The sequence below is a fragment of the Caballeronia sp. SBC1 genome (assembly GCF_011493005.1).
GTDB lineage: Bacteria > Pseudomonadota > Gammaproteobacteria > Burkholderiales > Burkholderiaceae > Caballeronia.
In genome coordinates, this window is record NZ_CP049156.1 from 3845082 (window position 1) to 3960424 (window position 115343).

General features: G+C 60.3%; 98 protein-coding genes, 1 tRNA gene and 2 riboswitches (2 of these 101 cut by a window edge). Of the genes, 26 read left to right on the forward strand and 73 right to left on the reverse strand.

Annotated features, from left to right (window positions below; translation table 11 throughout):
- Nucleotides 1-367, forward strand: partial view of a flagellar biosynthetic protein FliR gene (fliR, locus tag SBC1_RS17215; RefSeq protein ID WP_165092872.1) — the end only. Its footprint begins 425 nt before the window's first position; 367 of the gene's 792 nt are visible here — the last part of the coding sequence; its start codon lies off the left edge, out of view; it ends in the stop codon at nucleotides 365-367.
- Nucleotides 368-382: 15 nt separating this feature from the next.
- Here fliR and SBC1_RS17220 read toward each other — a convergent pair whose 3' ends face one another.
- The 13 genes from SBC1_RS17220 to flgB all read right to left on the reverse strand — a co-directional run bounded on the left by SBC1_RS17220 (nucleotide 383) and on the right by flgB (nucleotide 14015).
- Nucleotides 383-1498 carry a Fic family protein gene (locus SBC1_RS17220; RefSeq protein WP_165092873.1) on the reverse strand — a complete coding sequence of 372 codons (1116 nt, stop codon included), beginning with the start codon at nucleotides 1496-1498 and terminating at the stop codon, nucleotides 383-385.
- Nucleotides 1499-1728: 230 nt separating this feature from the next.
- Complete coding sequence (gene flgL, locus SBC1_RS17225) at nucleotides 1729-3003, reverse strand: flagellar hook-associated protein FlgL (protein ID WP_165092874.1); 1275 nt, start codon at nucleotides 3001-3003, stop codon at nucleotides 1729-1731.
- Nucleotides 3004-3013: 10 nt separating this feature from the next.
- Nucleotides 3014-4966 carry a flagellar hook-associated protein FlgK gene (gene flgK / locus SBC1_RS17230; protein WP_165988662.1) on the reverse strand — a complete coding sequence of 651 codons (1953 nt, stop codon included), beginning with the start codon at nucleotides 4964-4966 and terminating at the stop codon, nucleotides 3014-3016.
- A gap of 330 nt (nucleotides 4967-5296) precedes the next feature.
- The gene (locus SBC1_RS17235) at nucleotides 5297-6052 is read right to left on the reverse strand and encodes a flagellar brake protein (RefSeq protein WP_165092876.1); all 756 of its coding nucleotides are present in this window, start codon (nucleotides 6050-6052) and stop codon (nucleotides 5297-5299) included.
- A gap of 415 nt (nucleotides 6053-6467) precedes the next feature.
- Nucleotides 6468-7493 carry a flagellar assembly peptidoglycan hydrolase FlgJ gene (flgJ, locus tag SBC1_RS17240; protein ID WP_165092877.1) on the reverse strand — a complete coding sequence of 342 codons (1026 nt, stop codon included), beginning with the start codon at nucleotides 7491-7493 and terminating at the stop codon, nucleotides 6468-6470.
- A 12-nt stretch (nucleotides 7494-7505) separates the two neighbouring features.
- Nucleotides 7506-8636, reverse strand: coding sequence for a flagellar basal body P-ring protein FlgI (locus SBC1_RS17245; protein ID WP_165092878.1), 1131 nt, complete (start codon nucleotides 8634-8636; stop codon nucleotides 7506-7508).
- 2 nt (nucleotides 8637-8638) lie between these two features.
- The gene (locus SBC1_RS17250; protein ID WP_165092879.1) at nucleotides 8639-9331 is read right to left on the reverse strand and encodes a flagellar basal body L-ring protein FlgH; all 693 of its coding nucleotides are present in this window, start codon (nucleotides 9329-9331) and stop codon (nucleotides 8639-8641) included.
- 54 nt (nucleotides 9332-9385) lie between these two features.
- Nucleotides 9386-10174, reverse strand: coding sequence for a flagellar basal-body rod protein FlgG (flgG, locus tag SBC1_RS17255; protein ID WP_165092880.1), 789 nt, complete (start codon nucleotides 10172-10174; stop codon nucleotides 9386-9388).
- Nucleotides 10175-10197: 23 nt separating this feature from the next.
- Entirely contained in the window at nucleotides 10198-10953 is a 756-nt protein-coding gene (gene flgF / locus SBC1_RS17260) for a flagellar basal-body rod protein FlgF (RefSeq protein ID WP_165092881.1), read from the reverse strand.
- Between the two features lie 34 nt (nucleotides 10954-10987).
- Nucleotides 10988-12244: a flagellar hook protein FlgE gene (flgE, locus tag SBC1_RS17265; protein WP_165092882.1), complete on the reverse strand. Its 1257-nt coding sequence runs from the start codon at nucleotides 12242-12244 to the stop codon at nucleotides 10988-10990.
- 42 nt (nucleotides 12245-12286) lie between these two features.
- Complete coding sequence (locus SBC1_RS17270; protein ID WP_165092883.1) at nucleotides 12287-13039, reverse strand: flagellar hook assembly protein FlgD; 753 nt, start codon at nucleotides 13037-13039, stop codon at nucleotides 12287-12289.
- Nucleotides 13040-13049: 10 nt separating this feature from the next.
- On the reverse strand, nucleotides 13050-13472 hold the full coding sequence (gene flgC, locus SBC1_RS17275) for a flagellar basal body rod protein FlgC (RefSeq protein ID WP_206365974.1): 423 nt from the start codon (nucleotides 13470-13472) through the stop codon (nucleotides 13050-13052).
- A gap of 51 nt (nucleotides 13473-13523) precedes the next feature.
- Complete coding sequence (flgB, locus tag SBC1_RS17280; RefSeq protein ID WP_165092884.1) at nucleotides 13524-14015, reverse strand: flagellar basal body rod protein FlgB; 492 nt, start codon at nucleotides 14013-14015, stop codon at nucleotides 13524-13526.
- 335 nt (nucleotides 14016-14350) lie between these two features.
- Here flgB and flgA point away from each other — a divergent pair, with 335 nt between their 5' ends.
- From flgA to flhA, 5 genes are all read left to right on the forward strand, one after another.
- Nucleotides 14351-15904 carry a flagellar basal body P-ring formation chaperone FlgA gene (gene flgA, locus SBC1_RS17285; protein WP_165988664.1) on the forward strand — a complete coding sequence of 518 codons (1554 nt, stop codon included), beginning with the start codon at nucleotides 14351-14353 and terminating at the stop codon, nucleotides 15902-15904.
- Nucleotides 15905-16094: 190 nt separating this feature from the next.
- A complete protein-coding gene (flgM, locus tag SBC1_RS17290; protein WP_165988666.1) occupies nucleotides 16095-16424 on the forward strand; it encodes a flagellar biosynthesis anti-sigma factor FlgM in 330 nt (109 codons plus the stop codon).
- A 161-nt stretch (nucleotides 16425-16585) separates the two neighbouring features.
- Nucleotides 16586-17029, forward strand: a complete 444-nt coding sequence (locus SBC1_RS17295; RefSeq protein WP_165092887.1) for a flagella synthesis protein FlgN — start codon at nucleotides 16586-16588, stop codon at nucleotides 17027-17029.
- Nucleotides 17030-17268: 239 nt separating this feature from the next.
- A complete protein-coding gene (gene flhB / locus SBC1_RS17300) occupies nucleotides 17269-18498 on the forward strand; it encodes a flagellar biosynthesis protein FlhB (protein WP_165092888.1) in 1230 nt (409 codons plus the stop codon).
- Complete coding sequence (gene flhA, locus SBC1_RS17305; RefSeq protein ID WP_165092889.1) at nucleotides 18495-20597, forward strand: flagellar biosynthesis protein FlhA; 2103 nt, start codon at nucleotides 18495-18497, stop codon at nucleotides 20595-20597. The genes flhB and flhA overlap by 4 nt, the downstream gene beginning before the upstream one ends.
- A 53-nt stretch (nucleotides 20598-20650) precedes the next feature.
- Here flhA and SBC1_RS17310 read toward each other — a convergent pair whose 3' ends face one another.
- The 7 genes from SBC1_RS17310 to SBC1_RS17340 all read right to left on the reverse strand — a co-directional run bounded on the left by SBC1_RS17310 (nucleotide 20651) and on the right by SBC1_RS17340 (nucleotide 28030).
- Entirely contained in the window at nucleotides 20651-21883 is a 1233-nt protein-coding gene (locus tag SBC1_RS17310) for a cytosine permease (protein WP_165092890.1), read from the reverse strand.
- Between the two features lie 28 nt (nucleotides 21884-21911).
- Entirely contained in the window at nucleotides 21912-22304 is a 393-nt protein-coding gene (locus tag SBC1_RS17315) for a glutamyl-tRNA amidotransferase (RefSeq protein ID WP_165988668.1), read from the reverse strand.
- 64 nt (nucleotides 22305-22368) lie between these two features.
- A complete protein-coding gene (gene arcC / locus SBC1_RS17320; protein ID WP_206365975.1) occupies nucleotides 22369-23328 on the reverse strand; it encodes a carbamate kinase in 960 nt (319 codons plus the stop codon).
- Between the two features lie 19 nt (nucleotides 23329-23347).
- Complete coding sequence (locus SBC1_RS17325; protein ID WP_241201973.1) at nucleotides 23348-24754, reverse strand: DUF1116 domain-containing protein; 1407 nt, start codon at nucleotides 24752-24754, stop codon at nucleotides 23348-23350.
- 7 nt (nucleotides 24755-24761) lie between these two features.
- Entirely contained in the window at nucleotides 24762-26318 is a 1557-nt protein-coding gene (fdrA, locus tag SBC1_RS17330; protein ID WP_165988670.1) for an acyl-CoA synthetase FdrA, read from the reverse strand.
- 136 nt (nucleotides 26319-26454) lie between these two features.
- Nucleotides 26455-27345: a DUF2877 domain-containing protein gene (locus SBC1_RS17335; protein WP_165988672.1), complete on the reverse strand. Its 891-nt coding sequence runs from the start codon at nucleotides 27343-27345 to the stop codon at nucleotides 26455-26457.
- Between the two features lie 16 nt (nucleotides 27346-27361).
- On the reverse strand, nucleotides 27362-28030 hold the full coding sequence (locus SBC1_RS17340; protein ID WP_165988674.1) for a cysteine hydrolase family protein: 669 nt from the start codon (nucleotides 28028-28030) through the stop codon (nucleotides 27362-27364).
- Between the two features lie 553 nt (nucleotides 28031-28583).
- Between SBC1_RS17340 and flhF the strand changes: the two genes are divergently transcribed.
- From flhF to SBC1_RS17355, 3 genes are read left to right on the forward strand one after another with little or no spacing between them, the layout of a single operon-like run.
- Complete coding sequence (flhF, locus tag SBC1_RS17345) at nucleotides 28584-30323, forward strand: flagellar biosynthesis protein FlhF (protein WP_165092894.1); 1740 nt, start codon at nucleotides 28584-28586, stop codon at nucleotides 30321-30323.
- Nucleotides 30316-31248, forward strand: coding sequence for a MinD/ParA family protein (locus tag SBC1_RS17350; protein WP_165092895.1), 933 nt, complete (start codon nucleotides 30316-30318; stop codon nucleotides 31246-31248). Before flhF ends, SBC1_RS17350 begins: the two co-directional genes overlap by 8 nt.
- 30 nt (nucleotides 31249-31278) lie before the next feature.
- A complete protein-coding gene (locus tag SBC1_RS17355; RefSeq protein WP_165092896.1) occupies nucleotides 31279-32010 on the forward strand; it encodes an RNA polymerase sigma factor FliA in 732 nt (243 codons plus the stop codon).
- A gap of 31 nt (nucleotides 32011-32041) precedes the next feature.
- Here SBC1_RS17355 and SBC1_RS17360 read toward each other — a convergent pair whose 3' ends face one another.
- Nucleotides 32042-33133: a diguanylate cyclase gene (locus tag SBC1_RS17360; protein ID WP_165092897.1), complete on the reverse strand. Its 1092-nt coding sequence runs from the start codon at nucleotides 33131-33133 to the stop codon at nucleotides 32042-32044.
- Between the two features lie 325 nt (nucleotides 33134-33458).
- Here SBC1_RS17360 and SBC1_RS17365 point away from each other — a divergent pair, with 325 nt between their 5' ends.
- A complete protein-coding gene (locus SBC1_RS17365; RefSeq protein WP_243830249.1) occupies nucleotides 33459-34544 on the forward strand; it encodes an aromatic ring-hydroxylating dioxygenase subunit alpha in 1086 nt (361 codons plus the stop codon).
- A 339-nt stretch (nucleotides 34545-34883) separates the two neighbouring features.
- On the opposite strand, the gene SBC1_RS17370 is transcribed toward SBC1_RS17365, so the two are convergent.
- The 6 genes from SBC1_RS17370 to SBC1_RS17400 form a co-directional block, all read right to left on the reverse strand.
- Nucleotides 34884-35387 (reverse strand): hypothetical protein, encoded by a 504-nt coding sequence (locus tag SBC1_RS17370; RefSeq protein WP_165988676.1) that lies wholly within the window; start codon nucleotides 35385-35387, stop codon nucleotides 34884-34886.
- Between the two features lie 226 nt (nucleotides 35388-35613).
- Nucleotides 35614-35928 carry a hypothetical protein gene (locus tag SBC1_RS39630; RefSeq protein WP_206366071.1) on the reverse strand — a complete coding sequence of 105 codons (315 nt, stop codon included), beginning with the start codon at nucleotides 35926-35928 and terminating at the stop codon, nucleotides 35614-35616.
- A gap of 10 nt (nucleotides 35929-35938) precedes the next feature.
- Nucleotides 35939-38086, reverse strand: coding sequence for a phosphate acetyltransferase (gene pta / locus SBC1_RS17385; protein ID WP_165092899.1), 2148 nt, complete (start codon nucleotides 38084-38086; stop codon nucleotides 35939-35941).
- 175 nt (nucleotides 38087-38261) lie between these two features.
- Nucleotides 38262-39425 carry an acetate/propionate family kinase gene (locus tag SBC1_RS17390; RefSeq protein ID WP_243830250.1) on the reverse strand — a complete coding sequence of 388 codons (1164 nt, stop codon included), beginning with the start codon at nucleotides 39423-39425 and terminating at the stop codon, nucleotides 38262-38264.
- 145 nt (nucleotides 39426-39570) lie between these two features.
- Complete coding sequence (locus tag SBC1_RS17395; protein ID WP_165092901.1) at nucleotides 39571-40254, reverse strand: response regulator; 684 nt, start codon at nucleotides 40252-40254, stop codon at nucleotides 39571-39573.
- Nucleotides 40241-41746, reverse strand: coding sequence for a sensor histidine kinase (locus SBC1_RS17400; RefSeq protein ID WP_207958416.1), 1506 nt, complete (start codon nucleotides 41744-41746; stop codon nucleotides 40241-40243). The genes SBC1_RS17395 and SBC1_RS17400 overlap by 14 nt, the downstream gene beginning before the upstream one ends.
- A gap of 773 nt (nucleotides 41747-42519) precedes the next feature.
- Here SBC1_RS17400 and SBC1_RS17405 point away from each other — a divergent pair.
- Complete coding sequence (locus SBC1_RS17405; RefSeq protein WP_165092903.1) at nucleotides 42520-43983, forward strand: anion permease; 1464 nt, start codon at nucleotides 42520-42522, stop codon at nucleotides 43981-43983.
- Nucleotides 43984-44043: 60 nt separating this feature from the next.
- The gene (locus SBC1_RS17410; protein ID WP_165092904.1) at nucleotides 44044-44613 is read left to right on the forward strand and encodes an alpha/beta hydrolase; all 570 of its coding nucleotides are present in this window, start codon (nucleotides 44044-44046) and stop codon (nucleotides 44611-44613) included.
- Here SBC1_RS17410 and citG read toward each other — a convergent pair.
- The 8 genes from citG to SBC1_RS39915 form a co-directional block, all read right to left on the reverse strand.
- Nucleotides 44582-45559 carry a triphosphoribosyl-dephospho-CoA synthase CitG gene (citG, locus tag SBC1_RS17415; RefSeq protein ID WP_165988682.1) on the reverse strand — a complete coding sequence of 326 codons (978 nt, stop codon included), beginning with the start codon at nucleotides 45557-45559 and terminating at the stop codon, nucleotides 44582-44584. The two genes, SBC1_RS17410 and citG, sit on opposite strands and share 32 nt — an antisense overlap.
- A complete protein-coding gene (citX, locus tag SBC1_RS17420) occupies nucleotides 45546-46070 on the reverse strand; it encodes a citrate lyase holo-[acyl-carrier protein] synthase (protein WP_165092906.1) in 525 nt (174 codons plus the stop codon). The genes citG and citX overlap by 14 nt, the downstream gene beginning before the upstream one ends.
- On the reverse strand, nucleotides 46067-47584 hold the full coding sequence (citF, locus tag SBC1_RS17425) for a citrate lyase subunit alpha (RefSeq protein WP_165988684.1): 1518 nt from the start codon (nucleotides 47582-47584) through the stop codon (nucleotides 46067-46069). Before citF ends, citX begins: the two co-directional genes overlap by 4 nt.
- A gap of 16 nt (nucleotides 47585-47600) precedes the next feature.
- Nucleotides 47601-48473 carry a citrate (pro-3S)-lyase subunit beta gene (gene citE / locus SBC1_RS17430; RefSeq protein ID WP_206365979.1) on the reverse strand — a complete coding sequence of 291 codons (873 nt, stop codon included), beginning with the start codon at nucleotides 48471-48473 and terminating at the stop codon, nucleotides 47601-47603.
- Nucleotides 48470-48766 carry a citrate lyase acyl carrier protein gene (gene citD / locus SBC1_RS17435; RefSeq protein WP_165092909.1) on the reverse strand — a complete coding sequence of 99 codons (297 nt, stop codon included), beginning with the start codon at nucleotides 48764-48766 and terminating at the stop codon, nucleotides 48470-48472. Before citD ends, citE begins: the two co-directional genes overlap by 4 nt.
- 48 nt (nucleotides 48767-48814) lie before the next feature.
- A complete protein-coding gene (gene citC, locus SBC1_RS17440) occupies nucleotides 48815-49975 on the reverse strand; it encodes a [citrate (pro-3S)-lyase] ligase (RefSeq protein ID WP_207958417.1) in 1161 nt (386 codons plus the stop codon).
- 83 nt (nucleotides 49976-50058) lie between these two features.
- A complete protein-coding gene (locus SBC1_RS17445) occupies nucleotides 50059-51042 on the reverse strand; it encodes an AEC family transporter (RefSeq protein ID WP_165988686.1) in 984 nt (327 codons plus the stop codon).
- 215 nt (nucleotides 51043-51257) lie between these two features.
- The gene (locus tag SBC1_RS39915) at nucleotides 51258-51503 is read right to left on the reverse strand and encodes a hypothetical protein (protein ID WP_241201976.1); all 246 of its coding nucleotides are present in this window, start codon (nucleotides 51501-51503) and stop codon (nucleotides 51258-51260) included.
- Nucleotides 51504-51887: 384 nt separating this feature from the next.
- On the opposite strand from SBC1_RS39915, the gene SBC1_RS17460 reads away from it, so the two are divergent.
- Nucleotides 51888-52310 (forward strand): type II toxin-antitoxin system HicB family antitoxin, encoded by a 423-nt coding sequence (locus SBC1_RS17460; RefSeq protein WP_165988688.1) that lies wholly within the window; start codon nucleotides 51888-51890, stop codon nucleotides 52308-52310.
- Between the two features lie 271 nt (nucleotides 52311-52581).
- Here SBC1_RS17460 and SBC1_RS17465 read toward each other — a convergent pair.
- A tRNA-Arg gene (locus tag SBC1_RS17465) sits at nucleotides 52582-52657 on the reverse strand.
- 322 nt (nucleotides 52658-52979) lie between these two features.
- Between SBC1_RS17465 and SBC1_RS17470 the strand changes: the two genes are divergently transcribed.
- Nucleotides 52980-53885: a cytochrome c5 family protein gene (locus SBC1_RS17470; protein ID WP_165092912.1), complete on the forward strand. Its 906-nt coding sequence runs from the start codon at nucleotides 52980-52982 to the stop codon at nucleotides 53883-53885.
- An 87-nt stretch (nucleotides 53886-53972) separates the two neighbouring features.
- On the opposite strand, the gene SBC1_RS17475 is transcribed toward SBC1_RS17470, so the two are convergent.
- On the reverse strand, nucleotides 53973-56078 hold the full coding sequence (locus SBC1_RS17475) for a UvrD-helicase domain-containing protein (protein ID WP_165988690.1): 2106 nt from the start codon (nucleotides 56076-56078) through the stop codon (nucleotides 53973-53975).
- A 240-nt stretch (nucleotides 56079-56318) separates the two neighbouring features.
- On the opposite strand from SBC1_RS17475, the gene SBC1_RS17480 reads away from it, so the two are divergent.
- Nucleotides 56319-57362: an oxidoreductase gene (locus SBC1_RS17480; RefSeq protein ID WP_165092914.1), complete on the forward strand. Its 1044-nt coding sequence runs from the start codon at nucleotides 56319-56321 to the stop codon at nucleotides 57360-57362.
- 133 nt (nucleotides 57363-57495) lie between these two features.
- Entirely contained in the window at nucleotides 57496-57873 is a 378-nt protein-coding gene (locus tag SBC1_RS17485; protein WP_165092915.1) for a hypothetical protein, read from the forward strand.
- Nucleotides 57874-57938: 65 nt separating this feature from the next.
- Here the strand turns inward: SBC1_RS17485 and SBC1_RS17490 are convergent, their stop codons facing one another.
- On the reverse strand, nucleotides 57939-58538 hold the full coding sequence (locus SBC1_RS17490; RefSeq protein ID WP_165988692.1) for a TetR/AcrR family transcriptional regulator: 600 nt from the start codon (nucleotides 58536-58538) through the stop codon (nucleotides 57939-57941).
- 118 nt (nucleotides 58539-58656) lie between these two features.
- Between SBC1_RS17490 and SBC1_RS17495 the strand changes: the two genes are divergently transcribed.
- The 6 genes from SBC1_RS17495 to SBC1_RS17520 all read left to right on the forward strand — a co-directional run bounded on the left by SBC1_RS17495 (nucleotide 58657) and on the right by SBC1_RS17520 (nucleotide 67259).
- On the forward strand, nucleotides 58657-59571 hold the full coding sequence (locus SBC1_RS17495; RefSeq protein ID WP_165988694.1) for an ABC transporter six-transmembrane domain-containing protein: 915 nt from the start codon (nucleotides 58657-58659) through the stop codon (nucleotides 59569-59571).
- A gap of 44 nt (nucleotides 59572-59615) precedes the next feature.
- Nucleotides 59616-59738: riboswitch (glycine riboswitch) on the forward strand.
- A gap of 43 nt (nucleotides 59739-59781) precedes the next feature.
- Nucleotides 59782-59916, forward strand: a riboswitch (glycine riboswitch).
- 131 nt (nucleotides 59917-60047) lie between these two features.
- On the forward strand, nucleotides 60048-61172 hold the full coding sequence (gene gcvT, locus SBC1_RS17500) for a glycine cleavage system aminomethyltransferase GcvT (protein ID WP_165988696.1): 1125 nt from the start codon (nucleotides 60048-60050) through the stop codon (nucleotides 61170-61172).
- A gap of 68 nt (nucleotides 61173-61240) precedes the next feature.
- Nucleotides 61241-61621, forward strand: a complete 381-nt coding sequence (gene gcvH / locus SBC1_RS17505) for a glycine cleavage system protein GcvH (RefSeq protein WP_165988698.1) — start codon at nucleotides 61241-61243, stop codon at nucleotides 61619-61621.
- A gap of 69 nt (nucleotides 61622-61690) precedes the next feature.
- Complete coding sequence (gene gcvP / locus SBC1_RS17510; RefSeq protein ID WP_165092920.1) at nucleotides 61691-64618, forward strand: aminomethyl-transferring glycine dehydrogenase; 2928 nt, start codon at nucleotides 61691-61693, stop codon at nucleotides 64616-64618.
- A gap of 118 nt (nucleotides 64619-64736) precedes the next feature.
- Nucleotides 64737-65840, forward strand: a complete 1104-nt coding sequence (locus tag SBC1_RS17515) for an alginate lyase family protein (protein ID WP_165988700.1) — start codon at nucleotides 64737-64739, stop codon at nucleotides 65838-65840.
- Nucleotides 65841-65870: 30 nt separating this feature from the next.
- On the forward strand, nucleotides 65871-67259 hold the full coding sequence (locus SBC1_RS17520; protein WP_165988702.1) for an L-serine ammonia-lyase: 1389 nt from the start codon (nucleotides 65871-65873) through the stop codon (nucleotides 67257-67259).
- Between the two features lie 105 nt (nucleotides 67260-67364).
- Here the strand turns inward: SBC1_RS17520 and SBC1_RS17525 are convergent, their stop codons facing one another.
- From SBC1_RS17525 to SBC1_RS17540, 4 genes are all read right to left on the reverse strand, one after another.
- Nucleotides 67365-67892, reverse strand: coding sequence for a hypothetical protein (locus tag SBC1_RS17525; protein ID WP_165092923.1), 528 nt, complete (start codon nucleotides 67890-67892; stop codon nucleotides 67365-67367).
- Between the two features lie 724 nt (nucleotides 67893-68616).
- Nucleotides 68617-69114, reverse strand: a complete 498-nt coding sequence (locus tag SBC1_RS17530) for a hypothetical protein (protein ID WP_165092924.1) — start codon at nucleotides 69112-69114, stop codon at nucleotides 68617-68619.
- Nucleotides 69095-69763 (reverse strand): M35 family metallo-endopeptidase, encoded by a 669-nt coding sequence (locus SBC1_RS17535; protein ID WP_165092925.1) that lies wholly within the window; start codon nucleotides 69761-69763, stop codon nucleotides 69095-69097. Before SBC1_RS17535 ends, SBC1_RS17530 begins: the two co-directional genes overlap by 20 nt.
- A 27-nt stretch (nucleotides 69764-69790) precedes the next feature.
- Entirely contained in the window at nucleotides 69791-70315 is a 525-nt protein-coding gene (locus SBC1_RS17540) for a PAAR domain-containing protein (protein ID WP_165988705.1), read from the reverse strand.
- A 466-nt stretch (nucleotides 70316-70781) separates the two neighbouring features.
- Between SBC1_RS17540 and SBC1_RS17545 the strand changes: the two genes are divergently transcribed.
- Both SBC1_RS17545 and SBC1_RS17550 read left to right on the forward strand, forming a co-directional pair.
- Nucleotides 70782-72488: a thiamine pyrophosphate-binding protein gene (locus SBC1_RS17545; RefSeq protein ID WP_241201977.1), complete on the forward strand. Its 1707-nt coding sequence runs from the start codon at nucleotides 70782-70784 to the stop codon at nucleotides 72486-72488.
- A 110-nt stretch (nucleotides 72489-72598) separates the two neighbouring features.
- Nucleotides 72599-74290 carry an AMP-binding protein gene (locus tag SBC1_RS17550; RefSeq protein ID WP_165988706.1) on the forward strand — a complete coding sequence of 564 codons (1692 nt, stop codon included), beginning with the start codon at nucleotides 72599-72601 and terminating at the stop codon, nucleotides 74288-74290.
- 76 nt (nucleotides 74291-74366) lie between these two features.
- Here the strand turns inward: SBC1_RS17550 and SBC1_RS17555 are convergent, their stop codons facing one another.
- Complete coding sequence (locus tag SBC1_RS17555) at nucleotides 74367-75515, reverse strand: branched-chain amino acid ABC transporter substrate-binding protein (RefSeq protein ID WP_165092929.1); 1149 nt, start codon at nucleotides 75513-75515, stop codon at nucleotides 74367-74369.
- 94 nt (nucleotides 75516-75609) lie between these two features.
- On the reverse strand, nucleotides 75610-79542 hold the full coding sequence (gene putA / locus SBC1_RS17560) for a trifunctional transcriptional regulator/proline dehydrogenase/L-glutamate gamma-semialdehyde dehydrogenase (RefSeq protein ID WP_165092930.1): 3933 nt from the start codon (nucleotides 79540-79542) through the stop codon (nucleotides 75610-75612).
- A 319-nt stretch (nucleotides 79543-79861) separates the two neighbouring features.
- On the opposite strand from putA, the gene SBC1_RS17565 reads away from it, so the two are divergent.
- The gene (locus tag SBC1_RS17565) at nucleotides 79862-80044 is read left to right on the forward strand and encodes a hypothetical protein (RefSeq protein ID WP_165986825.1); all 183 of its coding nucleotides are present in this window, start codon (nucleotides 79862-79864) and stop codon (nucleotides 80042-80044) included.
- A 49-nt stretch (nucleotides 80045-80093) separates the two neighbouring features.
- Here SBC1_RS17565 and SBC1_RS17570 read toward each other — a convergent pair whose 3' ends face one another.
- Complete coding sequence (locus SBC1_RS17570; RefSeq protein WP_165988708.1) at nucleotides 80094-82361, reverse strand: primosomal protein N'; 2268 nt, start codon at nucleotides 82359-82361, stop codon at nucleotides 80094-80096.
- Between the two features lie 461 nt (nucleotides 82362-82822).
- The gene (hemE, locus tag SBC1_RS17575; protein ID WP_165988710.1) at nucleotides 82823-83911 is read right to left on the reverse strand and encodes a uroporphyrinogen decarboxylase; all 1089 of its coding nucleotides are present in this window, start codon (nucleotides 83909-83911) and stop codon (nucleotides 82823-82825) included.
- A 172-nt stretch (nucleotides 83912-84083) separates the two neighbouring features.
- Between hemE and SBC1_RS17580 the strand changes: the two genes are divergently transcribed.
- Nucleotides 84084-84950 carry a transporter substrate-binding domain-containing protein gene (locus tag SBC1_RS17580; RefSeq protein ID WP_165988712.1) on the forward strand — a complete coding sequence of 289 codons (867 nt, stop codon included), beginning with the start codon at nucleotides 84084-84086 and terminating at the stop codon, nucleotides 84948-84950.
- Between the two features lie 121 nt (nucleotides 84951-85071).
- Here the strand turns inward: SBC1_RS17580 and SBC1_RS17585 are convergent, their stop codons facing one another.
- The 27 genes from SBC1_RS17585 to SBC1_RS17715 all read right to left on the reverse strand — a co-directional run.
- A complete protein-coding gene (locus SBC1_RS17585) occupies nucleotides 85072-86019 on the reverse strand; it encodes an alpha/beta hydrolase (RefSeq protein WP_165092933.1) in 948 nt (315 codons plus the stop codon).
- A 547-nt stretch (nucleotides 86020-86566) separates the two neighbouring features.
- On the reverse strand, nucleotides 86567-88297 hold the full coding sequence (locus SBC1_RS17590) for an AMP-binding protein (RefSeq protein WP_165092934.1): 1731 nt from the start codon (nucleotides 88295-88297) through the stop codon (nucleotides 86567-86569).
- A 265-nt stretch (nucleotides 88298-88562) separates the two neighbouring features.
- A complete protein-coding gene (locus SBC1_RS17595) occupies nucleotides 88563-88988 on the reverse strand; it encodes a F0F1 ATP synthase subunit epsilon (RefSeq protein ID WP_031364241.1) in 426 nt (141 codons plus the stop codon).
- 77 nt (nucleotides 88989-89065) lie between these two features.
- Entirely contained in the window at nucleotides 89066-90460 is a 1395-nt protein-coding gene (gene atpD / locus SBC1_RS17600) for a F0F1 ATP synthase subunit beta (protein WP_165092935.1), read from the reverse strand.
- 66 nt (nucleotides 90461-90526) lie between these two features.
- A complete protein-coding gene (gene atpG / locus SBC1_RS17605) occupies nucleotides 90527-91429 on the reverse strand; it encodes a F0F1 ATP synthase subunit gamma (protein ID WP_165988714.1) in 903 nt (300 codons plus the stop codon).
- 87 nt (nucleotides 91430-91516) lie between these two features.
- Entirely contained in the window at nucleotides 91517-93058 is a 1542-nt protein-coding gene (gene atpA, locus SBC1_RS17610; RefSeq protein WP_165092937.1) for a F0F1 ATP synthase subunit alpha, read from the reverse strand.
- A 49-nt stretch (nucleotides 93059-93107) separates the two neighbouring features.
- Entirely contained in the window at nucleotides 93108-93647 is a 540-nt protein-coding gene (locus SBC1_RS17615; RefSeq protein ID WP_165092938.1) for a F0F1 ATP synthase subunit delta, read from the reverse strand.
- A 2-nt stretch (nucleotides 93648-93649) separates the two neighbouring features.
- Entirely contained in the window at nucleotides 93650-94120 is a 471-nt protein-coding gene (locus SBC1_RS17620) for a F0F1 ATP synthase subunit B (protein ID WP_165092939.1), read from the reverse strand.
- A gap of 137 nt (nucleotides 94121-94257) precedes the next feature.
- On the reverse strand, nucleotides 94258-94530 hold the full coding sequence (gene atpE / locus SBC1_RS17625) for a F0F1 ATP synthase subunit C (protein WP_031364235.1): 273 nt from the start codon (nucleotides 94528-94530) through the stop codon (nucleotides 94258-94260).
- Nucleotides 94531-94687: 157 nt separating this feature from the next.
- The gene (gene atpB, locus SBC1_RS17630; RefSeq protein ID WP_165092940.1) at nucleotides 94688-95539 is read right to left on the reverse strand and encodes a F0F1 ATP synthase subunit A; all 852 of its coding nucleotides are present in this window, start codon (nucleotides 95537-95539) and stop codon (nucleotides 94688-94690) included.
- A 194-nt stretch (nucleotides 95540-95733) separates the two neighbouring features.
- The gene (locus SBC1_RS17635) at nucleotides 95734-96330 is read right to left on the reverse strand and encodes an ATP synthase subunit I (RefSeq protein ID WP_165092941.1); all 597 of its coding nucleotides are present in this window, start codon (nucleotides 96328-96330) and stop codon (nucleotides 95734-95736) included.
- A 312-nt stretch (nucleotides 96331-96642) separates the two neighbouring features.
- On the reverse strand, nucleotides 96643-97782 hold the full coding sequence (locus SBC1_RS17640; protein WP_165092942.1) for an SLC13 family permease: 1140 nt from the start codon (nucleotides 97780-97782) through the stop codon (nucleotides 96643-96645).
- A gap of 6 nt (nucleotides 97783-97788) precedes the next feature.
- Nucleotides 97789-98718, reverse strand: a complete 930-nt coding sequence (locus SBC1_RS17645) for a ParB/RepB/Spo0J family partition protein (protein WP_165092943.1) — start codon at nucleotides 98716-98718, stop codon at nucleotides 97789-97791.
- Nucleotides 98719-98755: 37 nt separating this feature from the next.
- Entirely contained in the window at nucleotides 98756-99526 is a 771-nt protein-coding gene (locus tag SBC1_RS17650; protein WP_165092944.1) for a ParA family protein, read from the reverse strand.
- A gap of 62 nt (nucleotides 99527-99588) precedes the next feature.
- Nucleotides 99589-100281, reverse strand: a complete 693-nt coding sequence (rsmG, locus tag SBC1_RS17655) for a 16S rRNA (guanine(527)-N(7))-methyltransferase RsmG (protein ID WP_165092945.1) — start codon at nucleotides 100279-100281, stop codon at nucleotides 99589-99591.
- Nucleotides 100281-102260: a tRNA uridine-5-carboxymethylaminomethyl(34) synthesis enzyme MnmG gene (gene mnmG, locus SBC1_RS17660; protein WP_165988716.1), complete on the reverse strand. Its 1980-nt coding sequence runs from the start codon at nucleotides 102258-102260 to the stop codon at nucleotides 100281-100283. The genes rsmG and mnmG overlap by 1 nt, the downstream gene beginning before the upstream one ends.
- A 289-nt stretch (nucleotides 102261-102549) precedes the next feature.
- A complete protein-coding gene (locus tag SBC1_RS17665; protein WP_165092947.1) occupies nucleotides 102550-103296 on the reverse strand; it encodes an ABC transporter ATP-binding protein in 747 nt (248 codons plus the stop codon).
- Complete coding sequence (locus tag SBC1_RS17670) at nucleotides 103296-105080, reverse strand: ATP-binding cassette domain-containing protein (protein WP_165988718.1); 1785 nt, start codon at nucleotides 105078-105080, stop codon at nucleotides 103296-103298. Before SBC1_RS17670 ends, SBC1_RS17665 begins: the two co-directional genes overlap by 1 nt.
- Nucleotides 105081-105084: 4 nt before the next feature.
- Entirely contained in the window at nucleotides 105085-106140 is a 1056-nt protein-coding gene (locus SBC1_RS17675; protein WP_165092949.1) for a branched-chain amino acid ABC transporter permease, read from the reverse strand.
- A 171-nt stretch (nucleotides 106141-106311) separates the two neighbouring features.
- Nucleotides 106312-107490: an ABC transporter substrate-binding protein gene (locus SBC1_RS17680; protein WP_165988720.1), complete on the reverse strand. Its 1179-nt coding sequence runs from the start codon at nucleotides 107488-107490 to the stop codon at nucleotides 106312-106314.
- 265 nt (nucleotides 107491-107755) lie between these two features.
- The gene (locus tag SBC1_RS17685) at nucleotides 107756-108922 is read right to left on the reverse strand and encodes an ABC transporter substrate-binding protein (protein WP_165092951.1); all 1167 of its coding nucleotides are present in this window, start codon (nucleotides 108920-108922) and stop codon (nucleotides 107756-107758) included.
- Nucleotides 108923-109512: 590 nt separating this feature from the next.
- On the reverse strand, nucleotides 109513-110484 hold the full coding sequence (locus SBC1_RS17690; protein ID WP_165093491.1) for a branched-chain amino acid ABC transporter permease: 972 nt from the start codon (nucleotides 110482-110484) through the stop codon (nucleotides 109513-109515).
- Complete coding sequence (locus SBC1_RS17695; RefSeq protein ID WP_165092952.1) at nucleotides 110484-111368, reverse strand: branched-chain amino acid ABC transporter permease; 885 nt, start codon at nucleotides 111366-111368, stop codon at nucleotides 110484-110486. The genes SBC1_RS17690 and SBC1_RS17695 overlap by 1 nt, the downstream gene beginning before the upstream one ends.
- 156 nt (nucleotides 111369-111524) lie before the next feature.
- Nucleotides 111525-112748: an ABC transporter substrate-binding protein gene (locus tag SBC1_RS17700; RefSeq protein WP_165092953.1), complete on the reverse strand. Its 1224-nt coding sequence runs from the start codon at nucleotides 112746-112748 to the stop codon at nucleotides 111525-111527.
- A gap of 92 nt (nucleotides 112749-112840) precedes the next feature.
- On the reverse strand, nucleotides 112841-113602 hold the full coding sequence (locus SBC1_RS17705) for an ABC transporter ATP-binding protein (RefSeq protein WP_165092954.1): 762 nt from the start codon (nucleotides 113600-113602) through the stop codon (nucleotides 112841-112843).
- Complete coding sequence (locus tag SBC1_RS17710; protein ID WP_165092955.1) at nucleotides 113599-114378, reverse strand: ABC transporter ATP-binding protein; 780 nt, start codon at nucleotides 114376-114378, stop codon at nucleotides 113599-113601. Before SBC1_RS17710 ends, SBC1_RS17705 begins: the two co-directional genes overlap by 4 nt.
- A gap of 517 nt (nucleotides 114379-114895) precedes the next feature.
- Nucleotides 114896-115343, reverse strand: the final stretch of a protein-coding gene (locus SBC1_RS17715; RefSeq protein ID WP_165988722.1) for a GMC family oxidoreductase. 1229 nt of this gene lie beyond the right edge of the window; the window shows 448 of its 1677 coding nt (coding positions 1230-1677); its start codon lies beyond the right edge, outside the window; it ends in the stop codon at nucleotides 114896-114898.

Sequence of the window (115343 nt, forward strand, 5' to 3'; positions counted from 1 at the left end):
CGGCCACCTGCAAATGATCAGCGCCCTCGTGCAGACGTTCCAGAGCGTGCCGGTGAGCGCAAACGTGCTCGGTTCAGTCACGTTCGCGCGCGGCTGGCAGACACTGGCGACGTATGGCCTGAGCGTGTTTTCCACTGGCTTGCTGCTGTCGCTGCCGGTGGTTACCGCGCTGCTGATCGCCAATCTGGCGCTGGGCATCCTGAATCGCGCGGCGCCGCAGATCGGGATTTTCCAGGTGGGCTTCCCGGTCACCATGCTGGTCGGCTTCCTGCTCATCCAGTTGATGATCCCCAACATGATCCCGTTCTTCCAACGCATTTTCGATAGTGGTATCGACCAGATGGGGCGCGTGGCGGCTGCGCTTTAGCAGCCGGTCAGGTAGTCAATCAACCAGTTCGTACGCGGTGCTGCGGCCGCCCGACGCCGATCTCCGCAGCACTCCCAACGCCACCAGTTCGCCGATGTCGCGCAGCGCGGTATCCGGCGAACACTTCGCTATGGCGGCCCACTTGCTGCTGGTCAGCTTGCCGTCGAAACCATCCAGCAGCCGGTTCAGCAGCTTGATCTGCCGCTCGTTGAATGGCGCGGCGGCCCAGCGCTGCCAGAAACGCGTCTTCACCAGCACCGCGTCCACCGTGTGCTGGGCGTTGTCCACTGCACGATGCAGCACGTCCAGGAACCACGTGAGCCACGCGGTGACATCGAGTGATCCGCGCTGAGTTTGCTCCAGGATGTCGTAATAAGCGCTGCGCTCCGACTGGATCTGCGCTGACAGGCTGTAGAAACGCTGCGGACTGCCGTCGGCGCGGGCGAGCAGCAAATCGCCTATTGCCCGGGCGATACGGCCGTTGCCGTCATCGAAAGGATGCAGCGTGACGAACCATAGGTGCGCCAGCCCGGCCTTGATCACCGGCGCCACAGCCGAGTCGTCATTGAGCCAGTCAAGAAAACGCGTTGTCTCGGCGTTGAGGCGATCGGCCGGAGGCGCCTCGAAATGAACCCGCTGGCGGCCAATGGGGCCGGAGACAACTTGCATGGCGCCGTTTTCGTCGTTGCGCCATGCGCCGATCTGGATCCGTGACATACCGCTGAAGCCGGTCGGGAACAACGCCGCGTGCCACGCGAACAGGCGCTCCCGGGTCAGCGGGGCATCGCAACGCGCGGTAGCGTCGAGCACCATTTCAACCACGCCCTCCACGTGCCGGTCGACCGGTGCAAGGGCGCCAATATCCACGCCAAGCCGACGGGCAATAGACGATCGGACCGAATCCGCGTTGAGCCTTTCCCCTTCGATCTCGCTGGTTTTGAGCACGTCCTCCGTGAGCGCGGCCAGGCTTGCCTGATTGCGCAGGGTCAAACCGACGTCGGCGAGCCGGCCGAGCAGCAAACCTTGGGCGCGACTGACCGCGGCCAGCGGCGCCGCGATCACCGATAGATCGTAGCGCCAGACCGGCCAGTCAGGATCTTCCCAGATAAAAGTCCATTCTCCGCGTTTCATGCGGTGATTATGAGGTGTAATCGCCGCAAAGGGTGATTTATTCACCGCATAAAATGCAGAGAATAGACCAGCTATTCACCGCATGCCTTCCGCAGAAAGGGTTTCCAGCGCATCCGCATGACCCAATAAAAAGGGCCGCCCTTCAAACCGGCGGCCCAAAACACATCCTACAACCCACATCAATTCCTTCCCTACTCGCCCCCCGGCGCTTAGCTGCTCGCTACTGCTGATTAACTGCTCAGATAGTTGAACAGCGACATCTTCTGAATCTGCGCAAAAGCCTGCTGTGCGGCCTGCAGCGAGTTCTGCATCATCTCGTACTGGCTGATCGCAGTGGGCAGATTGACGCTGACCAGATCCGACAGATTGCTGGCGGTTTGCGTCGAGGTCGTCTGCATGGCGGTCTGCGTCGCCGTGACTTCCTGTTCGCGGCCACCCACCGCCGTCTGCGTCGTCAGCACGTTGTTGTACGTGTTGCCGATTTTCGATCCCGCCGTGGTCAGCGCGTTTTGCAACGTCGCTTGCTGGGTCGGTGTATCGGCAGGCTGTTTCAACGCATTCACCAACGAATCGAGTGTCGCAAAAATGTCCGTATCGCTGGTGTTGCCGGTGTTCGCCGGCGCCACAGTAAATGAATCGCCCGATGCCGGCGTGCCGGAAATAGCCACGGTCTGCGAGCCGAGCGCGATATTGGCACCTGCGGTATACGGCGTCGGCGGGGTCACGGTGGTGGTGGTCCCCGTCGCCGGATCTTGAGCCGTGACCGAGTACGAACTGACGGTCGTGGTCGTGGGCGGCGTGCCGGTGGTCGTGGTCCCGAACGTGATGGTGTAGGTCGACGAGTTGGCCGGATCGCTGCTGTTGGTCACGCTGACCGGACCGATCGTGCCAGAACCCTGGTTGCCGGCCGATCCCGCCGAAACCGGCGTGCTTTCGTTCGACGAAACGCTTTGGAAAATTGCCGAACCTGGATCGGCTACGTTGATCGTGCGGGTGTCGGAAATCTGCACCTGCCGCTGCCCAGGCCCGCCCGCGTAAGTCGCACCAACGCCCGAGGGGTTGTCGGTGAATGGCTGCGAACCGCCCTGAAAACCGGCAAAAATGTAGTTGCCGTTGGTGTCGGTCGTGTTCGCAAGGTTCATCAGCGTGCTGCGATAACCCTGGAGCTGAGTTGCAAGCGAAGTGCGGTCGGTGTCGTTGAGCGTGCCGTTGCCGGCGTTCACCACCAGCGACTGGATGCTCTGCATCACGGTCGTCACGTTCGAGAGCGTGGAATCTTCCTGCTGCAGCGAGGTCAGCGCAGACGACTGGTTGGTCGCGTATTGCGCGAGGTTGGACGCCTGCGCGGTCAGTGCCACGGCTTGCGCCGCGCCGAGCGGATTGTCTGCGGCGGTCTGCAAGGACTTGCCCGATGAGATCTGCGCGTACATGTTGGCGAGCGATGCCTGCTGATTGTTCATCGTCTCGACATTCATCGTGAAGTACTGCGAGCTGGAGATGCGCATCGTGAAAGCCTCAGTTGAAAATGCCGAGCAGCGTTGTGAACAGCGTGGAAGCGGTCTGGATGACCTTGCTGTTGGCCTGGTACAACTGCTGGTACTGAATCAGGTTGGCGGCCTCTTCATTCAGGTTCACGCCCGACACCGACTGCTGCGCCGACGTAGCCTGCGTGAGCACAGCGGTCGCCGACGTACTCGAACTCTGCAGATTGTTGGTCTCGTTGCCGATCTGGTTGACGTAGTTCGCATACGCGCTCGTCAACGAGTCCGTGCCGCCGTTCAGCGACTTCGCCGTCCCGAGATTCGCCATCGCGAGTGCGTTGCTGCCGTCGCTGCTGCCACCTGTGTTCGCCGCGATAGTGAAGGTATCGCCGTTTGCCGGCGTGCCGCTGATCGTTGCGCTGACACCCGCGCCGTTCGATACGGTGAGACCCTGGGCCGGGTTATAGGCGAACGCCGTGCCCGCTGGAACGACCGTGCCGCCCGCCAACGTGACCGGCTGGGTCGACGTCATCTGCTGGGTGGTCGCGTTGTACGTCAGCGTCATGCTGCTCGGGATCGAATAACCCGCGGTGACGGTCGCTGCCGAGATGTTCGCGGTGCCGGCGTTGCTCGCTCCCGCCGATGCCACCGCCGGCGACGCTGCTGCGATTGCGGTCGGATTCGTGGTGACCAGCGAGAAGGCGGCGAGCGCGCCGCTCGTCGGCTGGATGTTGAACGAATCGCCTGGCTTCATGGTGCCGCTCGCCACGGATATATTCAGTCCCGCAACGGTGCCGCTGACCGCGCCGGTCGTCGGATCGGGCGTGATGGTGCCAAGCGACGCGCCGCTCGCGCTGTCGGTGAGCGTGTAGTTCGTGCCGTTGTAGGACAGCGTGTAGTTGCTGTTGGGCGGCTGGGTGGGATTCGCAATCGATACACTAAGCTGAGCACTGCCCGTATTGCGCGAATTCGCGTAAATGGTCGGGCTTCCGGTCGAGAACAGCGCAGTGCCAGGGTTGCCGTTCAGGTCCACGCCCAGCGAGTTTTGCTGGTTCAGTTGCGCGGCGAAACTGGTCGCGAGCGAGCCAAGCTGGGCCTGCGCGGGATCGAGCGACTGGCTGCGGAACGCGAGCAATCCGCCCACCGTACCGCCGCCAAACGTGGAGTCGGGCAGATATTGCGTTTGCGCAGGCGTCTGCGGCGAGCCGTCCGGCGATGCATACGCAATCGACAATTCGCTCGGGTCCGACGTCGACGTCACCGCCTGCAGTTGATACGCCGACGTACCCGAAACCAGCGGCTGGCCGGTGCCGATAGACACGTTGTACGCGCCGTTGACGGTGGTGACCTGAACGTTCGTCAACTGGCTCAGGCCCGATACCGCCTGGTCCCGCGCATCGAGCAACTGGTTGGGCGGCTGACCCTGCGCGCTCGCTGAGGCAATCTGGCCGTTCAGCGTGGCGATCTGGCTGGTGAAGCTGTTGATCTGCGTGACCGCGCTGGTGAGCGACTGATTGACGCCGGAGCGGAGCTGGTTGTAGTTCGCCGCCGCCGCGTTCATCTGGTCAACGAGCGATTGCCCGCTGCTCATCAGCGACTGCCGCGTTGACGTCGTGGCAGGGCTGTTCGCCACCGACTGCAAGCCCGTGAAATAGCTCGTCATGCCGGCGCCAATACCCGTGGTCGGATCGCCCACGATGTTGTTCAGCTGCGACAACATCGAGTAGTAGGTGTTCAGCGAACTGCTGGTGGACTGGGCGGAATTGAGCGCGGTGGTCAGGAACGAGCTGTATGAGCGCGAGACGGTCGCCGTGTTGACGCCGGAGCCCAGATAACCCGACGTCGTATATTGCCCCGACGCCTCCTGGTACACCGGCTTCTCCTGGGTATAGCCCGGAGTGGCGGCGTTGGCGATGTTCTGTCCGGTGGTCGTCAAACCCCATTGGGCTGCATTGAGGCCACTGACGCCGATATCGAATAGGGACATGCAAGGAATCCTGGTAAAGGCACGAAGCCCGGGCCGCCGGTGTTTGACGACAACTGGTGTATATCGGCCGATTGCAGAAAAAGTTGAATCCCGGCGCGCTGAATCGGTGCGTGTGTGGTTTGAGCGCCGTCCAGCTTCCGCTCAATAAATTCCGCACGCGCACTGCGCCATGACGGATTATTCACCGGGGTGGATTAGGGCAATTAGCGAAGCAGCGGGGGGATTGGGCGTCAGTTCGCCGAATGGAACGGGCTACGTTACGGCGTTACCGCGTTACTGAGTTATTGCGGAAGGAGCGCGGCGAGCGCGAGGCTCGCCGCCGTATCCAGGTTACCGCGCCAGCGACCGGCGCTTCATCTCGAGTTGCGTAATCAAACGCTGCAGCGTGTTTTCGGCTGATCCCGGCAAACTCATGAACTTGAAGCCGAGCGTATAGCGCAGATCTCCACGTGTATTCACTGTCTGCCGGTTCGACATCAGTTGCAGGTCGAGCACCACCTTGCCCGGGTTGCTGAAGTGCAGTTCCACGGAACGCAGGATCACGCCGACTTCCATCGATGCAACGCGTTCGTCCAGGGTCCGCAGCGCCACGCCACCCAGCGAGAGGTCGTTCACTTCAAAGCGAAAACGTTCGCCATTCGGCAGTTCGCCGCTGCAGATGTACGGATCGAGCACGGGCGCTTCCACGCGGAAATACTCGCGCCGCTGCATGTAGAACAGCACCGGCGGAAAATCCGCCTCGAACGCCGGATGCCCTTCGAAGACGACTTCACGCGGCGTACCAGTCGCGAATTCCACGCGGATCCCATCGGGGCTTGCGTGAAACGTCAGGTTTTCCGTGCGCAGCATGGCCTGGTTCTGCTCGGGAAGGCCGCCCCAGTCAAAGACGAACGTGCGCGCGCCCGGATTCACCGCGAGCAGGCGGGTAACGATCTGCCCCGTGCCGTGATTGACGGTCAGAAAATCGGCCCGATTAACGAGGTTGCGAAGGGAGACACCTATTTCCAGCGGATTACGCCGCCCGAAATCGGGAAGATCGGATTCGTCGTCTGGGATGCCGGAATCGTTTGGCGGATTCATGTTCATGGAGCTTGCCGTGTTCGTTCGCTCGCTCGCGTCCCGAGCCCCGGGACTATTCGAGCTTCCAACCGGACCCGGCGGGTCCGGCACTTCGATGTTTCATTTAGCGGCAACCGGGATCGAATATTTAGGGTTGGCTGTAAAAAAACTTTCCTAATCCCGTATCCGGCTGCCGAAAACGTTCGCAAAGCGCGCAAATCGAAACGAACCAGCACTTTCTCTCCATTTCGATGCGTCCCGGCCGGCTGCCTTCCAGGCGCACCATGCGCCCGTTCCTCGCCGCCAGCCTGCATCGTCTTTTATTGCGACATTGGCCCCGTCGCTTTTGACACCTTACTCGTAATACGTTTTGTCTATCTTATTAGATGCGGTGAAAGGTGCGCCACTGCGCACTCAGTTTCCCACTCTGCTCCCCACTCGATCAAGCAATGTGCCGCATGATCGAAATCAGCTTTTTAGCGTATTGCGGGTCGGTTGCGTAGCCCGCTTTCTGCATTCCGTGCGCAAAACCAGCGGCATCGCGCGAGGCTTCCACGACTGGCGCGTAGCGCGGATTGCTCTTGAGCACGCTGGCGTAGTCGGTGAGCGCGTCTTCGTATGAGTCGTAGGAGCGGAATTTCTCCACCACTTTTTGCGGTTTGCCGTTCACGTATTCCGTGGTCACCGCGTTGGTGGTCTTGCCGGTCCACTCGCTGGTCGCCTTGATGCCGAACACGTTGTGGCTCGAGCTGCCGTCGGTGTTCTTGATCTCGCGCTTGCCCCAGCCGGACTCGAGCGCCGCCTGACCGATGATAAACCGCGCCGGAATCCCGGTCGCCGAGCTCGCGGCCTGCGCCGGCGCGGCGAGGCGGTCGACGAACGCTGCCACCTTGTCCGTGCCCACGCCGCGTGCGGGCGGTGTCAGCGCGCTGTCGGCGCTATAACCGTTGCCGGCGAGCGATGCCTTCGAGGACGCTGCCGACGACCCCGCCGCGCTCGCATACGCCTTTGCCATCGCGTTCATGGCGGCCATGTTGCCCGCGTTCGCGCTGCTGTCGCCGCTCGCGCTTGCGCCCGCGCCGTCTGCGGAAGACGTGGCTCCGGCGTTGCGCATCAGTTGCTTGAGCATCATGTCGGCTACGCCAATGCCCTTCGCGCCCATGTTTTGCGAAAGCTGCTGATCGAGCATCGACGTGAAGGTCTTGCTGTCGTTCGAATCGAAGGGACTGTCCGACGGCGTGGCTTCCCGCATGCTCTTGAGCATCATCTGCGTGAAAACGGAGTCGAATTGCTTGGCCGCCGCCTTCAACCCCTGCTGCGGGTTGGCGTTGGCCTGGGCGCGCATGGCGTCGAAGCCCTGCACGTCGAGCGCGAAACGGTTCGACAACGAACCCAGGCCGCTGCTCGTGTCGGTTGTGTTCGTTGATGCAAGCGCGTTGCTTGTCGTACCGGTCCCGTTCGCGTTCATGACCTGTCGCCTTTAAATAATTTCAAGATCGGCGCGCAACGCACCCGCCGCTTTCATCGATTGCAAAATCGAGATCAAATCCGCCGGCGTCGCCCCGAGGGCATTCAGCGCCTTGACCACGTCCGCGAGCGTCGCGCTGGCCGCGACCTGCTTGAGCGCGCCCGTGTCCTGCTTCAACTGGATACTCGACTGCTTCGCCGCCACGGTTTGTCCGTTGGAAAACGCGCCCGGCTGGCTCACGGCGGTCGTCGTGTTGATCACCACCGACAAATTGCCGTGTGCGACCGCGCAGTTCTGCAGCGTGACCATCTGGTTCATCACGATAGAACCCGTGCGCGCATTGACGATCACCTTCGCTGCGGCCTGTGACGGCCTGACATCGATATTCTCAAGCTGCGCCATGAACGACACCACTTGCGACGGGTCGGTCGGGGCGCGCAGCTGGATCGTGCGGCCATCGAGCGCGATCGCCGTGCCCATGCCGAAATCGTTGTTCACCGCCGCCACGATCTTTTGCGTGGTGTCGAAGTCGAGCGTGTTCAGTTCCATCGTCATCACGCCGCCGGCCTGCGTCACCGCGGCGGGCACAGCGCGTTCGACCAGCGCGCCGCCCGGAATCCGGCCGACCGCAAGCTGGTTGACCTGAACCTTGCTGCCGTTCGCGCTCGCGCCCGCACCGCCGACCGCGAGGTTGCCCTGCGCCATCGCGTAGACCTGGCCGTCGGCGCCTTTGAGCGGCGCCATCAGCAGCGTGCCGCCGCGCAGGCTCTTGGCATTGCCGAGCGAGGACACCGTCACGTCAATTGCTTCACCTGGCCGCGAAAATGGCGGCAACACGGCCGTCACCATCACGGCAGCGACGTTCTTCAACTGCATGTTCTGGGTGGTCGCCGCATTCAGCGTAATGCCGAGGTTGCCGAGCATGTTCACCAAGCTTTGCGTGGTGAACGGCGTCTGGGTGGTCTGGTCGCCGGTGCCGTCGAGACCGACCACGAGGCCGTAGCCGATCAGCGGATTGTCACGCACGCCCTGGAACGAGACCAGGTCCTTGAGGCGTTCCGCCTGCGCGGGCAGTGGGAGTGCGGCAGCGAATGTGGCAACACACGCCAGCGCAATGGAGACGAAGCGAAGAAAGAGTTTCATGGTCAGAAGGGCGCCACGTTAAGAAAGAAGCGCTGGAGCCAGCCCATCTGCTGCGATTCATCGATATATCCCTTCGCCGAATATTCGATCTTCGCGTCCGCCACCTGGGTGGAAAAGACCGTGTTGGTGCCGGAGATGGTCGTCGGATTGACGACGCCCGAAAAGCGCACGAATTCGTTGCCCTGGTTGATGAGCATCTGCTTTTCGCCGCTCACTTGCAGGTTGCCATTGGGCAGGACGCCGGTGACGGTGACGGTCAGCGTACCGTTGAAGGTATTGGCCGCGCTCGCGCCGCCCGAGCCGTTGAAACCGTTGGAACCGCTGGCGCTCAGGTTGGTGTTGTGGAACAGCCCGCCGAAGATACCCGGCGTGACCGGCACGGCGAACGCCTCGCTGGCGTTGCGCGCCGCCGCCGCTGCCGACGACTTCGTCGCGTTGACGTTTTCCGCGATCACGATGGTGATGATGTCGCCGGTATTGCGCGGACGCTGGTCTTCGAACAGCGGCCGTCCCGCGTAGCCCGCGTTGTAGATCGCGCCGGGCGATGCCGAATTGAGCGGCGCCGCTGGCGGGCGCGCGGTCATCGGCTGCTGGGTGATCGGCTCTTTGGGCACGAGCGCGCAGGCCGCCAAGGCGACCAGCGCCAGCACCGAGGCGCTGCGGATGCGTGAAAAGCGTGAAAATTTTGATGACATCTTCGTGGTCCTTCGGAATTACGCTGCTGATGCGGGTGATGCGGTTGGTGCAACTTAAACCTGCATCTGGCTCAGCGTCTGCAGCATCTGGTCCGACGTGGTCACGGCCTTGCTGTTGATTTCATAGGCACGCTGGGTCTGGATCATGTTCACCAATTCCTGGACCACGTTCACATTCGACGATTCCACATACCCCTGCTGCAACTGTCCCGCGCCGTTCAAACCCGGCGTCACGACGTTCGCCGTACCGGACGAAGCCGTTTCAGCAAACAGGTTTTCACCGCGTGCATCGAGGCCGGCCGGGTTGACGAAGGTCGCGAGCTGCAACTGGCCGACTGTCGTGTTGGCCGAGCTGCCCTGCGCCGTGGTCGTGACCGTGCCGTCCGAGCCGATCGTCACGCTGGTCGCACTCGTGGGGATCGTGATGGCCGGGGTGACCTGATAACCGCTCGACGTAACGAGCTGGCCTTGTGCGTTGGTCTGGAACGAGCCGTCGCGGGTGTAGGCGGTGGTGCCGTCGGGCATCGTCACCTGGAAAAAGCCGTTGCCGTTGATGGCGACGTCCTTCGAGTTGCCGGTCTGCTGCAGGTTGCCCTGCGTGTAGAGGCGTTCGGTCGCGACTTGTTGTACGCCGGTGCCAATCTGGCTGCCCGACGCCAGTTCGGTCTGCTGCGTGGAGCTCGCGCCCGGCTGGCGGACGGTTTGATACAGCAAGTCCTCGAACACCGCACGCGAGCCCTTGAAGCCGTTCGTGCTGACGTTGGCGAGATTGTTCGAAATCACGTCCATCTGCGACTGCTGCGCATTCATGCCGGTTGCGGCGATGTAGAGAGAGCGGTTCATGTTTTTTATCCTGGTCCTGCGGATTAACTGAAGTCGAGCAGCTTGTTAGCCGACTGATCGTTCGTGCTGGCCGATTCGAGCAACTTGGTCTGCATCTGGAACTGGCGGGCGTTGGTGATCATGTCGACCATCGCGGACACCGCATTCACGTTGCTGCCTTCCAGCGAGGCGGGCGCCACCGTCACCGAGGGATCGGCGTCGGCGGGCTGGTTGTCGGCGGTGCGGAACAGACCGTCGTCGCCGCGTATCAGGGTTCCCGAATCGGGATTGACGAGCTTCAACTGGTCGACCGTCGCAATCGACGTTGGCGGGTCGCCTGGCATCAGCGCGGTCACCGTCCCGTCCTTGCCGATGGTGACTTCCGCGCCCGGCGGAATCGACATCGGACCGCTGTTGCCGATCACCGGCAAGTTGTTTGCCGTGACCAACTGGCCGTTGGCATCGACATGCAGATTGCCGGCGCGCGTGTACGCCTCCGAGCCGTCGCCCGTCTGCACGGAAAGCCAGCCCGGACCCTGGATGGCGACATCGAGAGGATTGCCGGTCTGCTGGATCGGACCCGGCGTGTAATCGGCGGTCGGCGTGGACGACAGCACGAAGGTACGCGTAGTCGGGTCGCCGGACGCGCTGTTCTCGAAGTTCATCGGCACCTGTCGAAACGCGGAAAGCTGCGCACGAAACCCCGTCGTCGAAGCATTCGCGAGGTTGTTCGCGGTGACGCTCTGCTGCTCGAGCGCCTGCGCGGCGCCGCTCATCGCGGTATAGATCAGACGGTCCATGTGTAACTCTCTCGTGCCCGGCTAGCGGCTGCGCCTACAGGTTGATGAGCGTCTGGTCGACGGTTTGCTGCGTCTTGATCGTCTGCGCGTTCGCCTGGTAATTGCGCTGCGCCGTGATCAGGTCCACCAGCGAACTGGTCAGGTCGACGTTCGAGTTTTCCACCGCGCCGCCTTGCAGCGAACCGTGGTTGGTCGAGCCCGGCACCGACACCTGCGCGAGGCCCGATGCCGCGGTCTGCTGGTAGTTGTTGCCGCCGAGATCCTGCAAGCCGTTCTGGTTAGCGAACGTCGCGAGCGCGATCTGACCGAGCGATTGCGTCTTGCCGTTTGTGTACGTGCCGGTCAGCGTGCCGTCCGTGCCGACCGAAAAGCCCGCCAGCTCGCTCGATGAATAGCCGTCCTGGCTGCTGCTCACAAGCCCGGTCGTAGCGCCATACTGAGTCGTGCCGGCGAACGACATCGCCATGGTCTGCACGCCGCCGGTGTTGGACGCGCCATCCGGAATCGAAAAAGCGTACGGCGCAATGGCGGTGGCGGGCGGCGTCGGGATCAGATTGCCCGACTGGTCGAACGAGACCGGGCCCAGATCGCCGGGGGTACCGGTCGCCGTTCCCGTAACGGGCGTGTTATTCGTGCCGGTGGTCGCATACGCTTCCCACGAACCCGTCGCCTGCTTGACGAAGAACACGTTGACCGCATGCGTGCCGCCGAGCGAATCATTGACGTTGATCTGGCTGGTGGCGCTATAGGTATTCGCGTTCGTCGGATCGAACGGCGTCTGGGTCGGGAGAGCCTGCTGCGAATTCAGGTTGAACTGAAAACTCACGTTCTTGGTGGCCGACGGCGGCAAATTCGAATTCGGCACGACCAGCGGCACGGTCGACGAACTGTTGATCACGCCCTGCGCATTAGCGGCATAACCCATCAGCGTCTGGCCGGCGGCGTTGACAATCGTGCCGTTGGCCGCGAGGTTGAACACGCCGTTGCGCGAGTACACGTTCGCGCCGTTGCTCGACATCTGGAAGAAGCCGTTGCCGTTGATCGCGACATCCAGCGCCTGGCTGGTCGTGGTGATCGTGCCCTGGCCGAACTGCTGCTGCACTTCCGACATCTGCGAGCCAATGCCGATCTGGTTGTTCACGGCGGTCGCGACCGAGTTCGCGTACATATCGGCGAATTGCGCCTGGCCTTGCTTGAAGCCGACGGTGTTCGCGTTGGCAATGTTGTTGCCGATCACATCGAGGTCGTTCGACGCGCCGGACAAACCAGATAAACCTTGTTGGTAACCCATGACGGTCTCCGCTTCTAGAAGAATGAGCTAATGAATTGGGGCTTAGAGAATCGATGCAATGCTGGTCAACGGAACCGTCTTGCCAGTCGACAACATCACACCCGCCGTGCCGTCGGCCTGCTGCACCACGCTTTGGACCGTCGATGCAGACAGCGCGGTCGCCGTGGCCGCTGCGCCATTGACCGTGCCTCCCGCCGTGATGGTGTAGTTGCCGTCGGGCAGCGTCGCACCGGTCGTGTCGGTCGGCGTCCAGCCCGTGACCGGCACCACGCCCGCAGCCTGCGGCCCGAGGTCGATCGTATTCACCACCTGGCCGGCACTGTTCGTGACACTCACGGTCATGTCGCTGAGCGCGGTGGCCGCCTGCACGCCGAAGGCGCTGGCCTTGCCGCCGGACACGGTCATCGTGCTGCCCGGGGCGAGCACGGTCGAGCCAATCAGCGACGCAGCCTGCGCGCCCTGCCCAGCCGACAATTGCGTCGCGAGCGAGCTGAGCGACGTGTTCAACTGGCCGATACCCGACACCGTGCTGATCTGCGCGAGTTGCGAGGTCATCTGCGAGCTGTCGGTCGGGTTGGTCGGGTCCTGGTTCTGGAGCTGCGTGACGAGCAGCGTCAGGAAGGTGTTCTGCAGGTCCGCCGGGGACTGCGCGCCGGTTGTGCTTGCGCTCGAGCTGGCTGTCGAAGTACCCGACGTGCTGGATGTGCCGGATGTGCTCGACGTGCCGTTCATGGTGTTCAGCAGCGTCTGCGACATCGTCGCGCCGTTGTTGCCGATCGTGGTGTTGGTTGTCACGGGGTTGTCCTCAGGTTCCGATCGTCAGGGTCTTAAGCATCAGCTGCTTGGCGGTATTGAGCGTTTCCACATTCGCCTGATACGAACGAGACGCCGAAATCATGTTGACCATTTCCTGCACGGGATCGACGTTCGGCATGGTCACGTAGCCGTCCGCGTTTGCTGCGGGATTGCTCGGGTCGTAGCTGGTCTTCATCGGCGTCGGGTCGTCGATCACGCCCGTCACCTGCACGCCGCCCACTTGCTGACCCGACGCCGTGCGTGCACCGCCAAGCGGATCGACGCCGAATACCACCTGCTTCGCCTTGTATGGCTGGCCGTCCGGGCCCGTCGTGCTGTCGGCGTTCGCCAGGTTCGAGGCGGTCACGTTCAGGCGCTGGGCCTGCGCGGACATCGCCGAACCGGCAACGCTGAAGATGTTCATCAAAGACATTCTTTCTCCTCGTTAGCTTGGCTATCAGGCGCTTTGGGCGGTCGGTTCAGTTCAGTTCGACGTGATCGCCGAGAGCATCGTCTTGATCTGCGACGACACCACCGTCATGCCGGCTTCGAAATGCAGCGCGTTGTCGGCGAACTGGACGCGCTCCGAATCCATGTCGACCGTATTGCCGTCCAGCGCCGGCTGGCTCGGAATCCGGTACGCGAGACGGCCGTAGTCTTCACTGCTGCCGCCGCTGGCGGTAAGCGTCGCCTGGCCGGACATATGCCCCGCCGATGTCGTCGCGAGTGCCGCGCCCGTCGACACGCTCACCGGTTGCGCCATCTGCAGCGGCGCGGTGCCGGAAGCCGTGGTGTCCGCCGCCGTGCCGGTCTTTTTCAGCGCCCCTGCGAGGGCGCTGGAGAAATCGACGTCGCGCGCCTTGTAGCCCGGGGTATCGGCGTTAGCAATATTCGACGACAACAGTTCCTGCCGGTACGCGCGCACATCCAGCGCTTCGCGGCCAAACGCAAATTCCTGGTCGAGCTTGTCCAGCATGGCGGTCCTCCTTCAGCTTCAGATCTTGTCAGCGGTGTTTCGCGTGTTTCGTGCATTTCGTGCGTCTCTCGGTCAATGACGCCGGGCGATCAAGCAAGCGCCGGGTTGCCATTGGCTATCGAAGACTTTTGCATGAGACGAATCTTAGGAGCGAGACGCAAGATGCAATCAGACGAATAGCAGGGAAAGCCGGCCTCTATTCGACGCTTGCCTTTAGCCGCCGAAATCTAGAATTCGTCTCGTGGGTTGATCGTTTAAGGAATTCATCGACTTTGAATGAGGGGGTTCTCGTTTTTGGTCTGCCGGATTCGCTGGATTTGTTTGGGAGAAACACAATGCACAGCTTCACTGCGCCTGCTCGCAAGCCGGCGGTTCATCGCCTGGCCGCGAACGGCCTGGTGAAAGCCCGCGCGCATCTGGCTCGCCGTGTTCGTGTTGCGCCGAGCGGTCCGGTTGCGCTCTGCGTGCTTGCGTTCGCTCTCATGACCGCCGGCGTGACAACGGCGCGCGCGCAGGAAGCGGGCGGCGGGGGCGGCGGCACGATCATGATTGCCGGTCCCGCCGAAACCAATCCGGCGGCCGTCGTGGCAATGGCGAAAGACGCGGGCATGACGGTGGACGCCAGCGCGAGCCAGTCGGCGAACCCTGCTCAGCCGGTCAACCCGCAGCCGGTGCGCGCCGCGCGTCCGGTGGGTTACGCCGCGGCGGCCCATGCAGCCGATGCCGCCATGCGTGCCGCCGCGCTCGCACTCGATGCCCACGCCGACGCCGCCGATGCATCCTCTTCTTCCGCCGATACCAGCGGTTTCATCGTGATTCCGGGACCGGGCGAAGCGAATGCGGCGAAGCCCATGGCTGCGGCGCCCAGGCTGGCGATGACGCCGAGCCGGACGGCATCGGCATCGGCATCGGCACCGAACGATGCCCCCGATGCCAACGGAATGATCGAGATCCCCGGTAACGGAGAGCCGAAAGCGCCTACTCCTATTAGTAACGTTAGAAGCGCCATCCCGGCGCAAGCCGCCGATCCCCTTCCCCGCGTCACCACATCTTCACGCGACGTGATGCCCGTGGTCGTCGCGACGGACGGCAGTGCATCGGCCCAGGGCATCCCGCGTGTTGCCTCGCGAGGTTTCCAGGCGAGGCCGATCGCCGCTGCGCCGGCCACGCCGGTCGCCGGCATGATGCCCGTTTCGATGCGCACCCCGGCGCCCATCCGCGCTCCGCTGCAACCCGCGCCCGCCATGGCCGGTGCGCCCAGCCAGCTCACGCAGGACGGCGACTCGGTGCGTGCCGCCGCGCTCGTCTTCCTGACGCAGCAGGCGGCGGGGTTGCCCGGCAAGGCCGACATCACCGTGACGCCCGTTTTCCCTCGCGGCCTCGCAGCCTGTTCGACGCTCGAGCCGTTCCTGCCAGCGGGCTCGCGGGTCTGGGGTCGCACGACCGTCGGTGTGCGTTGCTCTGGCGAACGGCCGTGGACGCTTTATCTGCAAGCACGCGTCTCGGTGATGGCCACGTATTACCTTGCGGCCCGCGCCGTTGCGCCCGGCGAAGTGCTCACTACCGCCGACCTGATTCCCCGCGAAGGCGATCTCACCGCCATGCCGCAAGCCATCGTCACGGACCCGTCACAAGCCGTAGGAGCTGTGACGTTGTCGCGACTCGCGGCGGGCCTGCCGCTGCGCACCGACATGCTGCGCGGCGCCGGCGCCGTCGTGATCGGCCAGAGCGTGCGGGTGGTCACTGCAGGCGCGGGCTTTTCGATATCGGCGGAAGGCAGCGTCATGAATAACGCCGCGCCCGGTCAGCAGGTTCGAGTCAAAACGGCCGGGGGACAGATCATTTCCGGCATCGTAAAGGACGGTTCGACAGTGGAGATCCAGCTTTGAAGAATGGTCCGGAATGGCCCTATGTGGGTTATCCCTCATTTGTTGCAATTTGTTGCAATTCCTTATCGGGCTTATCCGACAAGGCTGAGCGGGAGATAAGGCTGACTGGCGCGTGGTCTGGGCGGCGGGAAGGTTAAAGTTTTTACGTGCGTCCGCCGATAAAGGGATCACATCGTCAGGGAAGACCATCGTGAAAATCGATTCCAGCAACACCAGCCAGATCGCAGCTTTGCAGGAAGCTGCACAACAACGTACGGCGCAAGCCGACGCCCAAGCCACCAGCACGACTGGCGGCACAACCAGCAGCACCGGCGCCTCGAATTCGACGGTGAGTTTGTCGGCGTTGTCGAAGGATTTGCGCACGTCGGGCTCGTCCGACATCGATACGGCGAAAGTCGCGTCGATCAAGGCCGCGCTGAACGACGGCAGCTACAAGGTCGATTCGGGCAAGATCGCCGACGGCATGCTGAGCAGCGCACGTGAACTGATGCAAACGAACACCCCGCCGGCCGGCGGCTGAGCATAGCGGCCAAGTGTTGCAGGCGGCGCGCAGAGCGAGCCCGCAGCACATGGACGATAAGCTTCAGATAGACGCATCGTTTCCACGATGCAGCGCCGGGCGGCTTTTTTTGACCTTGGCACCGCTATGAACGCGGGCCGGAGTTTTTTAGCGAGTCGCCCATGAAAGACGCCCTGCTTGCCACTGTTATCGACGAAACCGCTGCCGTTCATGCGTTCGAGTCGCTCATTGCCCACGAAGAGAAAGCGCTCATTGCGGCCTCGCCGCTCGATACGCTGCCTTCGATCATCGAACAAAAAACTGCGTTGACCGAGCAGCTTGCCGCACTGGAACGCCAGCGCGACGAGCAACTTGACGCGCTTGGGCTGCCGAAGGGTTTTGTCGGCATGGAACAAGCCGTCACCGGCGACGAAGCGCTGGCCTCGCGCTGGAAGGAACTGCTGGCGGCGGCGGGACGCGCACGGCGCGGCAACAACAGCATCGGCGTGCTGATCCGCTCGCGCATGGAATACAACCGCAATGCGCTCGCCGCGTTAACCATGGCTCCGCCCAAGTCGTCGTTCTATGGTCCCGATGGCCGCGTGCCGGGGATCTACGGGGTGTAAAAACGGTTCCGTCCGACCGATTCAAAACACTGCGCTGCGCGCCGCGTCCCAACCCCGGGACCGGCGCGTTTTTCATTGCGCTTGGCCGCGCGGGTTTCGCGCTGGTTCCATCGTCCGAATTACCCCCGTTTCTCCGCCCTGATCACGCGATGGCCGCTGGCTGCTTTTCGTAATAATCGCTCCACTGGATCAATGCGTCGGGGTTTCTGTGAAGCCCGGCAGGACTGGAGCACAGCGAAGTGGCAGAAGAGAGCGACGTCGAAAAGACCGAATCAGCCACTCCCAAGCGCCTGGAAAAGGCGCGGGAGGAAGGTCAGGTCGCGCGCTCACGGGAACTCACGTCATTCGCGTTGCTGGCGGCGGGATTCGTCGGCGTCTGGGGCTTCTCCGGCCCCGTCAGCCAGCATATGCAGGCCATCTTGCGCGGCGCGTTCACGTTCAATCACAACACTGTCCTCGACACCAACCAGATGCTGATTGGCGCAAGCGCCGCCAGCAAGGAAGGTTTCATGGCCTTGTGGCCGGTGCTCGCGCTGACTGGCCTGGCCGCGGTCGGCGCACCCATGGCGCTGGGCGGCTGGCTGCTCAGCACCCAGGTCATGTTGCCGAAGTTCAGCCGCCTGAACCCTATCAGCGGGCTCGGCAAGATCTTCTCGGTGCAAGGGCCGATTGCGCTCGGCATGTCGATCCTGAAGACCCTGGTGGTCGGCGGACTGGCCGGCTGGGCGATGTGGAGCCGCAAGGAGGAAGTGCTGGGCCTCGTCACGAAACCGCTGGCTCTCGCACTCGCCGACACCATGCATCTGCTCGTGGTGTGCTGCGGCACGGCGATCGCCGGACTGTTCCTCGTCGCCGCAGTCGATGTCCCCTACCAGCTCTGGACACACGCCAAGAAGCTGCGCATGAGCAAAGAGGAAGTGAAGCGCGAACATCGTGAAAGCGATGGTGATCCGGCGGTCAAGGCGCGTATTCGTGCGCAGCAACGCGCCGCTGCCCGCCGCCGGATGATGACCGCGGTGCCCACGGCCGACGTGATCGTCACCAACCCGACCCACTTCGCCGTCGCGCTGAAATATGCCGATGGCGAAATGCGCGCGCCCAAGGTAGTCGCGAAGGGCGTGAACCTCGTGGCCACGCGTATCCGTGAAATGGCGCTCGAACATAACGTGCCGCTGCTCGAAGCGCCGCCGCTTGCACGCGCGCTGTATCACAACGTCGAGATTGACCGCGAGATTCCGGGCGCGCTGTACGGCGCCGTCGCGCAAGTGCTGGCGTGGGTTTATCAGTTGCGCAAGTTCAAGAAAGACGGCGGCAGTCGACCGGATGAACCCGAGAATCTCGAGGTTCCTCCCGAACTCGATAAAGGCAGCGTCCCCGAATCAGAAGCTGACCAGGAAGCCGCCGAGGCGCTGGCACCAGAACAAGCCGGAAATGGCCCAAATGACCCAATGAAAGGAAGCACAGCATGAACGCGCGCGCCGGATTTTTCTCGAAGCGCCCTGACGCGTTGGGATCGCAGAACTTGCGGGCTCTCGCCGGGCCGGTGCTGATCTGCATGATCCTCGGCATGATGATCTTGCCGTTGCCGGCATTTCTGCTCGACTTGCTGTTCACGTTCAACATCGCGCTTTCCGTGATGGTGCTGCTGGTCAGCATGTACACGCAGAAGCCGCTCGATTTCGCCGCATTCCCAAGCGTGCTGCTGTTCTCCACGCTGCTGCGTTTGTCGCTGAACGTGGCGTCCACGCGGATTGTCCTGCTCGAAGGCCATACCGGTCCCGACGCCGCCGGTCAGGTGATCGAGTCGTTCGGCCACTTCCTGGTGGGCGGAAATTTCGCGGTCGGTATTGTGGTGTTCGTGATCCTGATGATCATCAACTTCATGGTGATTACGAAGGGTGCGGGGCGGATTGCCGAAGTGGGCGCACGCTTCACCCTCGACGCGATGCCGGGCAAGCAGATGGCTATCGATGCCGACTTGAACGCCGGCCTCATCAACGAAGACCAGGCGCGCAAGCGCCGCTTGCAAGTCGCGCAGGAGGCCGAGTTCTACGGCTCCATGGACGGTGCAAGCAAGTTCGTGCGCGGCGACGCGATCGCGGGCTTGATGATCATGATCATCAACATTGTGGGCGGCTTGATTGTCGGGATGCTCCAGCACGATATGGACTTCGCGCACGCAGCCACGAACTACACGTTGCTGACCATTGGCGATGGCCTCGTCGCGCAGATCCCCTCGCTGATCATCTCGACGGCAGCGGGCGTGATCGTCTCGCGGGTGGCAACCGAAGAAGATATTGGCACGCAGTTGACGGGGCAACTATTCAACAACCCGCGCGTGTTGATGATTACCGGCGTGATCATCGGCATCATGGGTTTGATTCCAGGCATGCCGCACTTCGCGTTCTTGCTGCTGGGCGGTGGTCTCATATACGCCGCGCGTTCGATGAACCAGCGCATCTCGGCGAAGAAGAAAGCGTCCCTCGTAACGGATGTTGTGCCTACCGCCGCTGCACCGCTTGAGAATACGGAAGCGAGCTGGGACGACGTCGCGATGATCGATCCGCTCGGGCTTGAGGTGGGGTATCGGCTGATACCGCTGGTCGACCGGAACGCGGATGGCGAGTTGCTGAAGCGGATCAAGGGCATCCGCAAGAAGTTCGCACAGGAAATCGGCTTCCTGCCGCCGGTGATCCATATCCGCGACAACCTGGAGTTGCGTCCGAATGGTTATCGGATTGCGCTGAAGGGCGTGGAAGTGGGCGTAGGCGAAGCATTCCCGGGCCAATGGCTCGCGATCAACCCGGGCCAGGTCTCGGCAACGTTGCCGGGAAATCCGACGCAAGATCCGGCGTTCGGTTTGCCGGCAGTGTGGATCGATACGAACCTGCGTGAGCAGGCACAGGTCTACGGCTATACCGTGGTCGATGCCAGCACGGTCGTGGCGACTCACCTCAACCATCTGGTCGTGACGCACGCTGCGGAATTGCTGGGTCGCGTGGAAGTGCAGGCGCTGCTGGAGCGCATTGGCAAGGACACGCCTTCGTTGACTGACGACCTGGTGCCGAAGACGCTGGCGCTGACCACCTTGCAGAAGGTGCTGCAGAACTTGCTGGAAGAAGGCGTTCCTATCCGCGATATGCGCACGATCCTGGACGCATTGCAGGAACACGCGCCGAAGATATCCGATGCCTACGACCTGACCGCGGCGGTACGTCTGGCGCTGGGGCGCGCGATTACGCAGCAGTGGTATCCGGGCAGCGGCGAATTGCAGGTAATGGGACTGGACCCGACGCTGGAGCGCGTGTTGTCGCAGGCGTTGCAGACGGGCGCGAATCCCGGGCTGGAACCGGGTTTGGCGCAGACGTTGTTGAATTCGACCCAGAACGCGATTCTGCGTCAGCAGAACATGGGACTGCCGCCGGTCCTTCTGGTGCAGCATTCGTTGCGCGCCATGCTCGCTCGTTTCCTGAGAAGGAGCTTGCCGCAGTTGAAGGTGCTCTCGTATGCGGAAGTGCCGGATACACGGAACGTCAAAGTGACGAACCTGATCGGAGCGCAGGGATAGAAGCGTCCGCCACACCGCGTGGCGGACAGGTTCATTGAAATTGAACCACTAAGCTACGCGATGCTACGCAAGCGCGTGACCCGGCTGAAGATCGCGTAACAAGCACACGCGACAATAATCGAATCGAGCGAAGGGATACTTGTGAGGGAAAACACGCCCTTCACGGTCATGAATCCAACCAGCGATCCGATGATCCACGCAACGAAGGTAAGCGCCTTCACCTGGGGATCCGTCGCGAGCAAGCGCTCGTCATACCCGCCTCGCCTATACAGCAAAAAGTCTGCGATATAAATCCCGGCCACGGGCGGCGTTGCGATTCCTAGGAAAAGCAGAAACGGGATAAACCACGCCATGATGTCCATGCTGCCAACAATCACCGCCAGCACGCCAAGCGCAACGGTAATCTGCCATTTCGGAAACCGCGTGAACAAGGTTGAGACGACCAGCGTGCCTTGAAACATATTCCCGGCATTGCCCGTCACGGTCGCGAAAATAAGCAGCAATGCGGCCGGCAGCACGGCCCCGAACACGGCCATGGCGCCGAGCAAAGAACCTTTTCCTGATATTCCGCTTGGCGTTGCACCCGCCCAATACAACAACGGATAAGCAATCAGAAACGTCAGCACCGCGCCAATCAAGGCGTGCTTGCGATCGTGAACGAAACTGCCGAAATCAGGCAGCGTAGCCACCAGCACAATGATCGTCCCGACCACGGTGGAAACGGCCACGCCGGTATTCATATCGGTGAAACCGGCTGGTACCGGCACCATTCCGTGAGCCGCGACATAGACGCAATAACAGAGCATCAACGCGATGACGGGTATTGCGAACTGAGCCACCTTCCCGAGCAGTTCGAAACCAAAAGCCGTAGCGGCCACAAAGATCACGCAACCTACGGCGACCAGCAGAGGCACGGGTATTTCGAGGCCCTGTTGCGCCAGCAGATCGTGAACCGAATGCCCGAACATGTTGGCAGTTACCGCAATCCATCCGAACAAACTGATCGCGAGCAGGACGTTGATGGCGATCGCGCCTTTTTCGCCGAACGGATACTTGACGATGCCGTACGTTGGAAGCCGCGCCTTCTCGCCAACACAAATGGTGATGCCAGAAAGGATGGTCAGGATAATGCCGCCGATGACCACCACTTTGATCAACGCCAGACTCGATAGCTGACTACCCAGACTGGAGGAGGAGAGCAAAACCGGCGTAATCGCAATGCCCAATAAAATCATGGCAATGCGATACCCGGGCGCCGTATTCGGGCGTTCGTCAGTGTTGCGCATACAAATGTTCCTTGGTGGTTTCAGGCGATCAGGCGGAGTAGAAATGACCCGTATAGGCACGCCAGCTTCCGTGCGCGGTAATGTCCTTCTGGTCTTCAACCAGCCAGGGTTCGGCCAGCACGCCCAATAGCTGACTGCCGTCGCGAAGCGTCACCTTGCCGATCGCCAGACCCGCCGGTTCGCTCAACAACAAATCGGCGAATGACGCGAGCGGCAGTTCCCAGATCTCGAGCGCGACCGATGTTCCGCCTGTTGCCACGCGGATCATTCCCGGATGCCGATCGCCAATACTCCACAGCCGGTAATGCGGATCGGTGTGATCTTCACGCACGAACACGCCGCCCGCCGCGGTCATGTTGCCATTCAGTTCGAGCCCGCGCATGAGCGTGCCGTTGACGGCCAGCAACGTAGTGTTCTTCATCTGTTTGCCTTCGTTCTTCAATTAAAATTTGTATTGCTAAATAAAACTCAACCAGCTCGAGCGACTATTGCGTGATCCACGTTCCGGTCTTGCGATCAAGCGCACGCTTGATCGATTCCGGACTTGTAATCAGGCCTTTGCCGTGTCCCCCATGCGACCGGCTATAGGTAACGAATCGCATGATTGCTTCCACTTTGGGCAACATGCTGCCCGCGCCGAACTGATTTTGCGAGATCAATGCCTGCGCTTCGGCCAGGCTTAGCGTGTCGAGCCAGCGCTGCTCCGGCTTGCCGAAATTGATCGCCACCTGTTCAACGCCTGTCGGAATCAACAGCAGGTCGGCGCCCAGTTGTTCGGCGAGAAGTGCCGAAGCCAGGTCCTTGTCGATGACCGCTTCCACGCCCGAAATCTGGTGATGTTCATCGACTACAACCGGAATACCTCCGCCGCCACATGCGATCACGACGCATCCTTGTGCAAGCAACGTCGAGATCACCTCGCGCTCCATGATCTCCAGCGGTTGAGGCGATGCCACCGTGCGGCGCCAGCCCCGTCCGGCATCTTCCATGAGCGTCCATCCGAGGGCCTTTTCGCGCTGTCGCGCGGTGGCTTCGTCGAGGAAAGCGCCTATCGGTTTGCCCGGATTGAGGAACGCCGGATCGTCGCGGCTGACGCGGGTCTGGGTCACAACGGTGACCACGGGCCGATGAATCCCGCGACGCCGCAGCGCGTTGCTCAGCGCCTTTTGAAACATATAGCCAATCGCGCCCTGCGTATCGCCGACGGCGTAGTCCAGCGGCACCGGCCGGACTTCCTCGGCGGCAAGTTCTGAGCGGCGCAGGATAAAACCCACTTGCGGTCCGTTACCGTGCGTCAGCACCAGATCCCATCCGGCCTCGATCATGTCGGCAATGTGCCTCGCACTTTCGACGACGGCGTCGTATTGATCAGGAATGCTATCGTGTTGATCGTCGCGAATCAGCGCGTTGCCGCCAACCGCGACAATTGCCAGAGGCTTGGTCATGATGCGTGTCCCGTATGGTTTAGATGTATTCGGCGAGCGCGCGAATCGCGTCAACGAAGCCCGGCATTGGCGCCGTGGTAATGCCCGCGCCGATCTGCCCGACGCCAGCCTCCTTGTGCGCAATCCCGGTATTGATGATCGGCAGGATGCCGCGATCAACCACCTTGCGGGCATCAATACCCGCGGCGGTCGGCGCGAAATTCAGCGCGGGGAGAGTGAACGCCGGATTGCCGCCCAGCGTGATGGCCTGCATGCGACGACTGTTGCTGGTGGCGTCCGCCGGCGTGCCGCCCACGAACTTGACAATGGCCGGCGACGACGCCATGGCGAAGCCGCCCACGCCCGCCGTCTCGGTGATCGCGCTGTCGCCAAGATCGGCAGCGGCGTCTTCCACGCCATAGCCCGGGAAGAACAAACCCTCCACCGGATTGGCGGGCGCCTGGAACCACCGGTCGCCCGTGCCGGACATGCGAATGCCGAAATTCACGCCGTTGCGCGCCATGACCGTGATCATTGAACTGAAGGGCACGTTGTGGGCCGCGTCGGTCATTGCCTTGCACGCGGCCATCGAGAGATTCAGGAAGAAGTGATCGTTGCTAACAATGAACTCGGTCACGCGTTGAATCCGGTCGATCGGCAATCCGGTCGATAACAACGCGGGAATCAGGCGCTTGATCAAGAGCCCGGTGGCGGCCGCGTTGCGGTTATGGACTTCGTCGCCCATGTGCAACGCTTGCGCCATCATCGGCTTCAATTCCACTTCGCCCAGCGCCTTCAACGCGGCCTTCAATGTCGGCGCGAGTTCTTGCGTCATCCAGTGCAGGCGGTCCAGCACTTCGCGGTTATTGGCGCCGAAACGCAGCACCTTGCCGAGTCCTTCGTTGAAATTGCTGAAGGCCCGCCGGCCGTTTGTTTTGTTCTCGATCACCCACAGCGGCATGGACGGGCTGATGATGCCCGCCATTGGGCCGACCGCCTGATAGTGGTGACACGGCTCGAAGTCAATCGCGCCGTCCGCCGCCAGACGCTCGGCGGCTTCGTGGGTCGTCGCCCATCCTTCAAACAGGATCGCGCCAACAATCGCGCCTTTCACCGGTCCGCACATATCGGCCCATTCGATGGGCGGACCCGCATGGAGGATCAGCTTGCGATGCGCCATTGCGCTGATTGCGTGCGACGCGCTCATGACATCGACGAGTACCGGCTGGGCCGCGAGATACTGCTGGAACGCCTGTTCGTTGGCCTGATCGACCAGCGGATGGCGAATCAGCGATGCCAGCGCCAGCCCCGCGCCTACGTCGCCGAGAGCGGGCGGCTGCCAGCGTAAATCAGTGACGTCGCCGCCGGCCAGGGCGAGGTTATCGGCAAAACTGCTCAAGCCTGCGTTCACCACGTTCAGTGGCTGGTTAAATAGCGTATTCATCATGGTCCCGTTATTTTTGCGCCTGAAGATGGGCAACGTGGCTCGCCCAGAGCGCCGCCTGCGCGTTGCAACCGGCAACCAGAACGCCGGCTTCGCGCAAGGTATCGACCTGACGGCTTCTGACTTGTGGATCGGCTTCCGTGCCGCAGACGTGGGAAATCAGGACCGGCAAGTCCTGGCCCGCCGCCTGAAGGCGCGCGTGCTCGATCAGTTCTAACAACTCGCGGGCAGGTTCTGTCGATGCGCCGTAACCCAGCACGAGGTCGAATAGCACGACGGCCGTTTGCGGGTCGTTCAGTTCCGCGAGGATTCGCTGGTTGCGCAACGTGGGATCGATCATGGGATGCGGACGGCCGCGCGTGAAATCGTCATCGCCCATGTCGACGAGTGTGTGACCGGTGCTGTGCCAGATATCCTCGAGCTTGCTGTTGGACGCAACCGGCGTATTCGACGACGCGGCGAAGCCGCGTTGCCGGCATAACAACTGGCTCTCGTAGCAAAAGGTGCCCCCCGCGAACACCCCGCGGATGAAGCGCCGCATGGGTCGCAAGGTCCGGCTGTAATCGTGCAGACGGCCTGCGTCCGGTGAGTTGATTTCAGCTACCGTTGGCGGCAGTTTGGCGCCTGAGAGCAATGCGACGGCGAAGCCGGCGGCATCCGCCAGGGTGTACGCCGGGGTGATCCCCGGCACGTTCATGTCTTCCGGCTTTGCGCCCAGGAAATTGACAACAACCGGCTTGCCCGCCGCGCGCGCCCGCGCCAGGATTTTTTCCGCCACTGCCGGAGCGGGCGGTTTGGAGATCAGCACGATCACTTGGGTGTCGGGATCCGCAGCCAGCGCATCGAGACCGTACAACATGGAGATCCCGCCGATCGATTCGTGCAGGTCATGGCCGCCCGTGCCGAGCGCCTGCGAAATCCCGGCGCCCAACTGGTCGATACGGCATGTCACTTCCTGCAATCCGGTGCCCGATGCCGCCACTACGCCTATCGCCCCGCGCCTCACCACATTGGCGAACCCCAACGGCAACCCATTGATAATGGCCGTCCCACAATCAGGTCCCATCACCAGCAGGTTTTTTTCACGCGCGAGTGTCTTGATCTCGAGTTCGTGGGCGAGGCTGACGTTGTCGCTGAAAAGCATGACCGACAGCCCCAGGCGCAGCGCCTTGATCGCTTCGGCGGCGGCGTAGTCGCCGGGGACCGAAATCAGCGCGAGATTCGATGCTGCCTGTTGTTCCACCGCCATTTCGAGGCTGGCAAGCGGTGGCGGACGCACGCCGTCGCCGCTTGACTCCTCCGGCTTGCTGTTCAAACGCTCTTCCGCAATAACGAGCGCGCCGTCGCACGCCGCGATCTCTCCGCGTACCGCGATCACGAGATCGTTCGGGCCGGCTGTGCAGCCGTCGTCCAGAGCCGCGTCGCGCAGTTGCGCGAGATTGGTGCTCGTTCCCATCACCACCGAGGCCTGCTCGATGCCGGCAAGTTTGGAGATGTGCGCGGATATCTGCATCAGGGACACGGAGTCCTGATACATGTTCTTGAAGACCTTGGTTCTTATGCTCATTTCAGCTTCCGTAATCGTTACACCTTCTTGGTCCAGATTCGGCCGAGTGACCGCCTGGCGAACCCGTCATTGCACGCGGCGGGTGCCATCACTCTGATTAATTCGATAATCGTTTTTCGCTAGTCGGTACAATGGATCAGGTCATTTCTTTCTGCTCCACCTTCCCAAGCGCTCTTATTCCGTGCAAGAAGCCGCCGAGACAATCTGCTCCAGATGACGAGCCGAATTTCATAACGTTGATTGCCGAAAGTTTCAGCTCCGCCACCGGGACTCCGTGAATCAGGACCGTTGTCAAATGATCGATCGACTGTGAATAGTGCCCCTGCAACGCGAGCTCCAGATAATGCCTGCTGATACTGGTCGTCCGGTGAAGCTGATTTTTTATGGCCGGGCGCAATAATTTCAAATGCGCGGATATAACGCCGAGATGTTGCCACGGCCATAACGACGCCAGATAACCCAGCAGGTAGTCGTCGCCATCCGGCGTCAGCCCCGCTCCGTACCCAATCAGTTCGGAGACGCCGCTCTCCAGTTCCGCTTTTTCGTCGCCGAGGTTCAGCCGAGGGTTGCGCCCTCCCGGCGGCCAGCCCGGCACCAGTTGCAAGCTGCTGCGGACCTCGCGTTCCAGGCAGTACTCCAGCAACTGGCTCGCCAATGCCGGGTAAGCCGCCAGCATCGCGTTCAGCGAATGGCCGCCCCGCACCCGATCCGTTCCAGGCCGCCAGCACGGTGCCTGGCTCAGGTTCGCGCGCCAGAGCGTGCCGCGCAACTCGTTGTTCTCGAGCGTGATGGGCTGCCGGGAGTGCGCTTGATGCCGCCAATCCCAGCCGGGCGGCGTCGAGATCCTTATAGCCGTGGGCAGGTTCTGATAGCGCGGACTCAGCAAGGTCAGCAACTCGCCACTCGCCGACGACATGTTCATGGCGTGCTGAAAGCAGCTATGGACCCAGAACCGCTGCGTCTCGCGCGGCCCGTGCTCGGCCATATAGCCGACCGAACACACCGGGAACGTGAGGAGGCGTGCCATGGCGGCCCGGCCGGCTTCAGCCGCGCAAGCCGTCGACAATCGCCGCGGCGTCGGTGACCCACCCGAAAATTGCGCCTTGCGCCTTGATCATCTCCAGCGCGGATTTCTGGAATTCCGGGAAATACGACCCGACGCAATCCGCCGGGATAATGCACTCGTAGCCGCGATCATTGGCTTCGCGAACCGTCGTTGTCACGCAGACCTCGGTCGTCACCCCGCACACGATAAGCGTCTTGATACCGTGGTTTTGCAGAATCAGCTGCAGGTCGGTTTCGTAGAACGCGCCCTTGCCGGGTTTGTCGATGATGGGTTCGCCCAGCGCCGGATACAGCTCCGGAATGATGTCGTGCCCTGCCTCGCCGCGGACCAGGATGCGGCCCATGGGGCCGTCGGTGCCAATGAATGTCTTACCGCCGCGCGTCAGTTTCGCAGGCGGGCAATCGGCCAGGTCGGCGCGGTGGCCTTCACGCGTATGGATGACCAGCAGCTTCGAATCACGGGCCGCCTTCAGGACTTTCCCGCACGGGACAATCGCGCTGCGCACCAGGGAGACGTCATTTCCCAATGCTTCGCCAAAGCCTCCCGGTTCAACAAAATCACGCTGCATGTCGATCATGGCCAATGCAGTTGTTTGTGAATCGAACGAGAGCGGGAATGGTTGTGCGCGAAATAGTTTTTGAGGCATTTTGATATTCCTTGATTAATGTCAGGCCCTGAAATGCTTGCTCTGCTATTGCAAATTATCTGAATTGTCCTGCGATTTATTATAGGTAGGTTCGCCTTGACGGACGATAGAAATTTCATTGACTTGACCATTGTTCATTGATTTTCAAACTTGATTAAAGTCGTTTCTAAAACTTAATAAAATAACTGTCACGAATTACTCGATACTGTGTTTCGCAATAATAAAACGCCGGGCGAAATAATCACCGCAACCCTGCGACGGAATAACGCGCCGGGCAATGAAACGATTCATGAAGTCTATTCACCGTCGTGTCCGCAGAGCATCAATGTAATCGTCTGATGTTTGAACCAGCACGCATTTCCCTGATGCAGCCCGTGCGCCGCTTCCGTCATCGATCTCCCGAATTACCCCGCTTTCCCGGCTCTTATCAGCCGATGGCCCGCCAGCCACCCTTGCAATAATTCATTCACTGGAAAACGGTACGTCGCTCAAAACGTGGCGCAACCGGTCAACCGCAACAGATCAGCGTGAGCGCGAGCTCATCGGGGGGTAAATGAACATCCGCAAATTTATCGGTGCCACGAGTCGCGAAGCGTTTCGGCTTGTCCGTGAGGCACTGGGCCCCGATGCGGTCGTGTTGTCGAACCGGATAACCGAAGACGGCAGCGTCGAGATCGTCGCAGTTGCGGACGGCGATCTCGCGAAGATCTCCCCGAAAGCCGCCGCTCAGCACCGCGAAATGAAGCTGAGGGAGTCGGCCGGAAGCCAGTCACATTCGCAGTCACATTCGCAGTCACTTCAGCAAGCTCATTCGCAGCCGAATTCGCAGCCACAGGCGCATTCTGGTTCGAACCCGTACGCCAGCGGCGATGTCTTTTCGTCGGTGTTCGGCGCCAATCCCGAGCCGCTGGATGACATGGAACCCACGGCGCTGCCGGATGACCCATCGCGCACGATGGCCGAATCGAATCCCTGGCTGATCGAGCATGCGCGCCGGGTGGCGCAGTCAGCCGCTGAAAGTGCGCCGCAACGCACGCTGAGCGCATCGGCAGCCATCGCGAAGGGATTGGGCAGTCCGGTGACGGTCACGCCGCAGGAATCCGCGCAAGCTCCCGGATGGACACGCGAAGCGGCCCACCTCGCCGCTCGCCGCGCGGAACAAAAAACCGCGCAAATGCTCGCTCAAACCCAGCCGCAAGCCCACACGTCGGCGGCACAAACCGCCAGTTCGACGCAGGAAGGCGCATTCGCGGGCCTGCCGGCATCGGCGGCCGCCGCGGTGACCGAAGCCATCCGCACACGCATGGAACAAGTCGTCAACGACACCGTCATGCATGAGCTTTCGTCAATGCGCGGCATGATGGAAGAGCACTTCGCCGGCTTGCTGTGGGGCGATCGCCAACGCCGCAGCCCGAATCACGCCGCGCTGACCAAGCGCCTGTTCGCCGCCGGTTTCTCCGCGCAGCTGGTCCGTTTGATGATCGACAACATGCCCGAGATCGAACAAGCCGAAGCGTCGATGCAATGGGTTCAGCAAGTGCTCGAAAACAACCTGCCCGTCATGGACAGCGAAGAATCGATGATGAACCGTGGCGGCGTCTTCGCGCTGATGGGCCCGACGGGCGTGGGCAAGACCACCACCACCGCGAAGCTCGCCGCGCGCTGCGTGATGCGCTTCGGCGCCAGCAAGGTCGCGCTGCTTACCACCGACAGCTACCGGATCGGCGCACACGAACAACTGCGTATTTTCGGCAAGATCCTCGGGGTGTCGGTGCATGCGGTGAAAGACGCGGGCGACCTGCAACTCGCGCTCTCTGAACTGCGCAACAAGCACATCGTGCTGATCGACACGATCGGCATGAGCCAGCGTGACCGTACTGTCGCCGATCACATCGCCATGTTGTGCGGCGCCGGCCATCCGGTGCAGCGCCTGCTGCTGCTGAACGCAACCAGCCACGGCGATACGTTGAACGAAGTCGTGCAGGCCTACCAGAGCACGCCGGACCAGCCGCCACTCGCGGGCTGCATCCTGACCAAGCTCGACGAAGCCACGAACCTGGGTGGCGTACTCGACACCGTGATCCGCTACAAGCTGCCCGTGCACTACGTATCGACGGGTCAGAAGGTGCCGGAAAACCTGTACGTCGCGACCAAGCGCTTCCTGATTAAAAGCGCGTTCTGCATTCCGCGCGACGGCTCGCCGTTCGTGCCGCAAGACGACGACGTGCCGCCGCTCCTGTCCGCGCTCTCAGCGCGCGCTTCCACCGAACTGCATGAGGTGCACTTTGGATAAGTTCGTGTCCGATCAGGCTGAAGGCTTGCGCCGTCTGCTGACACGCAACGGCTCCCGGGTCGTGGCGGTGTGCGGCGCCCCGGCAGGCGGATTAGGCGGAACCGGCAATACCTCGACGGTCGTCAATCTGGCCTCCGCCCTCGCCGCGCAAGGCAAGGATGTGCTGGTGATCGACGAGCGCCAGAACGCGCTGTCGGTGAGCCGGCTCGCGAAGGTGCCAGACAACGCCGCACTCGGCGCGGTCCTGTCCGGCAAGCGTTTCTTGCAGGACGCCGTCACACGCACGCCGTTCGGCTTTTCTGTGATTGCCGCGCCTCGCGACGAACGCATCAGCCAGGACGCCGCGCATTGCCGGGTGCTGCTCGACGGACCCGCCGATATCGTCCTGATCGATACCCAGCTCGATCGCAGCGGTGCGCTGTCAAACCTGGCCGTGCAAGCGCACGACTTCGTGATTGTGACCCGCGTTGCGCCGGCCGCGATCACCGAGGCGTACGCCTGCATCAAGCGCCTGCATTACGCGCATGCCATCGGGCGGTTCCGGGTGGTTGTGAATCACGTGAAGAACGGCGCCGATGCACAACTCGCCTTCGATAACCTCGCCGGGGTCGCCAGCCGCTATCTCGCGGTGCAGCTCATGCCGGCGGGTTGCGTGGCTGAAGATCCGCGCGTGGCGCGGGCGCACGAGCTGTCGCGTTGCGCAGTGGAAGCTTTTCCGGGGACGGCTGCTGCCCGGGATTATCGGCAGATTGCCGCTGAATTGCAGTACTGGCCGATGCCGCAAGCGTCGCAGTTTGAATGGCCCGTGCAGACCTTGCGAGCGGAAACGCAGCATGGGATGGAGCGCTCGATCAACTCCGGCGCGGTACGCCGCACCGAAACGCCATTGATGCAGCTTGCGATGAGCAGCTCCGCGTCCGTGTGATGCCGCAAGAGAAGGAACAAGGTGAATGCGATGTATAACGCCCAAGGAAAACTGTCACAGGACGAGGTCCTGACCCGCTACGCACCGCTGGTGCGCCGGCTCGGACTGCAGCTCGTGGCAAAAATGCCGGCCAGCGTCGATCTGGACGACCTGATTCAGGCCGGCATGATCGGCTTGCTGGATGCGGCCAGCCGCTATAAGGAAGATCAGGGCGCTCAGTTCGAGACCTACGCCAGCCAGCGGATTCGCGGCGCGATGCTCGACGAGTTGCGCGCCAATGACTGGCTGCCGCGCAGCATGCGCAAGACCTCGCGCGAAGTGGAATCCGCGGTGCATAAGGTCGAGCAGCATCTCGGCCGGTCCGCGAGCGAACAGGAAGTGGCCGAGCATCTGAGCATGCCGCTCGTTGAATACCAGGCCATGCTGCAGGATCTGCATGGCAGCCAGTTGATCTATTACGAAGACTTCGACCGTTCTTCGGATGACGAGCCGTTTCTCGACCGTTATTGCGTCGATAAAGCCGACCCGCTTTCCGCATTGCTCGACGGCAGCTTGCGCTCGGCGCTGGTTGAAGCCATTGATAAATTGCCTGAGCGCGAAAAGCTGCTGATGAGCCTGTATTACGAGAAGGGGCTGAATCTGCGCGAGATTGGCGCGGTAATGGAAGTCAGCGAATCACGTGTATGCCAGTTGCATAGCCAGGCCGTCGCGCGGCTGCGGGCGAAGTTGCGGGAACAGGCGTGGTCGGGCGTGGAGGCTTGACGGCCGTTTGCTGAAAGTGGATCAGGGCCGATCAGGTTTCGAAATCCGCGCTTTCGGCGAACACCGTCTGGCCTCTGCCGAGCGCCTTGGCGCGATACATCGCGCGATCGGCTGCGCGCATCAGCACGGCAATATCCCTGTAGCCGGGGCTCAGGTCCGGCGAAATCAGGCAGGCACCAATACTCGCCGATACATTCACCGCCTGGTCCTGCACCGACGTCATTTCAGCCAGCACCGAGTGCACGCCATTTGCCACCGTCTGCACGGCGTGGTTGCCGGTCACGTGCCGCGCCAGCACGACGAATTCGTCCCCGCCGAGCCGCGCGACCGTGTCGGTGGTTCTTACTCTTCTTGCCAGCAGCGCCGCGAAAGTTTGCAGCACTATGTCGCCGACTTCGTGGCCGTAGGTATCGTTGACTTCCTTGAAGCCGTCGAGATCGATCAGCAGCAGCGCGGTCGCGCCTTCCTGTCCCGTCGATATCGCCATCACCGCCCGGCCGATAGTCTGTTCCAGCATGTAGCGGTTGCTCAATCCCGTGAGCGGGTCGGTGCCGGCTTTGAGCGCAAGGTCGCGGTTCGCGCTGCCGAGCCGGCCGATCATCACGGCGAGATATATTGATGCCCCGAGCACACTCAAGCCAATCCCGAGCGCGGCGGACCGATTGATCATCCACCAGGGTTGCAAGACGGACAACGCGACGATTCCCGCCAGCGCCGTTCCACACGACAACGCCAGCGTACGCTTGCCGTAACGCCCACCCGCGCCGATCAGAAAGAGGAAGACGGCCCATAGCATGGGCAAGGTGAGCGCCCCACCCGCGCCGAGAATGATGGTGAGCAGAGCCTGATCGGCAACCGTTGTGAATGCGAGGCGCAGAGTCGACTGCCGCTGCATTCTGCTGACGATCAGCCGGGTCGCCACGCCATAGATCAGATAAAGTGCGAGCGCATGGAAGCTGGCAATGGCGGCGGACGTTGGCGCCGACCACGCCAGCGCGGCGTACGCGACCGTCGCAAGGCCGCCCAGTATGACTCGGAGGGTCGCCTGCTCTTTTTCCGGATCGAGATGTGGCGACCACACGTAACCACGCTGCCGGTGGAAGGGGTCATTCGACTGCCCCATTCTGAGTCTCCTGAGGGAACCCGAAGGCGATGCACGAAGTGCAGATTGATGTCGCGTTTTCTGCAGTGACTGCATAGTGCAGAATCGCAATCGTACTGCGTCGTTGAAAAATGGCTGAAAATCGCACGATTCCGCTAGATTTCTGGCGGATTAATGCTGACTTGCTGCTATAGATTTCGAGCGGAAGAGCACGCATGCAGCGCGCCAGGGTGTTTTGGCGGCTTGCGTTTGCGTTTTTGCGCGGCTTGTTTTCGAATTGTGGTTTGGGCCGATAGTCGAATCGGTGCTTGAATCGTTATCTACTACTCTGGTTTTTCGACGCCCGATGCAACCCTTCGAATCTGCTTCTTCCCCTAGCGACATGCACGCCGCCGATGACACCCACTCCGCGCCCGATACCGCGTTGCTCGGCGAATGGCTGCCGGTCTGTAATAGCGCCGATGTGGCGGCCGGGCAGTCGCGCGGGTTTCTGGTGGCGGGCGAATGGCTGGTGGTCTGGCGCAGCGCGTCGGAGGATGACGTTCCGGCAGCGCCGCCCGATATCTCCACCGATGTGCACGTCTGGCGCGATCGCTGTCCGCATCGCGGGGCGCAGTTGTCGTTGGGCACGGTGACGGGCGGCATGATTGCGTGCCCTTATCACGGCTGGCGCTATGACGTCGATGGCGAATGCATCCACATTCCCGCCAATCCGTCGTTACGCCCCGCGAAGCGCGCTTGCGCGCGGACGTATCGCGTGAAAGAGAAATACGGCGTGGTCTGGACGTGTCTCGGCGAGCCTTCGCATCCGCTTGATTTCTTCCCGGAGTACGACACGCCCGGTGCGCGCCGGGTCAATCTTGCGGCGCAGACGGTGCGTTCATCGGCGCCGCGCGTGGTCGAGAATTTCCTCGATATGGCGCACTTTCCGTTCGTGCATACCGGCATTCTCGGCGATACATCGCACGCAGAAGTGCAGGATTACGAAGTGATTGAAACGGAGGGCGGGCTTGAAACGCGGCGGTGTCGCTTCTGGCAACCCGCGGGGTTGCCGGGACAGGAAGGCGTGGATATTGAATATGTGTATCGCGTGAAACGGCCGTTGGTGGCGAGTTTGTCGAAGGTGGCGCAGCACGGGGAAGGCGCGTTGCATTTGCTGCTGGTGGCGTCGCCCGTGAGTGAAACGGAGACGCGGGCGTGGATGGTGTCGGTGTTCAAGGATGAATCCGCGCACTCGGATCAGGCGCTGTATGACTTCAACATGCAGATACTGATGCAGGACACGCCGATTGTGGAATCGCAATGGCCGAAGCGGCTGCCGCTTGATCCGCAGGCTGAGTTGCATCAGGTTTGTGATCGGTTGTCGGTGGGGTATCGGGGGTATTTGAGGGAGCGCGGGTGGGGGTATGGGACGGAGTTGAGCGGGGGCTAGAAGCGGTCCCACTTTGCTCATGGACTACAGCGGGATCTGTTCGAATTTTCCACCTCTGTACCGCCATGGCACGCGAAACGCCGCGCCGCCTTTGACCGCGGGAGGATGTCCGATACTGCAGACCGTAGCTGCGATTAGCGACTGAAGTATCGGACAAACTGGTGGCAACGACGTCCGCAAATCAAGCCCGGCCAACGCCTTGGATCGACGCCACCACGCCTTACCAAGTGTCAGAAATATCGCGTAATAAGCGCCCGAGCAAGTTCTCAAAAGATCTCTAATACAGGGCCGTTAACGACGGTAGCGGCTACTACACTCATCGGTCGCTTCAGCAAGAATTCACGCTAACCACTCGGAGCAATGCATGTCCATTTCAGCACTGACAGGATCGGCTGCTAGCGCCGAACCGTGGGCGGTCAACCGCACGCGCGCAAACCAACAGAACGAGAATAGCGGCGATTCTTCGTCGGCCACGTCGACGGGCAGTACCGGCGGCACGAATCCGATGGCACAGGCTATTGCCGCGGCGTTGTCCCAACTTGGATTGACGTCATCGAGCGATACCTCTTCAACCAGCTCAAGCACAAGCTCGACACCCGCGACGGATTCAACCTCCAGCGCTTCGGCGCCGGCGGCGACCTCGGTAGCCGCAGCTCTACAGCAATTTCTCGGCTCGCTGTTCCAGGCGGCTGGGCAGCAGGGAAGCGCGGTCCCGGCATCGACGAGCACCAGCGACAGTGACACCGCCACCAGTGCTGTCTCGGCAACCAGCGCGACCAGTGCCGCTTCAACCGCAAACGCGGCGACGACCACGGCCGCGACAACCGCTCCCACCACGCCCACTAGCGCAGCGCCGGCTCATCATCACGGGCATCATCGGCACGGAGGTGGAGGTGGTGGTGGTGATCTGGCGTCTCAAATCTCCGACCTGGCTGATTCGTTGACCTCGAGCTCAAGCAGCACCACGCCGACCTCCAGCTCGACCAGTTCATCGTCCGATTCGAGCAGCGTCAGTGGTTTGACATCGGATTTTCAGAATCTGCTGTCGGCGTTGGGCTCATCGTCCGGTTCATCGTCGAGCAGCACGAATACCCAGTTGCAGACGTTCCTGCAGAGTCTTGCGAGCAACCTTCAGCAGCAAGGCGCGTCCAGCGCCAGCGGGATGTTCGTCAATACGGCGGCTTGAGCCGGAGACCGGGCGAGGCGCGGGAGGGTAGTTCGCCTGCGCCATGCGCGTCATCTCGCGCGCAAGGAACGACGGCCGTGTGCCAATGCGGTGTGCGAAATCCGTCAGCGCAAATGCGGTGACATCCTCGAGCCGGAAGACGTCGCCATCGCCGTGTCCCGCTCGACGTTCTCCCCGTAAGCGTTGAAACGGAGTCACGGGCCGTTCCCTATTCCTGGCGCGTGCCGCCGACGGCCTCGGTTCCGTGAAGGGTCGCTTCGTCATGTGCCGCCGCCTGAATCGCAGTCAGTGCGATCGTGTAGATGATGTCGTCAACGAGCGCGCCGCGCGACAGATCGTTGACCGGCTTGCGCAGTCCTTGCAGCATTGGGCCGACCGACACCACATTCGCGGAGCGCTGCACAGCCTTGTAAGTGGTGTTGCCGGTGTTGAGGTCTGGAAACACGAAGACATTGGCGCGACCGGCCAGCGGGCTATGAGGCGCCTTCTGCCTGGCAACGCTTTCAACGGAGGCTGCATCGTACTGGATCGGCCCGTCAATCACGAGATCGGGGCGCTGGCGGCGCACGAGCGCGGTTGCATCCGTCACCTTCTCCACGTCCCGACCCGCGCCCGAGGTGCCTGTCGAGTACGAAATCATGGCGATGCGCGGATCGAGGCCGAGCGCACGCGCGCTATCGGCGGACTGGATGGCGATCTCAGCCAGTTCGGTGGCGCTCGGGTCGGGGTTGATCGCGCAGTCGCCGTAGACCAGCACCTGATCCGGCATCAGCATGAAGAACACGCTGGAGACGAGCGTGGCACCAGGGGTCGTCTTGATCAGTTGCAGCGCGGGTCGCACCGTATTTGCCGTCGTGTGGACGGCTCCCGAAACGAGGCCATCGACTTCGCCTGTGGCGAGCATCATTGTGCCCAGCACGACGGGGTCTTCGAGCTGCTGCCGCGCCTGGAGTGCATTCAGGCCCTTTGCCCGGCGCAGTTCGACCATCGGCGCGACGTAGGTTTCCCGGATGGCGTCCGGGTCCACTATCTCGACGCTCGTGGGCAGATCGATGCCGTGGCTCGCGGCGACGGCGCGCACGGCGTCGGGCGCGCCGAGCAACACGCAGCGGGCAATGCCGCGTGCGGCGCAAGCGGCCGCCGCCTGGATCGTCCGCGGCTCATCGCCTTCGGGCAGGACAATGCGGCGGTTCGCGGCCCGAGCGGACTCCACAAGACGCTGACGGAACACGGCCGGCGACATCAGCGGCCGCTCGGGCACGTCGAGGCGGGCCACGAGCGGCGCAGTGCGGATCTGCCCTGCGATGAAGTCAATCACTTGCTCCATGCGCTGCGCATCGTCGGAACTGACGTGCCGGGACAGATTCGCGAGTTGAGAGGCGGTCGCGAATGTGTCGTTGTCCGTGACGAGAACGGGTAGCCGGTCAAGCGGACGGGACTCGAAGAGCTCGGCCAGTTCGCAGGGTAACGCACCACCGCAGGTCAGCAGCAGCCCCGCAAGCGGCATGCCGCGCAGCGCTGCGACGGCAACTGCGAGGATCGTGTCGGCCCGGTCGAACGGCGTGACGACCAGGGTGCCCGGCCGCAGATGCGCGAGGAGCTTTTCCGGCGAGCGCGCTGCGACGAGCACGTTGGCGACCCGGGCCATTTCGCCTTCTCCGCGACGCAGTACATAGAGCCCCAGACTGTCGACGATATCGACCACTCGCGGTGCAAACAGATGCTGCGCGGTGGGGATAGCCGCGAGCACTGGGATATCGGCGCTACTGCAGTCGGCGAGCGGTCCGCCATGCGGAGCCGCATTTGCACCGTGATCGTCGCAGTGATTGAACAGCACGCCGGCGAGCGGGCGGCGCCCAAAATCGCCGTATTGTTCGGCGGCAGCACTGACGATGGTGGCTCGCTCAACCGCATCCAGGGCGAGGCCCGCGATCACCGGCACGAGATCCGCGCCAAGCGTACGGATGATTTCGATGTTCAGGCGTGTGGCGATCTGGAAGTCGACGCTGGGAATCAGCCCTTCAACCACCACGACCTGATTGCGTTCCCGCGCGCGATCGACAAGCGCGACGACCTCTTCCATCAACTGGGCCAGTTGTCCTGCGCGGACCATGCCGGAGGCGTGTGTGAAGGTGATCGGCTCGGGCGCCGTAGTGCTGCACAAGGTACGTGCGAAATGGGTGGACAGATCGCGGTCGCCAGCGGCGACCTCCGGCTGGGCGATTGGTTTGACGAAGCCCACCCGGACGCCGGCGAGTTGCAATGCGCGCACGAGGCCCAGTGCTACTGATGTCAGGCCAACGCGACTCGAAACCGGCACAAGGTAGAAAGTGCGTTGCGGGGAAATCACATTCATGCAGAAAAATCCAATCGGGTGCGAGTGGCACACAGGGGTTGTCACCTCTGCGTCTCTTGGTGTTATTTGCTACGAATCAAAAGCCGGCATAACGCTGCTGTGCGAGGTCGCCGGCATCATTCAATGCGCGACTGGCTCTCGCCCAGGCCAGCCAGCCAAGCCGCATCACGGGCGATCACCGCTTCCTCGTCGGTCGGGATGACCCACGCCTGGGTCCGTAACCCTGGTCGATGCGGCCGCTCATGCCGCGCACGGCGTACTGGTTGGCCGACTCGTCGAGCACGAGGTTGAAGATACCGAGGTGCCGCAGTGTCATCGCGCGCACCCGGGCCGAGTTCTCGCCAATGCCTCCGGTGAACACGACGGCGTCGAGCCGGCGCAGCGAGGTGGCGAGCGCGCCGACGTATCGCGCGAGACGATGGACGAACACCTCCAGCGCCAGCGTGGCGCCGGGGTGTCCCGCTTCGGCCGCCGTTTCGAGCGCGCGGCAGTCGCTGGAAAGCTCTGACACGCCGAGAAGTCCCGACTCCCGGTTCAGCAGCATTTCGACACCCGCGAGATCAAGCCCCGCGATACGCCCGATCTGCGCCGCCGCCCCGACGTCGAGGTCGCCGCTGCGGGTCCCCATGACGAGACCTTCGAGCGGAGTCATCCCCATGCTCGTGTCCACGCACTTTCCATCCTCCACGGACGAGGCCGACGCGCCGTTGCCCAGATGAGCGATGACGAGGCCGTGATCGTCAGGATCAAGCCCGAGCAACTTGACGGCCTTTGCGGACACATAGCGAATTGATGTGCCGTGAAATCCGTAGCGTCGAATCCCATGCTCGCGATAAAAACGCTGCGGAATCGAGTACGTGTAGGCGCCGCGCGGCAGGGTTTGGTGGAAGGCCGTGTCGAACACGGCGACCTGCGGTATTGACGGCAGATCCTCCATGCAGCAGAGGATGCCGAGCAGATTCGCCGTGTTATGCAGGGGTGCAAGTGCCGACACCGCCTCGATGTCGCGGATGACTTCCGGCGTAATGCGCACCGACGTGGCAAACCGCTCGCCACCATGCACCACGCGGTGACCGACCACGGCGACGTGAGCGAGCCAACCATTGCGCCGCAAGTGCATCAGGATCATCTGCAACGCTTGCGCGTGCGTGCCCTCGGCAAGTGGTTCGATGAAGGTGGATGCGCCTCTTTTCAAGGTCAGACTGGCTGTCCCATCGGTGCCGAGACGCTCGGCTATTCCGCTGAAAAGCGGCCGGTCGCCGTTCGCGGGCAACAGGGTGAATTTCAGTGAGGACGAGCCACTATTGATGACGAGGATAAGAAATTGCGAAATAGACATGGCTTTGATCAAAAGAAGTGCGGTTCCCGCCCTGACCTCACGTACTCACCGATAGAAACAGCGAAGATCCCGTGGAAATCGGCAGGCAGCGCGCTAACGGCACTCAAGCGCCGGCGCGTAGCGACGCTTCGTGAGAAGCGCCGATTCATGCGGCGGCCCGGACGTACATGCGCTGCGGCCGGCCCACGTGTCCGTACGAGATTTCCGCGCGCAGAAAGCGGTTTTCCACGCAGAACTCGAGATAGCGGCGCGCCGTGGTCTTGCTGATGCCAACCGCGCGCGCAACGCTGTCAGCGGTGTGGAGTCCTTCGGGCAACGCGAAGGCTTGACGGACACGCTCGAGAGTGATGGGTTCGATACCCTTGGCATACTTCTCGACACGGAAGTCTTTGGCCTGCAGGTTGAACAGCTCGTCCACCTGGTGCTGGTTGATACGAGTACTCGCCTGCTGCGAGTTGAACAGGCTGACGAAGCGTTCGAGCGACATTTGCAAGCGCTCATAGGACACGGGTTTGACGATGTAGTCGAACGCGCCGTGACGGATGGCTCTCGCACATGTTTCCATGTCGGTCGCGGCGGTGATAAAAATGACGCGCGCTGGCAGATCGGCCGAAACGAGGTCTTCAAGCAACGCGATTCCCTTGCCGTCTGGCAGGTAGTTGTCGAGCAGCACCAGATCCGGCCTGAGTGCACGGACCAGCGTGCGAGCTGACGCTAGCGTGGCGGCGTGGTTAACCGCGCGGACGCGGGGGTTCTTGCGGGCGATAGCAGCGTGAATGTGTGCGAGCTGCTCCTCGTCTTCGACGATCAAGACGTCAATGTTCTGCATGGCTAATTGACCGGATGGGTGCGAAGACCGAAAAAATCGTACCGTGCGGAATGTTGTCTTCTATTGTGATGGTTGCGCCCGCCTGTTGAACGTAGCTGTTCACAAGGTAGAGGCCAATGCCGCGACCCGATCCGTCGTGCGAACTGACGCCGCGCTCGAACAGGCGCTCGCGAAGCGACGGTTCAATGCCACAGCCGAAGTCAGCCACTTCGATGATAAGTTCGTCGCCACGGTCGCAGAGATACAGGATGACCTTCTTTTCCGGGTGATCGCATGCGATTGTCGCTTCGAGCGCGTTGTCAATCAGGTTGCCGATAATCGACATCCATTCGACGTCAGCGAGCGTGGACGGCAACCGGTCGAGGCTGCAGCCGGACTCGAATTGCAGCGTCAGTCCAAGCTCTCGCGCACGATAGTACTTGCCGATGAGCAGGCCGCAAACGCGGTAGTCTCCGAAGGTTCTCGAGATCCGGTCGAGAACCTGTTGCTGAACTGCCGATTGCGTATGGATCAGCCTCTTCGCTTCCTCGAACGCGCCAATATGGAGCAGGCCCGATAGCGTGGAGATCCAGTTCTGGTGTTCATGACGAATCACCCTCAGGTTGTCGGCATAACGCTTCACTTCGCTCAGTTGAAGGCTGAGCGTGTTGATGTCGTCCTTGCGGCGAAAGCTGATGACCCAGCCGTGCAACTGGCCACCAATCCGAATGCCGACTCGGCTCGCGATGACCTGCAGGCTGTTGAACCAGCAGATCTCGTCCTTCCTGTCGTGGTCGTCTTGTCCCTTCGGCATGAATGGGCAGTCAGGCAACAGGCTGTCGATCAGGACGTGCTCGCGTGGCGTCTGCACGTTGAGCATCTCGCGGGCGGCACGATTGATGGAGGTGAGTCTGGAGTGCGCGTCGATCGATAGCACGCCTTCGTAAATAGAATCGAAAATGGCGTCCTGCTGCTGGACCAGCTGCGCGATTTCGATGGGATCGAGCCCGCGCATCTGCCGGCGGATACTGCGCGCAAATAGCCAGGTACAGCACAGCAGGAACAGGGTAGTGCCGGCTACCACGAGCAGAAGCGGCGCGAGCATCGAGTGATTCCATCGATCGATGCTCGAAATAAAATATCCGACCGAGACAACGCCAATAATACGGCCGTGCGGGTCGTGAACCGGAGCCTTGCCGCGCCACGACATGCCGTACATGCCGCTACTCAGCGTTACGATGCTCTTGCCGTCGCGGAGCACGCCTTCGTTGTCTCCGCCCCGCATCGGACTGCCGACGGGTACGGTTGGATCGGTGTGCGCCAGGTGACGACCGTCATCGTCGCCGATTACGATGTAGCTGGCGTCGGTTTTCTCTTTCAGCGGCAGGATCAGCGCGGCCAGTGCGGTGGCGTCGCGTGTGCCGACTGCGGCGACCAAGGCTGGCATTACCGCGATCTGTTGTGCCTGAACACGGGCACGCAAGCCGATCTGGCCATACAGGATCGAATGCATGCTGCTATAGACATAGCAGCCCATGCCAAGCAATAGTGCCGACGATACGCAAAACAGCAGGAGAAACGTTCTCGTCTGAAACGATAATGTCTTAAATTTGGCCCAGCTACATTTGTTGCGAATACACATGACTTCAACTTTTCAATAACATCCCTGCTCGAGAACGCCTCCAAGGTTTCCAATAAGATCAGTGTGCTGAAAGCACGGGCTGCCTTTAGCAGTGCGTGTGGTGGAACGCTGTATCCTGGAGAGGACGAGCGGCTCGATCTCGTCGACACCAATACTCCGCGTAAGAAGGCCATCTCGATGAATCTGCCTTCCAATTGCCACGAACATTGTAGAGCGCACCCGGGCAAGCGTATTGATGTAGTGCAGAAGCGCGTTGCTGCAAATTGCCGCAGCTGGGGCGAGGTTGAGGCGGGCGCGCATTCCGATGCAATGAAACGCGGGGGCCGAAATGAATCAAAGCCTTTTAGCCTTTAAAACCTTTAGCGCCATAAACACCGTTAAATAATTGTGTAAGCATAACCACGGCTGTATGACGCGGATCGTGAAAGCGGCAATTTGAAGTACAAAAAAGTGCTGTTGATGTCTTAAACCAGACTAATCGATCGATTAGCACTGCTACTAAAATACTTGCCAAAAAGTGCGGCTGGAGCGCCGGCGAACCCAGTACGGAGGCCTCGTTACGGCCCGGCACGATCCGGTCAACAAGGGTTCACGCGAGGCGACGCACAACATCAAAAAGCATGTCCTTGTTCAGGAAACCTCTCATGTCCAACCCGAAAGAGAAAATATGGAAGTCGCTTGCGCCTATTGCCCTGATGGTGCTCCTGTGGCTGGTCCCCGTCCCCGGTAGTATGCCTCCACAGGCGTGGCACTATTTTGCTGTGTTTGTCGCCATGGTGGTCGGCATGATCCTGGAGCCTATCCCGGCAACGGCGGTCAGTTTTATAGCGGTCACGTTGTGCGTCATCGGAGGCAACTACTTGCTGTTCAGCCCTGCCGAGTTGGCTGCTCCTCACTTCAATGCGGGCAAGGAGGCGCTGAAGTGGGGGCTGGCCGGATTCTCGAGTACCACGGTATGGCTCGTGTTCGGCGCATTCATCTTTGCGCTAGGTTATGAGGTGAGCGGCCTGGGGCGTCGTATTGCGCTGTATCTAGTCAAATTCATGGGCAAACGCACCCTGACGCTGGGGTACGCCATTGTCATCATCGATATCCTGCTGGCGCCGTTTACTCCGTCGAACACAGCCCGGACCGGTGGCACGATTTTTCCGGTGATAAAGAACCTGCCGCCGTTGTTCGACTCCCATCCCAACGACCCGTCTTCGCGCAAGATTGGTGGCTATCTGATGTGGATGATGGTGGTCAGTACCAGCGTGAGCGCCTCCATGTTCGTTACCGGTGCCGCACCGAATGTGCTGGGCATCGAATTTGTCGGCAAGATTGCCGGCGTGCACATTAGCTGGGGGCAATGGTTTCTGGGATTCCTGCCAGTCGGCCTGATCCTGCTGATCGTTTCGCCCCTTCTCTCTTATGTGCTGTATAAGCCGGGCATCACCCGCAGTAGTGAGGTTTCCAACTGGGCGAAAAAATCGCTCGATGAAATGGGCAAGCTGAACCGCAAGGAATGCACGTTGATTGTGCTGGTGCTGCTCAGCCTGTGCCTATGGGTATTCGGTGACTCGTTCATTGACGCAACCGCTGTCGGCTTGCTGGCGGTTTCCCTAATGCTGGTATTGCGGGTCGTAAGCTGGAGCGACGTCACGAAATACTCCAGCGCGTGGAACACGCTGGTCAATCTGGCGACCTTGGTCGTGATGGCGAACGGCCTGACCCGTTCCGGATTCATCGACTGGTTTGCCCGTACGATGAGCGTACACCTGAACAGTTTTTCGCCTGTCATGGCGGTCATGGTGTTAGTTCTGGTGTTCTATTTTTCCCACTACCTGTTTGCCAGTCTGTCGGCTCACACCGCCACCATGCTGCCCGTCATTCTGGCCGTGGGTAAAGGGGTGCCCGGCATCCCAATGGCGCACCTCTCCATGCTACTGGTGTTTTCGATTGGGCTCATGGGTGTCCTGACACCTTATGCCACCGGGCCCGGTGTGATCATCTACGGCTGCGGTTACGTGACGTCCAAAGACTTTTGGCGAATGGGCGCGATACTCGGGGTGTTCTACATCGCTACGCTGCTGCTGGTGGGCTGGCCGCTGATGTCGCTCTGGATGTAATACATCGCTGCCGACGTCTGCGTGGGCCAACACCATCGCACTTGAATAAAGGTTCGTAGCATGCCGGGAAATCAGTTTCAATCGATAGAAATGCAACTCGAAAGCGTGGCGGGGCGCTTCGAGCTGGTGCTGGTGCCGGGTCTCTACGACAGCGATATCGATCATTGGCAGTCACACTGGCATCAGCGCTTTTCAGGCTGGCGGCGCATCGCGCAGCGTGACTGGAATCAGCCGGATGTCGAAAGCTGGATCGACGCGATCAGTCGCACGCTTGCGCAATGCGAGCGTCCCGCCATCCTGATAGGACACAGCCTGGGCGCACTCGCTAGTTGTGCGCTGGTTGCCAGCCGTGATGTGAATGTGGCGGGACTGATGCTCGTTGCGCCAGCGGAGCCCGCCCGGTTCGAGCTCGATGACCGCGTGCCGCATCATCGGCTGAACGTACCCGGCGTATTGGTCGCCAGTCACGACGATCCGCTGCTGCGATTCGAGCGCGCGCATTTCTGGGCGAATACGTGGGGCTGCCTGTTGGTGGACGTGGGCGAAGCGGGGCACATCAACGCGGAGGCGGGTTACGGTCCCTGGCCGCACGGCCTCGTTATCCTTTCTGAATTGATCCGCTCACTTTAACGAGAATGGGTACGTGACGTTCGGCTGCCGCGCTATAAGCCTGACGCACGGGCGCCAACTCGAAACGCGAGAGAAACCAGGTCACCGCGAGCAGGTCGGCGCTGCCGCCCGGGCTCAGTTGGCGGGTGATGAGGTCGTCGTCCAGTTCAATCATTCGAGCGCGCCCCAGCCGGTGCGACACGCCGCCAGCTTGCAACAGCCTTTGCGCGGTCTGCTGGACGTATTCGAGGCCGGCCAGTCCACCGCGTGCAACCAGATTGGTGTCGGCGTTACGGGCCATCAGATGCAGGAGCGCCTGAAGCAACGCGATCTCATCGCGTGCACCTTGCTGCCGAAGTGCGAGATAGGCGGGTAATGCGTGCTCTCGTACGGTTGCATAGCCCCGCGCGGCTTCGCCGCGTGCGCCTGTCAAACCGAAACGCTGAAATAGCCGCTCGCCTGCGCTATGCGCATTACCCGCGCTTGCCAGTTCTCGCTCGACCAGGTTACAGGTGATCGCCTTCACCTCGGCGCACAAGCTGTGTACCCGCAACGGCGTATGTCTCGCTAATAGCCGTCCCGCGGCCGTGCAGAGCAAGCCGAGTGCGAAGATTCCACCTTTGTGCGTATTGACGCCGCTCGTTGCGAGCAACATGCTCTGTTCGGCGGCGAGCCCAAGAGGGCGAACCAGAGGCAAAATCTCGTCGGCCGGTAGCGCTCCGTAATGGCAGCCCGCTGCCGCGAAGCGCGGAAAATACGGCGCAAGCGCGTCGGCGCTTGCAGAGAACGTATGCAAATTCATGTCGCGATGCGCGCCGCAATTGCGCGCGTCGACGAGCCCGGGCTTGGGTGTCAGATACGCTTCGCGCATCAGGGCTTCGTAAGCGAGCGCGCCAGTCAGCGCGCACGTATCGCGCAGCGCGCCATCCGTGACCAAGGCGCACGTTTGCAGATCATTCAGATTCATTGATCCTCGCATCGATAGCGGCAAGCAGTTCCTCAATCGGATGGCGTCGTGCTCTCGCGCAGGCATGGGCCTCGTCGTCGCAGACAAGGCAGCGTCGCGGCTCCAGCCCGAGGCTCAGGCGCGATAGCGGACGCACTTCATCGATAACGTCGAGATCCCACAGACGGCCCCACCGATGCCCGTCTTCGAGTTCCACCATTGCCAGCTTGAGATCGACGGGGTTGGCTCTCACTGCATAGAGCGCTTCCGGACCGGTAGGCAGCCACAGCGTCGTGCACTCATTGACCGCCCACTGATGCCGGGCCAGTGTGGCAGCGACGGCACTCAGTGCTTCCTGCATGACGCGTCGCCAGGAGGCGCCGTCTTTCACGGCCCCTGGGCTCACGAGCGTCGTGGAAACGAGTGGCGCGCCGTGGCGCGCGAGCCATTGCGCCTGGTGCTGGGCGCGTGCTTCGCGCGCGACCAGCACCGCTTCCAGCGTGACCGGCTGCGCGTTGATCGACGGGTTCACGTCTTGACCTGGCGGACCACGTCGATAACACTGCCGTCCCGGTAGTGGATGATGCCGACCACTCGATCGGTAAACTCGATCGGCTGCGGGAGGCCGGTCTGCGCGACAGCACGCTCATACAGCGATTCGATGCTCATAACAGGCAAGCCAGCCGCGATCAGACGCTCTGCCACGTCTCCACGGGCCGGATTGACAGCGATGCCCTGATCCGTGACCAACACATCGATCGACTCTCCCGGCGTCACGACCGTTGTCACGTGCTTGACCACGGTGGGGATGCGGCTGCGGACAAGCGGCGCGACCACGATCGTCAGGTTCGCAGCGGCGGCCACGTCACAGTGCCCGCCGGAGGCACCACGCATCACTCCATCTGACCCGGTGATCACGTTGACGTTGAAATCGACGTCGATTTCGAGCGCGCTGAGGATCACCAAGTCGACCAGATCGCAATACGTTCCCTTCGAAGACGGGTTGGCGTACTCGTTGGTGGACACTTCCTGATGATGCGGGGACTCGGCTAGCGATTGCGCGGCGACCGTATCGAACGACTGCGTGTCGATCAGCGTTTTGATCAAGCCCTTCTTGTGCAGATCGACCATGCTGCCAGTAATGCCGCCTAACGCGTAGCTCGCAGTGATGCCCTTTCGGATCATGCGCTCTTCGAGGAAGCGCGTGGCAGCGGTGGACGATGCACCCGAGCCGGTCTGCAGCGAGAAGCCGTCGACAAAATAGCCCGAGTGCTCGATCACATCGGCGGCCCGGCGCGCAATCAGCAACTCGCGCGGGTTGCTGGTCATGCGTGCCGCACCCACGCTGATGCGCGAGGGGTCGCCGACTGCGTCGACCTTGACGATATAGTCGACCTCGTCTTGCGAGATGCTCGCGGGGACGTTGGGAAAGGGGACCATCTCGTCTGTAAGCAACACCACCTGGCGGGCAAAGCGCGCGTCGACTTTCGCGTAGCCCAATGATCCACAACGCGATTTGCCGTGCGATCCGTTCGCGTTGCCGAGCGTGTCGCAGCATGGTACGCCGAGAAAGGCGACGTCGATCTGCAACTGCCCCGACTTGAGCAGATGAACACGGCCGCCGTGCGAATGGACGTGCACGGGATTGTCCATCAGGCCGTGTGAGATCGCATCGGCCAGCTTGCCGCGCATACCCGACGTGAAGATGCGTGTGATGACGCCGTTGCGGATATGTTTGATCAGCGGCTCATTGACCGACATCAGCGAGCTCGACGCGAGCGTGAGGTCCCTGAAGCCCATGCGCGCCAGCTCGTCGACGACCATGTTGATCACCTTGTCACCTTCGCGGAACGCGTGGTGAAAGGAAATGGTCATGCCATTTCTTAGCCCGGTACGCGTGATGGCTTCTTCGAGCGACGCGCACAGCTTGCGCTCGCGCTTCTGCGTGGGGTTCGCTAGGTGAGGGGTGATTGCATTGGCGCCGGCAAACGGACGCCATGCGGGATTCTTCTGCAATAAGGCCGTCAGAAATTCATTGTGTTTCATCGACAGATCCCTATGGTTATCGACGGGTGCCCGACGCCTGCGCCAGTTGCAGTGTGCGGCGGGCGTGGTTCACGATGGGCGCGTCGATCATTTTCCCGTTCAGGGCGATCACGCCCAGCCCGTTGCGCTCTGCGGTTTCGGCGGCGGCGATCACGCGGCGTGCGTAGTCGACGCCCTCCTCGGTGGGGGCATATGCGTTGTGGAGCAGATCGATCTGCCGGGGATTGATCAGCGATTTGCCGTTAAACCCCAGGCGCTTGATCAACTCGACTTCTTTCACGAAACCCGCATCGTCGTTGATGTCGGGATATACGACGTCGAACGCATCAATGCCGGCGGCGCGCGCGGCGTGGAGCACAGCGCAACGGGCATAGAACAGTTCGCTGCCGTCACCTCGTTCGGTTTGCATGTCCATCACGTAGTCGAAGCCGGCCAGTGCGAGACCGATCAGACGTTTCGATGCGCGCGCAATGTCGAGTGCATTGACGACACCGCTCGCCGATTCGATCGCGGCCATCAGGCGCACGCTGCCGGCCGCTCGACCCGATGCGCGTTCGATGCGCTCGACCTCGGTTTCCAGCTCATGCACGTCGGCGGCGCGATCGGTCTTCGGCAGGCGGATGACGTTCGCTCCACCGCGCACGGCTGCTTCGAGATCGGCGAGACCGAAGGGTGTATTGAGCGGGTTGATACGCACAACCGTTTCGATATCCTCATAAATGGGATTGCGCAGCGCGTGAAATACCAGCAGACGGGCCGCGTCTTTCTCGCGCAGGCTGACTGCGTCCTCAAGATCGAACATGATGGAGTCGGGCCGGTAGATAAACGCGGTAGACAGCATCGCGGCGTTTGACCCGGGCAGGAAGAGCATGCTGCGGCGAAGTTTCATGACAGTTGCTCCCATGCCAGATGGTCGATGCCGCACGCGCGTAGCGTAGCGGTCTGCACGCGGGCGCGGATGACGCAGTCCAGCGCACCTTTGTCTTCAATGACGACACTGCCGCTCGTCACGTCCATTCGAGCTAGCGTGTCTTCGACGACCTGAAGGATTTGTGCACCGAACTGCTTGATGACCGCACTGCGCAAGACGATTTCCAGCTTGCCATCGGGTGCGGGCCCGATATTGACCAGCAGGTCGCTGGATTCCAGCGAGCCTGCAATGGCTTCCTTGATGATTTGCATGATGCGTTTCCTTTTACCGCGAGCAGGGCTGTCAACCCCGTATCCGGCTCATCCCTGCATATGCAGGCTATGGCCGGGGATTGGCGCGCCCTTCATGAGAAAGCGAAATGTGCTGTCCGGAACCAGCGGCCGGATGCGGGCGAAGTCGCCTGTCGCGAGCAGGCGGCGCACGGCGGATGCGGAGACCGGAATACCCGCCTTCACGTAGCGGGAAATTTCGACCACCCCGACGGGTGAACCAGGCGCTTGCGTGTGCTGCAACCAGTGCTTCATGTCCTCGTTGTAGCGATTGGTGACCACGCAAAACGGCTCGGTGCCGACGAAGCGGTGCGTGATACCCAGCGCGGGCGCGATGTACTGGCGGAACAGCAACAGGTCAATTGCCGTGCGGCAGTGCTCGATCATCCCCTTGTCCTTCAGGAAATACCCGGGGAACGTAGCTTTCGAGATCGTGTACCTGGAGCCGTAGTGGACCGTGAGCCTTTCCGTGCCAGCGAGACCCTGCGACACCAGCAAGAAGCGGTCGGCGAAACGGAACTGCGAGACGTCCTCGCTCACGACGAACACGTGCAGCCAGTCACACGCTTCGAGCGCACGACGAACCAGATACTGGTGGCCTACCGTAAACGGATTGGCGTTCATCACGATGCAACCGATCCGCGCACCGGGATGCCGGGTCTGACGCAATTGCTCGCAATAGCGGCTGATTCCCACTGGCGTGTTTTCGAAGAGCGTCATGGTGTCCGGCACCTCGACGAGCGGGTAGAAACCACACCCTCGAAAGAACGGCTCGTTGCAAGGCCGTGCGTAGAGGAATAGATGGAAATGCCCGAGCTCGGCCGCAAGAGTGACAACGCGGCTGACGAGTTGCAGACTAAGGGATTCGCCGCGGCATTCCGGGTTAATAGCGACGCACTTGATGACGTTGGCGGCGAGGCCCGCGCATGCAACGAGCTGCTTTTCTCGATGCGCGACCACGAATACGTCAATGTCGGGATCGGCATCCAGGTGGCAGTTGGCGAGCAACTGCCGTATTGCTAACGCCTGTGCAGGATCGTTAGCAGGACACACTGTTTCAAACTCAAATTCAAAATCAAATTCAGCCGTCATAGCCTTTGTCCAGCCGAACAATCCTTGCGACGGAACCAGGCTGGCATTCAGCCCCCTCAACCGCCACTCCTGTTCCAGCCAGCCTCCTTGTTGTTTCAAATATGCTGCCCATCCTTGAGGGCGACGCGCACGATGGTCCGCCTGCAAGGCGGCGCCGAGCGCAGCGCTCCCTGAGGATGCGCCTAGACCACGCCGGGGATGAAGAGCCGCATCAGCACCAGAAGGGCAGGAAGTACGAAGATCGAGAGCGCCGTGCTCGCCATGTACAGGCTCGACGCCTCCTGCTCCTGCACGTTCCATTGGTACGCGAGAATGGTGGCGGTCGTGGCGGTTGGCATTGCAAGCAGGAGGATCATTTCCTCGGCTCGTGTTCCTGTGAGGCCGAACAGCATGACCAGCGCCCAGACGATGACCGGATTGACCGCGCATTTCAGCGCCAGATTGACCGCGAACCCTCTGGTCAGCGATAGCTTCACCCCGTAGATCGCGACGCCCACGGCGAACAGCGACACAAAATTGCAGGACTTGGCGGCGATATCGAATGTCGAGATGACGAACTTCGGCAAGTGCGCGCTCATGCCGGTTACGCTAAACAGCAGGCCCAGCATTACCGAGAAGACGATCGGCTTTTTCAGCGCCTTGACGATGGCGGTGGTGAAGATATGCATGCCAGTTGCACGCGACTCGCTGGCGACCGCGGTGGCGCCCAGTTCCAGCAGGAACAGCGTGACCGGGATCACGGTCACCGCGACGATCACGTTAGCGATCGCAACGGAAATGGCCGAGCTCGCACCGATCAGCAGGGCGAGGAAGGGAATGCCCATGCCACCCATATTCGGAAAGCTGCACAGCATTGCCAGCATCGCGCTTGCGCGGATGTCCTTGCCTAGAATGATCTTGTTCACTGCGTAGCCGAGTAGCCACATCAGGCACATCGCGATGGTAAATGCGAGGATCCACTTGCCGTTGAACACTTCGGCAGGCTTTGCCTTGTAGGTCTCGTTGAAAAGCAACGCGGGAAAGACGAATTCCGAAACCATCGCCGAGCAGACCTTCTTGGCTTGCTTTCCAACCACTTCTTTATGTACGGCCAGCCATCCGGTGAAGATCAGAAGGAATACCGGAGCCATTGAATTGAATATTTGAAGCGCAATTTCGTAACGCATGCTCCACCCTGTGGGGAGTGACAATTAAACGTCGGATCGATGCCGATATGCTTGCAGATTGGATGAAGCAGGAGGTGACGGCGGTCAACCTGCGTGCGCAGGTTTTATGGTTTAAATGACGTCAAATTTTTTATTCGACTAGGAGGCCAGCAGCGCAGTTGGATTGACGTCGCGCTCGGCGAGCCAGGTGCGCAGCACGCCGAGCGCAGGGACGGTCAAGAGAGTGATGCGATCCTTGCCGCCCTTGCCCTGGCATGGCAGGCGGGATGCGCGCGAACGCGGAGGCGGCCTTTCACTTCAGGCGAGTAATTGAGCGCGACGGCGTGCGGGTAGAACTGGCGCACGAGCTGATAAACGCCCTGGCCGATGCCTGTCGTATCGATGGCCATATACGTCACGTTGTATTGCTGCTTGACTTGGCGAATCGCCTCGGCCTGGGCCTCGAAATCCATGGGTGCCATTGGCACTTATGCAGCACGTGGAACTTGCCATCAGGCACGGCCGGCGCAACGTCTCCGCCGATCCTTCCCGTGATCGACGGCCAAGCTTTCACGTAGTCTCTGTCGCTATAAACATTTTTGCTTATACTCGAGCTCCTGTAACGACTCAGGAAGCCAGTGAAGCAGAGCGAATTCAAACGATGGCTGTCCAAACAAGGGGCGACTTTTACCGATGGCACCCGACACATAAAAGTCTACTTAAATGGACGACAAACCACGCTGCCAAAGGCACCCGAGCCAAGAAATATCCGAACCTCTCCGGAAGGCGATTCTTAAACAGCTAGGCATCAAATGATTGCAAGCCCGTACGGGGTTTGCATCTTGCGACAAAAACAGGAAAACACAATGTTCCGCTACCCTGCCCGACTCAAGGCCGACGAAGTCGGTTTTACGGTTACGTTCCGCGATATTCCCGAAGCCATAACGGCTGGCGCGACTCGCGAGGAAGCTATCGAGATGGCCATCGATGCGCTGGCTACCGCAATGGATTTTTATTTCGAAGATAAACGCCCGGTTCCGCTGCCGTCCGCCCCAAAGCGCGGCGATACCTTGATCGAGCTACGCGCTAGCGTTGCGGCGAAGGTGCTGCTGCTTAATGCAATGCTGGCGCAGCACGTCACACCCGCCGAATTGGCCCGACGCATGCATACGCGTCCACAGGAAGTGAACCGCGTCATTGACCTCGGACATGCGACGAAGATCGATACGATCGCCTCGGCGCTGGCCGCGCTCGGCATGCGCTTGGAGTTGAACGTGATCCCGGCATAAGGGGTATCTGGAGATTGGGCGTTTCGAACGCGTCGCTAAGGAAAGCGCCACGACCAGCGGGGCGCAAACTGCGCTATGGAACGCGACACGGCCGGACGCCTACTGCGCACTGATATCGCTAAAACAATCGTTTCGGAATTAGGGGCCACATTTCGATCGCGCATTTTTGACGACGAAAAGCAGCCGAAGCTGAAATCGGCAACTAACTGGATAGATGGAATCGAAGAAAGTACGAGAACCGGCTAAAACCCTCGGAACCCCTGCTAAATCTTGGTGCGCCCGGCTGGGATCGAACCAGCAACCCCTGCCTTCGGAGGGCAGTACTCTATCCATTGAGCTACGGGCGCGTATGACCGAGGGCACCGCGTTCCATATACAAAACAATGGAGGCAGGGCCGCTGCGAGTCCGAAACAATACCTGTTTTCCGTCGATCCGTCCACCGCAAGGACCACGCCAACCAATAACCCGTCCCTCGAACACCCTCGCCCACCGCACCGAAATCCGGGTTAACACGCGCTGCGACAGGCCTTTGCGGGCATGCCGCCACGTAAACGTTCCGTCTATAATCGACCGTGCTGGTGAAAACGATCACGAACACCCCAGAAAGTCGTTGTTGCTGTCACGCTGTTGCTGAACCGACTCACAAATAAAAGGGAGACGAGACGAGCATGAGTGAAGCACCCCACGGAGTCCCGATCAAAACGCCTGGCCAACTCATTGCGGCAATAGTCGCCGGGTTCGCCGTTCCGATCGTCGTGATCGTGCTGCTGGCCGTCTACGTCAACAACACGACGCGCACCGGCGCCGGCACCGATTCCCTCTCCGACGCAGAAGTGGCCGCGCGCATCGCCCCGGTTGCACAGGTCGACATACGCGATGCCAACGCCCCCCACGTGTACAAAACCGGCGAAGAAGTCTTCAAGGCGGTTTGCACGACCTGTCACACGGCCGGCGTAGCGGGCGCACCCAAGTTCGGCAATGCCGGCGACTGGGCGCCCCGCATTGCGGAAGGCTACGACACCCTGCTCCACAACGCGCTCAACGGCAAAGGCGGCATGCCCGCACGCGGCGGCACGAGCCCCGATGACTATAGCGACTTCGAAATTTCCCGGGCAGTCGTCTATATGGCTAACGACGCTGGCGCAAAATTCGCCGAGCCCGCGCAACCAGCAGCGGGCGCGGCAGCTGGCGCATCGGCTGCAGCACCGGCCAGCGGCGCCGCAGCAGGCGCGGCCTCGACCGACAACGCCCAGGCCGCCGCCGCAGTCGCGGCCCTGGCGAACGTCCCGCAGGCAAGTTCGGGCGCTGCGGCCGGCACAGAAAGCGCGGACGCATCGCAAGCCGGCAAGACGCTGTACACGCAGGTCTGTCAGGCCTGTCACGCGGCCGGCGTGCTCAATGCGCCGAAATACGGCGACAAAGACGCGTGGGCGCCGCGCCTGAAAGAGCCGATGGACACCGTCTACAACTACGCGCTGCACGGCAAGGGCGCGATGCCGCCCAAGGGCGGATCGAATGCATCCGATGCCGACGTGAAAGCCGCCGTCGATTACATGGTCGCAGCCGTCAAATAGCCGCTCGCCATCACCCGATGCCAACAAAAAACCCTGCGCAAAGCAACACGCAGGGTTTCTTAATGCATCCGAGTCCGACCAAAACAATCAAGCCGGCTTCTGCAGCAACTCTTTGAGCCGCGCCATCCGGTCCTTCGGCGACATCGGCGCTTCCTCCTCGGTTGGCGGCGGGGCATCGTCGAGAAGCATTTCCGGGATAAACCGCGACGCCTCGCACACCACCGTCTCGCGCGCCCGCTTGCGCTTCTTGCACCAGTTCACATGAAGGCTGCGCTGCGCCCGCGTGATCGCGACGTACATCAGCCGCCGCTCTTCCTCGATCCGGCCGGTGTCGACGGGAGCGTCCGCGTCTGCATCGGGATTGCCCCGGTGCGGCATGATCCCCTCCTCCACGCCGACCAGAAACACGTGCGGATATTCGAGCCCCTTAGACGCATGCACTGTCGTCAGCCGCACGGCATCAGGGTTTTCGTCCTTGCCTTCGAGCATGGACATCAGCGCGACGGTCTGGATCAGGCCAAGCAGGTTCTTGCCTTCATCGCCCAAACCATCTGCGTTGTCATAACCCGTGGCCTCTGAATCCTCGGACGGCTCCGCCTCGGGCTTCGTGCCCTTTTTCTTCAGCCACTCGCAGAATTCAAGCACGTTCTGCCACTTCGATTGCGCCTGACGTTCGTCGTGGGCATCGTAGAGATACGCCTCGTAATGGATCGCCTCCATCATGTCGTCGAGCACCTGGGTGGCCGGATCGCGCCCCGCCCGATCGGACAGGCGCTGCATCCACTCGCAAAACGCGCGCAACGGTTCGACCTGTCGCGCCGACAACCGCGCCTCAATGCCGCCCATGAACACGGCTTCGAACAGCGACACTTTCGCCTGCCCGGCGAACGAACCCAGCGCCTCGAGCGTTGTGTTGCCGACGCCCCGCCGCGGCGTGGTGATCGCGCGGATGAACGCGGGATCGTCGTCGGGATTCGCGATCAGCCGCAAATACGAGACGATGTCCTTGATCTCGGCTTTATCGAAGAATGACTGGCCGCCCGACAACACGTAGGGAATCCGCTCGCGCCGCAAAACCTGTTCGAAGATCCGCGCCTGAAAATTCCCACGATACAAAATGGCGTAATCGCGAAACGCCGCGCGCCGCTCGAACTTATGTGCCGACAGCCGGAACACCACAGACTCCGCTTCGTGCTCTTCGTCGTTGCAAGCGGTCACGGTAATGGAGTCGCCCATTCCGTGTTCCGACCACAATTTCTTCTCGAACAGCTTCGGATTGTTCGCGATTACGTTGTTGGCAGCCGTCAGGATGCGCACCGTCGACCGATAGTTCTGCTCGAGCTTCACCACATGCAGCTTCGGAAAGTCCTTGCCCAACTGCGCCAGGTTCTCCAACGTCGCGCCGCGCCAGCCGTAGATGGCCTGGTCGTCATCGCCCACGGCCGTAAACGCCGCGCGCGGACCGGCCAGCAGCTTCAGCAGTTCGTACTGGCAGGTATTCGTGTCCTGATATTCGTCGATCAGCAGATAGCGCAGCCGGTTCTGCCACTTTTCGCGAACTTGCTCGTTCTCCGCGAAAAGCTGCGCGGGCTTCAGGATCAGATCATCGAAATCGAGCGCCTGGTAAGCGTGCAGCGTTGCCACGTAGCTGCGAAACACAATAGCCGCCTGCATCTCGTCCTCGTTCGACGCGCTCGCCGACGCCTGATCCGGCGACATCATGCCGTTTTTCCACAGCGAGATAATGGACTGGACCTTGCGAATCAAGCCTTTGTCGGTGGTTCCGAGCTGTTCCTGGACCAAGCCGAAACAATCGCTGGAATCCATGATCGAGAACTGCGGTTTCAGGCCGACGTGCTCGGCCTCCTGCCGCATGATCTGCACGCCAAGCGAGTGAAACGTGGAGATGGTCAACTGGTTCACCGGCACGCGGCGGCCTTCCTTCCCGGGCGTGGTGAGCGTTTTGCCTTCGAGCAGCTTGGCCGTGCGCTCGCGCATTTCGAGCGCGGCCTTGTTCGTGAAGGTCAGCGCGGCAATGTGCTTCGGCTCGAAACCCTTGCCTTCGATCAGATGGGCAATCTTCTGGGTGATCACGCGTGTCTTGCCGCTGCCAGCGCCTGCAAGCACAAGACATGGGCCATCGAGATAGCGCACCGCTTCGGCTTGCGCGGCGTTCATACCTGCTGCGGACATCGTTCGGACACTTTGAGATGCGTAAATCGGGCGGATGTTTCAGCTGCCGGAAGTACGCGGTGGTGAGCAAGATGGTGAGCAAATTTGCGCACGCCGAAGCGGGCGCAATTTCGAGAGCGCGATGTTAACACGGGTTTCTATCCACGCGCCTGTGAGGCGCGACGCCGGCGTGACCACCGCCCAACATCGCCAGCGGCCCATGCCACAATACCGGCACCGCCAAAACAACAGGATGCCCGCATGACAGCACTTCTAAAAGTAGGCCTGATGGGCTATGGCTTTGCCGGCGAAACGTTTCACGCGCCGGTAATCGAGCATTGTGGCCGCGCGGTTGTATCCGCCATTGCAACGGGCAAACCCGAGCGGGCGCAGGCCGATTACCCGAACGCGACAATCGTCGAAGATTTCGATGCTTTGCTCGCCCTCGACGAACTCGATTGCATCGTCATCGCAACGCCCAACGACACCCATTTCGATCTCGCCAGGAAAGCCCTGGAAGCGGGCCGGAACGTGGTAGTCGACAAGCCGGTTACCCTCTCCGGCGCCGACGCAAAAACCCTCACCGAGTTGGCCAAAACGCGCGGACTGTTGTTCGCGCCGTTCCACAACCGTCGCTGGGATGGCGATTTCATGACGGTGCGCGCGTTGATCGAAAGCGGCCGGCTTGGGCGCGTGACGCACTACGAGTCGCATTTCGACCGCTTCCGGCCGAAAGTGCCGCAACGCTGGCGCGAGGAAGCGTCGCGTGGCGGCGGCTTGTTGTTTGATCTCGGGCCGCATCTTATCGATCAGGCGCTGGCGCTCTTCGGCCGGCCGCAAACCATATTCGCCAGCGTCAACGCGCACCGCGACCACGCGAGCGCACCGGATTACGTTCATCTGCTGCTGGGCTACGAAGACAAGGAAATCGTGCTGCACGCCACCGCCCTGGCCGCGCTGGAGCCGCCGCGCTTCGCCATTCACGGCACGCGTGGCAGCTATGTAAAAACGGGGCTCGATGTGCAGGAAGACCAGCTCAAAGCCGGTTTGCGTCCGGGGAACCCCGACTTCGGCCACAATCCGCCCGGCCTGCTTCGCGAAGTCGACGGCGACCACGACTTGCGCCAGGAATTCGCCACTCGCGATGGCGCTTACGTAGAGTTTTATCGAGCGCTGGCGGCATCGGTGCTCGAGGGCAAGCCGTTCCCAATCTCGTCGCAAGATGCCGTCGATGTCATGACCATTATCGACATCGCGATTCGCAGTAACGCAGAAGGTCGTCGGCTGGATTTCACGCCGATTTAATAACAAACGGCCCACGCCAGACTTTCAAACACACAGCGTTACATTTGAGCGCGGCTCCGGCGTCAGCCGGGGCGGTGCGTGGGCCGTTCTTCTCCAGTCGCCTTATCTTAAAAACCAAAAGAGGAGAACTTCAATGCTGACGCTTAAAGCAGGTTTTACCCGCGCCCTGATTGGCGTGGCGCTCGCGGGATCGCTGGCGGCGTGTGTCGTCCAGCCGACGCGCCAGGTCGATGTCGTCCAGGAAGCACCGGCGCGCCCTGACCCGCATATGGAAGCGGTGCATCGGATGGATCAGGTCAACGGACGAATCAATTCGCTTTGGCATCACGTCGATCAGCGTGTGAGCCAAGGCTTTTACCCGCCGCCACAAGGCGATGCGTTCCATCATCGGCTGGATGTAGTGCGTCAGGAATCGCGTGACATGGCTTCCCAGCATGGCGGCGGTTTGTCGGGTGAAGAGCAGCACACGTTGAACGGCGAGCTGGACGGTTTGCAGCGCGCAATTCAATAAGCACTTTTATGCGCCGAACGACAACAGGCCTGTTCTGCAGCTGTTCGTCGTTCGGCTTAAATTGCTCATAGCTCAAGAGCTTTGAGCTCGAACCGCAACACCATCTCCGCTACTTCCACGACCTCCTCCAGCGCGGCCTCCGCGGCTTCGGCCGAGGGTTGCAGCAGCAAATCATCGGCGTAACCCATCGCCATCGCGAAGATTTGCCGCGCGCCACGTTCCGGCGATGCACAGCGAAATACCTTCGCCTCCACACCCTTTTCGATAATTCCGCGAAGCATGCCTTGCCAGCGACTGATCTCGCTTAAATAAGCGCGCGCGAGTTCTGCGTCGTGCATGGCCTCGTCCCAGGCATCCAGCCACAGCCCCCAACCATCACCCTTACTGGCCGGAAGGCATTCGCGGATAAAACCGAGCAACGCTTCGACCGGGGGTTTATCGGCCAGATGCGCGCCGGTTTCTTCAAGCTGCTCGTCGGCAAAGTGCACGAACGCCTCGCGGCGCAGCTCGTTCCAGTCGCCGAAGTAGTGATAGATGTGACTGCGCGACAACCCCGCGTGCTCCGCGAGATCGCGCGTGGAAACGTCGGCGAAACCCTTCTGGCGAAACAACTCCAGGGCGGCCGTAATGATCTGACTTTTGCGTTCGGGTGACGACCGCGACATGTTCGATTCCTTTTTTCAAGCGTGAACGAATTAGCTGTGCTTGCGCTTTGAGCGACTGCTCAATTATAATTTGAGCAGTCGCTCAAATTATAGCGTCGATTTTACCCAAGGTACGGTCATGTCATTCGTCACACCAGAAATCCGGATAGTTGAGAGCGAAAAGGTCGCTCAGCAATCCGCCGCATCAACACTTAAAGCCATTGCCCGGGCCTATCCGGGCAAGCTGTTCTGCACGCTGTCGCTCGTCGCACTGGAGAACGCGCTGTTACTCGCCTATCCGTTGTTCGCCGGATTCGCCGTCGATTCGATCATGCGCGGCGACGCTCACCACGCGTTGTTCTACGCTGCGATTGTATTGGCGTTCTGGGCGGTCGGTGCCGCGCGCCGGGCCGTGGATACGCGCACCTTCACGCGGATATACGCCGATCTGGCGGTGCCGGTGATCCTCAATCAGCGGCTGCAAAACCAAAGCACGTCGACGGCTGCGGCGCGCGTGGTATTGGCCCGAGAGTTTGTCGATTTCTTCGAAAAACACGTGCCGACCATGGTCACCGCGTTTGTATCCATAGTGGGCGCCGTGGCGATGTTGCTGGCAATCGAGCCGTGGATCGGCGTGGCCAGCCTGATTGGATTGATGCTGTGCATCGCCTTGCTGCCGCGTTTTGCACGACGCAACCAGAGCTTGCATCAGCGGCTGAATGACCGGCTGGAAAAGGAAATCGGCTTGGTCGCGAAGGTCGGTACGCTCACCTTGAAACGGCACTATCGTGTGCTTTCCAAGCTGCGAATCCATCTGTCGAACCGTGAAGCCGCGGCGTTTCTCTTTGTCGGTTCCGTGGCGGCCGTGTTGTTTGTCATCGCCATCAGCCAGTTGGCCTTGGCGCCGGCGGTCAAGGCCGGGCATGTCTATGCGGTGATGACGTATCTCTGGACCTTTGTCAGCAGCCTCGACGAAGCACCGTACATGGTCGATCAACTCGCGCGCTTGCGTGACATCGGGAAGCGCGTGGATCCTGGGCTCAGCAAGGATTAAGGGCCGCTGCCGTTTGACAAGGTGAATTCGGTCGCGTAAATTCGCCGCACGCGTCGGGAGAGAGCGCTGGCTTCGGTCGTTGGTGTTCAAAACGACATAAAAACGAAGCCGCGCCGCCGAAGGGGCACACCCACAAACTCTCAGGCAAAAGGACCGGCCGCGTCGAAGTTCCGTATTTGAATTGCGCCTTGGTTGGGCGCCAAAAACGGAAAGTCGAACTCTGGAGAGCGGCATCGGCTGATCAGGAAGTACCAGCCAGATGCCCACCGAAGGGGCGCGCGTTGGACGTCGGATTATCGGCGAACAGCGTGCAATCTCTCAGGTACCGAGGACAGAGGGGTCATGTACCGGATCGCTACGCGGTTTGGGCTTTGCATGTTGCATTGCGTTATTCAATGCAGCAGGAAAAAGCCGAAACCCCGAGCGGGTTCGACGCATGGCCTTTTTTGTTTTCGCGCACGCCCGAGGCCCGCTCCATGTCTGATCTTCAACACACGCCCTTGCACGCCGCTCACCTTGCGCTCAACGCACGCATGGTGGATTTCGGCGGCTGGGACATGCCCGTCAATTACGGTTCGCAGATCGACGAACACCACGCGGTGCGCACCGATGCCGGCATGTTCGACGTGTCGCACATGCGCGTCGTCGATTTCACTGGCGACAAAGCACGCGAGTTCTTCAAGTACGCGATCGCCAACAACGTCGACAAACTCACCGTTCCCGGCAAGGCGCTGTATTCCTGCCTGCTGAACCCGGAAGGCGGCGTGATCGACGACCTGATCGTCTATTACTTCGCCGATGACAACTACCGCGTTGTCGTGAACGCCGGCACGGCCGAGAAAGACATCGCGTGGTTCGGCCATCTGAACGCTGAAGGCGGTTTTGGACTGACCATCACGCCGCGCCGCGATTTCGCGATCGTCGCCGTGCAAGGACCGAACGCACGCGAAAAAGTCTGGCAAGTGCTGCCGGAAACGCGCGACGCGACCGCAGAACTCAAACCCTTCAACGCCGTGCAATTCCCGGCCAGCTCGTTCGGCGACGTCATGCTCGCGCGCACCGGCTACACGGGCGAGGACGGTTTCGAAATCGTGGTTCCGGCTACGCAGGTAGAAAAGTTCTGGAACGCGCTGATCGCGCAAGGCGTGAAGCCCGCCGGCCTTGGCGCGCGCGACACACTGCGTCTCGAAGCCGGCATGAACCTCTACGGTCAGGACATGGACGACACGGTGTCACCGCTCGACGCCGGTCTCGCCTGGACTGTCGACCTGAACGATGCGAACCGCGCATTCGTCGGCCGTTCGGCGCTGGAAAAAAATGGATCGAAGGCGCGCTTTGTCGGCTTGATTCTGCAGAAGGAAAACGGCCGCGCCGGCGGCGTGCTTCGTGCTCACCAAAAAGTCGTCACAGCCGACGGCGAAGGCGAGATCACGAGCGGCACTTTCTCGCCGTCGATGCAGGAATCCATCGCGTTCGCCCGGGTGCCGGCGAGCGTGAAACCGGGCGACAAAGTGCACGTGGTGATCCGCGACAAACAACTGCCGGCAAGCGTGGTAAAACTGCCTTTCGTGCGCAACGGCAAGGTGTTGGCGGCGCTTTGAAGCGCCCTTAACAACCTGTTGAAACAGCCGCGCACGTCCCACCCTTATAGACCAACTGGAGCATCCGCATGAGCATCCCGGCCGACCTCAAATACACCGAATCGCACGAATGGGTGCGCACCGAATCCGACGGCACCCTGACGATCGGTATTACGGATCACGCGCAGGAAGCACTGGGCGATGTCGTGTTCATCGAATTGCCGCCGGTAGGTAAGACGGTTGCCGCTGGCGATGCCGTCGCGGTGATCGAATCGGTGAAAGCAGCATCCGATATCTACGCTCCCGTGGCCGGTGAAATCGTCGGCGCGAACGATGCGCTGACCGGCACGCCGGACCAGATCAACGGCACGCCGTACGAAAGCTGGCTCTTCAAGATCAAGCCCGCCGCCGACGCCAAGACGGATCGGTTGATCGATGCCGCTGCATACGGCGCCTCGATCGGCGAGTAAAACTTCTCAACGAACGTGCGGCGCGTTTAGCGCTCAATAGCAAACCACGCCGCACCAGCAGGAACTCTCATGAAGCTCGAACACCCGGACCGTCTGATGAACCGCTCATCCTTGTCCCTCGCCGCACTCGAATGCCACGATGCGTTCGCCCAGCGGCACATTGGCCCGGATGCGGCCGACCAGCACGCCATGCTCGAAACGCTCGGCTTCGCGTCGCGTGCGGCGTTCATCGATGCGGTGATTCCCGAGTCCATCCGACGCCACGAAACGCTGCCGCTCGGCGCGTTCACGCAGCCGAAAAGCGAGGCGGAAGCGCTGGCATCGCTGAGGAAACTCGCGGATCAGAACCTGGTGTTCAGAAACTATATTGGGCAGGGTTATTACGGCACGCATACGCCGGCCGTGATCCTGCGTAACGTGCTTGAAAACCCGGCGTGGTACACGGCTTACACGCCGTATCAGCCGGAGATTTCGCAGGGGCGCCTGGAAGCGTTGCTCAACTTCCAGCAGATGGTTATTGACCTGACGGGTCTCGCGATTTCGAACGCATCATTGCTCGATGAAGCTACCGCCGCCGCCGAAGCCATGACGCTGCTGCAACGCGCGGGCAAGCCGAAATCGAACCTGTTTTATGTCGCCGACGACGTGCTGCCGCAGACTATCGAAGTCGTGCGCACGCGTGCAAAACCGGCGGGGATCGAAGTAAAAGTCGGTCCTGCCGCGGATGCCGCCACGGCGAACGCGTTCGGCGTGCTCCTGCAATACCCGGGCGCGAACGGCGACGTGCATGACTATCGCGCGTTGACTGAAGCGGTCCATGCGGCCGGTGGTTTCGTGATCGCTGCCGCTGATCTGCTCGCGCTCACACTGCTAACGCCGCCGGGTGAATGGGGCGCGGACGTGGCTATCGGCAATACGCAGCGCTTTGGCGTGCCGGTTGGTTTCGGCGGTCCACACGCGGCGTACATGGCCGTACGCGATGACTTCAAACGTCAGATGCCGGGTCGTCTGGTCGGCGTCACTGTGGATGCCCAAGGCAAGCACGCGCTGCGTCTCGCGCTGCAAACCCGCGAGCAACATATCCGCCGCGAAAAGGCAACATCGAATGTATGTACGGCGCAGGCGTTGCTCGCGATCATGGCCAGCATGTACGCCGTGTATCACGGGCCGCAGGGCCTGAAGACCATCGCGTTGCGCGTGAATCGCGTGGCGTCGATCTTCGCCGCCGGCGTGCAAAAACTCGGCTACACGCTCGCGAACAAAACGTTCTTCGATACCGTCACCATCGTCAGCGGCACGAATACCACGGCGCTGCATCAGGCGGCGTCGGCGGTGCACGTGAACCTGCGCCACATTGATGCAACGCACGTAGGCGTTTCCGTCGATGAAACCACCACGCGCGACGACTTGCTCAAACTCTTCGCGCTGTTCGCCGAAGTGGCGGGCAAGACGGAAACGTTCGACATCGACGCCCTCGATGCCGACGCAAAAGTCTCCTTGCCGAAAGCACTCGAACGTACGAGCGACTACCTCACGCATCCGGTGTTCAACCGTCATCATTCAGAGCATGAAATGCTGCGCTACCTGCGCAGTCTGGCGGATAAGGATCTGGCACTCGACCGCACGATGATCCCGCTCGGTTCATGCACGATGAAGCTGAACGCTACGTCGGAAATGCTGCCCGTGACGTGGCCCGAATTCGCGCAGATTCATCCGTTCGCTCCGGGTGAGCAAACGGTGGGTTATCGGACGATGATCGACCAGCTCGAGCAAATGCTCGTAGCGTGTACCGGTTACGCGGCTGTATCGCTGCAACCGAATGCCGGCTCGCAAGGCGAATACGCCGGCTTGCTGATCATCCACGCGTATCACGAGTCGCGTGGCGAAGGGCATCGGAACATCTGCCTGATTCCATCGTCGGCGCATGGTACGAACCCGGCATCGGCGCAAATGGCCGGCATGCAGGTTGTGGTCGTTGCGTGCGATGAACAGGGCAACGTCGATATCGCCGACTTGAAGGCCAAGGCCGACAAGCACGCCGACAAACTCGCCGCGATCATGATCACGTATCCGTCCACGCACGGCGTGTTCGAAGTGAACGTGCGCGAGATCTGCGACATTGTGCATGCCCGCGGCGGACAGGTTTACGTCGATGGCGCGAACATGAACGCAATGGTCGGCCTCACCGCGCCGGGTCAGTTCGGCGGCGATGTCTCGCACCTGAACCTGCACAAGACCTTCTGCATTCCGCATGGCGGCGGCGGACCGGGCGTAGGTCCGGTTGCAGTCGGCGCGCATTTGGCCAAGTTCCTGCCGAACCAGCATTCGACCGGTTATCAGCGCGATGCGGCGGGGATTGGGGCGGTATCGTCGGCGCCTTATGGCTCGGCTGCCATTCTGCCAATCTCCTGGATGTACATCGCGATGATGGGCGCGCAAGGTCTCACGAACGCGACCGAAAGCGCGATCCTTGCGGCGAACTATGTGGCAAAGCGGCTCGCGCCGCATTACCCCGTGCTGTACAGCGGCGCGGGCGGTCTGGTCGCGCACGAGTGCATTCTCGATCTGCGGCCGTTGAAAGAAACCAGCGGCATTTCGGTTGATGACGTCGCCAAGCGCCTGATCGATTACGGCTTTCATGCACCGACCATGAGCTTCCCGGTGCCGGGCACGCTGATGGTCGAGCCGACGGAATCGGAATCGAAAGAGGAACTGGATCGGTTTATCGATGCAATGATCGCCATTCGCGACGAAATTCGCGCGGTCGAAGAAGGCAAATCGGATCGCGAAGACAATCCGCTGAAGAACGCGCCGCATACGGCAGCGGTTGTGGTCGCCGATGGCTGGAGCCACGCCTACTCGCGCGAAACGGCTGCGTATCCGCTGACATCGTTGATTGCGCGCAAATACTGGCCGCCGGTTGGCCGCGCCGACAACGCTTACGGCGACCGTAATCTGTTCTGCTCGTGCATTCCGTTGTCGGAGTACGGCGAATAAAGGGCGAATAGGCGTGCGTTTCAACTGTCCGGCTTCTTCTCAGAGCCGGACAGTTTTGCCGGAGTCACACAACACCAGATACCATCTCACCCGAACCAAGCCAATCAGGGAGTTTTGCATGGCGCGACAGGTGCGAGTGGTGAGTAAAACGTGGCGTGTTCCGGCGATGATCGCGGCCCTTGCAGCAACGGCATTGACTACGCAGGGCGCGTTTGCCGCAATGAATTTTTGCGCCGCGCCCGCGATGCAGAACAGTGAGCGCACGAATGCCGATCCAGGCGTGAAAGCACTGGTAAAAATGGTCCAGTCGCGGCTGAACGACCAGCCAAAAGCGCGGGCAACACTTCATACAGAAGGCACGTTGCCGCATCAGGGCATTCGTGACGAAAGCGAAGAAGCGGAAAAGGATCTCGGATTGATGCGCGACGCCGCGCTTGCGTGGCGCGCGACCGGCAACGAAGCGTATTTGCGGCTCGTCGACCGGTTTTTATTCGCGTGGGTCACGACGTATCAGCCGAGTTTCAATCCTATCGATGAAACCAATTTCGAATCTCTGATCCTCGCGTATGACCTGACCGCAAGCGCTTTGCCCGTCAAGACGCGCAATGCATCGAGCGCGTTTATCTCGAAGATGGTGACGGGATATATAGCGGATATCGATAAACAGAAACGGCCGCTGACCGGCACGTATCGAAACAACTGGCAGAGTCACCGAATCAAGTTGATCGCGATGGGTGCGTTCACTATTGATGACCGCAAGCTGATTAACGCGGCGCAGCGTCTGTATGTGGAGCATATTGGAGACAACATTGCGCCGGACGGTTCGACTGTGGATTTCGCCGAACGCGATGCGCTGCATTACGTCACTTACGATCTGCAGCCGCTGGTTACGGCCGCGCTTGCAGCGCGTCGTCATAACCGCAACTGGCTGAATGAGCGCGCGCAGTCGGGCGCAACGCTCGCCGCCGCGCTGAACTGGCTCACGCCGTACGCGCTCGGCACCCGCACGCACGAGGAATTCGTTCATTCGAGCGTGCCTTTCGATGCCACCCGCCGCGAAGCCGGATTGCCCGGTTATTCGGGCACGTGGGATCCGAAACACGCGGCCGAATTGTTTCATCTATCGGCGCGGCTTGACGGGCGTTACACGCCCATTGCGCTGCGCCTGGCGCCCACGCCGCCGGCCTGGCTCGCGGTTTGTTTGCCGTTGCCGGCGCGCTGATTTTTTTGCACGACCTTTGCAGGAGCAGTCATGGCAGTCAGCGTTTTCGATCTTTTCAAAATCGGCATCGGTCCGTCGAGTTCGCATACGGTCGGGCCGATGCGCGCCGCCCTGATGTTCGTGCAGGGGCTCGAACGCGATGGTCTGCTTGACGTCACAGCTAGCGTGAAATGCGAGTTGTACGGCTCGCTCGGTGCAACCGGCAAGGGTCACGGTACGGATCGAGGCGTGATGCTCGGCTTGATGGGCGATGCGCCGGATACCGTTGATGCCGGCACGATCAGCGCGCGTATAGAGACCGTGCGCACGACGAAAAAGCTCATGCTGCTGGGCCGGCATGAGATTCCGTTTGTCGTGAAGGAACACATTGTGTTTCTGCGGCAGGCGTTGGCCGAACATCCGAACGGCATGAAACTCCACGCCTTCGATGCCAACGGCGCTTCATTGCGCGACTCGACCTATCTCTCGGTGGGCGGCGGTTTTGTGGTGACGGCGGGGGCATCGAATGTGAAGGTGCTCACCGCTATTGAACAGTTGCCTTACGCGTTCCAATCCGGCGATGAATTGCTTGCGTTGTGCCGTGAAACGGGCAAATCCGTGGCGCAATTGATGTGGGAAAACGAGCGTGTGTGGCGTAGCGAAGACGAGATCCGTTCGGGCTTGCTGCGCATTTGGGACGTGATGCAGTCGTGCGTGAAGCGCGGTTGCGGAATCGATAACCCCGACGCCGATGGCTGCCTGCCCGGTCCTTTCCAGGTGAAGCGGCGCGCGCCGGTGTTGTATCGGGCGCTGGTCGACAAACCCGAACAGGCGTTGCGCGATCCGCTCTCCATGATCGACTGGATCAACCTTTACGCTATTGCCGTGAATGAGGAAAACGCGGTGGGCGGACGCGTGGTCACGGCGCCGACGAACGGCGCGGCCGGGATTATTCCGGCGGTGCTGCATTACTACGACCGGTTCATGCCGGGATCGAATGCGCAGGGCGTGATCGACTTTTTGCTGACGGCGGCGGCTATCGGGATTCTGTACAAGATGAACGCTTCCATTTCCGGCGCCGAGGTCGGGTGCCAGGGTGAAGTGGGAGTGGCGTGTTCGATGGCGGCGGCCGGGTTGGCAGCGGTCATGGGCGGCACGCCGACGCAGGTCGAAAACGCCGCCGAGATCGGCATGGAACATAACCTTGGGCTGACTTGCGATCCGGTTGGCGGGATGGTGCAGATTCCTTGTATCGAACGTAATGCGATGGGATCGATGAAAGCCGTGAATGCAGCGCGCATGGCGATGCGGGGAGATGGCACCCATTACGTGTCGCTTGATTCCGTCATCAAGACGATGATGCAAACCGGCGCCGACATGAAAACCAAATACAAGGAGACGTCGCGGGGTGGGTTGGCGGTGAATATTGTTGAGTGTTGAGGACGCTCGCGCAACTGCGGCTGGCCGACCCGATCCGCAAAGCGCAGCATGACCAACAGCCCAGCTTACTTGGTCCTTCCCGTAGCAGCGGGGCTTATTCGTTGGTCAAGACGGGGTTTTATCACCCAGGTCAGCCAGCGCCACAAAATGCCATTGCTTTCCTTCCAGGTCATAGACCGCGATCTGGTTAATGTCGGCGTAGGATGCTTTACAGGTTGCGGGCACGTTTTGCATGGCCAATGCAACCTCTTGGTCGAGACGATGTTCGCCCCAGTTCGTACTGGCCTCAAGCGATTCCGAGTAGGCGAACAGTCCCGCTTTCTCATGGAAGTTATCGACGCTTTTCCGATTCTCGGCGTTTAGGGTGAATTCGATGTCTTCCATATCGGCGGGTGCAACGGCTAGCGTTTGCAGCGCCATGTACCCGACCAATTCACCGCTCGGTTTCGCAAGTAACTTGCCGTCGAAAGCAGCCCACCCCAAGTGCAACCCGACATTAAGTCTTCCTCCGAGGTCGGAAACCATCTCGCGAGGGTCGAACGTCGACGCGTCGATGACGCGATATGGCTTGCCGGGTTTTGACGAATAAGCAGCTTCGATCCACGCATCGAACGGCGACAGATACGTCAGCATCGCGTCGCCATCGGGTGTCGGATAGCACATAACGCGAGCGTGATCAGGCGCACCCGGTTTGGGTACAAACGTCACCAACGCGAACATGGTTGGGATGGTGTGAAATACACGGCCGCAGGAACGGCGAGGGGCTTTGCTTTTCATTTCGGAGTCGGAGTGTTGCAAAGAAAGCCGCATCCGCCAGTTGGGCAAACCGGCGCAAATTGTATGTCGACCTGTTCGGATGGATCGCGTTTGCTATTCGATGCGACTACGCTGCTTTCAACGTGTAGCAGGTCAGCAGCAACACCCATTTGAGTAAGGAATTGCGCAACAGTCTGCGCCCTTCGGCTTGCTAGTGCGGCGGGGTCATGCTCCCCCGCGAAGGCATAGCCGTAGATGATTGCATCGCTGCGCATCGGCAGATTGCGCACGTTGATAGTCAGGTTCGCCAAACGTATGCGATCGACATTCGTCACTTCAGCAGAGTTCCTGGACATCTTTGCTGATATCTCCAATGCTAAGCTGCAAGCGACCGCATAGCTCGACGTGCAAAACAGCGCCGCGCTAGTCAGTGCGCAGCGCATAACGCGAGCGTAGTTAGCCGCGCCCGGCTTGGATGCGGGACTCGCATGGAAGACACGGCCGCGTGGGCAGCGGAGGGTTTTATTTATCATCTAATGAGCGGAGCGATGGTAGGAAAGTCGACCGGCTCGCGAATAAACCGGCGATAACTTGCTTGTACTCAACGCGTCATCTCGGGAAGTCCCGATGGCCCTCCATCTGAGCGAATTGGATGGGTGATGCCATCGCAGCAGTCGTTCGGACAGCCAGGGTTCATATCGATTAAGACGACCGCCGCATTGTCGCCGCTCATTTCCACCTCCTGGCGCGAGTTAACGTAGCTCTTCACCTCAGAGGCGGTTGCGCTTATACCGAATAGATCGGTAATGTTCTTAACGTTGTTGGCTCGTTTGGCGGCAAGGCTTTTTGCATTTTTTTCGTCGGGCGCAGCCATCCCGACGACACTGGTCCACAACCGAATCGGATACTTAACTTTCATTTCGGCGGACCAATTAGCCAAACGAAGTATCGAATCCGAAGTTAGCGCCGAAGAGTCCCGTCCGAAATGAACGGTCATTTGTTCTGTGCGCTGATTTTGTGGACCGTTACAGGCAATCGCCGGAAGCAACGACGCTCCCAAAACGAGCGCAACAAGCGTCTTACTTAACATCTTCGCCATAAACTATGTACCCTGCAATGTTGTCAGCGTTATTGATGGCCCGGTCTGGATGCTCTTTTGCCCACATCTTTTGATAGCTTGTCATCGTGTAGATCACGTCTTCACTGGAGAACGTATCGTGAAAGTGCGACGCCTCATGCACGATGGTCGCAAGCTGCGAGTCACCATACATATCGTATTCGCGCGTGGTACAGAATTTTGGCGCAATGCAGATCGTATGCGTTGCCGTGTTTGGGCCACAGACACTCGCGAGTTCATTGCTAACGTTTTTGTTGCTAGGCATGCAACCTAGATGCCTTATCAAGTCTTCGCTCGTGCGAACAAAGTTCTTCGGCCCCAAATCGTCCAGAACTTTGCGCAATCGAGGAAGGCAAGCAATTAAACGCTGGCGCACTGCTTCGTCCTTAGTTCCGAAGTGGTCCGAAACGCGCTCTTGCGCCTTGACGTCCCAAGCACCTACTTCTTTCATTCTCTTGTCGACTAGTGAGACCGCCTTCTTCGTTAGAACGATAACTTTCCTTCGAAACTCAGCGTCCGTCATGTTCGGGCATATAGGCGGCGCATCGAGATCAAGGAAAATGTCGACGTTCGAATCCGGGATACGATTCGTCGTTGCTGTTCCTACTTCGACCCAATTTTCTTCTGGCATGTGTCTCTCTCAGTGTCGAATTTCGGGTTAATGAGCAGGAGCAATTTCGATGATGAGGTGTTCCGCTATGTCCGTCGCAATTCGCTCAGTGCGCCCGTTCGCATCTGTCTTCCCGCTTGCGATGATGCCGGAACTGTCTTTCAATCGATACTGGATGTTCGCCAATACCCGCCGCGTGCCGCGGTCGCGCAGCGTGATTTGTTCGTCGTGGTGACGGAGGAAAGGAACGCCCATCGGCGTGTATCCCTGCCTAGTGAGTGCATTCCCGTCAAGGCTTTGGGACATGGCTGATTGAGATGCGATCAATCGTGGAGTTGGGCTGCACTTGCACATGCCAAGATCGTTTTCCAAAGCTGCCTGTTTGCCTCTGAATGACACCGACAAACGCGGCCCCGACGCGACAATCACTCCCGCCGATTTGCACGTCGGGCAATAAATTGCAGCGCCGATAAACGCCAGAGGAGTTCCGTGGTGCATCGTTGTTGGCTCACCGTCGGTGACGAACGCGCCGCTCGTCGTTTTGTCGTGCAACTTGATGTTGTAACGTCTCATCGTCTCGTTTCCTTTTTGACCGTTCAAGATGGTTTTATCGAGAACAGCGATTAAGAGTCAATTGGACGAGTCTCAAGTTGAAAATTAAACGACTAGGAATTTGAACGACAGTGCGAACGAGGACTCCTGGATTTGAAGAGCCGTTTAGAGCGCGATGATCGTGGCGGCAAGTGCGCAACCACGCGATCGCTAATTTTCCATGTCCTCAGGCGGGGATAAAAGGAATGTAGGACGAGTGGTTTTTTCTCGCCTCGCCGCCAGTGACTGAGACAACCTAAAGACGCACCGCCCTCCGCGTAAAACCGGCCACCAATAATCCGCACGGGTCCGTCCACATCCTTCAAAAACCACCAGATCAACCGGCACCAGCAAAATCCCTCGCTAGCGTCTCCTCCCCGCCCAAGCGTAAGCTATGAGATCCCCTGCCCCTGCGGCTAGCGCGAAACCTTCTGGGAGATTTCATCGCATGACATCTGCTGTCCCGTCCTCCAACTCCCTTCCGACCACAGGCGCACGCCTGGTCGTCGATGCACTGCTCACCCATGGCGTCGAACGCGTCTTCTGCGTACCCGGCGAAAGCTTCCTCGCCATCCTCGATTCCCTCCACGACGAAACCAGCCGCATCCAGACCATCGTGTGCCGTCACGAAGCCGCAGCGGCGAACATGGCCGAAGCGGTAGGCAAACTGACCGGCCGCCCCGGCGTGGCGCTCGTTACGCGCGGCCCGGGCGCCACGCATGCTTCTATCGGCGTGCACACGGCGTTCCAGGACTCCACGCCCATGATCCTGCTGATCGGCCAATGCGCGCGCGAACACATGGACCGCGAGGCCTTCCAGGAAATCGACTACCGGCGCATGTTCGGGCAGATGGCGAAGTGGGTCGCCCAGATCGACGATCCGCGACGCATCCCCGAATATCTGAGCCATGCATTCCACATTGCGACCTCCGGCCGGCCCGGCCCGGTCGTCCTCGCCTTGCCGGAAGACGTGCTGAGCGACGCATGCGAAGCCATGCCGGGCGCGCCGCGTTATCAGCGTGTGGCAGCCGCGCCGGCGCCCGCGCAAATCGCACGTTTGAACGAGATGCTCGCGGCATCGAAGAGACCATTTGTCATTGCGGGCGGCAGCGGGTGGACGCCCGAAGCCACAGCGGATTTCGCGCGCTTCGTGGAAGCATGGCAGTTGCCGGTCGGCTGCGCATTCCGGTTCCAGGACACGCTGGACAATAACCACCCGAACTACGCCGGCGATGTTGGCCTCGGGATCAATCCCGCCCTCGCTGCATGCATCCGCGATGCCGACCTGCTCCTGGTCCTCGGCCCCCGCATGGGTGAATCGACGACCGGCGGTTACACGCTGCTCGACATCCCCAAGACGAAACAAACGCTGATCCACGTGCATCAAGGCGCGGAAGAACTAGGACGCGTGTATTCGGCCGACCTGCCGATTGTTTCAGGCATGCCGGAACTGGTGTCGGCACTCGTGGCGCTCAAGCCGCCCGCAGTCATTCCGTGGAGCGGCGCTATTGAAGCGGCGCATGACGCGTATCTCGCGTGGCGCAAGCCGCGTCCCATGCTCGGCGATGTCCAGCTCGGCGAGATCATGGAGCAACTCAGCGAACGTCTTCCCGCCGATGCCATCGTCACAAACGGTGCGGGGAATTATGCGACGTGGTTGCATCGGCACTATGTGTATCGGCATTTCCGCTCGCAAGTTGCGCCAACAAGCGGTGCGATGGGTTATGGCGTGCCCGCAGCGATCGCGGCGAAGTCGCTGTATCCAGACCGGGTAGTAGTGGCATTTGCGGGCGATGGATGTTTCATGATGTCGAGCCAGGAGTTGGCCACGGCAATGCAATACAAGCTCGCGGTGATATTCGTGGTGGTGAACAACCAGCAATACGGCACGATCCGCATGCATCAGGAACGCCATTATCCGAACCGCGTGCACGGCACGGCGCTCACGAACCCGGACTTCGCGGCCTACGCGCGTGCATTTGGCGCGCATGGCGAACTCGTGGAATCGACAGCGCAATTCATGCCCGCATTCGAGCGCGCGATGAATACAGGATTGCCATCGGTGATAGAAATCAGGATTCCGCAGGATGCGAGCACGCCGGCCGCGACCCTGGACCAAGTGAGGGAACAGGGCCAGAAGTTGCGGCAGAAGTGAACGAGTGAGCAGCGCCAGCCACGCATTGTGGCTCGTGATGAACACTGGCGATCAAGCAGGTTTCACAAAGACCCGCGCAAGAGCGAACAAAACTCAGGAGACGCAAGACCATGGCATCGCAAGCATTTCTGCAGGCAAGAGACTTCCTGCTACGTCATCGCGACGACTACGCCACCGCGTACAACGACTTCGCGTGGCCGGAACTGTCGGAGTTCAACTGGGCACTCGACTGGTTCGATGAATACGCACGCAGCAATCTCGCACCTGCGCTGTGGGTGGTCGAGGAGAACGGAGACGAAACGAAGCTCTCGTTTGCGGAGTTATCGGCGAGGTCGAATCAGTTGGCCAACTGGTTGAGACAGCAAGGCGTGCAGCGCGGCGACCGGATCTTGCTGATGCTGCCGAACCAGCCGGCGCTGTGGGAAACCATGCTCGCCGCAATGAAGCTTGGCGCTGTCACCATTCCGGCGACCATGTTGCTGACCCCGGCGGACATTGCCGACCGCATGACGCGCGGTGAAGTGAAGCATGTGATCGTGGCATCGAGTGAAACTGCGAAGTTCGATTCCATCGATAAAGACAAAACGCGCATAGCCGTAGCCATCCCGCAGAGCGCTGCGTTGCCCGAAGGCTGGCTGAACTTCGCCGATGCCTTCAACGAAAGCCCCTCGTTCGAGCCCGAAGGCAGGACGCTCGCCACCGATCCGCTCCTGCTGTATTTCACGAGCGGCACGACAAGTCGCCCGAAGCTCGTGCTGCACAGCCATCAGAGCTATCCGGTGGGACATTTGTCGACCATGTACTGGATCGGCCTGAAACCCGGCGATGTCCATCTCAACATCAGTTCGCCTGGCTGGGCGAAACACGCGTGGAGTTGCGTCTTCGCCCCGTGGAACGCGGGCGCGACCGTGTTCATCCACAACACGTCGCGCTTCAGCGCGAAGGCCACGCTGGAAGCGCTCGTCAAGCACCAGATCACCACCTTGTGCGCACCGCCGACCGTCTGGCGCATGATGATCCAGGAGGATTTATCGGCCTATAAGGTGCACTTGCGCGAGGTCGTTGGTGCGGGCGAGCCGTTGAATCCCGAGATTATCGAACGCGTGAAAAAGGCCTGGAACCTCACGTTACGCGATGGTTTCGGCCAGACCGAAACCACGGCGCAAATCGCGAATTCGCCGGGTCAGCCGATGAAGCCGGGAACGATGGGCAGGCCGCTTCCCGGCTACTGCATCACGCTGCTTGATCACGACGATAACCCCGCAAAGGAAGGCGAACTCGCGCTGATCCTCGACCCCAAACCACTGGGTTTGATGGACGGTTACGTGGACGATCCGTCGAAGACGCAGGACGCGATGCGCGGTGGCCATTATCGGACGGGCGATGTGGCATCTATCGATGACGATGGTTACTTCACCTACGTAGGCCGCTCCGACGATGTCTTCAAGGCAGCGGATTACCGCATCAGTCCGTTCGAGCTGGAGAGCGTGCTGATCGAACATCCGGCGGTCGGCGAAGCGGCCGTGGTGCCGAGTCCGGACCCGGTGCGTTTATCGGTGCCGAAAGCGTTCGTCACGTTGCGCAACGGTTATGAACCGACGAAGGAAACCGCTGGCGAAATCCTGAAGTTCGCCGCGCAGAAACTGGCCGCGTACAAGCGCATTCGACGCATCGAGTTCTACGAATTGCCGAAAACCATCTCGGGGAAGATTCGTCGAGTAGAGCTAAGGAAAACAGAAGAAGCGCGAGACAGCGACGCGCGGCGGGAGAATGAATACTGGGAAGACGATTTCGTCGCGTAATCAACAGCCATAAAAAAACCCCGCAGCGCGGAGCGCATGCGGGGTTTCATTTCCTTGAACTAAAGCAGCAAAACTATTACTTGCCGCCCACGCTTTGCAGCGTCGTCCACTTGCCGTCAACGACCTTGTACAGCGTGATGCCGCCGTTCTTCAAATCGCCCTTCGAGTCATACGCGAGCTGCTTCGACGTCACGCCCGGCATGTCGGTCTTAGCAAGCATCGGCAGGTACTTCGCCGGATCGGTCGAGTTCGCGGTCTTCATCGCGGTAAACATGGCCATTGCGCCGTCGTACGCGTACGGCGAGTACGTTTGCACGTCCTCGTTGAAGCGCGCCTTGTACTTCGCAACGTAAGCCGCGCCACCCGGCATTTCATCGAGCGGCAAACCAGCCAGCGATGCTACCGTGCCGTCGGCTGCATTGCCGGCGATCTTCAGGAACGTATCGGTCTTGACCATTTCGCCCGCCATCAACGGCGCGCGCAGGCCCAGCGTCTTCATCTGCTTGACCATCGGGCCAGCTTGCGAATCGGCGCCGCCGTAGTACACGAGGTCCGGATTCATCGACTTGAGCTTGGTCAGGATTGCCTTGAAGTCGACAGCCTTGTCGTTCGCGTATTCACGATCCACGATGGTCGCGCCCGATGCCTTCGCTGCCTTCTCAAACTGGTCGGCAAGACCTTGGCCATAAGCCGTACGGTCATCGACGATCGCGATCTTCTTCATCTTCAGCGTCTTCACCGCGAACTCGCCGGCCACCGACCCTTGCTGCGTGTCGGAGGTCATCATGCGGAACGCCGTCTTGTAACCTTGCGTCGTGTATTCCGGCGCGGTTGCCATCGCGATTTCGGGAATGCCGGCGTTCGCGTAGATGCGCGAAGCGGGGATCGTCGTGCCCGAGTTGAAGTGACCGAGCATGCCCTTGACGTTGTCATCGACAAGTTTTTGAGCCACGGTCGTGCCGGTGCGCGGGTCAGCCTGGTCGTCAGCGGAATCGAGCACGATGCGAATCGGCTTGCCGCCGATCACAGGCTTGGTCGCGTTGAAATCTTCAACCGCGAGCACCACGCCGTTCTGAAAATCCTTGCCGTAGTGCGCTTGCGCGCCGGTCATCGGGCCGGCGAATCCTACCTTCACGTCCTCAGCCGTCTGCGCCTGAGCCGTTGCCGCGAGCGACAGTCCAGCAACACACATCGCTGCTGCCAGCTTCTTCATCGTGTAATCCATAAACTCTCCTGATTCCCATGTAGATGGCAGCGTGTGCCGGGATCGCCGTGCCTGCTGCCGTTTGTTTGAGCCAACCCGCCGTGCTGAATACAGCTCAACCGATCGTCATCAAATTCGCATTGCCGCCCGCGGCCGCCGTGTTCACGCTCACCGAGCGCTCCGTCAGCAACCGTTCGAGCGCGTATTCCTGCTCGCCATCGTGGGCGTCGCTGGCGAATGCTCCCGCCGGCACACCCTGCACCGAGACGATCGGCCCCGGGCGTTTCGCGACGTCCTTGACCAACGCCATCAATTCGTCGCTGTCGCCTTCGAACAAAACCGCATCGAAGGCCGCGTCCTGACTCTTGCGCGTCGATGCATACGGCTTGATCGACGCCGGCAACGCCGCCACGAGCTGTTCGCCCGCCGCGCCGGAAAACAGCGCTTTATTGCCCGTGGCAAGCGCTGCGGCGAGTTGCGCGCGAGCGCCGCTTGCCGTCGATGCCACGCACAGCACCGTCCCGCGTGCCCCGAGCGTGTACGTGTTGCGCTCGCCAGTCGGGCCGGCCAGCACGGCGGTCGCGCCGGCCATCACGTGTTGCAGATGGCCTTCGCAACGTGCCGCCGTTTGCGGATCGCGCTCGGCGATCGCCCAGTCGCGCAATGCGGTCAGCGCAGCCGGCGTTTCGTTCGCGGCCGTTTGATCCACGATCAGCGCGCTTTCCAGCGATTTCGGCAAGCCTGTGGGCCGCTTGGCAAGGAGCCGCTGCAAATACAGCGCGCCGCCCGCTTTCGGTCCCGTGCCGGACAAACCTTCGCCGCCGAACGGCTGCACGCCGACCACCGCGCCAATCACGTTCCGGTTCACGTAGATGTTGCCCACGTGCGCCCGGCTGACCACGTGCGCAATGGTTTCGTCGATACGCGTATGGATGCCCAGCGTCAGCCCGTAACCCGTCGCCTTGATTTGGTCGAGCAGTTTATCAAGATGTGCCCGGCGATACCGCACTACGTGAAGTACCGGGCCGAAGACCTCGCGCTTCAACTCGTCGATGGAATCAAGTTCGATCAGCGTCGGCGGAACGAATGTGCCTTGTGCGCAGCCATCGGGCATGGGCAACTGCACGACGTTGCGGCCCTTCTCGCGCATTGATGCAATGTGCGCGTCGATGCTCTGCTTCGCTTCGGCATCGATCACCGGGCCAACATCGGTGGAAAGCCGGTCGGGGTTCCCCATCGAAAGTTGCTGCATCGCGCCGGTGAGCATTTCGAGCGTGCGATCGGCGACGTCATCCTGCAGGCACAACACGCGCAGCGCCGAACAACGTTGACCGGCGGAATCGAAGGACGATTGCAACACGTCCGCGACCACTTGCTCGGCCAGCGCCGAGGAGTCGACGATCATCGAGTTCTGTCCGCCCGTCTCTGCGATCAGCGGAATCGGCCGGCCATCCGGGTCGAGCCGTTCGGACAAGGTTTTGTTGATCAGCCGCGCGACTTCCGTCGAACCCGTGAACATGACGGCGCGCGTGCGCGGATCGGCCACCAGTGCCGCACCCACGGTTTCACCATTGCCCGGCAGAAGTTGCACCGCGCCCGGCGGCACGCCGGCTTCGCGCAGGATGCGAACCGCTTGCGCAGCGATCAGCGGCGTCTGTTCGGCCGGCTTCGCGAGCACCGGATTACCGGCTGCGAGTGCTGCGGCAACCTGTCCCAAGAAGATCGCGAGCGGAAAGTTCCACGGGCTGATGCAAACCACGGGGCCAAGCGGACGGTGTGTATCGTTGGAAAACTCGCTGCGAATCTGCGCCGAGTAATAACGCAGGAAATCGATAGCCTCGCGAATCTCCGACACCGCATTCGCCAGCGATTTACCCGCTTCGCGCACGACGAGACCCATCAGCGTATGCATCTGCGCTTCGAGCAGATCGGCTGCGCGGGCGAGGCAATCGGCGCGTTCATCCACAGGCGTCGATTGCCAGATCGGCGCGGCGGCAACGGCGTTCGAAATAGCCAATGCGACTTGTTCCGACGTCGCTTCGACCACGCCGCCCACGAGGTCACGCAAGTCCGCGGGATTACGAACGTCGCGTGCAACGCCTTCGACCACGTCAGCCGCTTCGAGCATCGGAGCAGCCCGCCACGGATGATTCGCGCTCGCCAGCAACGCCGACGACAACGACGCCAGCCGATGCTCATTCGACAAATCGAAGCCCATCGAATTGAGTCGCTCGCTGCCGTACAACTGACGCGGCAACGCGATCTTCGCATGAGGCAGACCGAGCGGCGTGAGCTTGGACGCTTCGTCGATGGGGTCCTGCACGAGGTCGCTGACGGGAATGGTTTTATCGGCGATACGGTTCACGAACGACGTATTCGCGCCGTTCTCGAGCAAGCGCCGCACGAGATACGCGAGCAGCGTTTCATGCGTGCCGACAGGCGCATACACGCGACACGGCCGGTTGAGCTTGTCGCGCCCTGTGACTTCTTCGTACAGCGGTTCGCCCATGCCGTGCAGGCACTGGAACTCGTACTGACCGGGGTAATAATTTCCCCCAGCGAGATGGTAGATAGCCGACAGCGTGAACGCGTTGTGCGTGGCGAATTGCGGATAGACGGCATCGGGCGCGCCGAGCAGCTTTTTCGCGCAAGCCACGTACGAGATGTCTGTATAGATCTTGCGCGTGTAGACCGGATAGCCTTCGAGGCCATCGACTTGCGCGCGCTTGATTTCCGAATCCCAGTACGCGCCCTTAACCAACCGAACCATGATCCGATGACGGCTGCGACGCGCGAGATCGATCAAATAGTCGATAACAAACGGGCAACGCTTTTGATAAGCCTGCACGACGAAACCAATACCGTTCCAGCCGGCCAGTTCCGGATCGAAGCACAGGGCTTCGAGCAGATCGAGCGAAATTTCGAGCCGGTCGGCTTCTTCCGCATCGATGTTCAAGCCAATGTCGTAACGTCGCGCAAGCAGCGCCAGCGCCTTCACGCGCGGCAGCAGCTCGGTCATCGTGCGTTCCTGCTGCGAGCGCGAATAACGCGGATGCAGCGCGGACAGCTTGATGGAAATCCCCGGGCCTTCGTAAATACCGCGCGATCCGGCCGCCTTGCCGATCGCGTGAATCGCCTGTTCGTACGATGCGTAATAGCGAACCGCATCTTCTTCGGTCGTCGCGGCTTCACCGAGCATGTCGTAGGAATAGCGGAAACCGCGCGCTTCGAACTTGCGGCTATTCGCAAGCGCTTCCGAAATCGTCTCGCCCGTGACGAATTGCTCGCCCATCAGGCGCATGGCCATATCGACGCCCTTGCGGATTAGCGGTTCACCACCGCGTCCGATCAAACGCGTCAACGCCGACGACAACCCCGCCTCGCTATTCGTCGTCACCAGCTTGCCGGTGATCATCAAACCCCACGTTGCCGCGTTCACAAACAGCGACGGCGCCTGGCCCATATGCGATCGCCAGTCGCCCTTGCTGATCTTGTCGCGGATCAGCGCGTCGCGCGTGGCGCGGTCGGGAATGCGCAGCAAGGCTTCGGCGAGACACATCAGCGCGACGCCTTCCTGGCTGGACAGCGAAAACTCGTGGATCAGGCCTTCAACGCCGCCGCCCGTTTGTTTCTTGCGCAGCGCTTCGACAAGCTTCGTCGCCATGGCATTCGTTTCGCTGGCGACACTGGCCGACAGCCGCGCCTGTCCGATCAAAAACGGCACGCATTCCGGTTCCGGACGCCGGTACGCAGCCGTGATCGCTGCGCGCAATACGGATTGCGGTTGCACGTTCTGGGCGAAATCGAGGAAGGGATGCGGTGCACCGTCTTCTTCGGAGTCAACTTGCGCAGACGATTCCAGCGCATCGGCCGAACCAATTGCACCGGACAGTTCAGGTGGCAACTGTCCATGTTCGATGCGTTCGAGATACGCGAAGATGGCTTGCTTGATGAGCCAGTGCGGGGTCCGTTCGAGCCGCGTCGCGGCGTCTCTCAGGCGGGTGCGCAGCAGATCGTCGACTTTGACGCCCAGGGTGGTGCTCGCCATATATCCTTCCTTGCCGGAATCGGAACCGGCGATAGCTTGAAAAGTGGCCGAATCGTAACCCGCTCATAAAAAAGGTGCAACCAACATTTCGAGATGGGTTGCACCTTTCGAAAATCCTTTCGGAACAAGGGATTACGGGTAATTGAGGATGGCGGTTTGGGCTAAGCGTGCTCTAGGATTCCGCGTTCGATAATTTTTCTTGGGTCACCCCTAATTAATTGCTGCCTGGTGCCGATAAGAACTGGTACGGCCATAACAGCGATGAAAACTTTGCGGGCCGTCTTACAATGCAGCCGCGCGGTTTCGGGGAGAAAAGGACATGAACACCTGGATGATTTTCTGCAGCATTTGGGCTATATGTGCGCTGTGCGTGGTGTTGTTCATCCGCGGCGCGCATCCGCACGTCGAGCGCCCTGAGGGCGACCGCGACAGCGGGAATGACTTGACGGTGGGCGGCCTGACGGTTGCACGCGTGCAGGGCGCGGACCGCGGCAATAGCTGAAGAACGGGTAGCACGCGGTAAAAGCCGTGCACCGGCGTGAGCGACCTAGCTAGATATCAAGTGGGTCGACCTCGACATTCCATCGGATCACGCCTTTGATCTTGAGAGTGCGTAACGCCGGCTGCCAGGCCCGCAGCGCATTCTGTAACACGGCCCGCGACGCACATTCCAGCAACAACTGCGCGCGGTGCACGTTAAACACCTTCACGATAGTCAGCGGCACCGCGTCGTACACGGTCACGCGCTCGGCACCGGCTAGCGCCGCGAACTCCGCGGCCGCAGCCCCTAGAAAGTCCAGCGCGGTCTCCAGCGTGCGCCCTTCGGCGCGAAGCATCGCTTGATAGACGAACGGCGGCAGATGCGCGTCGCGGCGCTCGGCCAGCGTGGAATTGGCAAATCCAACGTAATCGTGCCGCGCCAGCGCGTGATAAAGCGCGTGCCGCGCGTAGCGCGTCTGGATCATCACTTCGCCCGGCAAGCCAGCGCGCCCCGCCCGTCCGCTAACCTGCATCAGTTGAGCAAAAAGCCGCTCGCTCGCCCGGAAATCGTGGGAAAAAAGCGCGGTATCGGCGTTCAGCACGCCGACCAGCGTCACGCGCTGAAAGTCGTGCCCCTTCGCGATCATCTGCGTGCCGACAAGGATATCGACCTCGCCCGCGTGGACATCGGAGAAAAGCGCTTGGGCGCTGCCCTTGCGCCGCGTGCTGTCGGCGTCGATGCGCAACACCCGCGCTCCCGGCACAGCCGTCGCGAGCGTTTCTTCCACGCGCTGCGTGCCGCGGCCCATCGGCGCGATATCCACATTGCCGCAGTCCGGGCAGGACTTGGGAATCCGCGATTCCCAGCCGCAATGGTGGCAACGCAGCGCGCGCTCGGGCTTGTGGAGGACGACGTAGGCGCTGCATCGCGGGCAGCCGGCGACCCAGCCGCAGGCATCGCACGAAAGGATGGGCGCGTAACCGCGACGGTTGAGGAACACGAGGCTTTGCTCGCCGCGTTCGAGGCGCGTTTTCATGGCGGCAATGAGTGGCCCCGACAATCCCTCCACCGAAGCCCGTCCGCGCTGCCGCTCCTCTTCCAGGTCGATCAACCGGACGCTCGGCAGAACCGCCGTCGCCACGGCTCGGCGGGTGAGCGTGAGCTTGGTGTATCGGCCCTGCTCGGCTTGCCACCAGCTTTCCAGCGATGGCGTCGCCGACCCGAGCACCACTGGAATCTCCAGCTTGTTAGCCCGATAAACCGCGAGATCGCGCGCCGAATAGCGCAAGCCTTCCTGCTGCTTGTAGGCGGGATCGTGCTCCTCATCGACAACAATCAGCGCCAGCTTCGGCAACGACGCCAGGATGGCCAACCGCGTCCCGAGCACGAGCCGCGCGCGACCCGTGTGCGCCGCGAGCCAGTTGCGTGCGCGTTCGCCTTCGGCCAGCCCGCTATGCATCGTCACGATGGCGCCCTCGGGCAGCGCGGCGAAACGCGTGCGGAAAGCGGCTTCGAATTGCGGCGTGAGGTTGATTTCCGGGACTAGCACGAGCGCTTGTGCGTCGGGGCGCGACCCGAGCAGATCGGCAAGTGCGTGGAGATAGACCTCGGTTTTGCCGCTGCCGGTCACACCGTGCAACAGGAACGCGGCAAAACCTTGCGCGCCGGTAATCGCATGGACGGCATCGGACTGCTCTGCAGTCAATTGCGGCAAAAGCGCGTCGGTGGCGTGCAGCGCGGCCTTTTCAACCGCAGGCGCGAGCGCAATGTCCTGCTCCGGCACGTCGCCGGTTTCCAGCGCGACCCATCCGCGCACCTGCCATTCATCAAGCGTCGCGCGCGCTTTCGGATGCAGCGCGCGAGCCTCGGCGGCAGGGAGCGTGGGATTGGCGGCGAGGGCATCGGCGAGACGGCGCAGCGCGGTGGCGCGTGACGGCAACGCATCGGGCAAACTCGCGCGCCCTTCTGGCAGCAGCCGGTAACGCTCCTCGGGCGCCAGCAATTTCGCCCAGCGCGAGGCGTCGCGCAGAACCTGCGGCAGCGCGGGCAGCGCGACTTCGCCCAGACCACGCTGGTAATACTCGGCCGCGAACAGCGTCAGCGCGCGCCATTCATCGGCGAGTGGCGCGAGCGTGCTGCAAATCGCGGCCACATCGCGCAGCTTGTCCGATGGCACGTCGGTGTGATCCGTGACCTCGCAAATCAGGCCGACTGCGTCGCGACGTCCGAATGGAATCCGTACCAGCATGCCGGGCAGCGGCGTGGGGGCCAGATCATATCGATAGTCGAAAAGCGTCGGCAAAGGATGGTCCAGCGCGACGCGGACAAAGACGCTCAATTGCCGCACCCACCGCAAGCCACACAGGCGCAACCGTTCCACCTGAGCATGCGGCTGCACGGGCCGTAGTTAAAGTGAAACATCACAATCGCCGCTAAGCTGTGGATTAATTTTGAGATTTCGAAGCTTTCCACAGGCCTGTGGATAACTTTGTTGAGAACTTTGATTGACAGGGACAAAAAGTGGCGATCTCGCTTGTTGTGTGCGGTAGCCCACATTTCGGGTCGCTCTCAAATTTCTCTTATTAATCATGTATTTGAAGACACAAAATAGGCCTTCGTGATGGCGCTTAGGTCTGATTTGAAGATGGCGCGCCGCAACGTACAAAATGTGCATAAGTCAACTCTTGACATTGGCGGAACGGCCAATCTACGGGCATTTCGCAGCACTTTTGTCTTGCCGCTCAATCGTTTGACGTAAGCTTTTCATGACGCAGAGCAGCAATCTTTTTTGACCAAACGTCAGTTCTTTGCGCGAATGGCGCGACTGTGCCGATGCACTTCATCGACAAGTTCCGCCACGTTTTCCGGACGCGTGAACTGCGAAATGCCGTGGCCAAGGTTGAAGACATGGCCGGGGAAATTGCCGAAGCTGTCGAGCACGGCGCGCGCTTCGGTGCGAATCACGGCCGGCGATGCGAACAGTACCGACGGATCGATGTTGCCCTGGAGCGCGACCCGATCGCCCACTTTTTCGCGCGCCTGGCGCAGGTTCACGGTCCAGTCGAGGCCGACCGCGTCCACGCCGATTGCGGCAATTTGTTCCAGCCACAAACCACCGCCCTTCGTGAACGTGATAACCGGCACCTTGACGCCGTCGTGCTCGCGCTTCAGTCCTGCGACCACCTTCGCGATGTAGTCGAGCGAGAAGCGTTGATACGCGCCGTCGGCGAGTGCGCCGCCCCAGGTATCGAAGATCATCACGGCTTGCGCGCCCGCTTCGATCTGAGCGTTCAGATAAGCAACGACCGCCTGCGCGTTGATATCGAGAATACGATGCATCAGGTCCGGCCGCGTGTAAGCCATCGCCTTGACCGTATGGTGATCGGGCGATCCGCCGCCCTCGACCATGTAGCAGGCGAGCGTCCAGGGACTGCCTGAGAAGCCGATCAGCGGCACTTTCTGGCGGCCTTGCGCGTCTGTGAGTGCACGGCGGATTTGCGATACCGCGTCGGTCACGTAGCGCAGCGTGGCGTCGATATCCGGCACGTGCAGCTTGGCGACGTCCTCTTCCGTGCGGACCGTGCGCTCGAATCGCGGGCCTTCGCCCTGGACGAAATTCAGACCGAGGCCCATTGCGTCGGGGATCGTCAGGATGTCCGAGAACAGGATGGCGGCGTCGAGCGGAAAGCGCTCCAACGGCTGAAGCGTGACTTCCGTCGCGTAGTCGGGATTGGTTGCGAGCCCCATGAAGCTTCCGGCGCGCGACCGCGTGGCGTTGTATTCGGGCAGATAGCGGCCCGCCTGACGCATCAGCCAGATCGGCGTGTAGTCGGTGGGCTGGCGCTGCAGCGCGCGCAGGAAAGTGTCGTTCAGGAGTGTGGAAGGCACGTGGTTTGGAGCGTTGAGCAAAAGGGCATTCTACCGGACAGGGGTTTTCGTTCGTACTCGGGGATTGGGGTTTTTGGGGTGGCGATCCGGGATCCCCAACTCTTAAACCGGATGCCAACGACGGACCCCTTCGATATCATCGGCTGCTGAAATAATCTTTCGAGGAGTGTCGATGAGAGTTCTTGCCCCTGGGTGCGTGTCGCTTCGCGGTGTCTTTGGCACGGGTGTTTGCGCCCTGCTGCTCGGCTTCGCCATCGGCGCGCAGGCGCAAACCGTGCAAGCCGGCAGCATCACCGCCGCCTCCAGCGCAACGTCACCGGCCAGCGCACCGGCAATTTCAACGAGACTCGACGAAATCCTCGCGCGAGGCACGCTGCGCGTCTGCACAACGGGCGACTACAAGCCGTACTCCTTCCTGAGGCCGGACGGCCAATTCGAAGGCATCGACATTGATGCTGCGCAAGCCCTCGCCCAGTCGATGAACGTCAAAGCCGAGTTCATCAAGACATCGTGGTCGAACCTGATGAACGATTTCGTCGCGAAATGCGACATCGCGGTCGGTGGGGTTTCAACCTCCCTCGAACGCCAGAAACGCGCGTTCTTCACACAACCCTACATGGTCGATGGCAAGACACCCATCGTTCGCTGCGCCGATGTCGATAAATACCAGACCGTCGCGCAAATCGATCAACCCGGCGTGCGCACCATCGTCAATCCGGGCGGCACAAACGAGAAGTTCGCGAAGCAGTTCTTCACGCACTCGCAATTGATCGAGTACCCGGACAACGTGACGATCTTCAAGCAAATCCTCGACGGCCAAGCCGACGTGATGGTCACCGACGCCTCCGAAACCCTGCTTCGGCAAAAGCTGAATCCAGGCCTGTGCTCGGTTCATCCGGACAAGCCGTTCCAGTTCGGAGAAAAGGCGTACCTGCTGCCACGCGGCGATGTGGTGTTCCAGCAATACGTCGATCAATGGCTCCACCTGTCACGCTCGACAGGCGAGTTTCAGGCTGTACTCGATAAATGGCTGAAATGAGGACGAAGGCGGCCATGGTCAGGCCGCCTTTTTTCCACGACGACTAACGCGTTGCCGGGTTCAGCGCGCTGATAACTCCACGTAAGACCAACGTAAGCTGATGTCGCTCGGCATCGAAAAGTCAACGCACTGCGTGTAACAATTCCCCGAAGCGTTCCGACGTTTTTTTCATCCAGGCCGCCGCCGCTTTCGAATGTGCCTGGATGCGGCCGAAGCCGTGCGTCATGTCGTGCGCGTTAATTACCTCGGCGCGACCGCCATTCGCTTCCAGAAAACGCGCAAATTCGTGAGCGTCGTCGTAAAGCGGATCGTAGGCTGCGGCCACAATCAACGCCCGGGCCGGCGTCCGATCGTAGGACTCCGCGAGCGGGAAAGCGCGCACGTCGTCATCGGCAGGCGGCTCGGACGTCAGGAATTGAGCCCAGTAAAAGCGCATTTCCTCGGTGGTCAAACCTGGCCCTTCCGCGTTAGCTGTAAAGCTGCCGCCCTCGAAACGGCAGCGCGCCACCGGATATATCAGCAACTGCGCCGTGACCAGACCGGCCACGCGATCGTTCGCAGCACGCGCGGCAACGGCCGCAAGATGAGCGCCCGCGCTGTCGCCCGCCACGCCGAGCCGGTTGGTCGCAAAGCCCAAACGCGAGCGATGTTCGGCGAGCCACAGCAGCGCGTCGAGCGCATCGTCAACTGGCGCGGGGAACGGATGCTCCGGCGCCATCCGGTAATCCACGCTTACGACTGCGCAATGCGAGTCCAGAGCGAAACGCGCAACCATCAGGTCGTGCGTCTCCAGGTCCCCGACGACCCAGCCACCGCCATGCAGATAGACCACAAGGGGCAACGGCTTCCTGGCCCCAGCCGGCCGATAAACCCGCGCCCGCAGCGTACGTCCGGCAAGCGGAAGGACCGTGTCCTCAACATCCACTCCCGCCGGTCGCGGCGCAGCAAACTCACGCGCCACCTCCTGAAACTGCCGACGCATGGCTAGGGGATCGGCATCGGCCGGCAGTTCGGGGAACGCTGCGGCAACCTTGGCGTAGTAGGCGAGAAGGTCTGCGTCGATGGTCATGCGGTTGTCTCCAGTGCAGTTCGCCGCCCGGTCGGGTCGACGGTTTTTGATTGTCCTTAAAATCCACATATCGCGCTCGGCAGTGCAAGCATTTCTAAAAGCCGGCGAAATATAAGCGTATAAATCGCGCTGATCGACAAAGTGTGGACGGAATAATCGCTAAGCATTGTTCGTTGAGGGTTACAACCTGAAACACTTTGTTACGGTGATGCCCGGATTATTCGCCCACAATCACTTCAACGGTCTCAACACGGATGTGATCGGGTGCAGCGTTGGTGAACTACAACGTTTTGAGTTGCGCTCGGCGGTCGGCTTAATGCCGAATCCCAGTTTCAGGGACATGTTTGTTGGGGTCGTTGGCTGATGACATCATATCGGCCAGTCCCACCCTTGGTCTCCTCGCGCTAACCCCGTAGCGTGTGGTTTTTAGCGGGCTCCAGGCCCGCTTTTTTTTCGTCTGTTCAAACGTTTGCGTAAGAACTTAAATGGTCACCGTGATTATCCCGGCGACCATTTTCAGTTTTTGGATCTCCACAACTGTCAGCAGTTACGCAGTTTTAGCCTCCGATAGCTTCAGTTCATCGATCATCTTTGCGCGCATGATGAACTTCTGGACCTTGCCAGTGACCGTCATCGGTAGCTCGTCGACAAAGCGGATATGTCGCGGAATCTTGTAGTGCGCTATCTGTCCCTGGCAAAACTCGCGAATGTCTTCTGCCGTCGCGTGCTCACCTTGGCGGAGAACAATCCACGCGCATACTTCCTCACCGTATTTACTATCCGGAACACCAAATACCTGGACCGATTGAATCTTCGGATGCCGGAACAGGAATTCTTCGATCTCGCGCGGATAAATGTTTTCCCCACCGCGAATCAGCATGTCCTTTAATCGTCCGACGATATTGCAATATCCCTCAGCGTCGAGGGTGGCCAGATCGCCGGTATGCATCCAGCCGTCGATAATCGCTTCGCGCGTTTTTTCTTCGTCGCCCCAATACCCTTTCATCACGGAATAACCGCGCGTGCAGAGTTCGCCGGTCTCACCGACCGGGACGATTTCGCCCAGTGGATCAACCAGCTTCACCTCCAGATGCGGCTGGATCTGACCGACGGTCGTGGTGCGTTTATCGAGGGGATCGGTGGTTGAGCTTTGAAACGACACCGGGCTTGTCTCGGTCATTCCGTAAGCGATCGTGATTTCACGCAGGTGCATTTGCGAGACCACCTTCTTCATCGTTTCGATGGGGCACGGCGAACCCGCCATGATCCCGGTACGCAAACGGCTCAAGTCGTACTTATCGAAGTTCGGGAGATCGAGTTCCGCGATGAACATTGTCGGCACGCCGTGCAACGCGGTGCAGCGTTCTTCATCGACAGCGGCTAGAGTCGCGGCGGGATCGAAGGCTTCGCCCGGGAACACCATCGCCGCCCCCACCGATACGCACGCGAGCACCGCCAGCACCATGCCGAAGCAGTGATACAGCGGCACGGGAATACACAGCGAATCCTGTTCGGTGAGCAACATGGAGAGCGCGATGTAACGGCCGTTGTTCACCACGTTGTGATGCGTGAGCGTGGCGCCCTTGGGGTTGCCAGTGGTGCCGCTCGTGAACTGGATATTGATGGGATCGTGGTCCGTGAGCGCCGATTCCAGCGCGTCGAGTTGCGCGGTATTCAGTTGGTCACGACCGCGCGACATGACATCCGCAAAACGTAGCATGCCGGGCGTCGCGCCCTCGCCCATTCGGATCACGGCTTTTAAATCGGGGAAACGCGCCGCGTTGAGTGCGCCGGGTTGGTCGGTGGCGAGTTCCGGTGCTAACGCTTGCAGCATTTCCAGATACTTCGATGTCTTGAACTGTTCCGCCGCGATCAGCGCCTTGCAGCCGACTTTGTTCAATGCGTACTCAAGCTCGGCCAATCGATACGCCGGGTTGATGTTCACCAGGATCGCGCCGATCCGTGCGGTAGCGAATTGCGTGAGCAGCCATTCAGAGCGATTGGGGGACCAGATGCCCACGCGATCACCCGCTCCAACGCCAAGCTCGAGCAAACCCGACGCGAGGACATCGACTTCATTGGCGAATTCGCGCCAGGTCCAACGGATATTTTGCTCGCGGAAGATCACCGCAGGACGGTCGGGGTATTTCGCGGCCGTACCGCGCAGGAAGCGAGAAACGGTGGCGTCGCTCAGCGCAATGTCAGTCGAGCCGCGAACGTACGACAAGCCGTCGCGTGGTTCGATCTGCGGCCCGGTGTGCGTCGGTTGGGTAGGCATATCGAAGGTCTCCTCCGTGGGATGGCGCTATGTGACGAAGCGCCATGAAAGCGATTCGGAAGGCCAATTGTGCATCGCGAGGGAGAGCTAGGGCATTGAGTCTTACCCGCAAAAACGCCCGGATCAACGCATGTTGGTTGTGCAGTTTTGCGCGGACGCGCGCGGGCTTGGGCGTAGGTGTTTGGCGCATGCATCGCCGTTTCGTGAGCCCATAAAAAAAGCAGCCCGAAGGCTGCTTTTTCGTATCGCCAGACTCGCGAAAAGCTCAGTGATTACCGCGCAGTTTCCGCAGCCGCTGAATCGCCGCGATCTGAGCCGTCGCGTACGCCAATTCCGCTTGCGCGGTCGCGTACTCGAGGTTCGAACCCGTGTTCTGCAACGCTTCTTCAGCGCGCTTCTTCGCTTCCAGCGCCTTCGCTTCATCGAGATCCTGACCACGGATCGCGGTGTCGGCCAGAACCGTCACCACGCCAGGCTGAATCTCGAGAATCCCTCCAGCAACGAACACGAACTCTTCGTCACCGTTCTCCGCTTCAATGCGCACTGCCCCCGGACGAATCCGCGTGATGAGCGGCGTGTGGCCCGGCAGAATGCCGAGTTCGCCCGCTTCGCCCGGCAGTGCGACGAACTTCGCCCGGCCCGAGAAGATTTGCTCTTCCGCGCTGACGACGTCTACTTGAATAGTTGCCATATCGACTCCCTTCGACGAGTGTATTACGAGGCGCTCGCTTTGGATAAAGCCAGCGCCCTCTGCGTTACACCCGATCCTTACTGAATCTTCTTAGCCTTTTCGAAGGCTTCGTCGATCGTGCCGACCATGTAGAACGCCTGCTCCGGCAGATGATCACATTCACCTTCCACGATCATCTTGAAGCCGCGGATGGTTTCCTTCAGCGGCACGTACTTGCCCGGCGAGCCCGTGAAGACTTCCGCGACGTGGAACGGCTGCGACAGGAAACGCTGGATCTTACGAGCGCGCGCAACCGCGAGCTTGTCTTCCGGCGCGAGTTCGTCCATGCCCAGAATCGCGATAATGTCGCGCAATTCCTTGTAGCGCTGCAGCGTTTGCTGCACACCACGCGTGATGGCGTAGTGCTCTTCGCCAATCACGTTCGGGTCGATCTGACGCGAGGTCGAATCGAGCGGATCCACAGCCGGATAAATACCCAGCGAAGCAATATCGCGCGACAACACGACGGTTGCGTCCAAGTGACCAAACGTGGTCGCCGGCGACGGGTCGGTCAAGTCATCGGCAGGAACGTACACGGCTTGCACCGAGGTGATCGAGCCGGTTTTCGTCGACGTGATCCGTTCTTGCAGACGGCCCATTTCTTCAGCCAGCGTAGGCTGATAGCCCACTGCCGACGGCATACGTCCCAGCAAAGCGGACACTTCCGTACCAGCGAGCGTGAAACGGTAGATGTTGTCCACGAAGAACAGCACGTCCAGACCTTCGTCGCGGAAATGCTCGGCCATCGTCAGGCCGGTCAGCGCCACGCGCAGACGGTTGCCCGGTGGCTCGTTCATCTGGCCGTACACCAGCGCGACCTTGTCCAGAACGTTCGAATCCTTCATTTCATGATAGAAGTCGTTCCCTTCGCGGGTACGCTCGCCAACACCGGCGAACACGGAGTAACCACCGTGCTCTTTAGCGATGTTGTTGATCAATTCCATCATGTTCACGGTCTTGCCCACACCGGCGCCACCGAACAGACCGACCTTACCGCCCTTCGCGAACGGGCAGATCAAGTCAATAACCTTGATGCCGGTTTCGAGCAGTTCAGTAGACGGCGACAGATCTTCGAACTTCGGCGCCTTCTGGTGAATCCCGCGCGTCACGTCCGAGTTGATCGGGCCGGCTTCGTCGATAGGACGACCCAGCACGTCCATGATCCGGCCAAGCGTCGGCTTGCCGACTGGCACGCTGATCGGCAAACCGGTGTTTTTCACGATCGTACCGCGACGCAATCCGTCCGATGCACCCAGGCAAATGGTACGAACCACGCCGTCGCCCAGCTGCTGCTGGACTTCGAGCGTCAGGTCCGAACCTTCCAAAACGAGCGCGTCGTAGATTTTCGGCATGTCGGAACGCGGGAATTCCACGTCGATAACCGCGCCGATGCACTGTACGATCTTGCCTTCTACCAAAGCAGTAGTACTCATCGCATTTCCTTTAGATACTTGATTCTTCACTCGCGCGACAGGCGCAGTTCGATTCGACGCTCACGATCAACCGACCGCTGCAGCGCCACCGACGATTTCTGACAATTCCTTCGTAATCGCTGCTTGCCGGCTCTTGTTGTACACGAGCTGCAATTCGCCAATCACGGTCTTCGCATTATCCGAAGCGGCCTTCATGGCGACCATGCGAGCCGATTGCTCCGATGCCATGTTTTCCGCCACCGCCTGATACACAAGCGCTTCGACGTAACGCACGAGCAGTTCGTCGACCACGGTCTGCGCATCCGGCTCGTAGATGTAATCCCACGATGTCTTCGGCGTAACCGCTTCGCTGTTTTTATCGAGGCCGTCCTTGCGCGCGAAATCGCTTGCCGACAAAGGCAACAATTGCTCGATCACGGCTTCCTGCTTCATTGTGTTGACGAAGCGGGTGAACGCGAGATAAACCGCGCTGATCTTGCCTTCCGAATACAGGTCGAGCTGAACCTTGATCGCGCCGATCAGCTTTTCCAGATGCGGCGTGTCGCCCAGATGCGTGACTTGCGACACGGTCTTGGCCTTCAACCGATTCAGGAAGCCCAGACCCTTGCTGCCGATCGCTGACGCTTCAATCGTCTGGCCTTGCTGTTCGAGTTCCTTGAACTTCAGGAGCGCAGCACGCAAGATGTTCGTGTTCATGCCGCCGCACAGACCTTTATCGGTCGTGACGAGGATCATGCCGGCCGCTTTCGCGCCCTTGTTCTCGACCATGAACGGGTGGCGATACTCAGGCGTGGCAGCGCTCATGTGAGCCGCGACGTCGCGGATCTTGTCGGCATATGGGCGAGCTGCGCGCATGCGCTCCTGCGCGCGGCGCATTTTCGACGCAGCCACCATCTCCATCGCCTTGGTGATCTTGCGCGTGTTTTGCACGCTCTTGATCTTGCCGCGGATTTCCTTCATTCCAGCCATTGCTTACTCCATGATCGAAGTGGCGCGGGATGCTTCGTTGATTCTGAAAGCGGCCCGCGCCGCTTCAAAGTTCGACCAATACGAGGATCAGTAAGCGCCCGACTTCTTGAAGTCCTTCAGCGCGGTATGCAATGCGCCTTCGTCGTCCTTCGACAAGTCTTTGTTCTGTTCGATGCGATTGATCATGTCCGTGTGCTTCGTCTTCAAGTAGTCGCGAAGACCCTTTTCAAACGGCAGCACCTGAGCCACTTCGAGATCGTCGAGGTAACCGTTGTTCGCGGCAAACAGCGCGATCGCCAGTTCCCAAACCTGCAGCGGCTGGTACTGCGGCTGCTTCAGCAATTCCGTCACGCGGCGGCCGCGCTCCAGCTGCTTACGCGTCGCTTCGTCCAGGTCCGATGCGAACTGCGAGAACGCGGCCAATTCACGATACTGCGCCAAGTCGGTACGAATACCGCCGGACAGCTTCTTGATGACCTTGGTCTGCGCTGCACCTCCGACTCGCGACACGGACACGCCTGCGTTAATAGCAGGACGAATACCGGCGTTGAACAAGTCGGTTTCCAGGAAGATCTGGCCGTCGGTAATCGAGATCACGTTCGTCGGAACGAATGCGGTCACGTCGCCAGCTTGCGTTTCAATGACCGGCAATGCCGTCAGCGAACCGCTCTTGCCCTTCACTTCGCCGTTCGTGAACTTCTCAACGTAGTCTTCCGACACGCGAGCAGCACGCTCCAGCAAACGCGAGTGCAGATAGAACACGTCGCCCGGATACGCTTCGCGGCCCGGCGGACGGCGCAGCAGCAGCGAAATCTGACGATACGCCCACGCTTGCTTGGTCAAATCGTCATACACAATCAGCGCGTCTTGACCGCGATCGCGGAAGTATTCGCCCATCGTGCAGCCGGCGTACGGTGCGAGGTATTGCATCGCAGCGGATTCCGAAGCCGAAGCCGCGACCACGACGGTGTATTCCATCGCGCCGCTTTCTTCCAGCTTGCGCACCACGTTCATGATCGACGAAGCTTTCTGGCCGATCGCAACGTAGATACAGAAGAGGTTCTTACCCTTCTGGTTGATGATCGCGTCAATGGCCACAGCCGTCTTGCCGCACTGGCGGTCGCCAATGATCAGCTCGCGCTGGCCACGGCCGATCGGCACCATTGCGTCGATGGACTTCAGACCCGTTTGTACCGGCTCCGACACCGACTTACGCCAGATCACGCCCGGTGCAATCTTTTCGACCGCGTCGGTCATCTTGGCGTTAACCGGACCCTTGCCGTCGATAGGCACGCCCAGTGAGTCGACCACACGGCCGAGCAGTTCCGGACCTACCGGCACTTCAAGAATGCGGCCCGTCGTCTTGACGACATCGCCTTCCGAAATGTGTTCGTATTCGCCCAAAATCACGGCGCCAACCGAATCGCGCTCGAGGTTCAGCGCGAGGCCGAAAGTGTTGCCCGGGAATTCGAGCATTTCGCCCTGCATCACGTCCGACAAACCGTGAATACGCACGATACCGTCGGTCACGGAAATCACAGTGCCTTGGTTGCGAACATCTGCGCTCGCTTCCAGGCCCTGGATCCGGCTCTTGATCAGCTCGCTGATCTCAGAGGGATTGAGTTGCATTAGTCACTCCTGATAGTCAATTCTTTACGTGCGCCGGCGCAAAAGCGCGTCAGGCGGACAAAGCCGTCTGCATGCTCGCGAGGCGCGCGCGGACCGAGGTATCGAGTACTTCGTCGCCTACCGTCACGCGAACACCGCCAATCAGCGACTTATCGACTTCAACAGTAGGTTTCAGCTTGCAGTGGAACTTGCGTTCGAGATTCGCGACAAGGTCGGTCAACTGTGCGCCTTCCAGCGGAAACGCGCTGACAATCAGCGCATCGGCCGCACCTTCGCGGGAATTCTTCAGCTCGTCGAACTGCACGGCAATTTCCGGCATCAGCGTCAACCGGTGGTTGTCCACCAGCATCCGCACCAAGTTTTTTGCCTCTGGCTGCTTGGCAAGCGGCGATTTCACCGCCGACAACAACAGGTCGCTGACCTGATCGCGGCTTACTTTCGGGCTTGTCGCGATAGACAGCACTTCAGGCAGACGCGCAACCTGAGCCAGCTCCTCGACGAAGTCAGACCAGGCGGCGAGCTCACCCGCTTCGGCCACGCGGAATAAAGCTTCTGCGTACGGTCGTGCGATGGTTGCAAGTTCGGCCATGATCAGAGCTCGGTTTTGAGTTGATTCAACATCTCGGCGTGAGCCGATTGATCGACTTCGCGCTTCAGGATCTGCTCGGCGCCCTTCACGGCCAGCGCCGCGACTTCGCCGCGCAATGCTTCGCGCGCTTTGACGACTTGCTGGTCTGCGTCGGCTTTCGCTTGCGCAATGATGCGCGCAGCTTCAGCCTGGGCGTTAGCCTTGATTTCGTCGGCGACTGCGACTGCGCGCTTTTCAGCATCCGCAATACGCTGCTGGCCGTCGTTGCGGGCTTGCGCGAGTTCCTGGTCGACGCGCTTATGTGCGGCTTCGAGTTCGGCCTTGCCCTTTTCGGCGGCTGACAAGCCGTCGGCGATCTTCTTCGAGCGCTCATCCAGGGCGTTGATCAACGGCGGCCACACGAACTTCATCGTGAACCACGCGAGGATCAGAAACACGACCATTTGCGCAAACAGGGTTGCGTTGAGATTCACGGTGTTTCCTTAAACGTTGCTAATCCGGAGAGTGAAACGGCAAGGCGCTTGATCGAAGCTTGCATCGATTAAGCGCCGTTGCACGTTCCGTCCTGCGCTCGTAGCTTGAAAGCTCGAGCGCACACTTCCGAGGAACCTCAGCCTGCGACGAGCTTCGACAGCAGCGGGTTCGCGAACGCAAACAGCATTGCCACACCAACGCCAATCAGGAACGCCGCGTCGATCAGACCAGCCAAGAGGAACATCTTGGTTTGCAACGGGTTCATCAGTTCCGGCTGGCGAGCGCACGCTTCAATGTACTTGCCGCCCATCAGGCCGATACCGATACAGGCGCCGATTGCACCCAGGCCGATGATGATGCCGATACCGATGGCGGTCAGACCCTGGATGTTGGCGATGAAAGCGTTCATGACTACTCCTATGTGAAAAGACTTTGGAACCAGATTATTAAAAATTAAAACTCGATACGATTCTGCTGATTTTTGGTTCGCCGCAGCGTTGTTCCGCAGCGTTTTACCGAACTACTGTGAGCCTTCCCTGCTGCCTGATTTAGCTACTTAGTGCGGCTTAGTGCGCGTCATGAGCCTGGCCGAGATACACCAGCGTCAGCATCATGAAAATGAACGCCTGCAACAGCACGATCAGAATGTGGAAGATCGCCCAAACCGTTCCAGCCACTACGTGGCCCAAAAAGCCGAGCACGGAGGCGTCCGCGCCGAAGTGCCACATGCTGCCGAGCAGCGCGATCAGCAGGAACAACAGTTCGCCTGCGTACATGTTGCCGAACAGCCGCATGCCGAGGGAAACCGTCTTGGCGACGAACTCGATGATGTTGAGTGCAAGGTTCGGGATCCACAGCAGCGGATGCGCGCCGAACGGAGCGGACAGCAGTTCGTGCACGAAGCCGCCAACGCCCTTGATCTTGAAGTTGTAGTAAATCATCAGCACGAACACGCCGATAGCAATGCCGAGTGTGCCGTTCAGGTCAGCCGTCGGGACAATACGCATATGCGGGAACGTCTCCGACAGACCCAGCCAGCCGATCACGCGCGTGGGCAGGTCAACCGGGATGAAGTCGAGCGAATTCATGAGCGCGACCCACACGAACACGGTCAGTGCGAGCGGGGCGATGAAACGGCGGCTGCCGTGGACCATCGACTTCGACTGGTCTTCCACCATCTCGACCAGCATCTCGATTGCGCACTGGAAGCGGCCCGGCACGCCGGACGTTGCCTTGCGAGCCGCCAGGCCGAGAATCGCGATGGTGGCGACGCCGCAGAGAATCGACCAGAAAAGCGTGTCGAGATTCCAGACGTGGATATCGAAAATCGACGTCTGATGCGACGTGGAAAGATTCTGCAAGTGGTGCGCGATGTACTCCGACGGATCCATCGCGCGCGTTCCTTCGCTAGCTGCCATAACGTTAAAGCCACCCAAATTGTCGAAAATCTTCCGCCGCCCGCGTGATCCTCGAGCCGCCACTTTGTTGGCGGTTCGCAGGGCACGGGCCCGCGTGCAGGATACGAAATCCGCACGAATTATTTTGCTCTGATACCGTTGGCACTTCACTTACCTGACGCGTAAAACCTGGCAGGCAGGCTGCTTGGCGCGCCTTACTTCCAAGCCATCGCGATCCAGTACGTCTTCAACGCGATGAGGTACGTCACCAGCAACGGCACCCACAGCACGCCTTTGAAACCGTACGCGATCGCCACGAACATGGCGATGGTCGCGCCCATCTTGATTGCTTCGCCGATCACCCAGCTTGCGACGGTTTGAGCGCCGCTCTTCGCTTTCAGACGTGCTGCGAACAATCCGCTTGGCACCCAGCAAATCGCTCCCCCGAGGAACGCGGACAGCGCAGCAGCGCCCGGCGGACTGTAGAACAGCCACCATGCCAACGTCGCACACAGGGACAAAACCATTTGCGCCGCCACGACCTTGAACGGCGTGACACGCGATGGACGACTCACTCCGGGACCAAACAGCGTCTCCGCCTCTGTCCGCGTAAGCGGAACAGTCTTGTTATCTTGTGCTTCGGCGTCCCACGAATCGTCGAACGGATGATCCGACGCGTGGCGCGACTGACCAGAAGAAGTGGTGGTGGGCGTTGAACCGGACGTCTTGTGTCCGGTCAAATTGGCGGCAGGGCGTGAATCGCGCCCGTCTTGCCCGCCTTCCGGCGCTCGATTCTGCTCTCGCACCGCCATCACACATCTCACTAAAGTCAGTTACAGCCTGCGTATTTGCCGTCCGTTCATAGCTGATTCAGCCATATACTTACGTTGCGCTTTCGGAGTCGCCAAGCTGATAAATCCGGGGGATTGTAAGCGATTGTTGTCACAGATTCAATAGCTTAGGGCCATCAAAAAACAAGCCGACGAGCCTTAAAAATACGTCTCCGAAAGGAGATTTCGCTTGTACGGACAACGAGTTTGATTACCGCCGGATGTGTAGTGGTTTCACGTCGTTTTTCAGCAGGACATAAACCGTATTGCGTGCGTCGCGTGATTTTTGTCTGATTAAACGAGCCACGCTCCAATCGCCCCTGCGACTATCCAGAATGGAATAGAGATGAGGTGAAACGGACCCCACATGCCGCGTTCACCCGAAAGCCGAACGGCAATCAGATTGGCAAGCGAACCAATCGCAATACCGAATCCACCTACGCTCACGCCAAACGCCAGCGCTCGCCAGTCTTTCGAAAATTCGGCAAGCATGATCGCGGCCGGCACGTTGCTGATTCCCTGGGACAACACGGCGCCGGCCGCATACGCCTTGAGTGGCGAATCGAGGCCAAGGCTTGATATTGCATGATGCACCCACGGCAACGCGGCTACGCTGCGCAGCACGATGAACATCAGCACGAAGATCAGCAGCAGCAACCAGTCGATCTTCAGCACGACCTGACGTCGCCACAAGAGGAAACCCACGGCGACGGCGGCCAGGCCTATGCCGGCGTAATGGGCGTCGGCGAGAACCACGAACGCCACGAAGGCAATGCCCGCTACCGTGCAGAGCGGGATATCGACGGAATGCGCTTCGGTATCGCCGGAAAGGTCTAGCGGCTTGTTGTGGAACATCACTGCGGCCAGCACGTAAAGCATCGCCATGAGCGCCGCGCACAATGGCAGCAACGCCCACACGAACCGGACAAACGACACGCCGCTTGTCTGCCAGAGAAACAGGTTTTGAGGGTTGCCAAGCGGCGTCAGGATCGACCCGGCATTCACCGCGATCGCGATGAAGATCACGAGCCGCTTGATGGGAAGCGGAGCGAGTTTGTGCAGCGACAGGGTCAGAGGTACGACGGCGAACAGTGCTACGTCGTTGGTAAGCAAGGTCGAGAGCACTGCGGCAAGGCCGATCAGCAGAAACGCCAGTCCGCGTTCACCGTGAATCCGGTGCACAACGCGATGCGCCATCCACATGAGGAAGCCCGACAGCTCCACCGCCTTGGTCAACATCAGCAAGCCGGCAAGGGTCAACACGGTCTGCCAGTCGATCAACGCGGGTAGTGACGCCCACGGCTTGGGAGACAGGACTTGCAGCGCGATGAGCGCGACCAGCAGGATCGCCAGCACGGGTTCTTTTGTGACAAGCGCCCACGCTTTGGACAGCAGGTTCGGCTGAGCGGGCTTCGCATGCGCGGGCGACTGCATCGCGGCTTACGCCTGCACTGCGGATGCGTTGTCCGTCATTTCCGATTTGCCATTGACGGCGCCGGTGCGCAGACGCCCCAAAATGCCTTCGAGCGCATCGAGATCGCCGAAGTCGATCTGCAACTTGCCGCGCCCTCGCCCGCCCATCTTGATCTTCACGTTCGCCGACAGCAGGTCGGACAACTCCTCTTCCAGCCGGCGCGTGTCGCGGCCGCCATCGTTCGCGGCGCGCGCTTTCGTAGCGGGCGCTTCTTTGGTCGTCGATGAAACCAGCTTCTCCGTCTCACGCACCGACATGCGCTTGTTGACCACCTGGTTAGCCAACTGGATCTGCGTGGCGGCATCGACGGCGAGCAGCGCACGGGCATGGCCCATGTCGAGATCGCCTGCGAGCAGCATGGTTTGAACCGGCGTAGCCAGGTTCAGCAGGCGCAACAAATTCGATACTGCGCTACGTGACCGTCCGACCGATTCAGCCGCTTGCTCGTGCGTGAAATCGAATTCATCGAGCAAACGCTGGATACCCTGCGCCTCTTCCAGCGGATTCAAATCTTCGCGCTGGATGTTTTCGATCAGCGCCATGGCCGCAGCGGCCTGATCGGGCACGTTTTTCACAAGCACCGGCACTTCTTCCAGACCTGCGAGTTTCGCCGCCCGGAAGCGCCGCTCCCCGGCAATGATCTCGTACCGGTCATCGCCAATCGAACGCACGAGAATCGGCTGCATCACACCCTGCGCCCGGATGCTGGCCGCGAGTTCCTGCAGCGCGCCTTCGTCCATGCGCGTACGCGGCTGGTATTTGCCGGCTTGCATCGACTCGAGGCGTAGAACGCTCGGCAGGCCCTCGCTGCGCACGGCCTCGGTGATATCCGAGCTTCCGCCCAGCAGGGCTTCCAGGCCACGTCCAAGGCCCTTCTTCTTCATCGTTGCGTTCATCTTGCTTCCTCGTTCTGCCATCTTGACGCTATGTCCGTTAAAGCGCGCGCACGCGCTCGATCATTTCCGTACCGAACTGGATATACGCCTGCGCGCCACGCGACGCCCGGTCAAACACGACTCCCGGCAAACCGTAGCTGGGCGCTTCCGCCAGACGGACGTTGCGGGGAATGACGACGTCGAAGAGCTTGTCACCGAAATGCTGTTTCAATTGATCCGATACCTGTTGCTGCAACGTAATGCGCGGATCGAACATGACGCGCAACAATCCGATCACTTTCAGATCGCGGTTGAGATTCGCGTGGACCTGCTTGATCGTGTTGACGAGGTCGGACAGGCCTTCGAGCGCGAAATACTCGCACTGCATTGGGATCACAACGCCGTGAGCGGCGCACAAACCGTTCAGCGTGAGTAACGACAGAGCCGGCGGGCAATCGATGAGGATGAAATCGTAGTCGGCTTCGACTTCAGTCAAAGCCTTACGCAGCACGCGTTCGCGGTTTTCCACGCCGACCAGCTCTACTTCAGCACCCGCCAGTTCGCGGTTAGCTGGCAAAACGTCGTAGCGAACCGCGTCCGTACGAGTGCGTGCTTCTTGCACCGTCACCCCGTTGACCAGCACGTCGTACACCGTGTTCTCAACCGCGGCTTTGTCGACGCCACTTCCCATGGTGGCGTTGCCCTGCGGGTCCAGGTCGATCAGCAAGACACGCTGGTCGAGCGCCGCCAGACTCGCCGCGAGGTTGACTGCTGTCGTCGTCTTTCCGACGCCGCCCTTCTGGTTCGCGACGCAGAAGATTTTTGCCATCGTGATATGTCCGTTCTTTCCTGACTGGATTTCAGGCGCGGGTGAGATGTCGACTGCAGTGTTCAATGTGGGGCCGCTCCGATTTCAATTTCGATCAGGTGGCGCTCGGCGTCGAGCATGGGCACGCGAAGGCGTTCAATACAGCAGACTTTCGTGTCGGCCGGAAGGCGACCAATCTCCGCATCCGGCCTGATTCCTTTCATCGCCCAGATGCGACCATTGTCGGCAACCAGATGACGCGCCAGTGTAACGAAGTCAGAGAGCTCTGCGAACGCACGCGAGACGATTACATCGAAAAGACCGGGGACTTCCACACCTGGGTGCAGATTCTCGACACGTCCTGTCACGATCGACAAGTTGGTCAATCCGAGTTGCAACTTTGCCTGGGATTGGAACGCCGTTTTCTTATGAACAATGTCGTTCACCGTGACTTGCCAGTCGGGCAGAACGATCGCCATGACGATTCCCGGCAAACCGCCGCCTGACCCAACATCGAGCGCCGTCTGTGGCCCGCTACGGCGGGTGATAAACGGGATGATCGCGAGAGAATCAAGAATGTGCTGGATCAGCATCTGGCGCGGATCGCGGATTGCGGTCAGGTTATAGACCGCGTTCCACTTGCCCAGCAATGCCACGTAGTCGAGCAACTTCTGGCGCTGCGCGCTCGTGACGGCAATGCCGAGTTGCTCGATTCCTTCGTTTAGGAGGGTTTGCAACCCCGTTTGTAGTCCGGCGTCCCCGGATTCACGCTGCATCACGAGACGGAGCGAGCGCTGCCACGCCCGGACCTGCTATTTTTCGCTACCGCCTGACCTGTGGCGCCGTCGTGCCGCCCCATCGCCCGCTTGAGGTGAACCATGAGTAAGGAAATGGTCGCCGGCGTAATGCCCGAAATACGTGACGCTTGGCCAATCGTCTCCGGCCGATGCTGGATCAGCTTTTGACGAGCCTCGAAGGACAGTCCGCGCACTTCTGCGTAATCGAACGCTTCCGGCAAGCGCGTATTCTCGTGCGTTCCGTTGCGCTCAATCTCGCCAGCTTGACGGTCAATGTAGCCCTGATACTTCACCGCAATTTCGATCTGCTCTTCGATTTGGCCGAGCAAAATCGGGTCTTGGGCCAATGGCGTTTCCGGGCCAGATGTGTGATTCCGCAACGCACAAACGTCTGCATACTTGACGCTTGGTCGGCGCAACAACTCAGCCAGACTGTATTCGTGGTCAATCGGCTTGCCTAACAATGCGATGGCTTCTTCGGCGGGCAGCGTTTTAGGGTTAACCCATGTCGATTTCAGCCGCTGTGTTTCACGTGAAACAGCGTCACGCTTTTCGTTGAACACGTTCCAACGCGTGTCATCCACAACGCCCAGCGCCCTGCCCGCTTCGGTCAAGCGCATATCTGCGTTATCTTCGCGGAGTGACAAGCGATATTCCGCCCGGCTGGTGAACATCCGATAAGGCTCTGAAACCCCCTGCGTGACCAGGTCGTCGACCAGAACACCCAAATAGGCTTCATCACGACGAGGGCACCACGTATCCTTGCCGCTGACCTGCAGCGCCGCGTTTAGACCGGCAAGCAGACCCTGTGCAGCGGCCTCCTCATAGCCCGTTGTGCCATTGATTTGCCCTGCGAAGAACAAACCACCAATCGCTTTCGTTTCCAACGACGCCTTGAGCGCACGGGGATCGAAGTAGTCGTATTCGATCGCGTAGCCGGGCCGCAGGATGTGCGCGTGCTCCAATCCCTTCATGGAACGGACCAATTCGAGCTGAACATCGAATGGCAAGCTCGTAGAAATACCGTTCGGATAGAACTCGTTCGTCGTCAGGCCTTCGGGTTCCAGAAAAATCTGATGGGAATCCTTAGACGCAAACCGATGAATCTTGTCTTCAATCGACGGGCAATAGCGTGGCCCAACGCCTTCGATGACGCCGGTGTACATCGGTGAACGATCGAGGCCGGCCCGAATGATGTCGTGCGTGCGCTCATTGGTATGCGTGACCCAGCACGGCACTTGCCGCGGATGTTGCTCAACGCGACCGAGGAACGAGAACACTGGCACCGGGTCGAGATCGCCCGGTTGTTCTTCGAGCTTCGAATAGTCGATGGTGCGGCCATCAATCCGCGGCGGGGTGCCCGTCTTCAGTCGACCTTGCGGAAGTTGAAGCTCCTTAAGCCGTGCGGACAAAGACACAGCAGCCGGATCACCTGCCCTGCCGCCCGTGTAGTTATTCAAACCCACGTGAATCTTTCCGTCGAGGAAGGTACCCGCCGTCAACACGACCGCTTTCGCGCGGAATTTCACGCCAACCTGGGTCACGGCACCAACAACTCGGTCGCCTTCGACGATCAAATCGTCCACAGCCTGCTGGAACAGCCAAAGATTGGGCTGATTTTCGAGCCGATGCCGAATCGCTTGCTTGTACAGGACGCGATCCGCCTGCGCCCGTGTGGCACGGACAGCCGGCCCTTTTGATGAGTTCAGAATCCGAAACTGGATGCCCGCTTCGTCAGTTGCCGCGGCCATTGCACCGCCTAAAGCATCGATTTCTTTAACCAAATGGCCCTTTCCAATCCCGCCAATCGAGGGATTGCAGCTCATTTGGCCAAGCGTTTCAATGTTATGGGTCAACAAAAGCGTGGTCGCGCCGGTTCGGGCCGAGGCTAAAGCGGCTTCAGTTCCAGCGTGACCGCCACCGACGACGATCACATCGAATTCAGTTGGATAAAGCATGGTTTCCCGCGCGATGTGGCGGACCTTCGAAAGAGATATCGAAGAATTATAGCCGGTTAGCTTTTGCGACGATTCAGGCCAAACGGCTAACGCGAAAAAATGGCATGTTCCACGTGAAACATGCCGTGGGGATTCGCTGAGGTTGGGGTTTTTGAGAGACGTTTTCGCCGGACACCAAGTCGTGTTGATACTCCTTGGGTTAGGAGGAAACCAGCTACCAACACTTAAGGTAAAAAATGGCGTGTTTCACGTGAAACACGCCATCGACATTAGCCGTGCAGTAAAGGCGTTATGCCACTTTCTTCGCCAAACCCAAGTACGTCTCAATAACCTTTGGGTTGTGGGCCAAGTCGCTAGCAGCACCTTCCATCGCGAATTCACCCGTTTCAAGCACGTAGCCGTAGTCGGATATCTGCAGCGCTGCGCGTGCATTCTGCTCAATCAGCAACGTGGCAACGCCCGTCTGACGTAGCGCGCTGATGATATGGAAGATCTCCTTCACGATTAGCGGTGCCAGCCCAAGGCTAGGCTCATCTAGCATTAGCAAATCGGGCTTACCCATCAGGGCACGGCCAACCGCGAGCATCTGCCGCTCACCGCCCGACAACGTCCCCGCCGCCTGCTTACGCCGCTCTTTTAGACGCGGGAACAAGTCGAACACATGATCGAGTTGATCGAGGAAATTGCGCTCACCCGCGCGCTTTCGCCGATACGCACCCAAAACCAGGTTGTCCTCCACGGTCATGCTCGCAAACAACTCACGTTTCTCCGGCACTAGACACATTCCACGTGAAACACGCTTTTCGATTGCGAGCGCCGACACATCTTCATTCCGATACAGAACCGTTCCCTTCGCATGACCCGTGGAAGGCAACGCGCCCATGATTGCGTTGAGCAAAGTGGATTTACCGGCGCCGTTCGGTCCAATAACCGAAACGATTTGCCCCGCACCAACGGTGAGTTTCCCGTCGTGAAGCGCCTCTACCTTGCCGTAGCGAACGGACAAGCCACTAACTTGAAGAATTGCATCGGCCATCAGTCCACCCCACCTAGATAAGCTTCCAGCACCGCCGGATCTTTCTGGACATCCTCGGGCAATCCCTCTGCGATCCGGGTTCCGAATTCCATCACCACCAGCCGATCAGTCAGATTCATCACGAAATCCATGTCATGCTCCACCAGCAAGATGCTCATGCCCTCGCCCTTCAAGCGCCGCAGCAACTCCGCCAGTTGCTGTTTCTCCTGATAGCGCAAACCAGCGGCCGGTTCATCCAGCAATAGCAAAGTCGGATCGCAGCACAAGGCACGCGCAATCTCGAGAATCCGCTGTTGTCCCAGCGCCAGACTGCCGGCTTCGTCGTAAAGATGTTTTTCCAGGCCTACGCGCTTGATCTGCCTCGCCGCCTCCGCCATCAAACGCCCTTCTTCTGCTGCGTTCAGGCGGGCGACGCTACGCCAGACGCCCGTTTTCCCGCGTAAGTGCGCGCCGATTGCAACGTTCTCCAGAACCGTCATTCCCGATAACAGCCGCACGTGCTGGAACGTCCGCCCAATACCGCGTTTGACGATTTCACGTGAAGTCATTGCATCAATACGTTCGCCGTGGAAAGTGATCGAGCCGCTCGTGGCTTGCAGCACCCCGGTGACCAGGTTGAATGTCGTCGACTTCCCTGCGCCGTTCGGTCCGATCAAACCGATGATCTCGCCAGCCTTCACCTGGAAACTGACATCGTTGACGGCAACCAGACCGCCGAACTCCTTGCGAGCTTTATCGACGACCAGCAACGGCTCGCCGACGATTGGCTTTGGGCGTTGCGGCAGCGCTTCCGCGTGCTCAGGAGCGCGGGCGCGCGGGCCGCTGGGAAAGAGCCGCGCGACGAACGGCCAGACTCCTTGCCGAGCGTATTGAAGCAGCAGCACCATCAATATCCCAAACACGATGATCTCGAAATTGCCATTCGAGCCAAGCAACTTGGGCAGCAAGGTCTGCAGATAGTCCTGCAGAACGGTGAGGATTGTGGCGCCCAACACTGCACCCCAGACGTGCGATACGCCCCCGACCACCGCCATGAACAGGAACTCGATGCCGTGATTCAAGCCGAACGGTGTTGGATTCACCGCGCGCTGCAAATGCGCGTACAGGAAACCTGAAATGGCGGCCAGCACGGCGGCATAGACGAAAATCACCACGCGCATCCACGCGGTGTTCACGCCCATGGCTTCGGCCATCGTGCCGCCGCCGCGCAGCGCACGAATAGCCCGGCCAGGACGACTATTAAGCAGGTTCTGAACAGATATGACCGCGAGCAGCACAACGACCCAGATCAGGTAATAGATTGACCTCCCGGATTCGAGATGCCATCCGAACAGGTTAAGCACCGGAATGCCGTTGATGCCGTCGTATTTGCCGAGAAATTCCAGATTCCCAAACAGGAAGAACAGCGACAGCCCCCACGCGATTGTCCCAAGTGGCAGAAAGTGCCCCGAGAGTCGCATGGTGACCATCCCAAGCAGCAGCGCGATCAGCGCCGTCAGCACTACACCCACGATCAATGCAAGCCACGGCGACACACCGAACTGCGTCGTCAGGTACGCAGTGGAGTAAGCGCCCACGCCGACGAACGCCGCTTGCCCGAAGCTCGTCATCCCGCCAATACCCGTCAGCAGCACGAGCCCGATCGCGACAATGGAATACAAACCGATGTAGTTCAGCAGCGTGATCCAGTACTCGGGCGTGCGGACCGGATGCGGCAGCACCGGCAGCGCGAATACGATCAGCAGGAATACCCAGAAAAACTTGTTTCGCATCACGAATTTCATCGCGTCACTCCTCGTCTTCGTCCGAATGCGGGCTTGCCAGACTCCGCCACAGCAGCACCGGAATGATCAGCGTGAAGACGATCACCTCTTTGTACGCGCTCGCCCAGAACGACGAATACGATTCAAGCAGCCCAACGAGCAGTGAACCCGCCGCCGCGAGCGGATAACTCACCAACCCGCCCACGATTGCACCCACGAAGCCCTTCAAGCCGATCAGGAAGCCCGAGTCGTAGTAGATGGTCGTGATTGGCGCCACCAGGACGCCGCAGAGCGCCCCCAGGCCGGCCGCGAGCGTGAAGGCAAGCCGTCCAGCCTGCGTCGTGCCGATGCCCACCAGGCGCGCGCCAAGCCGGTTTACCGAGGTCGCCCGCAGCGCCTTCCCGGAGATCGTTCGATCGAAGTACAAATACAGCGCAACAATCAGCACCGCAGCCGTGCCGACTACCCAGAGACTCTGCCCGGATATGGACACGCTGCCGATGTTGAACGTGGCGTCGGAGAAAGCATTTGTGCGCGAGCCTTCAGCGCCGAACATCACCAAGCCGAGGCCGACCATCGCGAAATGCACGGCAACCGCCACAATTAGCAGCAGCAACGTGCTGGCTTCGGCAATCGGCTCGTAGGCCAACCGGTAGACGAACGGACCCATCGGAATCACGATCAGCAGCGCGAGCGCGACTTGCAGGATCATGGGCAGCGGTTGCATCAGCACGCTTTGCGTCAGCGCATAGACTGCTACCGGGAACAGCAGGTATTTGCCCGCGAGCACGGCGAGCGTGCGCCCTATCCGCCTGTGTCGCGATGGATGCCGCACAATGCCCGCGGTCTCCGCGACGAAGCACCCCATGCCCATGGCGATCAGCAGCCAGCACGTTGCCGGCAGCTTCTGCGTTTGCAACGCGGCCAGCGTGAGCGCGCCATACGCGACGAACTCGCCCTGCGGGATGAAGATGACGCGCGTCACCGAAAACACGAGGACCAGCGCGAGCGCAAGCAATGCGTAGATCGCGCCCGTCGTGATGCCGTCTTGCGCGAGAATCGCCGCAATCGATAAGTCCATACTTCCTCTTTAGGAACGTCCTGCTACTGGGGCTACCGGGTCAGCCCATCGAAAATATGGCCTGGTACTGCGAGAAAAACGCAGCCTCAGGCCATGATTGGTACCCCGGATCGTTGAACGTTGAAACGCTAACGCGCCAAATTGCCGGCGCGCAAGCGGTCCATGTCACCACTAGTCGTTCTGCAACTTCCACTTGCCGTCAACAATCTGCACCATCACGCGAGCGCGCTTGTCGAGTCCGTTGTGATCTGTCGGCGTGGTGTTCATCACGCCGTGCGCGAGCGGCAGGTCCTTCACGTTTTCCAGCGCGCTGCGCAGTGCTACACGAAACGCTTCGGTGCCCGGTTGAGCCGTCTTGAGCGCTTCCGGAATGGCCCGTTCCAGCATGTGCCCGGCGTCCCACGCGTGGCCGCCAAACGTGGATACCGACCCTACGCCATACGCCTTCTCATAGGCCGCCTTATAAGCCAGTGACGACTTCTTCACCGGGTTGCTGTCCGGCAATTGATCCGCCACGAGGATCGGCCCCGCCGGCAGCAATTCACCATCGCAATCCTTGCCGCACACGCGCAGGAAGTCGTTGTTCGCCACGCCGTGCGTCTGATAGACCTTGCCCTTGTAACCGCGCTCCTTCAGTGTCTTGGCGGGCAGCGCGGACGGCGTGCCCGCACCCGCGATCAACACCGCATCTGGGTTGGCGCTCATGGTCTTCAGCACCTGACCGGTGACCGAGGTGTCGGTGCGGGCGAAACGCTCGTTCGCGACAATCTTCAGGTTGTGCGCGGCCGCAGCGGTGGTGAACACGCTGTACCAGCCGTCTCCGTAAGCATCTGCAAAGCCGATGAAGCCAACCGTCTTCACGCCATGCTTCTCCATATACTCGGCAATCGCGTCGGCCATCAGGCTGTCGTTCTGTGGCGTCTTGAACGCCCATGAGCGTTTAGCGTCCATAGGCGAGATGATGGCAGCCGATGCGGCCATCGAGATCATCGGCGTCTTGCCCTGGCTCGCGGGGTCGAGCATGGCAAGCGAGTTCGGCGTGACCGTGGAACCCACGATAGCGTCAACGTGATCTTCGTCTATCAACTTGCGCGTGTTTTGCACTGCGCGGCTGGTATCGGAACCGTCGTCGAGCACGATGTACTCCACCGACTTTCCGCCGATCTCCTTCGGCAACAACGCGATCGTATTTTTCTCGGGAATCCCAAGCGATGCCGCCGGCCCCGTTGCCGATAACGTCACGCCGATCTTCACCTGCGCGAACGCCGTGCCGGCGCCAAAGGCAAGCGCTACGCCAAGCGCCGCGCTCGTCAGCCGTCCCTGCCACTTCCACGGGTTGGTCTTTTTCATTGCATCGTCTCCAGACGCTATGCCATCGCGCACGCGTTGTACGCTACTGCGAGTTGTTATGAATCTTTGTCGTGCGGTCTTGGTTTAGCTGCCGCTCAATCTATTTTCGGTCATTGCCTGTGCCTAGGCTCGTTTTCCCTCAGCGTTAGCCATCCGGCCTGCGCTGCCGAGCCCATCGAAAACATCCACTCGATAAAACCCCGAAAAAAAAGCGCGTTCGAAGCAACGCGCCTGTGGTCGGTTCATATCGTCGTTTGGATTCCCGTCACTCTTTGGCGAGCTTCCACTGCCCGCCGACGATCTCCACCATCACGCGCGCCCGCTGATCGAGTCCTGAGTGATCGTTCGCGCTCATGTTGAAGATCCCGTGCGAGCCCGGCAAATCCTTGGTGCTCTCGATTGCCGCGCGCAACGCTTCACGAAACGCCTGCGTGCCCGGCTGGCCCTTCTTCAAAGCGATCGGAATCGCCCGTTGCAGCAACAAGCCGGCATCCCACGCGTGACCGCCGAACGTGGACACGGAACCCACACCGTATGCATTTTCGTAAGCCTGCTTATAAGTCAACGCGGCTTTCTTCACGGGATTCGAATCGGGCAACTGCGCGGCAACCAGCAACGGCCCGGCCGGAAGGAACGTGCCTTCACAATCCTTGCCGCACACGCGCAGGAAGTCGTTGTTCGCCACGCCATGCGTCTGATAAATCTTGCCCTTGTAGCCCCGCTCTTTCAGCGTCTTTTGCGGCAACGCGGCTGGCGTCCCTGCGCCAGCAATCAGCACGGCATCGGGATTCTGCGACATGGCTTTGAGAACCTGGCCTGTCACCGATGTATCGTTGCGCGCGAACCGTTCGTTAGCGACCACCTTGATCTTCGCGAGATCCGCCGCTTTGGTGAATTCCTTGAACCAGCTTTCGCCGTAAGCGTCGCTGAAACCGATAAACGCCACCGACTTCACGCCATGATTCGCCATATGCTGCGCGATAGCAGTCGCCATCAGGATGTCGTTCTGCGGCGTCTTGAATACCCACGCGCGTTTTGCATCCATCGGTTCGACGATCGTGGCGGCCGCAGCCATCGAGATCATAGGTGTGGAGGTCTCAGACGCCACATCGATCATCGCGAGCGAATTCGGGACCACCGTGGATCCAATCAGGGCGTCGACGTGATCTTCGCTCGTCAGCTTGCGGGCGTTCTTGATGGCTTGCGTGGGGTCGGTCGCGTCGTCGAGAACGATGTATTCCATTTTCTGCCCGGCGATCTCCTTCGGCAGCAACGCAATGGTGTTCTTTTCAGGAATTCCCAGCGATGCCGCCGGGCCAGTGGCGGATAACGTCACGCCAATCCTTACGTCTGCAAAAGCCTGCGTACTTACTACTGCGGACACGCTCGCGACGAGTACCGCCGTCGAGATCCAGCGTAAAGCCAACTTCATTGATATGCCCCGTAAATGTGTTTTGTTCACTGGCGCGATTTTACGATTTTTATATCCCGACCACACGGTCGGTGAATCGCGAGTGTAGCGGACGAGAACCACGCGGGGCAAGCGTTTTGAAGGAATTTGAACGCGTGAATGCGCGCTCAGGCACGCATTGAAAAATGCTCGGGAAAACCCGTACGAAAATGATTAAATTAATGTAAATCGCGGGCGTTAGGGGCAGCGTCTGGCCCTTTAATGCCGGCAGAAAAAATCGATTTGGATGTGAAAATCCGTGAATGCGGAGTACAAATAAAAAGCGCTGTTGGAATCATCCAACAGCGCTTTCGGTCGGGCACTTGATGCCTCGTTGTCTCCTCGTTCTCCACCTCAAAATTCGGGTGCAACAGAACTGAAACGGATATTAGATTGCGCAACCAATACCGACAACCTAGCATTTACCCTAGTGGTGCACGTTAGCACCTTTATTGGGCGCTAGTTTATCCAGATGCAGTTAAATGCGGCGCTTAACTGCGGGAAAACCATTGCTCGCAACGCCCTATAGTTCGGATCACCAACTAAATTGCGTTGCTTCCGCTTGGGTCGCTTCAGCCGCGCAACGGTTTGACCCGTGCAATGATTTCTCCCACAATCCCGCGCCGGAACAACAGCACGCACGCAATAAAGATCAGGCCCGTGACGATTGTCACCGACTCTCCAAGCGAGTTGAACCAATCGATGCCGGTAAGCGAAGCCAGCGCGGTGCCAATATCGCCGAGACGATTTTCCAGCGCCACAATGATGAACGCGCCAACCAGAGGCCCAAACATGGTGCTCATGCCGCCAACCAGCGTCATCAGCACGACCAGGCCGGACATGGTCCAATACGCATCACCCAGCGTTTCGAAGCCGAGCACCAGCGTTTGAAGCGCGCCGGCCAGCCCCGCCAATCCCGCCGACAACACGAACGCCAACAGCTTGAAGCGGGACGTGTCATAACCCAGCGAGATTGCGCGCGGCTCATTCTCCTTGATCGCGATCAGCACTTGCCCGAACGGCGAATGCACCACGCGCACGATAAATCCAAACGCCAGCACCATCACCACAAGCACGATGTAGTAGAGCGTCAGGTCGGAACTGAGGCTGATCGCCCCAAACAGTTTGCCGCGCGGCACGCCTTGCATCCCGTCTTCGCCATGCGTGAACGGCGCCTGAAGGAATACGAAATAAACCATCTGGGCGAGCGCCAGCGTGACCATTGCGAAGTAGATGCCTTGGCGCCGGATCGCAAACAGGCCGACCACTAGACCCAGTAATGTCGCGATTGCCGTGCCAGCGATCACACCAAGTTCAGGTGTAAAGCCAAGCGTCTGGATTGCATAACCGGCGGAATAACCGGCGCTGGCGAGGAACATCGCGTGACCGAACGAAAGCAGGCCCGTATAGCCGATCAACAAATTGAAGGCGGCCGCCAACAGCGCGAAACACAGCACTTTCATCATGAAGACCGGGTACACGCCGAGGAACGGTGCCGCGATCAGGCCGGCAAGCAACACGCCGTAGAGCACTTTCCTAACCATCATTTTTCCTTGCCGAAAAGTCCCGCCGGGCGCACGAGCAGCACCAGCGCCATGATCACGAAAACGACGGTCGCCGAGGCTTCCGGATAGAACACGCGCGTCAGGCCTTCAATCACGCCAAGCCCGAGGCCGGTCAGGATCGAGCCCATGATCGACCCCATACCGCCGATAACGACCACCGCGAAAACCGTGATGATCATCGATTGCCCCATCAGCGGCGATACCTGGATCACGGGCGCGGCAAGCACGCCGGCGAACGCCGCGAGCGCGACACCAAAACCGTAGGTGAGCGTGACCATCAACGGCACGTTGATGCCAAACGCCTCGACCATTTTCGGGTTCTCGGTGCCCGCGCGAAGATACGCACCCAGCCGCGTTTTCTCGATCACGAACCACGTCGCGAAGCACACAACCAGCGATGCCAGCACCACCCACGCACGATAATTCGGCAGGTACATGAAGCCGAGATTCGTCGCGCCGGACAGCAGTGCGGGGACATCGTAGGGCTGGCCGGATGAACCATAGATAGACCGGAACACGCCTTCAATAACCAGCGTCAAGCCGAAGGTCAGCAGCAAGCCATACAGATGGTCGAGCTTGTAGAGCCAGCGCAACATCGTCCGTTCGATCACGATGCCGAACACACCCACGATCAGCGGCGCGAGCACGAGCATGGCCCAGTACGGCACATTGAAATACGAGAAACCCATCCATGTGAGCATCGCGCCCAGCATGAACAACGCGCCGTGGGCGAAGTTGATCACGTTGAGCAGGCCGAAAATCACCGCAAGGCCAAGGCTCAAGATGGCGTAGAACGATCCGTTCACCAGCCCAAGCAGCAACTGGCTCATCATCGCCGCGAGCGGAATGCCGAAAATTTCCATTGAATCTGCCGTCAGAGTAGTTTCGACGCATGCCAACCTGGCTCAAGATGAGCAAGCCGTCATGCGTCGATCGATCATGCGGATCACGAACGGCGCGTAAGCTTCAGCGCCCTAGGCGTCACACCTGAACCCGCAGTGCCGCTATAAACCGGCCGCTTACTTCCACAACGCGCAGCGCGACTCCGCCTTGGTGTCGAAAGCCTGGTCGCCCGGGATGGTCGCCGTGATCTTGTAGTAGTCCCAAGGTTCCTTCGATTCCGCCGGCGTCTTAACTTGCATCAGGTACATGTCGTGGATCATGCTTCCGTCTGCACGGATGTAGCCGTTCTGCGCGTAGAAGTCGTTGATCTTCATCTTGTGCAACTGGTCCATCACCTTGTCGCTATCCGTCGTGCCGGCTGCTTGCACCGCCTTCAAGTACGTGGTGACAGCGGAGTAATCGGCGGCATGAAGACTCGTCGGCATCTTCTTCATCTTCGCGAAATAACGCTGTGCCCAGGCGCGTGTTGTCGCGTCCTTGTTCCAGTACCAGCTGTCGGTTGCGACCAGACCTTGTGCGGTTTCGAGACCCAGACTGTGGATGTCCGACAGGAAGATCAGCAGCGCAGCGACCTTCATCGTCTTCGTGATACCGAACTCTTTCGCGGCCTTGATCGAGTTGATCGTGTCGCCGCCGGCGTTCGCCAGACCCAGCACCTGTGCTTTCGACGATTGCGCCTGCAACAGGAACGACGAGAAGTCAGACGCCGACAATGGGTGACGCACCGCGCCAAGGACCTGGCCACCGTTCGCCTTCACCACGTCCGACGTGTTCTTTTCCAGCGCCTTGCCGAACGCATAGTCGGCGGTCAGGAAGAACCACGTCTTGCCGCCCTGTTTCGTCACGGCGGAACCCGTGCCTTTGGCGAGCGCCATGGTGTCGTATGCGTAGTGGACGGTGTATGGCGTGCACTGCTCGTTGGTCAGGTTGTCCGCGCCTGCACCAATGTTGATGTACGGAATATGCTTTTCGCCGGCTACCTGATTGGTCGAGAGCGCAGTCGCCGAATTCGTGCCGCCGATGATCACGTTCACGCCGTCGCGATCGATCCACTCACGCGCCCGCGATGCCGCAATATCCGCCTTGTTCTGGTGATCCGCGTAGACGAGTTCGATCGGCTTGCCGTTCACCTTGCCGCCGAAATCGGCAATTGCCATGCGGATGGCTTCGAGGCCGCCCGGGCCGTCGATGTCCGCATACAGGCCTGATAAGTCCGTGATATAGCCGATCTTCACCGTGTCGCCGGGCGCTGCCTGGACGTTGCCGGCCATCAGCGAGGCTGTGGCTGCGGCAACCGCGAGGCAGATGCCCGACAGGCGCGCGAGGGTCTTCTTCTTCATTACAGTCTCCGTTGAGTTGTTGTTCTTGCGGCTGGCCGCGTGCTGATGCGTTGAACTTGCGTTGAGCGCACGTTGAGCGTGCATCTAACGTCCTAAACCCCGAGCAGTTCGTGCAGGACCGGCATTTTCGTTTCGAGTTCACCGGAGTTGAAATGCTCGACGATCTTCCCGTGCTCCATGACATAAAAGCGATCGGCGAGTGGTGCTGCAAAACGAAAATTTTGTTCGACCATCACGATGGTGTAGCCACGCGCCTTTAGCATCATGATCATTCGCGCGAGCGTCTGGACGATGACAGGCGCAAGCCCTTCCGAAATTTCATCAAGCAGCAGCAGATTCGCGCCGGTACGCAAGATGCGCGCAACGGCCAGCATTTGCTGTTCTCCACCCGACAAGCGCGTGCCCTGGCTGCTGCGGCGCTCCTTGAGATTAGGGAACATCGAATAGATTTCGTCGATCGACATGGCGTCTTTCGCGTTACCTACAAGCGGCGGCAGAAGCAGGTTCTCTTCGCACGAGAGGCTTGAAAAGATGCCGCGCTCTTCCGGGCAATACCCCACACCGTAGTGCGCGATCTTGTGCGTCGACATGCCGACGGTTTCATGTCCACCGATACGAATCGATCCCGTGCGACGGCCGGTCAGGCCCATGATGGCGCGCAGCGTAGTCGTGCGCCCTGCACCGTTGCGTCCGAGCAGCGTGACCACTTCGCCTCGATGCACGGTCAGATCCACACCATGAAGAATGTGCGATTCACCGTACCAGGCTTGCGCGCCAACGAGCTCTAGCGCCGGCTCCTGAGTCGATGCCTCACGCAATTGTTCCGCGCGGCGTTCTTCCACGATCGTGCTCATGCGTGCGCTCCGGAGAGGGCTGCGTCGGCGCTGCCCATGTAGGCTTCCATCACCAGCGCGTTCTTCGATACCTCTGCATAGCTGCCTTCAGCCAGCACTTCACCGCGTTGAAGGACGGTGATGGTGTCGGAGATGCCTGCGATCACGTTCATGTTGTGTTCGACCATCAGGATCGTGCGTCCCGCCGATACTTTCTTGATCAGCGCCGTCACGCGGTCGACGTCTTCGTGACCCATGCCTTGCGTGGGTTCATCGAGGAGCATGAGTTCGGGTTCCATCGAAAGCGTGGTGGCAATTTCGAGCGCGCGTTTGCGGCCGTAGGAAAGTTCGACCGTAGTGGTATCGGCGAAATCGGTCAGGCCGACCTGGGTAAGCAGATCCATTGCGCGGTCATTGAGTTCGTTGAGGACCCGTTCGCTTTTCCAGAATTTGAACGATGTACCGAGCGAGCGTTGCAAACCGATGCGCACGTTCTGCATCACTGTCAGATGCGGAAATACAGCAGAAATCTGAAATGAACGGATGACACCGCGACGAGCGATTTGCGCGGGACGTTCGCCGGTGATGTCGATACCGTTGAAGACGATTTGTCCTGCGGTAGGTTCAAGGAACTTGGTGAGCAGGTTGAAGCAGGTGGTTTTGCCCGCGCCGTTGGGGCCGATCAATGCGTGGATCGAGCCGCGACGCACGCGCAGGTTCACACCGTTGACGGCGGTGAAGCCTTTGAACTCTTTTGTCAGGCCGCGCGTTTCCAGAATCGTGTCGCCGAGAATCATGTCCCCTTCCGTGCTTTGTTTGAGCCTTTGTTTCAGCTTCAGCTCGGTGCGCTTTTGGCGCATGCCCCGTGATTGTGCTGGCGGTGTATGTGTTCGGTGATCGCGTTGTTGCTGTTGCGGTTTTGTCGCCCCGCTGTTGCATTTCTTGCGTGCTGCACAATCGTGATGCAGACCTGCGGTGCAACAAGCGCGCACGCCTTATTGTCGCGCCAATGATGCAGCGCAATCATCGGGATTTGCACTTAGTTTTGAGGCTGGTTTTTCGTTCGCACCGGATGGCATCGAATTTCGTTCGCACCGGTGGACGGGTTTGGGGGTCGGGTTGTTAGGGTGATCGTCGGGTTTATGCCGGTTGGTCGTGGCTAAGGTCTGCGGTCGGACCCGGATTGTCAGTTCCCGGGTTAGCGGTCGAAGTCCATGTCGGGCTACCGCTTTTCAGGATTAGCGACAGACCCGAGGGACGGATCTAGTCATTCGCTAATCCCGAAGTCTGAACCAATTACCACCGCGAGCGAAATCAGCCAGGCGTTCCGTTCACCGGTGCGAGAGAAAACAAAAACCGTCGATCGGCGCGAATCATCTCGCTCGCCCGCTCAGCGATCATCAATGTCGGTGAGTTCGTGTTGCCTGAGGTGATAGTCGGCATCACCGATGCATCGACCACCCGCAACCCGCTCACCCCAATCACGCGCAAACGTCCATCAACAACAGCAGCCGGATCGTTATCCGTTCCCATCCGGCACGTACCCACCGGATGAAAAATAGTCGTCCCAACTTTACCTGCCGCAATAGCTAGTTCCGCGTCCGTCTGGAATGCCGGTCCCGGCAAAATCTCCTCCGGTGAATATTTCGCCAACGCCGGTGCGCTCACAATCCGCCGCGTCAAACGCAACGCATTGACCGCAACCTCACGATCACGATCAGTCGACAAATAATTAGGCGCAATCAAAGGCGCATCTCGCGCA

Coding starts and splice junctions, on each gene's coding strand:
- flgL (WP_165092874.1), bottom strand. CDS start 3,003: ATGCGCATCTCCAGCTCGCAGTACTTCACGATGAATGTCGAGACGATG.
- SBC1_RS17615 (WP_165092938.1), bottom strand. CDS start 93,647: ATGGCCGAACTTGCAACCATCGCACGACCGTACGCAGAAGCTTTATTC.
- atpE (WP_031364235.1), bottom strand. CDS start 94,530: ATGAACGCTTTCATCGCCAACATCCAGGGTCTGACCGCCATCGGTATC.
- putA (WP_165092930.1), bottom strand. CDS start 79,542: ATGGCGAGCACCACCCTGGGCGTCAAAGTCGACGATCTGCTGCGCACC.
- SBC1_RS17700 (WP_165092953.1), bottom strand. CDS start 112,748: ATGAAGAAGAAGACCCTCGCGCGCCTGTCGGGCATCTGCCTCGCGGTT.
- SBC1_RS17675 (WP_165092949.1), bottom strand. CDS start 106,140: ATGGACTTATCGATTGCGGCGATTCTCGCGCAAGACGGCATCACGACG.
- SBC1_RS17485 (WP_165092915.1), top strand. CDS start 57,496: ATGCTGACGCTTAAAGCAGGTTTTACCCGCGCCCTGATTGGCGTGGCG.
- atpA (WP_165092937.1), bottom strand. CDS start 93,058: ATGCAACTCAATCCCTCTGAGATCAGCGAGCTGATCAAGAGCCGGATC.
- SBC1_RS17520 (WP_165988702.1), top strand. CDS start 65,871: ATGGCAGTCAGCGTTTTCGATCTTTTCAAAATCGGCATCGGTCCGTCG.
- citF (WP_165988684.1), bottom strand. CDS start 47,584: ATGAAACACAATGAATTTCTGACGGCCTTATTGCAGAAGAATCCCGCA.
- SBC1_RS17710 (WP_165092955.1), bottom strand. CDS start 114,378: ATGATTCTCGGCGACACGATTCTGGAAACGCGCGGCCTGACAAAAGAG.
- SBC1_RS17245 (WP_165092878.1), bottom strand. CDS start 8,636: ATGAAACTCTTTCTTCGCTTCGTCTCCATTGCGCTGGCGTGTGTTGCC.
- flgC (WP_206365974.1), bottom strand. CDS start 13,472: ATGTCTTTGATGAACATCTTCAGCGTTGCCGGTTCGGCGATGTCCGCG.
- SBC1_RS17405 (WP_165092903.1), top strand. CDS start 42,520: ATGTCCAACCCGAAAGAGAAAATATGGAAGTCGCTTGCGCCTATTGCC.
- SBC1_RS17340 (WP_165988674.1), bottom strand. CDS start 28,030: ATGCCTCAAAAACTATTTCGCGCACAACCATTCCCGCTCTCGTTCGAT.
- atpD (WP_165092935.1), bottom strand. CDS start 90,460: ATGAGTACTACTGCTTTGGTAGAAGGCAAGATCGTACAGTGCATCGGC.
- SBC1_RS17480 (WP_165092914.1), top strand. CDS start 56,319: ATGACAGCACTTCTAAAAGTAGGCCTGATGGGCTATGGCTTTGCCGGC.
- SBC1_RS17525 (WP_165092923.1), bottom strand. CDS start 67,892: ATGCTGACGTATCTGTCGCCGTTCGATGCGTGGATCGAAGCTGCTTAT.
- arcC (WP_206365975.1), bottom strand. CDS start 23,328: ATGACCAAGCCTCTGGCAATTGTCGCGGTTGGCGGCAACGCGCTGATT.
- SBC1_RS17640 (WP_165092942.1), bottom strand. CDS start 97,782: ATGCAGTCGCCCGCGCATGCGAAGCCCGCTCAGCCGAACCTGCTGTCC.
- SBC1_RS17535 (WP_165092925.1), bottom strand. CDS start 69,763: ATGCCAGAAGAAAATTGGGTCGAAGTAGGAACAGCAACGACGAATCGT.
- gcvP (WP_165092920.1), top strand. CDS start 61,691: ATGAAGCTCGAACACCCGGACCGTCTGATGAACCGCTCATCCTTGTCC.
- SBC1_RS17550 (WP_165988706.1), top strand. CDS start 72,599: ATGGCATCGCAAGCATTTCTGCAGGCAAGAGACTTCCTGCTACGTCAT.
- SBC1_RS17635 (WP_165092941.1), bottom strand. CDS start 96,330: ATGGCGGTGCGAGAGCAGAATCGAGCGCCGGAAGGCGGGCAAGACGGG.
- SBC1_RS17565 (WP_165986825.1), top strand. CDS start 79,862: ATGAACACCTGGATGATTTTCTGCAGCATTTGGGCTATATGTGCGCTG.
- SBC1_RS17555 (WP_165092929.1), bottom strand. CDS start 75,515: ATGGATTACACGATGAAGAAGCTGGCAGCAGCGATGTGTGTTGCTGGA.
- SBC1_RS17325 (WP_241201973.1), bottom strand. CDS start 24,754: ATGATGAATACGCTATTTAACCAGCCACTGAACGTGGTGAACGCAGGC.
- SBC1_RS39915 (WP_241201976.1), bottom strand. CDS start 51,503: ATGGCACCCATGGATTTCGAGGCCCAGGCCGAGGCGATTCGCCAAGTC.
- flgF (WP_165092881.1), bottom strand. CDS start 10,953: ATGGACCGTCTGATCTATACCGCGATGAGCGGCGCCGCGCAGGCGCTC.
- SBC1_RS17670 (WP_165988718.1), bottom strand. CDS start 105,080: ATGAAATTCGTGATGCGAAACAAGTTTTTCTGGGTATTCCTGCTGATC.
- citE (WP_206365979.1), bottom strand. CDS start 48,473: ATGAAACTTCGCCGCAGCATGCTCTTCCTGCCCGGGTCAAACGCCGCG.
- SBC1_RS17365 (WP_243830249.1), top strand. CDS start 33,459: ATGCAACCCTTCGAATCTGCTTCTTCCCCTAGCGACATGCACGCCGCC.
- SBC1_RS17545 (WP_241201977.1), top strand. CDS start 70,782: ATGACATCTGCTGTCCCGTCCTCCAACTCCCTTCCGACCACAGGCGCA.
- mnmG (WP_165988716.1), bottom strand. CDS start 102,260: ATGCTTTATCCAACTGAATTCGATGTGATCGTCGTCGGTGGCGGTCAC.
- SBC1_RS17590 (WP_165092934.1), bottom strand. CDS start 88,297: ATGCCTACCCAACCGACGCACACCGGGCCGCAGATCGAACCACGCGAC.
- SBC1_RS17390 (WP_243830250.1), bottom strand. CDS start 39,425: ATGTCTATTTCGCAATTTCTTATCCTCGTCATCAATAGTGGCTCGTCC.
- SBC1_RS17475 (WP_165988690.1), bottom strand. CDS start 56,078: ATGTCCGCAGCAGGTATGAACGCCGCGCAAGCCGAAGCGGTGCGCTAT.
- SBC1_RS17515 (WP_165988700.1), top strand. CDS start 64,737: ATGGCGCGACAGGTGCGAGTGGTGAGTAAAACGTGGCGTGTTCCGGCG.
- SBC1_RS17460 (WP_165988688.1), top strand. CDS start 51,888: ATGTTCCGCTACCCTGCCCGACTCAAGGCCGACGAAGTCGGTTTTACG.
- SBC1_RS17685 (WP_165092951.1), bottom strand. CDS start 108,922: ATGAAGTTGGCTTTACGCTGGATCTCGACGGCGGTACTCGTCGCGAGC.
- atpB (WP_165092940.1), bottom strand. CDS start 95,539: ATGGCAGCTAGCGAAGGAACGCGCGCGATGGATCCGTCGGAGTACATC.
- SBC1_RS17295 (WP_165092887.1), top strand. CDS start 16,586: ATGAAAGACGCCCTGCTTGCCACTGTTATCGACGAAACCGCTGCCGTT.
- flgG (WP_165092880.1), bottom strand. CDS start 10,174: ATGAACCGCTCTCTCTACATCGCCGCAACCGGCATGAATGCGCAGCAG.
- SBC1_RS17410 (WP_165092904.1), top strand. CDS start 44,044: ATGCCGGGAAATCAGTTTCAATCGATAGAAATGCAACTCGAAAGCGTG.
- flhF (WP_165092894.1), top strand. CDS start 28,584: ATGAACATCCGCAAATTTATCGGTGCCACGAGTCGCGAAGCGTTTCGG.
- SBC1_RS17315 (WP_165988668.1), bottom strand. CDS start 22,304: ATGAAGAACACTACGTTGCTGGCCGTCAACGGCACGCTCATGCGCGGG.
- SBC1_RS17355 (WP_165092896.1), top strand. CDS start 31,279: ATGTATAACGCCCAAGGAAAACTGTCACAGGACGAGGTCCTGACCCGC.
- SBC1_RS17645 (WP_165092943.1), bottom strand. CDS start 98,718: ATGAACGCAACGATGAAGAAGAAGGGCCTTGGACGTGGCCTGGAAGCC.
- SBC1_RS17400 (WP_207958416.1), bottom strand. CDS start 41,746: ATGCATTCGATCCTGTATGGCCAGATCGGCTTGCGTGCCCGTGTTCAG.
- SBC1_RS17540 (WP_165988705.1), bottom strand. CDS start 70,315: ATGAGACGTTACAACATCAAGTTGCACGACAAAACGACGAGCGGCGCG.
- flgJ (WP_165092877.1), bottom strand. CDS start 7,493: ATGAACGCGAACGGGACCGGTACGACAAGCAACGCGCTTGCATCAACG.
- rsmG (WP_165092945.1), bottom strand. CDS start 100,281: ATGCAGCGTGAATCCGGGGACGCCGGACTACAAACGGGGTTGCAAACC.
- SBC1_RS17530 (WP_165092924.1), bottom strand. CDS start 69,114: ATGGCGAAGATGTTAAGTAAGACGCTTGTTGCGCTCGTTTTGGGAGCG.
- gcvT (WP_165988696.1), top strand. CDS start 60,048: ATGTCTGATCTTCAACACACGCCCTTGCACGCCGCTCACCTTGCGCTC.
- citG (WP_165988682.1), bottom strand. CDS start 45,559: ATGAATCTGAATGATCTGCAAACGTGCGCCTTGGTCACGGATGGCGCG.
- SBC1_RS17220 (WP_165092873.1), bottom strand. CDS start 1,498: ATGAAACGCGGAGAATGGACTTTTATCTGGGAAGATCCTGACTGGCCG.
- fdrA (WP_165988670.1), bottom strand. CDS start 26,318: ATGAGCATAAGAACCAAGGTCTTCAAGAACATGTATCAGGACTCCGTG.
- flgA (WP_165988664.1), top strand. CDS start 14,351: ATGCACAGCTTCACTGCGCCTGCTCGCAAGCCGGCGGTTCATCGCCTG.
- gcvH (WP_165988698.1), top strand. CDS start 61,241: ATGAGCATCCCGGCCGACCTCAAATACACCGAATCGCACGAATGGGTG.
- SBC1_RS17680 (WP_165988720.1), bottom strand. CDS start 107,490: ATGAAAAAGACCAACCCGTGGAAGTGGCAGGGACGGCTGACGAGCGCG.
- SBC1_RS17650 (WP_165092944.1), bottom strand. CDS start 99,526: ATGGCAAAAATCTTCTGCGTCGCGAACCAGAAGGGCGGCGTCGGAAAG.
- SBC1_RS17705 (WP_165092954.1), bottom strand. CDS start 113,602: ATGAGCACGATCGTGGAAGAACGCCGCGCGGAACAATTGCGTGAGGCA.
- SBC1_RS17310 (WP_165092890.1), bottom strand. CDS start 21,883: ATGCGCAACACTGACGAACGCCCGAATACGGCGCCCGGGTATCGCATT.
- SBC1_RS17235 (WP_165092876.1), bottom strand. CDS start 6,052: ATGAACATGAATCCGCCAAACGATTCCGGCATCCCAGACGACGAATCC.
- atpG (WP_165988714.1), bottom strand. CDS start 91,429: ATGGCTGGAATGAAGGAAATCCGCGGCAAGATCAAGAGCGTGCAAAAC.
- SBC1_RS17335 (WP_165988672.1), bottom strand. CDS start 27,345: ATGGCACGCCTCCTCACGTTCCCGGTGTGTTCGGTCGGCTATATGGCC.
- flgB (WP_165092884.1), bottom strand. CDS start 14,015: ATGCTGGACAAGCTCGACCAGGAATTTGCGTTTGGCCGCGAAGCGCTG.
- pta (WP_165092899.1), bottom strand. CDS start 38,086: ATGAATGTGATTTCCCCGCAACGCACTTTCTACCTTGTGCCGGTTTCG.
- SBC1_RS17470 (WP_165092912.1), top strand. CDS start 52,980: ATGAGTGAAGCACCCCACGGAGTCCCGATCAAAACGCCTGGCCAACTC.
- citD (WP_165092909.1), bottom strand. CDS start 48,766: ATGCAAATCATCAAGGAAGCCATTGCAGGCTCGCTGGAATCCAGCGAC.
- SBC1_RS17490 (WP_165988692.1), bottom strand. CDS start 58,538: ATGTCGCGGTCGTCACCCGAACGCAAAAGTCAGATCATTACGGCCGCC.
- SBC1_RS17580 (WP_165988712.1), top strand. CDS start 84,084: ATGAGAGTTCTTGCCCCTGGGTGCGTGTCGCTTCGCGGTGTCTTTGGC.
- SBC1_RS17495 (WP_165988694.1), top strand. CDS start 58,657: ATGTCATTCGTCACACCAGAAATCCGGATAGTTGAGAGCGAAAAGGTC.
- SBC1_RS17395 (WP_165092901.1), bottom strand. CDS start 40,254: ATGCAGAACATTGACGTCTTGATCGTCGAAGACGAGGAGCAGCTCGCA.
- SBC1_RS17360 (WP_165092897.1), bottom strand. CDS start 33,133: ATGGGGCAGTCGAATGACCCCTTCCACCGGCAGCGTGGTTACGTGTGG.
- SBC1_RS17595 (WP_031364241.1), bottom strand. CDS start 88,988: ATGGCAACTATTCAAGTAGACGTCGTCAGCGCGGAAGAGCAAATCTTC.
- SBC1_RS17445 (WP_165988686.1), bottom strand. CDS start 51,042: ATGCGTTACGAAATTGCGCTTCAAATATTCAATTCAATGGCTCCGGTA.
- flhA (WP_165092889.1), top strand. CDS start 18,495: ATGAACGCGCGCGCCGGATTTTTCTCGAAGCGCCCTGACGCGTTGGGA.
- SBC1_RS17690 (WP_165093491.1), bottom strand. CDS start 110,484: ATGGTTAGGAAAGTGCTCTACGGCGTGTTGCTTGCCGGCCTGATCGCG.
- SBC1_RS17585 (WP_165092933.1), bottom strand. CDS start 86,019: ATGACCATCGACGCAGACCTTCTCGCCTACTACGCCAAGGTTGCCGCA.
- SBC1_RS17695 (WP_165092952.1), bottom strand. CDS start 111,368: ATGGAAATTTTCGGCATTCCGCTCGCGGCGATGATGAGCCAGTTGCTG.
- SBC1_RS17665 (WP_165092947.1), bottom strand. CDS start 103,296: ATGGCCGATGCAATTCTTCAAGTTAGTGGCTTGTCCGTTCGCTACGGC.
- flgK (WP_165988662.1), bottom strand. CDS start 4,966: ATGTCCCTATTCGATATCGGCGTCAGTGGCCTCAATGCAGCCCAATGG.
- SBC1_RS17250 (WP_165092879.1), bottom strand. CDS start 9,331: ATGTCATCAAAATTTTCACGCTTTTCACGCATCCGCAGCGCCTCGGTG.
- flgE (WP_165092882.1), bottom strand. CDS start 12,244: ATGGGTTACCAACAAGGTTTATCTGGTTTGTCCGGCGCGTCGAACGAC.